The organism is Massilia sp. CT11-137 (genome assembly GCF_047302885.1).
Lineage (GTDB): Bacteria > Pseudomonadota > Gammaproteobacteria > Burkholderiales > Burkholderiaceae_D > Telluria > Telluria orientalis.
The window spans coordinates 2348573-2463915 of the sequence record NZ_JBKYMP010000002.1; the positions used below are offsets into that span (position 1 = coordinate 2348573).

Genomic DNA, 115343 nt, shown 5'->3' on the forward strand with positions numbered 1-115343 from the left:
GCCAGCACGGGTTCCGCCTGGTAGATGCCGTACGACTTGCCGATCACGATCTCGCCCCAGGAGGCGGACGCCTTCGCCCACATCTCGCGCGGGTCCAGCGACTTGCTGCCCGTGTTGCCGACGTTGCCCGCGTTGCGGAAGTTGCCTTCGCCCGATTGGGAGTTGATGTACAGGCCCACGCGGCTGCTGTACGTGATGCCGTCGATGGCGGGCGAGGTGACGGTGAATGCAAACAGGCTCGGCGTCGTGCCCGACGTCATGCGAAAGCCCGTCGTGCCGGCGTCGTCGCCGTTCTGGCGGTGCGCCTGCACGATGATCCAGCCGTCCGTGCCGAGCTTCCAGCCGCCCGGCGTCTCGAATTCCACGGCCGCGTGGGTGGAACCCGCAGCCGCGCAGGCCAGCAGCGCAAGCAGCTTGCCCGTCTTGTGTGTCTCTTTCATGTCGTCTCCATTGATTGTTGTAGGTACTGCGCTGGTCGCATCTGCAAAAACGGTGCCACCGCGCGGCTCACTCTTGCAGGGCTGCGCGCGGCCGTCCGCGCTGAAACAGATGTCGCAGCCGGGCGGCCCGCGCCTGCGACAGATGGCGCGTCCGGGCGGCCGAAACAGGCGTTTTTGCCCGTCGCGACGGGGGGAACGGGCATGGCATCGAATTTGCTGAAGGGGTAGGTGCATGCACCAACCCACAGACAAGGAGACAGCAACATGCAGCCGACACGGGAACACCTGCTCTGGATGTACGAGAAGATGATCGAGATCCGCGAGTACGAAGAAACGATGGCGAAGGTTTACCTCGAGGGCAAGCTGCCCCCGAAGATCCAGAAGGGCCTCGCCTTCGACATCGGCGCCGGCCCCGTGCCGGGCGAGATGCACCTCGCGGCCGGCCAGGAGCCGGTCGCCGTCGGCGTGTGCGCGCATTTAGGCAATGACGACAGCGTCGTCGGCGCGCACCGCTCGCACCATTTCGCCATCGCCAAGGGCGTGCCGCTCGACGCGATGACGGCCGAGATGTTTGGCAAGGACACGGGCCTGGGCCGCGGCAAGGGCGGCCACATGCACCTGTTCCACGTGCCGACCAAGTTTTCCTGCAGCGGCATCGTGGGCGCCAGCGCCCCGCAGGCCTGCGGCGCCGCGCTCGCCGCGCGCAAGCTCGGCAAGGACTGGGTGGCGATCGCCTTCTTCGGCGAAGGCGCCGCCAACCAGGGCGCGTTCCACGAAGCCTTGAACCTGGCCGCCGTGTGGAAGCTGCCCGTCGTCTTCGTCTGCGAAGACAACAAGTACGGCATCTCGGTCGAGAAATCCGTGTCGACGTCGGTGGCGTCGAATGCCGTGCGCGGCGCCGGCTACGGCATGCCGGGCGTGCTCGTCGAGCGCAACGATGCCGTCGAGGTGTACGCGGCCGCCGGCGCCGCCATCGCCCGCGCGCGCCGCGGCGAAGGCCCGACCCTCATCGAAGTCAAGACGGACCGCTACTTCGGCCACTTCCAGGGCGACCCCGAGACCTACCGTCCGAAAGGCGAAAGCGCGGCGCTGCGCCAGGACGATCCGATCGCGCGGCTGGGCGCGCGCCTGCGTGCGGAAGGCCTGATCGACGATGCGCAGGACCGCGACCTGCGCCTGGCCGTCGCCGGCCGCGTCGAGGCGGCATTCGCGTTCGGCCGCAACAGCCCGTACCCGGATCCGCAGGACGCCCTGAAACACGTATTTGCCGAATGAACAAGGAGACAGACAATGCAAAGCAATAGCAAAGGCGCCGTGCGCACGCTCACGATGGCGCAGGCCATCGCCGAAGCCATCGGCCAGGAAATGGAGCGCGACCCGTCGGTGTTCGTGATGGGCGAGGACATCGGCAAGTACGGCGGCATCTTTTCCGCCACCACGGGCCTGCTCGACCGCTTCGGCCCCGAGCGCATCATGGAAACGCCGATCTCGGAAACCGCGTTCATGGGCGCGGCCGTGGGCGCCGCGGCGGAAGGGTTGCGTCCCATCGCGGAACTGATGTTCGTCGACTTCTTCGGCGTCTGCTTCGACCAGATCTACAACCACATGGCGAAGAATTCGTACATGTCCGGCGGCGCGCTGAAACTGCCGGTGGTGATCACGACGGGCATCGGCGGCGGCTACAACGACGCGGCCCAGCACTCGCAATGCCTGTACGCGAGCTTCGCCCACATGCCCGGCCTGAAGGTCGTCGTGCCGTCCAATGCGTACGACGCGAAAGGCCTCATGGCCCAGGCGATCCGCGACGACAACCCGGTCGTGTTCTGCTACCACAAGGGGATCATGGGCCTGTCGTGGATGTCGTACTTCGAGGGCAGCACGAACGCCGTGCCCGAGGAAGCCTATGCGATCCCGTTCGGCGAGTCGCGCATCGTGCGCGAGGGCAGCGACGTCACCATCGTCACGCTGAGCCAGATGGTGCAGAAGGCCGCCATCGCGGCCGGGCAGCTCGCCGCGGAGGGCATCTCCGTCGAGGTGCTGGACCTGCGCACCATCGTCCCGCTCGACCGCGCCGGCGTGCTGGCGTCCGTCGCCAGGACGGGCCGCGTGCTGATCGCCGACGAAGACTACCTGAGCTTCGGCCTGTCCGGCGAGATCGCCGCGCTCGTCGCCGAACACCTCGACACCATCCAGCTGCGCGCGCCGGTAAAACGCCTCGCGGTGCCCGACGTGCCGATCCCGTTCAGCCGACCGCTCGAGCAGGCCGTCATCCCGCAGGTGGACGCCATCGTCGACGCCGTGCGCGGCCTGATGCGCGCGCAACCCATTCATCAACTTCAACAAGGAGCACAAGCATGATCGACGTGAAACTGGACGGTGGCGTCTGGGACGATGTGGAAGAGGGCACGGAAGCCCTGCTGCAGGACTGGCAGGTCGAGGTGGGCCAGCCCGTGACGGCGGGCCAGACGCTCGTCGTCGCGGAACTGGTCAAGACGACGCACGAGGTGACGGCGCCCGCCGCCGGCCGCCTGGCCGCCATCGAGGTCGCCGCGGGCGACACGTTCGGCCGCCACACCGTGCTGGCGCGGATCGAGGGGTAGGCCATGGATGCCGTGACCGTACCCGCGACGGTGCCGCTGACGGGGATGCGCGGGGCCATCGCACGCAACATGGAGCAGGGCTGGCGCGTGCCGCGCGTGGCGCAGTCGGTCGAGGTGGACGTGACCGCGCTGCAGGCCCTGCGCGCGGCGGCGCCGGAGGACGAGCGGGTCAGCCTGACCGCGTACGTGCTGCGCGCCGTCGCGCTGTGCCTGCGCGCGCACCCGCGCCTGAACGCCCGCATGCGCGAGAAGGACATCGAGCTGCTGGACGACGTGAACCTGGGCCTGGCCGTCAGCCTGGACGACGGGCTGATGGTGCCGGTCTTGCGCAACGCCGACCGCAAGAGCGCGGCCGAGCTGGGGCGCGAGGCGCGCACCCTGGCGGAAGGCGCGCGTGCAGGCACGTTGTCGGCCGGCAGCTACCAGCGCGGCACGTTCACCGTGACGAACCTGGGCAATACCGCCATCGACAGCTTCACGCCGATCATCAACAGCCCGCAGGTGGCGATCCTCGGCGTCACGCGCGTCGCGGCCCGGCCCGTGGCGCGGGGCAACGAGGTCGCGATCGCGCCGATGATGGGCCTGCACCTCGTGTTCGACCACCGGGCCGTCGACGGCTTCCCGGCCGCGCTGTTCCTGACGGACCTGAAACGGCGGCTGGAAGCCGCGAAGGAGTTGTAATGGATGCCCGGATGGTCTTCATCGACACGGTGACCTCGTACGAGGAACAGGCGTGGAACGCGGCCCAGCTGCGCGAGCCCGTCACCGAGCCGCGCGTGCGCCTGTGGACCTACCGGGTGCCCGGCGTCGTGCTGGGCTGCTCGCAGACGGCGCTGCGCGAGCGGCTCGTGGCTGGCCACGCGCTGGCCGGCTCCGTCGTGCAGCGCGGCTCGGGCGGCGGCGCCGTCCTGACCGGGCCGTGGATGGTCAGCGCGTCCGTCGTGCTGCCGCCGGACCATCCGCTGCTCGGCCGCAGCACGCTGTCCAGCTACCGCTGGCTGGGTGCGCTGCACGCGGGCCTGCTGCGCGACGCCGGCATTCCCGCGTATGCGATCCCGCCCGAGGAAGTGCGGCTGCGGCCGGGCGACGCGCGCCTGAAGTGGGCGTGCTACGGCGGGCTGTCGCCGTGGGAGGTCGTCGTCGGCACGCGCAAGATCGTCGGCCTGGCCCAGCTGCGGCGCCGCACGGGCGTCCTGATGACGTCGGGGACGCTGATCGCGCCGCCCGACTGGTCGCTGCTGTGCGGCGCGCTCGGGCAGGAATCCGCCGACGCGGCGCTGCTCGACGACTGCACCACGTCGTTCGCCCAGCAGCTCGGCGCGCCCGTGCTGGCGGAGGTACTGGCCGAGCGCCTGCACCACATGCTCACCGACGTGCTGGGCGCCGCGTCCGATGCATTCCCCCCGCGGCCGCCCGGCCCCGCGCCGGTCCATTTTCCCACCCTGTCCCATTGAAAGAGGTTCACATGAAAGATCAACCATCGAACGCATGCACGGGCATGCGCGTGCTGCCGAAGGTCGTCACCGTCACGCGCCGCGGCTTCCTGCGCGGCGGCGCCATGGCCATCGGCGCGGCGGCCGCCGGCCCGGCCGCGCTGGCCGCGTCGAACGACAAACACCTGGCGCATGACTTTCCCACGCTGGGCGCGGCCACCGCGCAGACCCTGCTGCGCATGGCGCGCGACGTCTTCCCGCACGACAAACTGGCTGACCGCTACTACGTCGAGGCGATCCAGCCGTTCGAGCGTGCGGCCGCGAAGGATCCGAAGCAGGCGGCCCTGTTCCGCGACGGTGTGCGCGACCTGGACAAGGCCGCCATGAAACGCTTCGGCAAGCCCTATGCGGCCGTCGGGCGCGAGTCGGAGCGCGTCAGCCTCCTGAAGGCGATCGAGCCGTCGCCGTTCTTCCAGAAGGTGCGCGGCGAGATGGTCACGAGCCTGTACGACAACAAGGCGGTGTGGCCGCTGCTCGGCTACGAGGGGTCGTCGTGGGAGCAGGGCGGCTACATCAACCGCGGCTTCAACGACATCGACTGGCTGTAAACGCCCACACCATAACAAAAGACAGGAGACGGCAATGAGCAAGAAAATCGAATTGGGCGACGACGACGCGATCGTCATCATCGGCTCGGGCGCGGGCGGCGCGACGCTGGCCAACGAACTGGCCCAGCGCGGCGTGGACAAGATCGTGATCCTCGAAGCGGGCAAGCATTTCACGCAGGCGGACTTCGAGAACGACGAGTGGGCCATGTTCAACAAGATCTCGTGGCTCGACAAGCGGATTTCGGCCGGCGGCTGGCACCACACGAAGACCTACCCGAACCTGCCGGCGTGGATCGTCAAGGCGGTGGGCGGGTCGACCGTGCACTGGTCGGGCGTCGCGCTGCGCTTCCAGGAGCACGACTTCAGGACGCGCACGACCTACGGCAAGGTGGACGGCGCCAACATCCTCGACTGGCCCATCACGCTGGCGGAACTGGAGCCGTACTACGAACTGGCGGAAAAGAAGATGGGCGTGGCCGGCACGCGCGCGAGCGGCCTGCCGCCGATGCCGGAATCGAACCAGACCAGGGTCGTGGCGGCCGGCGCGCGCAAGATCGGCTACAACAAGATCATCCGCCCCGTCGCATCGAATTCGCAGCCGTACGACGGGCGTCCCGGCTGCCAGCAGATCGGCTTCTGCATGCAGGGCTGCAAGGTGGGCGCGAAATGGTCCACCTTGTACACCGAAGTGCCGAAGGCGCTGGACACCGGCCGCGTGGAACTGCGCCCGGAAAGCATGGTGCTGCAGATCCAGCACGACAAGACCGGCAAGGTGAATGGCGTGCTGTACGCGGACAGCCAGGGCCGCCACGTGCTGCAGAAGGCGCGCCTCGTCGCCGTCGCCGGCAATTCCATCGAGTCGCCGCGCCTGCTGCTGAACTCCGCGTCGGCCATGTTCCCGAACGGCCTCGCGAATTCGTCCGGCCAGGTGGGCCGCAACTACATGAACCATGCGACGGCGGCCGCCGTGGCGATCCACAAGAAGCCCGTGTACATGAACCGCGGCTTCGACATCGGCGCCGTCGTCGCCGACGAGGTGGCCCTGAACACGCGGCGCGGCTTCAACGGCGGCTACTATCTCGAAGGCCTCGCCCTGGGCCTGCCGTACACGGCGGCCTTCATGAAGCCGGGCGGCTGGGGCCGGGACGTGACGTCGGCGCTGGAAATGTACGACCACATGACGGCGATCTGGGTCTGCGGCGAAGACATGGCGCGCGAACAGAACGGCATCACGCTGCACCCGACCGAGAAGGACCAGTACGGCCTGCCGATTCCGATCGTGTCCAAGACGTACCACAAGAACGACAACGCGATCGCGGCGCACGGCCTGGTCCAGTTCCGCAAGCTGTCCGAAGCGGTGGGCGCCACGCGCGTCATCGACATGCCCGCGTACCCGGCCAGCCACAACCTCGGCACGAACCGCATGAGCGAGCATGCGCGCGACGGCGTCGTCAACAAATGGGGCCGCACGCACGACGTCAAGAACCTGTACATCTCGGACGGCAGCCAGTTCGCGTCGAGTTCCGCCGCGAATCCCACGTTGACCATCGTCGCGCTGGCGATCCGCCAGGCCGAGCACATCGCCGGCGAGCTGGCGCGCGGCGCGGTGTAGGAGCAGCGATGAAGCCGACCTCCAAACAGCTGGGCGCGGCCAAGACGAGCCGCATTCCCATCAAGATCGTGCCGGCCGAGCGCTTGCCGAAGCCGGACTGGATCCGCACGCGGGCACCGGCGCCGTCGTCGCGGTTCTTCGAGATCAAGGCCATCCTGCGCGCGAACGCGCTGACGACGGTGTGCGAGGAGGCCAGCTGTCCGAACATCGGCGAATGCTTCGGCAAGGGCACGGCCACGTTCATGATCATGGGCGACAAGTGCACGCGCCGCTGCCCGTTCTGCGACGTGGGCCATGGCCGGCCCGATCCGCTCGATGCCGCGGAACCGGAGCGGCTCGCGCGCACGGTGGCGGCGCTCGGCCTGCGCTACGTCGTGATCACCTCGGTCGACCGCGACGACCTGCGCGACGGCGGCGCCGGCCACTTCGCCGCCTGCATCCGCGCGGTGCGCGCCGCGGCACCGGCGACCCGCATCGAAGTGCTCGTGCCCGACTTCCGCGGGCGCCTGGATGCCGCGCTGGAAGCGCTGGATGCGGCGCCGCCCGATGTCCTGAACCACAACATCGAGACGGTGCCGCGCCTGTACGGGCCCGTGCGGCCCGGCGCCGACTATGCGCATTCGCTGGCGTTGCTGGAACGGTTCAAGGAGCGCCACCCTGGCGTGAAGACCAAGTCGGGCCTGATGGTGGGCCTGGGCGAGACCGACGACGAGGTCGAGGACGTGCTGCACGACCTGCGCGCGCACGGCGTGGACATGGTCACGATCGGGCAGTACCTGACGCCGTCCGGCGCGCACCTGCCCGTGCGCCGCTATGTGACGCCGGACGCGTTCGCGCGCCTGCGCGACGCCGCGGAGGCGCTGGGCTTCGCGCATGCGGCCGTGGGCCCGCTCGTGCGGTCGAGCTACCATGCGGACGTGCAGCATGCGGCGGCGGACCTGGACCGCGGCTGGCTGTTCGGCGCCAGCGATCCGCTGGACGAACTGCAGCCGTTCCGCGCCGCACCCGAACACATGGGATGAGTTTACAGTTCATAAATGGAGTACCATAAACCGTAAGTACACGACCGGCAAACGACGAGTTGCCGGCGCCGCAGGAGACGACAATGACGAATCAGGCACAGAACCGGCACATCGACAACGTGATGTCGGTGGCCATGCACGGTACCGCCGCGAACGGCGCCAACGAGTTGATCCACAACTCGTGGCGCCGCTGCGTGAACGATTACGGGCTCGATCCGGCGCGCCCGAAGGCGCCGCACATCGTGACGTCCGCCACCCTCCGGGCGCACCAGGAACAGATCGAGGAGTTCATGCAGGTGGCCCGCGTGGGCATGGAGCAGATGTACAAGCGCGTCTCGAGTCTCGGCTACGTGCTGCTGCTGACGGATGCGCAGGGCGTCACCGTCGACTACATCGGCAACGACGCGCGCGCGCCGGACCTCAAGAGGGCCGGCCTGTACCTGGGTGCGGAATGGAGCGAGCGCTCGGCCGGCACCTGCGGCGTGGGCACCTGCGTGGCCGAACAGACGGCACTGACATGCCACCAGGACGACCACTTCGATCCCACCCATATCCCGCTGACCTGTTCCGCCGCGCCGCTGTTCGACCCGGAAGGCAAATTCCTCGCGGTGCTCGACCTGTCCGCGCTGACGTCGCCGACGTACAAGGAAAGCCAGCATCTCGCGCTGCACCTGACGATGATGTATGCGGAAATGATCGAGGACGCGAACTTCCTGCGCCATTTCCAGGACCGCTGGATCCTGCGCCTCGGCACGGCGTGGGCGCTGGTCGAGGTGAGCGGCGAGATCATGCTGGCCTATGACGAGGACGGCATCGTGGTGGGCGCCAACACGGGCGCGCGCCGGCTGTTCGGCCGCGCGGCCGGCGACGTCGTCGGGCAGCCGCTCACGGCGCTGTTCGACCTCGCGCCGGACGACCTGCTGCGCCTCGCGCGCGCCGGTACGATGGGCGAGCGCTCGATCGTCACGCGCGGCTCGAACCAGATGTTCTATGCGAGCGTGAAGGCGCCGCGCCCGCGTCCGGCCGCGCGCGGCAGCGTCGTCGTCGAGACGGCGGACAGCGCGGCGCCCGCCCACCATCCGGAACTGGATTGCCTGGCCGGCGACGACAACACGATGCGGCGCCTGCTGGACCAGGCCAAGCGCCTGCTGAACCGCAAGCTGAACATCCTGATCCACGGCGAGACGGGCACCGGCAAGGAAGTCATCGCCAAGGCGCTGCACCGGTCGAGCGAGCGCGCCCACAAGCCGTTCGTCGCCGTGAACTGCGGCGCGATTCCCGAGTCGCTGATCGAAAGCGAATTGTTCGGCTACACGGCCGGCGCGTTCACGGGCGGCCGCGCGAAAGGCATGAAGGGCCTGATCCTGCAGTCCGACGGCGGCACGCTGTTCCTCGACGAGATCGGCGACATGCCGCTGCACCTGCAGACCCGGTTGCTGCGCGTGCTGTCGGAAAAGGAAGTCCTGCCGCTCGGCGCGGACAAGCCCGTCCCCGTGGACCTGACCGTGATCGCGGCATCGCACCGCGACCTGCGCAACCTGATCAGCGCCGGCAGCTTCCGCGAAGATTTGTATTACCGCCTGTGCGGCGCGACCCTGCACCTGCCGGCGCTGCGCGACCGCGCGGACAAGCGCTACCTGATCGAAAAAGTCCTGGCCGAGGAGGCGGAACTGCTCGGCATGGACGCGCACCTGTCGCTGGACGCCATGCACGCCATGCTGTGCTTCGCGTGGCCGGGCAACATCCGCCAGCTGCGCAACGTGCTGCGCTTCGCGCTGGCGGTGTCCGATGGCGAGACGATCACGGCGGCCGACCTGCCGCAGGAATTGACCGAGCAGTTTTCCAGCCTTCCGGCTGCTCCCGTCGCCGCCGCGATCCCGTCCGGCGGCGAGGATTGCGAGGCCGCGCCCCTGCTCGACGCGCTCGTGCGCCACAAGTGGAGCGTGACCAAGGTGTCGGAAGAGCTCAACCTCGCGCGCGCCACCGTGTACCGCTACATGAAGAAGTACGGCATCGTTCCACCGAACCAGCGCTGACCCTCACGCAACGCCCGTCTGGAGCGCATCCCAGACGGGTCCCGTCCGTTCCATCACCCAGGCCAGCGACACCAGCGCGACGCCCAGCGCGACGCAGCGGCGCATTCCGTCGTCCCGGCCGGGCGCCAGGCCCCTGGCGCCCGCCAGCAGCAGCCATACGGCCGCGCCGACGAGCAGCTGGCCCGCTTCCACGCCCACGTTGAACGACACGAGCGACGCGACGACGTTCGGCCCCGTGTCCGACAGCAGGTCGCGCAGCCCGACGGCGAGGCCGCAGCCGTGCACGAGGCCCACGACGAAGACCAGCGCCGGCGCGCCCCCGCGTTCGCGCCGGCCCAGCATCAGCAGCGCCGTGCCGAGCACGGACAGCGCGATCAGCAGCTCCACGCCGGGGATCAGCCATGGCCGGTCGGGCAGCAGGCCGTAGAAGCTGGCCGCGATGGCGCATGCATGGCCCGCGCTGAACGCGGTGATGCGCAGGGCGATCGCGCGCAGGCGCATGCCGCCCGCGACGAGGCACACGACCAGCAGCAGGTGGTCGGCGCCTTCGAGGATGTGGGCGGCCCCCGCGTGGATGAACTGCCAGGCCGACAGCCACCAGGACGGGTTGACGTCGATGGCCGCGCCATCCATGCGGTACTGGTCCGTCGTGCCGGCGCGGTGCGACAGCAGGATCGTGTTCAGCGGCGCGTCGGACAGCTTCCCCGGCGCGAGCGTCCCGGTAAAGCGGAACGCCGCGGGGCGCACGCCGGGATACGCGATGGCGGCGTCCAGCACGACGTCGCCGATGTCGGGCATCGCCGCCGGCAGCGGCGTGCGCGTCGCGGCCGCCGCGCGCGCCTGCGCGGGCGTGGCGAACGGCGGCACGCTGCCCTTCACGTGCACGGCGGCCGCCAGCACGTTCGGCGCCACCGTCCGGCCATCCACGGACACCGTGTGCGCGGCGGCGAGAACGCGCGCCGCCGCCAGCGGATCGACGGCGGCCGTGTCCACGTAATGAAACCACTGGCCGCTTTCCTTCCTCGCGACGACGTACGGTGCCGGTCCCAGTGGCGCGAGCGACACGCGGTAGTACGCGGTCATGCCCGCCGCGTCGTACGTGAAGTGCACGACCCGCACGCTGACCCGGCCGTCGACATGCGCCCACGCGCGGCCGGGCAGGCATACCGCGACGAGGACCGTGGCGCAGATCGCGACGCATTTCGCGGCCAGCACCGCCATCGTCGCCGTCTTCATTTGGCCGGGGAGCGCGGATCCCACAGGGCGCGCCTGGCCGTCTTCTCGTAGGCCATGCCCTTCGGCGTGCTGACGATTTCCAGCTGCAGGCCCCACGGCGCGAGGAAGTACATCCACGTCAGTCCGGCGGCCGGGCCTTCCGTGAACGTGCTGGGCGCGCCCAGCGTGCGCACACCTTTCGATTTCAGGTAGGCGACGGCCTTGTCCATGTCGTCGACGTAGAACGCGAGGTGATGGCCGCCGACGTCGCTGTTGCGGGGCGGCGTCCTGCCCTGGTTCGGCGCCGAGTATTCGAAGATCTCCAGGTTCGTGCCATGGCCGCAGCGGACCATCTGGAAGCGCTTGATCTCCGCGCGCGGGTTGACGTTCAGGTGCACGTTCATCCAGTCGTCGGCGAACTTGAACGACCCGAGCTTGATGGATTCCTCGCAGCCGACGACGTCGACGAAGAAGCGGACGGCGTCGTCCATGTTCGGCACTGTGAGCCCCACGTGGTGGGCGCCTTCCATGCCGGGCATGCCGGCGTGGGCGCTGAAGGGCAGGGCGAGGGCGAGGCCGATGCCGGCGAGTGCGCGTTTGAAGTTCATGCTGTCTCCTGATGTTGATGGTGGTCCGCCGTCGCTGCGGCGGCATCCATGGGAGAGCAAATTGCAAGCCAGGCCGGCGCGAGGGGCGCGCGCCCCTGCGCGGGCGGCGCGGACGGCACATCTGTCGCGCGCGTGCGCAACATCTGTCGCAGCCCGCGCCGGCTTACGGTTCGGCGAGCCGACGCGACCCGCCTCGATGCGCCCGGTCTCGACGCGGCGCGATCACGTCTTCTTCCAGCACGCGGTGGTCGCCAGCCGTGCCGCGCAATGGTCGGACGCGTCGTGGTGCACGGCCTTTTCCGGCCTGCCGTGGTAGCCCGTGTCACCCTGGGCAGCGCAAGCCGGTGCGCGCTGCCGGGCGCCGCGGTTGCGGTTCCTGACGAGCGCCTCCAGTCCCGCGAGCTGATAGGTCCAGAATGTCGCGAACGCTTGCGCGATGTCCGCACCGGACGCGTACCGTTCCAGGATGGCCGCGATCATCGCCACGGTGTTCGCAAAGACCTGGCGGAGCACCATGTCGAAGTGGGCGTCGGGCGCGGCCGCCGTTTGGCGGCGCACGAAGCGGGCCGCCTGGCGCGCCATCTCCTGCGCCATGCGCTCGCGCACGGGCGCGAAGCGCGTGCCCGCCGCGCCGTTCAGGAGGATCAGCACCGCGAGCCGATGCTCGACCCAGAACTCCAACAGTGCCTTCGCGTGGGCGGAGCCGTCCGCATGCGCGTCGGACCAGCTGCCCAGCGTGTCGAACTCGCGCAGGCGCGCGCGCAGGAGACGGAACAGGCGTGCCGCGATGGCGGGCGTGACGACGGCGTCGAACAGCGCCTGCTTGCTCCCGTAGTACTTGTAGATGTTGCTGGGGGCGATGTCCGCGTCGCGGGCGATGTCGGCCAGCGTGGCCTGCACATAGCCCCGCTGCGCGAACGTGCGCGCGGCCGCGGCCAGGATGCGGTCGCGGACGTCGTCTTTCAATCGTTGCGGCATGCCAGCCCGTCCTGCATCGCGCGCAGCCGCGGCGCCCAGTCCGCCGCCGCTTCGAGCTGGAACGCGAGGCGCAGCAGCAGCGCATCCGCGTCGTGCGCGGCCGTGAATTGGCAGCCCAGCGGCAGGCCCGCCTCGGACCAGTACAGCGGCACCGACATCGCGGGCCAGCCCGCCAGCGACGCGGGCACGGTGTAGCCGGCCAGCCGGTTGGTGAACGCGATCAGGTCGTCCGGGTCCTGGCCGGGGCCGTGGCGGCCAAGCGGGAAGGCGGTGAACGGGACCGTGGGGCTCAACAGCACATCGAAACCGGCGCCGGCCGCCCGCGCCGACGCGCCTGCCGCCGCCAGCGCCGCGCCGGCGGCCCGCACCTCGTCGGCCGATGCCGCCCGCGCGCGCCGGACCAGGTCGCGCGTATAGGGTTCGAACAGGCCCGCGTCGAAGGCCGGCCCCATCAGCGCCGCCGCCTGGTCCGCCATGCCGGCCAGCCCGGCCGCCGTGAGCGTGAAAAAGGCGCGGCTCACGGCCGGTGCGTCGCAGGCCGGGCCCGCCGTCTCGACGACGTCGTGGCCCAGGTCCGTGCACAGGCGCGTGGCGGCGTCCAGCGCGGCGAGGGCGTCGGGCGACGGGAGTTCTCCAAACAGGTCGCGGCGGTAGACGCCGATGCGCAGGCGGGGGGGCGGCGTGTCGCGCAGCGCCGCGAGGTCCGGCAGCGGCGCCGCGTGGCCGGGCGCTTCGGTCGCCTTCAGCCACGCCGCGCTGTCGCGCACCGAGCGGCTCACGCAGTGGTCGGCAAGGAGGGCGGCCGTCGGCATGTCCGGCGGGATATCGGCGGCCACCGTGCGTCCGCGGCTGGGCTTGAAGCCGAACAGGCCGCAGAACGAGGCGGGGCCGCGGATGGAACCGCCGCCGTCGGACGCGTGCGCCACCGGCACCATCCCCGCCGCGACGGCCGCCGCCGCGCCGCCGGACGAACCGCCCGCCGACAGGTCGTGCCGCCATGGATTGCGCGTGGGGCCCGTCGCGAGGGGTTCCGTCGTGCCCAGCAGGCCGAATTCCGATGTGGTGCTCTTGCCCAGCACGACGAGGCCCGCACGCCGCAGCGCCTGCGCATACGGCGACGTACCCGGCAGCCGCGCGCCGTGGAACAGGCGCGAACCGAACCCCGTCGGGAAGCCGGGAAACGCGAGCAGGTCCTTGACGAGCGTGGGCACGCCCGCGAACACGCCGCCGGGCTCGCGGCCGTCCGCCTGGCGCCGTGCCGCCTCGGGGTCGAAGTCGACGAGCGCGTTCACGCGCGGTTGCAGCGCCTCGATGCGCGCGATGGCAGCCTCCAGCAGCTCGGCGGGCGCGATGTCGCCCGTGCGGATCAGCGCCGCCTGCCCCGTCGCGTCCAGGTCCAGCAGCAGCGCGGCGTCCCGTCCAGTCGTTCCCATGGTCGTCTCCGGTGAGATTTTAAAAGAGAATGCATCATTCTTTTTTAATCGTCAAGCGCGACCGGCGGGCCGAAAAATGATAAAGTGCGGGCCCCGGCATGTGCCGGCAGACCATCATCCAATGAATCGCATGAGAGATCTCGCGCCAATCGTGCCGGATGCGGACGCGGCACCGTTCGACGCCGCCTTCCTGCACGATCCGTATCCCACCTATCGCCGCCTGCGCGCGGCGGGACCGGTGCTGTGGCGCGAGGACGTGTTCCAGGGCGCCTGGGTGCTGACGCGCCACGCGGACATCGAACTGGCGCTGCGCGATGCGCGCCTGTCGTCGCAGCGCACGGGCGGCTGGATCAAGCGCATCCCCGGCGTCGACGCGAGCCTGGCGGGACGCCGCGCCCAGGCGGGCCTCGACCTGTTCCAGCGCCTGTTCGGCAGCGCGATGGTGTTCCTGGACGGCGCCGACCACCAGCGTGTGCGCAAGGCGATGGCGGCCGGTTTTCATCCGACCCTGATCCGCGCCTTGCGGGCCGACGTCGAGCGGCTCACCGACGAACTGCTGGACGGTCTCGACGCGCAAGCCGGCTTCGACTTCATCGCCGAAGTCGCGCGTCCGCTGCCGTCGCGCGTCATCGGCCTGATGCTGGGCATCGCCCGCAAGGACGAGGCGCGCTTCATGGCGTGGTCGGACGACCTTGCCGCCTTCATCGGCGCGCTGCAGCCGACGGCCGACCAGCTGCGCGCGGCCCAGCGCAGCCTGTTGCAGATGGTGCGCTATTTCGACGCGCTGCTGCCCGCGCGCCGGGCGTCCCCCGGCACGGACCTCGTCAGCCGCCTGCTGCAGGCCGAGGCCGCGGGCGAACTGCGCGCGGACGGCGAGTTGCTGGCGCAATGCGCGATGCTGCTGTTCGCCGGCCACGAGACGACGCGCAACCTGCTCGGCAATGGCCTGTACACGCTGCTCACGCACCCGGACGCGTGGGCGCGGCTGCGCGCGGACGAAGACGGCATCACGCTCGCCATCCGCGAACTGCTGCGCTACGACAGTCCCGTGCAGTACACGGGCCGGCGCGTCGCCACGGAACTCACCTTGCACGGCACCACGCTCAGGCGCGGCGACCTCGTGATCGCGCTGATCGGCGCGGCGAACCGCGATCCGGACCGCTTCGCCGATCCGGACACGTTCGACATCACGCGCCGCGCCGGCAGCCACCTGTCGTTCGGCAGCGGACCGCACGTGTGCATTGGCGCCGGCCTGTCGCTGCTGGAGGCCGACGTCGTGCTGCGCGCTGTGCTGCGCCGCTGGCCGACGCTCCGCATGCCCGACGCGGCCCCGCGCTGGAACGGCATCGCCGGCCTGCGCGGGCTGGCCGCGCTGCCCGTCAGCGTTTCGTGAAATACTCGACGGCGTCGTAGTTGACGCCGTTCGACTTGACCTCGACCAGCTCGCCGCCCACGATGGCCAGGCCGTCGAACGGCGCCGGTTCGGCCGCGTAGATCCGGTCGGGCACGCACACGGCACCGCCCGCGTAATCGATGCACCAGTTGGGCTGGCCGTCGACGATCTTGCGGCTGACGAAGGTGCCCGTCAACGTGACGCTGCGCTGCGGCTGCTGCGCCGTCACCTTGTCGATGGAGGCCGAGACCGATCCCGGCATGATGGACGAGGTCACTGTGCCGACCCAGGTCGCCGTCGTGGGGGCGCTCCACACTTGCGTGGCGATGACGTCGCCCGTGCAGGCCGTGTTGGCATAGTAATTCGTCGTGACGGCGATCGTGAGCGCATTGTTCGATCCGGCCGCGCGCGCGATGACGGCCGTGTCGACCGCGTGCGACGCGCACGCGGAGGTCCACGTGCCGACGTACGCGTCGAGGTTGCCGTTGCTGGACACGGGCGGCGTCAGCGGGGTATTCCCCGTGCCGGCATTGCCGCCGCCACCGCCGCAGGCAGTCAGGCACACAGCGAGCGCGGCGGCATACATTCCTTTGTTCATCTCACTCTCCTGGCATCAGCTTCTGGATCGGCTGTTCAGGAGCGATGATACGCGATCAGCGCACCCCGAGCTGCTGCAGGATCTCGCGGTCGATCGCTTTCAACGGCACGGATTTCTCGACGCCGCCCCGTTTGACGGCTTCCTTCGGCATGCCGTAGACGACGCAGCTGTCCTCGTCCTGCGCGACGGTGCGCGCGCCCGCCTTGCGCATCTCGAGCAGGCCGGCCGCGCCGTCGTCGCCCATGCCCGTCATGATGATGCCCAGCGCGTTGGCGCCCGCGTGCCTGGCGACGGAACGGAACAGCACGTCGACGGACGGGCGGTGGCGGTTCACGAGCGGGCCGTCGATGACGTCCACGTGGTAGTTGGCGCCGTCGCGCCGCAGCAGCATGTGCCTGCCGCCCGGCGCGATCAGCGCGCGGCCCGGCAGCACGCGGTCGCCGTGGCGCGCCTCGCGCACCTCGATCTGGCACAGGCCGTTCAGGCGGTCGGCGAAGGCGGCCGTGAATTTTTCCGGCATGTGCTGCACGATGACGATGCCGGGCGTGACGCGCGGCAGCGCCGCCAGCACTTCTTCCAAAGCCAGCGTGCCGCCCGTGGAGGTGCCGATGGCGACGACGCGCTCGGTCGTGCGCAGCAGGGCGCGCGTGTCGGGCGCGGCCGGCAGCACGGCGTCCGCGGTCAGCTTTACGGCGACGGGCGCGGGCGCGGCGCGTGCCGCCAGCCTGCGCACGTTCGCGTGGCTCGCCGCGCGCACGGCGGAGATCAGTTCGTCCGCGCTCTCGCTGAGGAAGTCCTTCAGGCCCAGCTTGGGTTTCGTGATGATGGACACGGCGCCCGCCGCGAGCGCGGCCATCGTCGTCTCCGCGCCTTTTTCCGTCAGCGTCGAGCAGATGACGACGGGCGTGGGCCGCTCCGCCATGATCTTGCGGAGGAACGTGATGCCGTCCATGCGCGGCATCTCCACGTCCAGCAGGATCACGTCGGGCCAGGCCTGCTTCATGCGCTCGATGGCGAGCAGCGGGTCGGCCACGGCGTGCAGCAGGCGGATGCCGGGCGCGGATTCCAGCACCGCGCCGACGACCTTGCGCACGACGGCCGAGTCGTCGACCACCATCACATCGATTGTTTTCATGCCGGTTAGGGTAGACGGTAGACGGAAGGGATCACGGCACGGAGCACGTCGCCCATCTCCTGCAGGCTTTCCGAGTGGCCGATGAACAGATGGCCGCCCGATTTGATACGCTGCATGATGCGCGTGACGACCTGGCGCTTGGTGTCGCCGTTAAAGTAGATCATCACGTTGCGCAGGAAGACGAGGTCGTAGGTGCCCAGGTCGCCGGGCAGCGCCGTGTTCAGGTTCACCTGGCGGAACTGCACGCGCTCGCGCAGGCCGCGTTCCACGAGCAGCGTGCCGTGCTGGTCGCGGATGCCCTTCAGGCAATAGCGGCGCAGGTAGTCCTGCGGCACGTGGGTCGCGCGCTCCATCGGATAGTGGCCGGTGCGGGCGCGCTCCAGCACGCGCGTGCTGATGTCGGAGGCCACGACTTCCCACGGCGCCGATCCCAGCACGTCGGCCAGCACCATCGCGATGCTGTACGGTTCCTCGCCGGACGAGCAGGCCGCGCTCCACACGCGGAACGGCGCATTCGCCCGCAGCGACGGGCGCGCCGCTTCGGCCGCTTCGCGCAGCAGCTCGAAGTGGCGCGCCTCGCGGAAGAAATAGGTCTCGTTCGTCGTCAGCAGGTCGACGGCCAGCTGCACCTCGTCCTTGTGCGCGCCGTCCGTCAGCAGCCGGAAATAGGCGTCGTACGACGGCAGGCCGAAATGCTGCAGGCGCTTGGCGAGGCGGCCGCTGACCAGTGCCTTCTTCGAATCGGACATCGAGATGCCGGCGATGTCGAAGATGAAGCGCTGGAAGCGCGCGAACTCGCCCTGGCTGATCGCACAGTTCTGCATGGCGCTCAGGCGGCGAGGGCGTCGGCGCCGGCCAGGTCGGGCAGGCCGTCCAGCGCGAGCACCTGCTGCACGTTCAGCAGGATGACGAACTTGCCGTTCACCTTGCCCATGCCGGCGATGAAGTCGCCGCGGATGCGCGTACCGAACGACGGCGCCGGTTCGATGTCGGCGGCCGCGATGTCCAGCACGGCGCTGACGGCATCGACGACGACGCCCGTCAGCTGGCGCTCGCCGTCGTGTTCGAGTTCGACGATGACGATGCACGTGCGCTTGCCCGCCACGGATTGCGGCCGGCCGAAGCGGGCCGCGAGGTCCATCACGGGCACGACGGCGCCGCGCAGGTTGATCACGCCGCGGATCGCGTCCGGCATCATCGGTACTTCCGTGAGGCCGGAGAACTCGATGATCTCCTTGACGGCCATGATGCCGATGCCGAAGGCTTCGCCGCCCAGCATGAAGGTGAGGTATTGGGCGGACTGGGCGTCCGCGTGCGTTGCCTGGTTCGTGTGCGTCATACGGTCACCGTGGATCAGAAATGGGTGAAACTGGCTTCGTCGGGCTCGGCCTGGATCGGCGCGCCGCCGGCCACGCGCAGCGTCGTGCGCTTGGCGCGGGGCGCCGGGCGCGTGCGGGCAGTGTGGCCAGCCGCGCCGGCCGCGAGGCGGAAGAAGCCCATCGTCTGCTGCAGCTGCTCGGCCTGGGAACTCATTTCCTCGGCCGTCGCCGCCAGCTCTTCGGAGCTGGACGCGTTCTGCTGCGTCGTCTGGGCAAGCTGGCCCACCGCCGCGTTGATCTGGCCGACGCCGGCCGACTGTTCTTCCGACGCGGCCGTGATTTCCTGCACGAGGTCCGACGTCTTGCGGATGTTCGGCACCATCTGGTCGAGCAGGGTGCCGGCGCGTTCCGCCAGCTCCACGCTGTTGGTCGCCACTTCGCCGATCTCCTGTGCCGCGACCTGGCTGCGTTCGGCCAGCTTGCGCACCTCGGCGGCGACGACGGCGAAGCCCTTGCCGTGTTCGCCGGCGCGGGCGGCCTCGATGGCGGCGTTCAGTGCCAGCAGGTTGGTCTGGTAGGCGATGTCGTCGATGATGCCGATCTTCTTGGCGATCTGGTTCATCGCGGCCACGGTTTCCTTCACGGCCGCGCCGCCTTCGGTCGCTTCCCTGGCAGCATTGGTCGCCATGCCGTCGGTGACTTTCGCGTTCTCGGTGTTCTGCGCGATCGATGCCGTCATCTGCTCGATCGACGCGCTGGTCTCCTCGACGCCCGCCGCCTGTTCGCCCGATGCCTGCGACAGCGACTGCGCCGTCGCGCTCACCTGCTCGGACGCGCTGGCGAGGGAATCGGCGGCCGCGTTGACCTCGGCCACCACCTGCGCCAGCTTGTCCACGGTGTTGTTCGCGTATTCCTTCAGCTTGGCGAACTCGCCCTCGTAGGACTTGTCGATGCGCTTGGTGAGATCGCCTTCCGACATCGCGCCCATCACGCGCACCACGTCCTCGACCGATGCGCTCGTCGTCGCCACCAGCTGGTTCAGGCCTTCGCCCATCTCTTTCTGGAAGCCCTGCAGGCCCGCCAGTTCCACGCGCTCGTCGAAGTTGCCGCGATTGGCCGTCTGCACGACGCGGCGCTGGCCCTCGATCACCTGCGTCAGCTTGTGCACGGTGTTGTTCGTATATTCCTTCAGCTCGCCGAAGGCGCCCTGGTACGGCTTGTCGATCTGGTTCGAGAGGTCGCCGCGCGACACCGCGCCCATCACGCGCACCACGTCGGTGATGCTGGCGCCGGTCGTCGCCATCAACTGGTTCAGGCCTTCACCCATCTCCTTCTGGAAGCCCTGCAGGCCCGCCAGGTCGACGCGCGCATCGAAATTCCCGCGGTTCGCGGCTTCCACCGCGGCGCGCTGGCCGTCGATGACCTGAGTGAGCTTCGCGACCATGCCCTTGACGGCGGCCAGCATGCTGGCGTCGTCGCCCGGCTTCGTGTGAATGTCGGCGTCCAGGTCGCCGCCCGCGATGCGGGCCATGACGGCCCCCGCGTACGCCGGTTCGCCGCCCAGTTGGGCCAGCAGGCTGCGGGTGATGTAGAAACCGAGCAGGCCGACGGCCGCCAGCGTGGCGACGGCAAAGGCGAGCGACATCGTCTCCGCCGAGTTCTGGATCGCGACGGCACGCTCGCCGCCGTTCTTCGCCAGTTCCTCGTTGTACGTGCGGTGGTTCGCGAACGCTTCCCAGTTCTTGTCCGCCAGGGCGACCTTCGCCATCATCAGGTCGCGCGCTTCGGTGTTCTTGCCGCCGCGCGAGAGCTTCAGCACCTCGTCCACGACGCGGGCGTAGTCCGCGAGGCTGGCGCGGTCGGCCGCGAGCAGCGCCTTGTCCTTGTCGTCCGAAACGAGCGACTCGTATTTCTTGAGCGCCTCGTCGATCTTGCGGCGGTTCTCGCCGATCTGCTGGTCGATCGCGGCCAGGTTGTCCGCGTCGGTCTGCGCGATATGCTGCCACACTCGGGTCCGGTACACGGCCAGCTGTTCGAACGCTTCGTCGAGGGCGAGGAAGCTGGGAACCGAATTGACCGTGCCATAGCTTGCCGCATCGTAGACGCGGACGAGCTGGTAGCGCCCCATTGCCGCCAGGGCGACGATACCGATGAGCGCTGCCAGCACGAGCAGGATCATCTTCTTTACGACTGTCATGGTATTTCCTTAACTTTTAAAAGTGTGCGAAGTCGGCTTCGTCCGGTGCGCCGACCGAGGCGAGTGCCAGCGTCCCGATCGTCCTCGGGGCATGGCGCTTCGCCGTATTTGTCTTGAACGGCTTGCCGGCGGCCGCTTTGATGCTGTGTCCCGCGTCCAGCTTGAAGAACGCCATCGCCTGCTGCAGCTGCTCGGCCTGGGAACTCATTTCCTCGGCCGTCGCGGCCAGCTCTTCGGAACTGGATGCGTTCTGCTGCGTCGTCTGGCTCATCTGGCCGACCGCCGCGTTGATCTGGCCGACGCCGGCCGATTGCTCTTCCGATGCGGCCGTGATTTCCTGCACGAGGTCCGAGGTCTTGCGGATGTTCGGCACCATCTGGTCGAGCAGGCCGCCGGCGCGCTCGGCCAGTTCCACGCTGCCCGTCGCCACTTCGCCGATTTCCTGCGCGGCGACCTGGCTGCGTTCGGCCAGCTTGCGCACCTCGGCGGCGACGACGGCGAAGCCCTTGCCGTGTTCCCCGGCGCGGGCCGCCTCGATGGCGGCGTTCAGCGCCAGCAGGTTGGTCTGGTAGGCGATGTCGTCGATGATCCCGATCTGCTTCGCGATCCGCTTCATGGCGGCGACGGTCGCCTTCACCGCTTCACCGCCTTCCGCGGCCTCGCGCGCGGCCTGCGTGGCCATGCCGTCGGTGACGCGGGCATTCTCCGTGTTCTGCGAGATCGATGCCGTCATCTGTTCCAGCGAGGCGCTCGTCTCCTCGACGCCGGCCGCCTGCTCGGACGCCGACTGCGACAGCGCCTGCGCCGTCGCGCTGACTTCCTCCGACGCCGACGCCAGCGACTGCGCGCTGCCGTTGACGTCGCCGACGACCTGCGCCAGCCGGTCCATGGTGCCGTTCGAATAATCCTTCAGCTTCGCGAACGCGCCCTGGTAATCCTTGTCGATGCGCTTCGTCAGGTCGCCTTCGGCCAGCGCAGACATGACGCGCACGACGTCGTCGATGCTGGCGCCGGTCGTCGTCACGAGCTGGTTCAGGCCATCGCCCATCTCTTTCTGGAACCCCTGCATCCCGGCCGTGTCGACGCGTACGCCGAACTCGCCGCGGTTGGCCGCTTCCACGACGGCGCGCTGGCCCGCGATCACCTGGCGCAGCTTCGTCACCATCTGGCCGACGGCGTGCAGCATGCTGTCGTTGTCGCCGCGGCGCAGCGCCACGTCGCCGGACAGGTCGCCGTTCGCGATGCGCTTGAGCAGGTCGGCCGCGTAGGCCGGCTCGCCGCCCAGCGTACGGGTGAGGCTCAGGGTGATCCAGAAAGCCATGCCCACGCCCATCAGGACCGCGGCGGCGCCCAGCAGCGTGAGGCGGTTGCGGGTCTCGACGTATTCGGCCGACGCGTCCGTGGCCGACTGCTCCATCGACGCATTCTGGTGATCGATCAGCTTTTCGATCGCCTTGATGTACGCGTCCTGCACCGGCTGGATCTGCGTCGTCAGCAGTGTCCTGGCCTCGGCGCGCTTGCCTTCGTGTATGAGGCGCACGAACTGGTCCTGCACCACCAGGTTTTTCTGGCGCTGCTGGTTCATGCCCTCCATGATTTGGCGTCCGGCGGCTGACTTGACGAGGTTCTGCAGCTTCTCGATATCCGCGCGCTGGTCGTTGCGCGATTCGTCGAACTGCGCCAGCTCGCGCCGGGTCGCTTCCGGATCCTCCGTCAGCACGATGTTGCGCATCGCGGTGGCGATCTCGTGGATGTTGCCGATCGCGTCGTAGCTGAGCACGACCTTCGGATACTTGTCGTTGGCCATCTCGCCAACGTTGTCGCTGACGCTGGCGACGCTGTGGATGCCCATCGCGACGACGGCGGCCAGCAACACGCTGACGGTGCCGAAGCCAAGTGCCAGGCGGGCGCTGACTTTCAGGTTACGGAACATGGCAGGTCTCCTCGGGGCGGCTGCGCGGTATCAGAAACGGGTGAAACTGGCTTCGTCCAGGTCCGCCTCGGCGGCGTACGCGGGGTTGTGCATGGCGATGCCCTTGCGCTTCGGCGCCGCGGCCGGATGCGCGGGCGCGCGCCGTGCCGGCAGGCGCGCCGGCGCCGGCGCGTCGCCGCCCGCCAGGCGGAAGAACGCCATCGCCTGCTGCAGCTGCTCGGCCTGGGAACTCATTTCCTCGGCCGTCGCGGCCAGCTCTTCGGAGCTGGATGCGTTCTGCTGCGTCGTCTGGCTCATCTGGCCGACCGCCGCGTTGATCTGGCCGACGCCGGCCGATTGCTCTTCCGATGCCGCCGTGATTTCCTGCACGAGGTCCGAGGTCTTGCGGATGTTCGGCACCATCCGGTCGAGCAGGCCGCCGGCGCGCTCGGCCAGCTCCACGCTGCTCGTCGCCACTTCGCCGATTTCCTGCGCGGCGACCTGGCTGCGTTCGGCCAGCTTGCGCACCTCGGCGGCGACGACGGCGAAGCCCTTGCCGTGTTCCCCGGCGCGAGCCGCCTCGATGGCGGCGTTCAGCGCCAGCAGGTTGGTCTGGTAGGCGATGTCGTCGATGATCCCGATCTGCTTCGCGATCCGCTTCATGGCGGCGACGGTCGCCTTCACCGCTTCGCCGCCTTCCGCGGCCTCGCGCGCGGCCTGCGTGGCCATGCCGTCGGTGACGCGGGCATTCTCCGTGTTCTGCGAGATCGATGCCGTCATCTGTTCCAGCGAGGCGCTCGTCTCCTCGACGCCGGCCGCCTGCTCGGACGCCGACTGCGACAGCGCCTGCGCCGTCGCGCTGACTTCCTCCGACGCCGACGCCAGCGACTGGGCGCCGCCGTTCACGTCGCCGACGACCTGCGTCAGCTTCGCGATCATGTTCTTCATCGCGGCCAGCAGCAGGCCGGCCTCGTCGCGCGCATGGCTCTCGATGTGCACCGTGAGGTCGCCGGCCGCCAGGCGGTCGGCCGCGTTCACGGCGACGCGCAGCGGACGGGTGACGGACAGGGTGATGAAGGCCGCCACCGTCAGCGCGAGCAGGGCGGCGCCCGCCGTCATCGCGATCACCAGCCGGCGCGTCTCTTCATACGTGGCACCCGCCTCGTCGGCCTTCTTCTGCATCTTGTCGGACTGGTGCCTGGTCAGTTCGTCGACGGCCGCGATCAGTTCGCGGTTGAGCGGGACATAGGTCTTGCTGACGAATTCCGCGGCATGCTGGCGGTCGCCGCGCACCAGGCCATAGAACTGGGCATACGCCGGTTCCAGGGCCGCATGCCTGTCTGTGATCTGCTTGAGCATCTTCTTGCCGGTTTCGCTGGCGACGAGCCTGGTGAGTTCGGCGATGCGTCCGTTCGTGTCGGCGCGCAGCTGTTCGATCACCTTGCGATAGCGCTCGCTTTCCGCTTCGTCGCTGGTGAGCAGCATGCCGCGCATCTGGCGCGGGGCGTCGACGACGTCGCGGATCAGGTCCTTGGCGATGGCGACTTTCGGGTAGGCATCCGCCGTGATGTAGGCGGTGGCATCGTTCATGACCGCCATGCGGTTCATGGCCAGCAGCGCGATCGCCAGCAGGAGCAGCAGTACCGCACCGAAGCCGAGGCCCAGGCGGATGCCGATTTTCAGGTTCTTGAGCATGTGGCTCTCCACTTCAGTTAAATGTCAGGCCGCGGCGGCCTGGCTTTCGTGTTCGACGCCGGCCAGCAGGGCCGCCATGTCGAGGATCAGTGCGACGTCGCCGTTGCCGAGGATCGAGGAGCCGGACAGGAAGCGCGCGCCGGCGAACACCTTGCCGAGCGGCTTGATCACGGTCTGGAATTCGCCCAGCAGGCTGTCGACGACGAGGCCGGCCTTGCTGCCGCCGTAGCGCACGACGACGATGCTGCGGCGCCGTGCCGGCACGCCTTTGACGCCGAAGCGTTCCCTCAGGCGCACGAAGGGCAGCGGCTGGCCGCGCAAATCGACCCAGTCGCAGCCCGGCTGTTCGACGAACTCGATGCATTCCTCGATCATGTCCATCGGGATCACGAACACCGACTTGCCGACGCCGACCTGGAACCCGTTGATGATCGCCAGCGTCAGGGGCAGGCGCACCGTGACGGTGGTGCCTTGCCCTTCGGTGCTGGCGATGTCGACGCTGCCGCGCAGCGCGACGATGTTGCGCTTGACGACGTCCATGCCCACGCCGCGGCCGGACAGGTTCGTCACCTGTTCCGCCGTCGAGAAGCCCGGTTCGAAGATCAGGTTGAAGATTTCCTTGTCCGTGAGCAGGCGGCCCGGCTCGACGAGGCCGCGTTCGACGGCTTTCGCGAGGATGCGCTCCCGTTTCAGGCCGCCGCCGTCGTCCGACACTTCGATCACGATGCTGCCCGAGTCGTGGTAGGCGTTCAGGGCGACGGTGCCCTGGGCCGGCTTGCCGCGCGCGGCGCGCACGTCGGCCGGCTCGATGCCGTGGTCCATCGCGTTGCGCACGAGGTGCGTGAGCGGGTCGCCGATCTTCTCGACGACGGTCTTGTCCAGTTCCGCGTCCTCGCCGCTGACCACCAGGCGGATGTCCTTGCCCAGCTCGCGCGCCACGTCGTGCACGACGCGCTGGAAGCGGTTGAACGTGGCGCCGATCTTCACCATGCGCAGCTGGAGCGCGCTGTCGCGCACTTCCTCGACGAGGCTGGACAGCGTCGACGTGCATTCCAGCAGCTCGGGGATCTGCGTGCGGCGCGCGATCAGGTTGGCGCCCGCGCCCGCGATGATCAATTCGCCCACGAGGTTGATCAGGCGGTCCAGCTTGTCCGCATCCACGCGCACCGAGCGGCTTTCCTGCTGCTGGCGCGGCGCGTCCGGCGCCTGGCGCTGCTTCGCGAGGGCCGCTTCGACGACGGGTGCGCGCACGGTGCCCTGTTCGACGAGGATCGCGCCGATCGGTTGCGCCGGCGCGCTGCTTGCAGCCTGCGCCGCCAGCGCGTGTTCCAGTTCGTGCGCGGTGACGCTGCCGCAGCGGACGAGCATCTGGCCCAGGCGCTCGCGCTGCGCCGGCGCCTCGTCCAGCCACGCGAGGTATTCGGCGAGGCGGTTCTCGGGCGGCAGGATGCGGATCGCGCAGTCGTCGCGCACGAAGTCGAACACGCCGTCGATCGTCGCCTTGTCGGCGGTGCCGTGGAAGCCGATCTCGAAGCCGAGGTAGCACGACTCGGGATCGAACTCGTCCAGCGCCGGCAGGTCGTCGGCGATCGTCGCGATGCCGGTGATGGTGCCCAGCTGGCCCAGGTAGCGGATGAACGACAGCGGGTCCATGCCGTTGCGCAGCACGTCGGGGCCGAAGCGCAGCGAGATGTGCCAGTGGCCGGCCGCGCCGCCGGTCGCTTCGGGTGCCGTGGTGGCGGCGGCGGCGGTGGGCGCCGGTGCCGCGCCGCCGTCCAGGTAGGCCTGCAATTGGGCGACGAGCGGCGCGCCTGCCGCGGCGAGGTCCGCATCGTCGAGGGTACCGCTTTCCACCGCGTCGACGAGGGCGCCGATGTGGTCGCGGCATGCGAGCAGCAGCGCGACGAGTTCGTCGCCGACGGGGATGGCGCCGTCGCGCACCTTGTCCAGGACGCTCTCGGCCACGTGCGTGAATCGCACGACGGGGTCGAGGCCGAACATGCCGGCCGATCCCTTGATCGTGTGCGCCGCGCGGAAGATCGCGTTGACGGCGTCGAGGCCGTCGCGCGTGACCGCGAGCAGGGCGCTTTCCATCTGCTCCAGCAGTTCGCGGCTTTCGGCGATGAAGGTGTGCGTCACATGGTCGATGTCGATGCTCATGCAGGCTCTCCTTCGGCGGTCATGCCGAGCATTGCGAACGCGTCGCACACGGCGGGGCTGGCGTCCCGCAGCGCGAGCGCCTTGCCGAGGCGCCGGGCTTCACGCCGCGCCACGAGCAGCAGCTGCATGCCGGCGCAGTCGAACTCCGTCACCTGGGACAGGTCGAGCGTGGGCGCATCGATCGTGCGTACGGCGTCCAGCAGCACGGGATGCAGCTCCGCGGCGCGGTAGATCGTCATTTCGCCTTCGACCGCCAGGCATGCGGCGGCCCCTTGGCTCGTTTCGCCAATAATCGTCATTGCATCATTGCTCCGTGATGGCCGGCCTGCGCCGGCGCGGTGGGTCAGCCGAACGTCAGCTTCTGGACGGCGGCCAGCAGGGCTTCCGGCTTGAACGGCTTGACCATCCACGCTTTCGCGCCGGCGGCCTTGCCCTGTTCCTTCTTGTCTTCCTGCGACTCGGTGGTCAGCATGAGGACCGGGGTGAACTTGTAGGCGGGACGGGTCTTCAGTTCGCGCACGAACGCGATGCCGTCCATGTTGGGCATGTTGACGTCGCTGATGATCAGGTTGACCTTCTGGCCGGTCAGCTTGGCCAGCGCGTCCTTGCCGTCGACGCCTTCGATGACGTCATAGCCGGCCTGCCTGAGTGCGATGCCGACGACCTGGCGGATCGAGATCGAATCGTCCACCACCATGATGGTTTTTGCCATGGTTAAATCCTAGTCTAGAAAAACGTGATGTCTTCGGCCAGCTGCGGCGCGGGCTTCGCGGTGCTCTTGTGGAGCGTGCGTTCCTCGGCCATCGCGTAGGTGCTTTCGAGTTCGGCCAGCAGGCTGCGGGCATCGAGGCCGCCACCTTGCTGTTGCTCGTCCAGCCACGAGGGCAGGCGGGCGATGTTGTCGCGGACGTGCGACAGGATCTGGCTGACGCGGTCCTGGAACTGCAGCTGCACGAGCGCGTCGCCGACTTCCGCCTGGATGCCGGCGCTCTCGCGCTGGAGCAGGCCGGACGAGGCCACGAGGGCGTCGGTGACGCCGCGCAGGGACCCGAGCACGTTGCCGATCATCTGTTCGGACGCCTGCACGGCGCGCGTCTCCGCGCGCATGGAGTCCTCGGCCGCGCGGCACGTGACGTCGATCGCGGCGCTGATGCGGCCGACCTGTTCGGCGATGTGCTTGCCCGCGTCGGCCGAGCGGTTCGACAGCATGCGCACCTCGCTCGCGACGACCGCGAAACCGCGTCCCGCCTCGCCCGCGCGCGCCGCCTCGATGGCCGCGTTCAGCGCCAGCAGGTTGGTCTGCCACGCGATGCTGGCGACGTCCGCCGCCATCTCCTGCAAGGTGGCCGTGATTTCTTCCAGGCCTTCGATCTTCTGCAGCATCTGCTGCTTGCTGGCGGCCGCGCCGGCCAGCATGTCCAGCAGCGAGCGCAATTCCTTTTCGCTGGCCGCGAACGCGTCGACGATGGTGTCGCCGTTGCGCGCCGTGCCCGACGCGTCCAGCGCCTGGCCGAGACGGGTGACGATGCCGGAGAAGCGCTCGACGAGGGCGACGACGGCCGTCTCCATCTGGGCGCGCGACGCATCGATGTGCGACGCCCAGACGCCGGCCACGTCGGCGCTGAACGCGCGGCGGTCGGCGAAGTCGGCGCCGGGGGATTGCCCGGCCTGCGGCAGGGGCGCGCGCAGGGCGGCGAACGCGCCACCGGCCAGGAGGAGGGCGGCGCACAGCCAGCCATGCCACTGCCAGCCGGCCAGCGGGACGATGACGCCCGACGCGGCCACGGCCACGATCAGCGGGGAATAAGTTTGCAGGGGGCGTAGTCGGGGCACGCGGCGCTCCGTCGATGTTCGGGTAGGTTTCGTGTTTGCGGTATCTGGGACCGCATCGGTGCTGATCATGTCAGATCGAATTGCCGTGTGGCAAGCTTCTTGCCGAGAAATGTCACGGATACGCGGGGAAAACAACACTTGCTTGAGTGATCGCTAACATATTGTCGCAAAAGGACTTTTCGATTCGCTACGCGGTTTCGACGCCTTGCCAACCCAGCGGGAATCCCGGGATTATCGTTCCAATATTTAACGCGCAGGCATGGCGGGCGTAATCGTGCCTTCGGCTGGGTCGAAGTGTGACGCCGGAATTGCCGGATTGCGGGCGCCCAGCCCGCCGACTACCATCGTGACATGAATACAATGATTCTCACGTTCGCGGCAGGCACGGTGGCCGGTGCTATGAATGCGCTGGCGGGCGGTGGTTCGTTCGTCAGCCTGCCGGCGCTGATCGCGGCGGGTGTGCCTCCGGTGCAGGCGAATACGTCGAGCACGGTCGCGCTGTTTCCGGGTGGATTGGCCAGCGCGTGGGCCTATCGCGACGGCCTGGGGCCGGTCGGCGCCGTGCCGCTGCGCGCGCTGCTGGCCGCGACCCTGTGCGGCGGCCTCGTCGGCGCCGTGCTGTTGCTGCGGACGTCATCCGGCGCGTTCACGGCCGTGCTGCCCTGGCTGCTGCTGGTGGCGTCCATCGCGCTCGCGTTCGGGCGGCGCATCGGCGAAGCCCTGCGCGCGCGCTGGCGCATCCACGCACGCGCCGTGCTGGCCGTGCAGTTCGCGCTGGGCGTCTACGGCGGTTATTTCGGCGGGGCGGTGGGGATCATGATGATCGCGATGTGGGGACTGCTCGACAACCGCGACCTGAAACTGTTGAATGCGCCGCGCACGTTGCTGGTCAGCGCGGCGAACACGGTGGCGGTACTCGCGTTCATCGCGGCCGGCGCGGTGCGCTGGCCGGAGACGCTGGCGCTGCTGGCCGGCGCGACGCTCGGGGGGTACGGCGGCGCGCACATCGGACGGCGGGCGCCGCCGGGGGTGATCCGCGCCGTCACGCTGTGCGCGACGACCGCGATCACGGTTGCCTTCTTCGTCAAAACCTACTTTGTGTGAGGACACCATGCTGCAGGCATTGCTCGCAACCATAGGCGTGCTGGCCATCGCGGCCAGCATCGCCGCCAAGTTCGTCAGGCTGCCGGTCAGCGCTTCAGTTGCGACAGGTCGCGCACGGCGCCGCGGTCGGCCGACGTGGTCAGCGCCGCGTAGGCACGTAGTGCCTGCGAGACTGCGCGCTCGCGGTTGACCGGCTGCCACGCGGCGTCGCCGCGCGCTTCCATCGCCGCGCGGCGGTGCGCCATCTCTTCAGCCGTCACGCGCAGGTTGATGGTGCGGTTCGGGATGTCGATGTCGATCATGTCGCCTTCCTCGACGAGGCCGATCGCGCCGCCTTCCGCCGCTTCCGGCGACGCGTGGCCGATCACGAGGCCCGACGAGCCGCCCGAGAAGCGGCCATCCGTGAACAGCGCGCACGCCTTGCCGAGCCCCTTCGACTTGATGTAGGACGTCGGGTACAGCATTTCCTGCATGCCCGGGCCGCCTTTCGGGCCTTCGTAGCGGATGATGACGACGTCGCCCGCGTGCACGGTATCGCCCAGGATGTTTTCCACGGCCGCATCCTGGCTTTCGAACACGCGCGCCTTGCCCGAGAACTTCAGGATGCTTTCGTCGACGCCGGCCGTCTTCACGATGCAGCCCTTTTCCGCGATGTTCCCGTACAGGACCGCGAGGCCGCCGTCCTGCGAGTAGGCGTGGGCGCGGTCGCGGATGCAGCCTTCGGCGCGATCGAGGTCGGCGCTGTCGAAGCGCTCGGCCTGCGAGAACGCGACCTGCGTCGGCACGCCGCCCGGCGCCGCGCGGAACAGTCGATGCACGGCCTGGTCGTCGCTGCGCTTGATGTCGTATTTCTCGATCGCGTCGCCCAGCGTCGGGGAGTGCACGGTCGGCAGCGACGTGTCGAGCAGGCCCGCGCGCGCCAGTTCGCCGAGGATGGCGACGATGCCGCCGGCGCGGTGCACGTCTTCGATGTGGTACTTGTTCGTCATCGGCGCGACCTTGCACAGGCAAGGCACGTTGCGCGAGATGCGGTCGATGTCGGCCATCGTGAATTCCACGCCGGCCTCGTGCGCGGCCGCCAGCAGGTGCAGCACCGTGTTGGTGGAACCGCCCATCGACACGTCCAGCGCCATCGCGTTCTCGAACGCGGTCTTGGTCGCGATGCTGCGCGGGAGGATCGTGTAGTCGTCGCCCTCGTAGTGGCGCTTGGCCAGGTCGACGATCAGGCGGCCGGCGCGCAGGAACAGTTCCTTGCGGTCGGCGTGGGTGGCGACGATGGTGCCGTTACCCGGCAGCGACAGGCCCAGCGCCTCGGTCAGGCAGTTCATCGAGTTCGCCGTGAACATGCCGGAGCAGGAACCGCAGGTGGGGCAGGCCGAGCGCTCGACTTCGGCCACGTCGGCGTCGGAGATCTTCGAGTCGCCGGCCTGGATCATCGCGTCGACGAGGTCCAGCTTGATGATCTTCTTGTCGTTGTTGACGACCTTGATCACCTTGCCCGCTTCCATCGGGCCGCCCGACACGAACACGGTCGGGATGTTGATGCGCATGGCGGCCATCAGCATGCCCGGGGTGATCTTGTCGCAGTTCGAGATACAGACCATCGCGTCGGCGCAGTGGGCGTTGACCATGTACTCGACGGAGTCGGCGATCAGGTCGCGCGACGGCAGCGAGTACAGCATGCCGCCGTGGCCCATCGCGATGCCGTCGTCGACGGCGATGGTGTTGAATTCCTTGGCGACGCCGCCCGCCGCCTCGATCTCGCGCGCGACCAGCTGGCCCAGGTCCTTCAGGTGCACGTGGCCCGGCACGAACTGGGTGAACGAGTTGACGACGGCGATGATCGGCTTGTCGAAGTCGCCGTCCTTCATGCCGGTCGCGCGCCACAGGGCGCGGGCGCCCGCCATGTTGCGGCCCTGGGTCGTGGTGTGGGAACGGTAAGTCGGCATGGTGTCTCCTCGGGAAATCGCAAAACCCCAAGAGTGCCGTGGGTATGGAAAGTTGTCCAATATATGATTCGGTGGGCTGTGATTCGCATTTCATATCAATCACGCCGGGCCGCCCGCCGGGTTCCGTATCGGGCGGCCCGCCGTGAAAGCGAGTCCTATAATTTCTTCAACTGAATTCACGAGCGGCAAGTTACGCCTTGTCTGGATGGACCACGCGTGGCCTGGGTGACGTGTTCGCGTCTTCCCGGCTACGGCCAATGAACCGAGCCGATTCTTTTGGAGGAGCGTACGGGCATGACACGGAGATTTCATGGTGTGGCGGGGGCGACGCTGACGATCGCGGCGCTGGCCGGGCTCGGCGTCGCACTGTTCAATTATTTCGCGCCGATGACCGGCGTGACCGGAACGATCGGCGCCCTCGCTGTCGTCGTGTCCACCCTGTTGCTGGCGTTGCTCGGCTTTGTCCTGGCGCGCAGGCGCACCGGCCGCTCCCGGCTCGTGCGGGTTCTCGCCCTTCTGATGGCGCTCGGCACCCTGGCGGCGGCCTGGCTGCTGCATGAGTTCTTGCTGGTTGCCGCCATGGCCGTCGCACTGCTGGCGCTGGCCGTCGATTTGATGAGTGGCCCGGACAGGCACCCGGCGACGACCGTCGCCTCGCTGTTGCTCGTGCCTGCCCTGTGCATCAGCCTTGGCCTCGCAGCCATCGGCCGGCTGCCGGCTGCGACGGCCCAGGGGGCGGCGGCGGCCGGGAATGTTCAAGACGCGCCGGCGCAACAACCATTGGCACCGCCAAAGCCTGTCTGGAACAGCTTCCACGGGCAATTAAGCGCGCAAAAATACTCACCGCTGTCGCAGATCGATACCTCGAACGTCGGCAAGCTGAAGCTGGCATGGCAGTACCATACCGGGGACGTCTCCGACGGCAGCGGCGGCAAGCCGCCGACCGTCTGGTCGGCCACGCCCATCTATGCCAACGAGACCCTGTACATCGGCACACCGTTCTACCGGATCATCGCGCTCGATCCGGCGACCGGGAAGGAGCGTTGGCGGTTCGACACCCATTCGACCCTGAAGGCGCTCACGCAGCCCGCGTTGAAGACCCGCGGCGTCGCCTACTGGGAAGCCCGGCATCCGGTCGCGGGGCAGGCCTGCCAGAAGACCGTCTACATCGGCACCATGGATGCGCGACTCTTCGCCGTCGATGCCGACACGGGCAAGCCGTGCCCTGGCTTTGCCGACCACGGCGTACTCAACGTCAATAAATGGAACAACATCAATGATGCCTGGCCGCTGTCGGTGCTCCAGCCGCCCACCGTGGCGGGCGACCACCTCATCATGGGCTGGGCCGGCAAGGACTGGGCGCTGGCCGAGGCGCCGCCGGGCAGGGTCTTCTCGGTGAATGCGCGCACCGGCAAGCTGGAATGGGTCCTGAACGTTCTGCCCGACGACATCGTCAGGCAGAGCGGCACTGCCAACGTGTGGACCGCGATGTCGGTCGACGAGGCGCTTGGGCTCGTGTACTTGCCGGTGTCGTCGCCTTCGCCCAATTACTGGGGCGGCAATCGCGCGGAACCTGTCCCGCTGGCGACCTCCACCACCGCTGTCGACATCGACACCGGCAAGGTGGTGTGGTCGCGTCAGTGGGTGCACCACGACCTTTGGGACTACGACATCAATTCGGCACCGACGCTGATGGACATCACGGTCGATGGCAAGACGATTCCGGCGCTGATGCAGGCCACCAAGATGGGCTACCTGTTCGTCGTGAACCGCAGGACCGGCGAGGATGTCTGGCCGATCGAGGAGCGGCCCGTCCCCACCGGCAATGTGCCCGGTGAGGTTTACGCGAAGACCCAGCCGGTTCCTACCCGGCCTGCGCCGCTGCTGGACCAGTCCCGCAAGCCGAAGGTGTGGTGGATTGCCGACATGGTCGGCTTCGGCCAGTGTTCGCGCCTGTTCGATGCAATGCATTACGATGGCATGTACACGCCGCCGACCGTCGGGGATGCCGGCACGCTGGGCTATCCGTTCAGCGCCGGCGCCGTCCAGTGGGGCGGTGTCGCCTTCGACCCGCGCAGCGAGACGGCGATCGTCAACACGTCGCATCTCGTGCAGCAACTCAAGCTGTTGCCACGCAATGTGTACGACAGCGTGGCCAGGGGCTCCGGCGCGGAGCAGGGCTTCTATCCGCAGAAGGGGGCGCCATTCGGCATCATGCTGGAAAACGCGCTCAACTGGCTCGGCATGCCATGCTGGGAACCGCCCTTCGGCGAACTGGTCTCGATCAACATGAAGACCGGCGCGATCAACTGGCGTCGCCCCGTCGGCGCATCCCAGCAGTACGGCTTCTACATGCCGGAGAGCCTGGGCTCGCCGACCATCGGCGGGCCGGCCGTGACCGCAGGTGGCCTGATCTTCATCGGCGCCTCGATGGATGCGAAAGTGCGGGCCTATTCGCTTGCGACCGGTAAAGAGTTATGGTCCGACCTGGTCCAGGCCCCGGTGGTCGCGAATCCGGCGGTGTACGAATACAAGGGCCGTCAGTACGTCGCCTTCGTGGCCGGCGGCAATCCGATCATCAAGGACCAGGTGGGCGACCAGCTGGCGGTGTACGCGCTGCCACGGTGACCTGTATCGGCCGGGCCGCGCGGAGAAGGATGGGCAAAGATGGTCGAGCGCAATGGCGTGCGTGAGCAGGCCAAGCGTGGGCATGAAGATGTAACATAAGGCATGCTGATCCGAACCATCGTGAATGCGGGGCTGCGACGCACCCTGAAGCCCCTCTGGGACGACATCCCGTCCGTCGCACGCATGCGCGCGGCGTATCACCGTATCGACCGTCTGGGGACGCTCGGCAGGCGGCCCGTGCGTGTCGACGTCGCCGACGCCGGCGGCGTGGCCGTCGAATGGATCGGGCGGCGCGAGGCCGCGTGCGACGGCGTCATCCTGTATCTCCACGGCGGCGGTTTCGCGGTGCGTGCGGCGGCGGCCGATCGCCGTTACTGTGCCGGCCTGGCGCGCCGTACCGGATGTCCCGTCGTGCAGGTGCCGTACCGGCTCGCGCCCGAGTTTCCGTTCCCGGCGGGCCTGGACGACTGCTGCGCCGTCTACGCCGGCCTGCTTGCCGCCGGCATCCCGGCGCACAAGATCGTCGTGATCGGGCATTCCGCCGGTGCGAACCTGGCGCTCGTGCTGCTGATGCGGGCGCGGGACAACGGCTGGCCCCAGCCGGCGGGCTGCATCCTGCTGTCGGCGCCGATCGACCTGACGGCCGGCAGTCCGTCCGCAGCCGCCAACGCCGCGCGCGACAGCATGCAGTCACCGAACATCTGGCCATGGGTGCGGATGACGTACCTGGGAGGCGTCGCGCCGGACCACCCGGACGTGTCGCCGCTGTTCGGCGACTGGGCGGGACTCGCGCCGCTCCACTTCCACGTGTCGGACACCGAGATCATCCTCGACGACAGCACGCGCGCGGTCGAACGCGCGCGCCGGGCCGGCAACCGCGTGACGCTCACCATCTGGCACGACGTGCCGCACAGCTTTTATTACATGAACGCGCTGCGCGAGGCGTGGCGGTGCCGGGCGGAGGTCGTCGCGTTCATCGGCGCGGCCTTGCGGCGGCGATAAAAATTGTCCGCTGCTCGGCGGAGATCCTGGCTCGGGCAGGGAGGGGAATCGGTGTCCTCAAACCAGCATCGACTGCTGGGCGAAGATGCCCGCCATCGCGCCTTGCCATGAGGCCGTGGTAACCGAGGGCATTTGGGGATTGGCGAGGTCGCCCGCCGCGTAGATGCCCCGCATGCTGGTTTCGCGGCGCTCGTCGACTTTGAGGGCGATGCCTTGGGGCGTATCGACTGTGGCAAGGCCCAGCGCTTCGTGCAGGCGTGCGGATGGCTTGTTGCGCGGGTGCGCGAACAGGATGTCGACCCCGACCTGGGGGCCGGCATCGACTTTGACGATGGTGTTATTGCCTTTGTGATGGTCGATCTCGGCGATGCGGCCATCGACGGTCGGGATGCCGCGGCGTGCCAGATCTGCCCGGATCTCCGGTGGAATGTCGTGACCATCGGCGAAGACCGTCAGGGTGTCGGTCCAGTCGTGATACAGCCTGACATAGTTATGCGACGGGGCGCCGGACCAGACGAGGCCCCAATGCCGGCCGGCGACTTCAAAGCCGTCGCAATAGGGGCAAGGCACGATGGAGGTACCCCAGCCTTCGGCGAAGCCCGGAATACCAGGCATTTGATCGGCGACGCCGTAGCTCAGGATCAGACGGCGCGCTTTGAGATTTTCGCCATTGCCGGTGAGGACGGAGAAATCGTCCATGGTGCCGGAGACGCTCTCGGCGCGGGCATTGACCAGTTTGATCGTGGGATAGCGCGCCAGCTGCCGCCGCGCCTCCGTCAGGATATCCTGCGGCGGCTTGTGGTCGTGGCCGAGCAGCCCATGCGAATGGTCGGCGAAACGATTGCGCGGCAGGCCGGTATCGAGAACCGTGACCGTGCGGCGGGCACGGCCAAGCTGCAGCGCGGCGGCGAGGCCGGCAAAGCTGCCGCCGATGATGATGACGTCATTCATGGTGGTGGGCTCCGTGTTGTCGATGGTTGAGGCTGACTTTGCGGTGGAATGTGCTTGGGCGAGACCGGTGGTGGAAAGCGCGGCCAATTTCGATCACAGTGGATCGCAAATTTACGATACCATGCAGTATCTTAGATCGTGAATTAAGATACTGTCAAGTACTGGAAACGACGTGAACGAAAAAAAGCACGGGCGCCGCGGCCGTCCCGCCAACGAAGCACTTGGCGAAACGATAGTCAGCGCCGCAAACGAACTCTTTGTGGAGCTGGGGTTTCAAGCGACGACAATGGACAAGGTCGCCCAGCGGGCGAAGATATCCAAGCTGAGCATCTATCGGCATTTCGACAACAAGGAGGCGCTGTTCAGCGCGGCTATCACGGCCGGCTGCCATCGGTTGTTGGCACCACAGGCCGTTCTTGAAGGCGTCGACGGTTCGGTCGAAGATCGGCTGATGGCGGTGGGATCATCCCTGCTCCGCACGCTGTTGAGACCGGACGTCCGCAGTGTCGAAGCCATGGTCATGGCCGACAAGACGAATCAAAGCTCGTTAAGCAGGCTCCATTACGAAGCCGGCCCCGCCCATGTCATTGCCCAAATCGAGGCCCTGTTGCGTCAGTTGCACGCGAAGGCGCTTCTGAACGTGCCCGATCCTCGCGGGTCCGCCCGCCTGTTTGCCGCGCTTTTCAAAGGATCCGATCTCCTGATGATCGTACGCTTCGATCAGGCGAGAGCAGCGGACGACAACGAAATCGAATCCTACTGCCGTTCGGCCGTCACCATGTTCATCGCCGCGCACGGTGGCAACGACCACGCAGGCGGATGACCGAAGGCAGCTGGTCGGCGGTGCCGAATGGCAGGCATGGCTGCAAGTTGGATTCCTCTTTGCCGCCCGGGTGTCGGAACGCGCCGGCATATGTTGAACTCGCCCAAGTCCTTGATAAACCTGTTATATCGGGCTGCGGCGTAGTCCAGCGAAGTTCGGTGCTGGAGTCTTCCTGAATTAAAAAAAGGCAGCCCGCAGGCTGCCTTCGTATCGCTAGCGCTTGGTGTGCTCGGGGAGCCCACCCTACGTCATGGCTGTAGAGTGGGCACCCCGTGCCCACGATTGCATATCACCACCACATGCCGTAGATCGTGGCCAGCACCACGCAGATGACGGCCGAGCCGAGGGCGAACGCGCCGTCGACCTTGAACAGCTTGGTGTCGACGATCAGCCCCTTCACCTTGCCGCGGGCGAACACGGTGCTGAGCAGGACCATGCCGGCGACGACCAGCCAGAACACGATGAACATGCGGTCCAGGAACGGGATCTCGTAGACACCGCTGCCGTTGTCGTGGGCGAAGCCGATCGGGGCGAGGAAGGACAGGTCCATCATCCCCGGCAGGAACTTCAGGATGATCGAGAACACGAGACCGCCCACGGTCGCGAACATCGCGGCGCTGGACGTGGTCTTTTTCCAGAAGAAGCCCAGCAGGAACATGGCCAGGATGCCCGGCGAGACGAAGCCCGTGTATTCCTGGATGTACTGGAAGCCGCCCTTCTTGTCGATGCCCATCAGCGGGGCGATCAGCACGGCCAGCAGCATCGACACGACGACGGTCATGCGGCCGATCCACACCATCTTCTGCTCGGTGACGTTCGGATGCAGGCGTTTTTGATAGATGTCGAGCGTGAAGATCGTGGCGATCGAGTTGGCCTTGCCGGCCAGCGACGCGACGACGGCGGCGGTCAGTGCCGCGAACGCGATGCCTTTCAGGCCCGACGGCAGCAGTGCCAGCAGGGTGGGGTAGGCGCGGTCCGGATTCAGTTCGCCGCCGACGCGCATCGCGTCGCCCAGCGCGCCGGAACGGTCCAGCGCGAACGCGGCGATACCCGGCATGACGACGATGACCGGCATCAGCAGTTTCAGGAACGCGGCGAACAGCAGGCCTTTGCGGGCCGTCGGCAGGTCGGCGCCGAGGGCGCGCTGCGTGATGTACTGGTTGCAGCCCCAGTAGTTCAGGTTCACGATCCACATGCCGCCGATCAGCGTGGACAGGCCCGGCAGGTCCATGTAGTTCGGGTTGTCGCGGCCCAGCACCATTTCGAAGTGGTCGCGGGTCGAGTTGTACAACGTGGAGAAGCCTTGCAGCGCGCCGTGGCCGTTGCCCAGTTTGGCGACGAGGTCCAGGGCCAGCCACGTGGTCACGAGGCCGCCGATGACGAGGCAGGTCACCTGGATGACGTCCGTGTAGCCGATGACCTTCATGCCGCCCAGCGTGATGATGGCGGCGAAGACGGCGAGGAACAGCATGCAGGGCAGCACGCCGATGCCGGTGACGCTGCCGATGGCCAGCGCGCCCAGGTACAGGATCGAGGTCAGGTTGACGACGACGTACAGGCCGAGCCAGAACAGGGCCATCGTCGTGGCGACGGCCTTGCCGTAGCGCTGTTCGAGGAACTGCGGCATCGTGTAGATGTGGTTCTTCAGGTAGACCGGCATGAAGAACACGGCGACGATGACGAGCGTGGCGGCGGCCATCAGTTCGTACACGGCGATGGCCATGCCGATGCGGAAGCCCGAACCGCTCATGCCGATGAACTGCTCGGCGGAGATGTTCGAGGCGATCAGCGAGGCGCCGATGGCCCACCACGTGAGCGAGCCTTCGGCCAGGAAGTAGTCGTGCGAGGCGGAGGTGTTGGCGCTCTTCTTGCGGCGGTAGACCCACAGGCCGTAGCCGGCGACGACGACGAAGTAGAACAGGAAGACAATGGTGTCCAGGGGGGAGATCAGGTTCATGAGCGTTGTCTCGAATGACGGACAGTGCTCGAACGAGGCACCATCCGCTGGTTGTTATATCGTCCGCCGGAACCGGCGACGCCGGCTCCGAGCTTCCAATCTACAAGAGATTATCGGAAACGCTCAAGAAATGCTATTCCGAAAAGTCCTTTTTACACACTTTTATAACACAATTTGTTTGCGCAAACATCGCGTAGGGTGTAAGAGCAAAGTTGTAATGTCCGCTTCTAGCAAAGTAGAAATGTCCGCTTTTGCTAGATAGTTCATGCTGTCGATTCCGAACGGTTTGGAGTCGAGTGTGGGCAAAGTCGGGAGCATTACGATGGAAGAGTTGGAGCGCGCCGATATCATCGCGGCTTGTGCCAAAGGTGAGATCACGGCGGTCATTGCAGCGAAGCGGTTGGGAATCACGACGCGGCAGGTTCGACGGCTGCAAAAGCGATTTGACGAAGACGGCGAACGTGGAATGATCTCCAGGCACAGGGGCAAGCCGAGCAATAATCGGCTTGCGCCCGAGTTGGCGCAAAAGGCATTGCAGCTGGTGCGCGAGCGCTATGCCGATTTTGGGCCGACGCTGGCGTGCGAGCAGTTGCGGGAGCGGCACGACTTGTGCCTATCGAAGGAAACTTTACGCAACTTGATGATTGAGGCCGGCTTATGGATTCCGAAAGCGGCCCGAAGTGCACGCTTGTACCAGCCGCGGGAACGACGGCCTTGCGTCGGCGAGTTGGTCCAGATAGACGGTAGCCGTCATCACTGGTTTGAAAAGCGCGACAACGCTTGTACCTTGCTGGTTTATGTCGACGACGCGACGGGAAAGATCCTGCATCTGCACTTCGCGGAGACTGAAACGACCGCCAGCTATTTCGCGGCCACTCGGCGATACATCGAACAGCATGGCAAGCCGCAAGCCTTCTATGCTGACCGAGCAGCGGTGTTCCGCTCGCCGTCGGCAACGAGTCGTACGAAGACCCAGTTCCAGCGTGCGCTCGACGAACTCGGCATCGAACTGATCTGTGCGAATTCCCCGCAAGCCAAAGGCCGCGTGGAACGTCTCAACCGTACTTTGCAAGACCGGCTGGTCAAGGCCCTGCGATTGGACGGCATCAGTGACATCGAAGCCGCCAACGTCTGGAGTGGCGACTTCATTCAACGTTACAACGCGACCTTCTCCCGGGTTCCGCGCAGCTCGCTCGACGTCCATGCGCCACTGCGTCCCGACGAGGATCTGGCGCTGATTCTGTCACTGTGCGACCACCGTAAGCTCACTGCCAAACTCACCCTGCAGCATGGCAAGCGGCTCTATCGCCTCGAAGACAAGCCAGCGTTACGTCAGCTGATCGGGCAGTCCATCAATATCCATACGTATGCCGATGGCCGAGTTGAGATTCGGGCAGACAGTCACGTACTCGCATACACCGCTATCGAGCAGCCTGACCGGGCCAACGTGACTTATGTCGATAGCAAAACTATTCATCACACCCTCGACAAGAAGGCGCGCAATCGTAACTACCGCCATGACCAACCTGCTACCGTCATCGCACAGGGTGTGACGGCGGCAAAGAAAATGTCCGCTCAAAAGCGCATTTGAACGCCCCAAAAAGCGGACATTTCTACTTTGCTGAAAGCGGACATTTTAACTTTGCCTTTACAGGGTGGGCACCCTGTGCCCACGCGTGACGTTTGCCATGTGTTGGCGTAACGCGTGACGTTCGCCGTGTGTTGGCGTAACGCGTGACGTTCGCCGTGTTGGCGTAACGCGTGACGTCCGCCATGAGTTGGCGTAACGCGTGGGCTCGTTTCATTTGAGGCCCCCGGCCTCAAATGCCCGCCCTACGGTGTCTTGAGGGAGGGTTTCGCGGTGTGAACAGACACAGCATGAATGTTAGCCGACGACGAGCGCCCGGCTGCCGGACGAACGGCGCGCGGCCTCGTCCAGCTTGAACACGCTGACGAGATGGTCGAGCGCCTCGGCCTGTTCGTGCAGGCTCTGGGCCGCCGTCGCGGCTTCCTCGACGAGGCCGGCGTTCTGCTGGGTGACGGTGTCCATCTGCGAGACGGCCTTGTTCACCTGCTCGATGCCCGCACGCTGTTCGCGGCCGGCGTGGCTGATCTCGACCATCAGCTCGTGCATCTGCTGCACGGTCCGCAGCACTTCGCGCATCGTGGCGCCGGCTTCGGAGACGAGACCCGCGCCCGCTTCGACCTGCTGGACGGAGGCGCCGATCAACTCCTTGATTTCCTTGGCGGCGGCGGCCGAACGCTGGGCCAGCGTGCGCACTTCGCCCGCCACGACGGCGAAGCCGCGGCCCTGTTCGCCGGCGCGCGCCGCTTCCACGGCCGCGTTCAGCGCGAGGATATTGGTCTGGAAGGCGATGCCGTCGATGACGGCGATGATGTCGACGATCTTCTGCGACGACGCGTGGATCGATCCCATCGTGTCGACGACGCGCGCGACGGCCGTGCTGCCCTGTTGGGCGACGCCGGCGGCCGTGTCGGCGAGGGTGTTGGCCTGGTTCGCGTGTTCCGCGTTGTTGCGCACGGTCGCGGTCAGTTCTTCCATCGAGGCGGCCGTCTGCTGCAGGGCGCTGGCCTGCTGCTCGGTGCGCGAGGACAGGTCCAGGTTACCGGCCGCGATCTGCGTGGAGGCGCTGGAGATCGTGCCGGTCGCGGCGCGCACGTTGCCGACGATGTGGGCCAGGTTGCCCTGCATCGCCTTCATCGCGGCGAGCAGGCTGGATTGGTCGCCGGGGCGGGTCTGCACGTCCATCGACAGGTCGCCGGCCGCGATGTGCTTGACGATGTCGGTCGCGTAGTCCGGCTCGCCGCCCAGGCGGCGCATCAGCCAGCGCGTGAGCAGCGTGGCGCCGGCGGCGCCCAGCAGCACGCAGCCGCAGACGAGCGACACGATCAGCACGCGCGATGACGCGTAGCGGCGCGAACCATCGAGCGCGGCGGCGCGGCCGCCTGCCGTGTAGTTGTCGACGGCCTTGTCGACGTTGGCGCGGATGGCGACGATCAGCTTGTTCGATTCGCCGCGGATCAGCGACTTGGCCAGGGCGCCGTCGTTCTGGCGCGCGGCGGCGCGGACCTTGGCGTCTTCCGCCATGTAGCGCTGCCACAGTCCGAGGAATTCCGCGTAGCTCTGTTGTTCTTCCGGCGATTCGAGCAGCTTGACGTAGTCGTCCTGCATGCGCCGCAAGTCTTCGAGGTCTTGCGCGATCACCTTGTCGTATTTGTCCATCTCGGCCGGCTCGCTCGAGATAATGTATTGCAGCTCGCGCGTGCGGATGCGGGCGACCTGCGACTTGATGTCTTCGATGACGCGGATGCCCGGCATCCAGTGCCCGGACAGGCGCAGCGACGTGTCGTTGACCTTCGCCAGTTGATGGATCGAGATGGCGCCGACCAGCACGGTGAGTGCGAGGACGGCGGCGAACGTAATGCCCAGCTTGCTCGCCAGGCGTAAACGGGTGAACCAGTTCATCGGCATTTCTTCACGGTAAGATTTCCACAAACCAAAGATGATAACCGACATTCAATGTTGAAGTCATGCAATGTGGTTATACGTATATTCCACAATCGAAATAGTTTGCTACAAATGTTTGCTTCCCAGCGGTAACGTGCGGAGTGTTGCAGGATCGACAGCCTATACTGCGTTCGTGTGTTCCGGATCCACTACCGTTCTCATGCACGATGGCGCCACCGTTCTCCCGTTCCGCAGTCCTGCTCGTCAAGCTGATCCTGCTGGGTCTGCTGGTCGGGCTCGCAACGTGGATCGCGCTGGCCCGCTGGACCATGTCGCCGCGTAACGTGACCTTCGCCCCCGTCGCCCAGCCGATTCCGTTCAGCCACAAGCACCACGTGGCCGACGACGGCATCGATTGCCGCTACTGCCACACGTCCGTGGAGAACTCGGCCACGGCCGGGATGCCGTCGACGTCGGTCTGCCTCAGCTGCCATTCGCAGCTGTTCGTGGAGTCGCCGCTGCTTGCGCCGCTGCACGAAAGCGCACGCACGGGCAAGCCGCTCCACTGGGTGCGCGTGCACGACCTGCCGGACTTCGTCTATTTCGAACACGACATCCACGTGGCCAAGGGCGTTGCCTGCATCGAGTGCCACGGGCGCGTGGACCAGATGCCCATCACGTGGCGCACGGCGTCGCTGGAGATGCAGTGGTGCCTGCGCTGCCACCGCGACGCGCCCAACCACGTGCGGCCGCTGAACCAGGTGCTGTCGATGGCGCCGCAAAAGCCGCTCAGCGCGGACGAGATCCGCCAGCTGAACCGCCTGTACCACCTGCGCGATGCGCAGGCGCTCACCAATTGTTCGACGTGTCACCGATGAAGACGCATCCGCTCATTCCGATTGCCCAGGACGAGCCGGCACGGCGCCGCTTCCTGAAGCTGATGGCCGCATCGGCCGCGCTGGCGGGCGCCGGGTGCAGCGGGCCGCCGGCCGAAACCATCGTCCCGTACGCGACGATGCCGGAGCAGGGCGTGCCGGGCCTGCCCATGTTTTACGCGACCGCGTTCGTGCGCAACGGGCTCGCGCACGGCGTGCTCGTGGAATCGAACATGGGGCGGCCGACGAAGGTCGAGGGCAATCCGGACCATCCGGTGAGCGCGGGCGCCACCGACGTGTTCGCGCAGGCGTCCATCCTGCAGTTGTGGGACCCGGACCGGTCGCAGGCCGTGTTCCGCGGCGAGGAGATGGCGACGTGGGGCGCGTTCGAGGCGGCGCTGCAGGCACGCCGGCCCCGCTTCGAGCAGGACGGCGGCGCGGGATTGCGCATCCTGACGGGCACCGTCACGTCGCCCACGCTGGCGGCGCAGATCGCGGCGCTGCAGCAGCGGCTGCCGAACCTGCGCTGGCATGCGTGGGATCCGCTGCACGACGACGGTGCCGCGCACGCGGCGCAACTGGCGTTCGGCCGGCCGCTCGACCCGGTGTACCGGCTGGACGAGGCGCAGGTCGTGCTCGCGCTGGATGCCGATTTGTTCGGCACGCTGCCCGGCAGCCTGGCGCATGCTCGGGCGTTCACGGCGCCGCGCCGGCTGGGAGCAGCGCCGGACGCGAACCGCCTGTACGTGCTGGAGGCGACGCCCACGTTGACCGGCGCGTATGCCGACGCGCGCCTCGCGCGGGCGCCGCACGAGATCGAGGCCGCGCTGATACGCATCGCGTCCAGGCTGGGCGTGGGCGCCGACCCGGGCCGCGCCGCCGATGCGGCGCTGGACCGGTGGGAGGCGGCGGTGGCGCAGGCGCTGGACGGTGCGCGCGGCGCGGCACTCGTCGTCGCCGGCCCGAACGTGAGCCCGGCCGGCCGCGCGCTGGCGTATGCGCTGACGCAGCGCCTGAACGGTCCGCTCGGCTTCATCGAGCCGGTCGAGCGCAGCCCGCTGGACCACGGCGCGTCGATCGCCGCGCTGGCCGGCGACCTGCGCGCCGGCCGCGTCGACACCTTGCTCATGCTGGACGCGAATCCGGCCTACGATGCGCCCGCGGACCTCGATTTCGCCGCGCTGCTGCGGCGCGTGCCGCTTTCCGCCCACCTGGGCCTGTACCGCGACGAGACCGCGCGCGCGGCCGGCTGGCACCTGCCGATGGCACACTGCTACGAGGCGTGGAGCGATGCGCGGGGGCACGACGGCACGGCGAGCATCGTGCAACCGCTGATCGCGCCGCTGTACGGCGGCCGCTCCGCGCACGAGATCCTCGCGCTGCTGGCCGGCGCGGAGACGAGAAACGGCCACGCGCTCGTGCGCGCGACGTGGGGCGGCGGGGACGCGGCGTGGCGCGACAGCCTGCGCGGGGGCAGCGTCGGGGGGAGCGCCGCGCGGCCCGTGTCCGTGCCCGCCGCGCGTCCGCCCGGAGCCATGCCCGTGCCGGCCGCGCCGCCGCTCGTCGCCCTGTTCGCGCCCGACCCGGCCGTGGATGGCGGCGCCTTCGCCAACAACGCGTGGCTGCAGGAGTTGCCGCGGCCCCTCACGTCGCTCACGTGGGACAACGCGGCGCTGATCGGCCCGGCGACGGCGCAGCGCCTGGGCCTCGCCGACGGCGCCGTCGCGCGGCTGCGCGTGGACGGGCGGACGGTCGATGCGCCGGTGCTCGTCGTGGCGGGGCAGGCCGAGGGCGTCGTCACGCTGCCGCTGGGGTATGGCCGGCGCGCGGCGGGCGGCGTCGGGGAGGGCGTCGGCTTCGACGCGTACCGGCTGCGCACCCGCGTTTCCCTGCCCGCGCTGACGGTCGAGCGCACGGGCCGCACGCACGATCTCGTGTTCCGCCAGAAGGAAGTCGACATGCAGGGCCGCAGTCCGGTTCAAGTTCGCGTCCACGTGCGCGAACTGGCACGCGAGCGGCCGGAGCAGGCGTCGATGTATCCCGAACGCGAATACAAGGACTACAAATGGGGCATGGCGATCGACCTGAATGCGTGCATCGGCTGCGCATCGTGCACGATCGCGTGCCAGGCCGAGAACAACATCCCCGTCGTCGGCAAGGAGGAAGTGGCGCGGGGCCGCAGCATGCACTGGATCCGCGTCGACCGCTACGTGGCCGGCCCGCGCACCCTGTTCCAGCCCGTGCCGTGCATGCATTGCGAGCACGCGCCGTGCGAGGAAGTGTGCCCGGTCGGCGCCACGATGCACGACAGCGAAGGCCTCAACGTGCAGGTCTACAACCGCTGCATCGGCACGCGCTTCTGCTCCAACAACTGCCCGTACAAGGTCCGGCGCTTCAACTTCCTGCAGTACGCGAACCAAAAAGTGGAAAGCCTGAAGGCGCTGCAGAATCCCGAGGTGACGGTGCGCCGGCGCGGCGTGATGGAGAAATGCAGCTACTGCCTGCAGCGGATCACCCGCGCCCGCATCGAGGCCGAGAAGGCGGGACGGCGCATCCGCGACGGCGAGATGGTCACCGCGTGCCAGGCCGTGTGCCCCACGCGCGCGATCCGCTTCGGCGATCTGAACGACCCCGCCAGCGACGTCGTCGCGGCGAAGGCGTCGCCGCTCGATTACCACCTACTGGAAGAACTCAACACGCGCCCGCGCACGAGTTACCTCAGGCGCGTGCTGAACCCGGATCCGGAGCTGGAATGAGTACCCCGGAGAATACCGACGTGCTGCGCCCCGGCTGGGGCTATGCGAGCGTCACGGACAAGATCGCGGGCATCGTCCTCACGGGCCATTTCGGCTGGCGCTGGTGGACGGCGTTCCTCGTCGCGTCCGCGGGCGTGTGCGCGCTGCTGGCCGCCGTTTCCTGGCTGCTCGTGAAGGGGATCGGCATCTGGGGCGTCGACATTCCCGTCGCGTGGGGCTTCGCCATCGGTAACTTCGTGTGGTGGATCGGGATCGGCCATGCCGGTACCTTCATCTCCGCCGTGCTCCTGCTGCTGCGCCAGAAGTGGCGGACGTCGATCAACCGCTTCGCCGAGGCGATGACGCTGTTCGCGGCGGGCATCGCGGGCCTGTTCCCGATCCTGCACCTGGGCCGGCCGTGGTTCTTCTACTGGCTCGTGCCTTATCCGAACGTGATGAACGTGTGGCCGCAGTGGCGCAGCCCCCTGGTCTGGGACTTCTTCGCCATCGCGACCTACCTGACCGTGTCGCTGCTGTTCTGGTACGTGGGCCTGATCCCGGACCTCGCCACCCTGCGCGACCGCGCCGGCCAGCGCGGCCAAAGGAAAAGCCAGATCGCGTACGGCCTGCTGGCGCTGGGCTGGCGCGGCGAGGCGCGGCACTGGGCGCGCTACGAATGGGCATATTTGCTGCTGGCGGGGCTGGCGACGCCGCTCGTCGTGTCGGTGCACACGATCGTGTCGCTCGACTTCGCCGTCGGGAACACGCCCGGCTACCATTCGACGATCTTCCCGCCATACTTCGTCGCCGGCGCGCTGTTCTCCGGCTTCGCGATGGTACTGACGCTCGCGATCCCGCTGCGCGCCGCGTTCGGCCTGCAGGATTTCATCACGGGCCGGCATCTCGCCAACGCGGCCAAGGTGCTGCTGGCCACGTGCTGGCTCGTGAGCTACGGCTACCTCGCGGAGATCTTCACGTCGTTCTACAGCGGCGACATCTACGAGCGCTACATGACGGTCAACCGTTTCACGGGGCCGTACGGTCCCGTGTATCTGGCCATGCTGGCCTGTAACGTGCTGGTGCCGCAGCTGTTCTGGTTCCGGCGCGTACGTCACAGCGCGGCGCTGCTGTTCGTGCTGAGCCTCGTCATCAACTGCGGCATGTGGATGGAGCGCTTCCTCATCGTCGTCACGTCGCTGCACCGCGACTTCCTGCCGTCCGCGTGGGGCATGTTCTATCCGACGCGCTGGGACTGGATCACGCTGTTCGGTTCCATCGCGCTGTTCGTCTGGCTGTTCCTGCTGTTCGTGCGCTTCCTGCCGCTGATCTCGATCGCGGAGATGCGCGAGCTGGTACGCGAATCGGCGAAGGGGGAGGCATGAGCGGACCGGGCGTGTACGGCCTGCTGGCCGAGTTTCCCAGCGCGGACGCGCTGTGCGCGGCCGCGCGCCATGCGCGCGCGAACGGCTACACGCGCGTGGAGGCCTATTCGCCGTTCGCGATCGAAGGGCTGGACGACATCGTCGGCGCCGACAAGGGCTGGATCGCGCCGCTCACGCTGCTGGGCGGGATCCTCGGCGGGGCCGGGACGTACTTCCTGCAATGGTATGCGGCCGTCATCGACTACCCGATCAACATCGGCGGCCGGCCGCTGCACAGCTGGCCCGCGTTCATTCCGGCCACGTTCGAGATCACGATCCTCGGCGCGGCCGTGGCGGCCGTGCTCGCGATGCTCGTGCTGAACGGGTTGCCGCGGCTGTACCATCCGCTGTTCGAGGTCGAGGAATTCGAACTGGCGAGCCGCAACCGCTTCTTCCTGTGCCTGCCCGCGCGCGATCCCGTGTTCGCGCCCGGCCCGGCGCGCGACCTGCTGGAGGAACTGCACCCGCTGCTGCTGCGCGAGGTGCCGGCATGAAGCGCATCCCGCTTCTTCCGCTGTTTGCGCTGTCGTTGTGCGCATTGGCCGGCTGCGAAGGCGCGAAGCAGGACATGTACGACCAGCCGCGCTATAAAACGTACGCGCCGAGCGCGCTGTTCGAGGACGGCGCGTCCGTACGGCAGCCCGTCGCCGGCACGGAACCGCGTGCGCGGGGCGCGTTCGCCGACAGTTCCGGCGGCCGCGCGGGCACGGACCTCGTGCGGCGCGACGCGCTGGCGGAAGACGCGCAGACGAACCCGTATCCCGTCGACATGGCCCTGCTGAAGCGCGGCCACGACCGCTACATGATCTATTGCATGCCTTGCCACAGCCCGGCCGGCGACGGCGATGGCCTCGTCGTGCGGCGCGGCTTCCCGGCGCCGCCGACGTATCACCAGGACCGCCTGCGCAATGCGCCCGACCGCCACATCTACGACGTCATCAGGAACGGCTACGGCGTGATGGCGCCGTACGGCGACCGCGTGGAGCCCGCCGACCGCTGGGCCATCGTCGCCTTCATCCGCGCGCTGCAACTGAGCCAGCATGCGGACGCGGCGAGCCTGCCGCCGGACGTGCGCGCGCACCTGGGAGCGCAGCCATGAAGGCGCGCACGCTCGCGATTCTCGCGCTCGTCGCCGCCGTCGCCGGCTGGCGCCTCGACCTGCGCGCGCTGCTGGCCAGCTATCTCGCCGCGTGGTGGTTCATCACGGGCGCGCTGCTGGGCGGTCTCGCCAACGTGTGGCTGCACCAGCTGACGGGCGGCGCGTGGGGCGAGACGATCCGCGGCCCGCTGCTGCGTGCGGCGCGCTGGCTGCCGCTCGCGTGCATTCTGTTCCTGCCCGTGCTGCTGGGCGCACCGCTGCTGTATCCGTGGCAGCACGGCGTGCAGGACGGCGCATTCCGCCAGATGTGGCTGAGTCCCGTCTTCTTCACGATCCGCAGCATCGGCTATCTGCTGCTGTGGTGCGGACTTGCCATCGTCGAGACGCGCGCCCGCACGCGGTCGCCTTTGCGTGCCGCCCTGTGCCTGGTCGCCTACGGCTTCTCCGTGAGTCTCGCGGCCGTGGACTGGATCATGTCGCTGCAGCCCGAGTGGTATTCCAGCGTGTTCGGCTGGCTGGCGGGCACGGGCCAGATGCTGACGGGGCTCGCGCTGGCCGTGCTGCTGATCGACCGCGGCGCCGCGCGCAAGCGCCTGCCCGACCTCGGCAACCTGCTCATGATGTACGTGCTGACGTGGGCCTACCTCGCGTACGTGCAATTCCTGATCATCTGGGCCGCGGACCTGCCGCACGAAATCGCGTGGTACCTGCGCCGCGGCGCGCCCGGCTGGCAGGCCGTCGCGTGGGTGCTCGTCGTCGGCCACTTCGCCGGGCCGCTGTGCATCCTGCTTTCGCGCCACGCGAAGACGGCGCCCGCGCTGATGGGCGTGCTGGCCGCCGCGCTGCTGGCGGCTCACCTGCTGGACTGCTGGTGGCTCGTGCTGCCGTCCGTCGAGCATTTGACGCGCCACTGGCTGTGGCTCGCGCCGCTCGTCGCGGCCGGGTTCGGACTGGCGGCGTGGCTCGCGCTGGACAGGACGAGAAAGGAGAGTGTCCATGCCTGACTACACGGGCGGCGATCTCGATCTGCGCGGCCTGCGCGTCGGCGCCTGCATCATCGTGGCCGGCATCGCCTGTGCGCTCGGCGCGGCCGCGCTGATGCTGCGCGAGCAGGCGCCGGCCGCGAACACGCCGCCTCACGCATTCGCCGGCAAGGCGCCGCTGCTGCAGCCGGCCCCGCAGCCGGACCGCGCCGCCTACTTCGAGGAGAAGCGCCGCGCGACGGGCAGCTATGGCTGGGTCGACCGCGAAGCCGGCATCGCCCGGATTCCGCTGGACGAGGCCATGAAGCTGATGGCGGCGAAGGGGGCGAGATGATCGCCGCACTCGCCTTCCTGCTGATGCTCGCCAGCGGTCCGGCCGCCGCCCAGGCCCTGCAACTGCCGCCGCCCCCGGCCGCGCGCTTCGATCCCGTGCCCGGCACCCGGCTGCCGCTCGACGCCGTGCTGCGCGACGATGCCGGGCAACCCGTCCGGCTGGCCGCGTTGTTCGACCGTCCGGTGGTGCTGGTGCCCGGCTATTACACGTGCCCGAACCTGTGCAGCACGGTGTTCGAAGGCGTGCTGCAGGCGCTCGCGCTGTCCGGGCTCGCGGCCGGGGACTATCGCCTCGTCGGCCTCTCCATCGATCCGCGCGACGGCGCCGCCGCGGCCACGGAGAGAAAGCGCGCGTATGCCGCGCTGCTGCCCGGCGGCGCGCGCGATCTCGCGCTGCTGACTGGCGACGCGCAAACGCTGGCGCGGCTGGAGAACGCCCTCGGCTACCGCGCCGTGGCGGACAAGGACACGGGCGAGCTGGCCCACGCGGCCGGCTTCGTCGTGCTGGACGCCGACGGCCGCATCGCGCGCGCCTTCTCCGGCGTGCGCTTCGATCCGGCCGCGCTGCGCGCCGCGGTCAGGACACCGACGCCCTCGTTCGGCGAGCAGGTGCTGATGCTGTGCGCGCACTTCGCGCCCACGTCCGGCCGCCACACGGCGGGTGCGCTGGCGTTCGTGCGCGCAGGCGTGCTGCTGTTGCCGTTGCTGTTCCTGGGCTGGCTGTGGCGGCGGGGAGGGCGGCGTGCGTCCTGAATTCCACCTGCTCCCGGCGGACGCCGCCGTCTCCGCCACGCGCCTGGACAGCCTCGCGCTGTGCCTGCTGTTGCTGTGCGGTGCCGTCGCGCTGGTGCTGTTCGTGCTGATGGTCGGCTTCTCGATCCGCTACCGGGCCGGTTCCGGCGCGGACCGCACGCACGTGCCGAAGAAGGGACTGCCCGTCGAAATCGCGTGGACCGTGATCCCGCTGCTGCTGTTCCTCGGGATCTATGCGTGGGGCGCGATCGACTACCTGAAGCTGTACCAGGCCCCCAGCAACGCGATGCCCGTGTTCGTCGTCGCGAAGCAGTGGATGTGGGAGGCGGAGCACCGCAACGGCCGCAGGGAAAAGGGCGAGCTGCACCTGCCGCTGGGCCGGCCGATCCGCATGGTGATGACGTCGCAGGACGTGATCCACAGCTTCTTCGTCCCGGACTTCCGGGTGAAGCAGGACGTCGTCCCGGGCCGCTACACGTCCATCGTGTTCACGCCCAGCCGCACGGGCGAATACCGGCTGTACTGCGCCGAATACTGCGGCACGGAGCACGCGATGATGCTGGGCCGGATCGTCGTCATGCGGCCGGCGGCGTTCGCGCAGTGGCTGGACGCGGGCCCGCACCAGCCGGGCATGGCGGCGCGCGGCTACGAACTGTATCGCCGCTACGGCTGCAGCGGCTGCCACGACCCGGGATCGAACGTGCACGCGCCCGACCTCACGGGCCTGCTGGGCCGGCGCGTGCATCTCGCGGACGGCCGCGAGCTGACGGCCGACGAGCCGTACGTCCGCGATTCCATCCTCGTGCCCACGAAGGACGTCGTCGCGGGCTACGCGCCCATCATGCCGTCGTTCGCGGGGCAGATCGGCGAGGAAGACATCCTGGCCATCATCGAATACATCAGGGAGAGCGCGCATGACGAGCTACCTCGCGGGCGGTGACAGGCTGGCCGACTGGCTGACGACGCGCGACCACAAGCGCATCGCCGTCCTGTATGCCATCTCCATCACCCTGTTCTTTTTCCTGGGCGGCGTGGCGGCGGCGTTGATCCGCCTGGAGCTGGCGACGCCGCAGGGTGACCTCGTCAGCGACGACACGTACAACAAGCTGTTCACGGCGCACGGCATCATCATGGTGTGGCTGTTCCTGATCCCGTCGATCCCCGCGGTGCTGGGGAATTTCCTGATGCCGCTGATGATCGGCGCGCGCGACCTCGCCTTCCCGCGGCTGAATCTCGCGAGCTGGTACCTGTACATGGCGGGCGGCGCGATCGTGCTGTGGGCGCTGCTGGCGGGCGGCGTCGACACCGGCTGGACGTTCTACACGCCGTTCTCGTCGATGTTCTCGAACTCGCACGTCGTCGCGGCGCTGTGCGGGGTGCTGGTGCTCGGGTTCTCGTCGATCCTGACGGGGCTGAACTTCATCGTCAGCGTGCACACGTTGCGCGCGCCGGGCCTCGGGTGGTTCCGCCTGCCGCTGTTCGTGTGGGCGAACTACGCGACGTCGCTGATCCTCGTGCTGGCCACGCCCGTGCTGGCGATGACGCTGGTGCTGGTCGCGATCGAGCGGCTGTTCCAGGTCGGGATCTTCGACCCGGCGCTGGGCGGCGACCCGCTGCTGTTCCAGCACCTGTTCTGGTTTTATTCGCACCCGGCCGTGTACATCATGGTGCTGCCGGCGATGGGCGTCGCCAGCGAGATCATCCCGTGCTTCGCGCGCCGGCCCGTGTTCGGCTACCGCTTCATGGCGTACGCGATCCTCGCCATCGCCGTCATCGGCTTCCTCGTGTGGGGCCACCACATGTTCGTCAGCGGCCAGTCGATGTACGCGGGGATGGTGTTTTCGCTGCTGTCGTTCCTCGTCGCGATCCCGTCCGCGATCAAGGTGTTCAACTGGACGGCCACGCTGTACAAGGGCAGCATCCGCTTTTCCGCGCCGATGCTGTACGCGCTGGGTTTCGTCGGCCTGTTCACGATCGGCGGGCTGACCGGCCTGTTCCTCGCGGCGCTCGCGCTGGACGTGCACCTGTCCGACACCTATTTCGTCGTCGCGCACTTCCACTACATCATGGTGGGCGGCTCCGTGATGGCCTACCTGGGCGGCATCCACTTCTGGTGGCCCAAGGTCACGGGGCGGATGTATTCGGAAACGTGGGGGAGGATCGCGGCCCTCGTGATCTTCGCCGGCTTCAACCTGACCTTCTTCCCGCAATACCTGCTGGGCTATGCGGGCATGCCGCGCCGCTACCACAGCTATCCGGAAGAATTCCAGCTGCTGCACGTGCTGTCGTCCGCGGGCGCCGTCACGCTGGCCATCGGCTACCTGATGCCGCTCGGTTACCTCGCATGGTCGCTGCGCCATGGCGCGCGGGCGCCGGCGAATCCATGGCTGGCCACGGGGCTCGAATGGCAGACGGCGTCGCCGCCGCCCGAACACAATTTCGCGACGCCGCCGGTCGTCGTGCGCGAGCCGTATGCCTACACGCCGGAGGGGCCATGAACGCGCCGGTCCTGGAACCGCAATTCCGCGACCACGCGCAGCAGGACTTCGCGCGCTCGTTCGGCATGTGGGTGTTCCTGTCCAGCGAGCTGCTGTTCTTCGGGCCGCTGCTGTTCGGCTACCTGTATCTGCGCATGCACCACCCGGAAGCGACCGGGATGGCGAGCCGCCACACGGACATGCTGCTGGGGACCGTCAACACGGCCGTCCTGCTGACCAGCAGCTTCTGCATGGCGCTGGCCGGCCACGCGGCGCAAAAAGGGAACGACATGCGGGATCGCCGCCGCGCCGCGCGCCTGCTGGCGCTGACGGCGGCGCTGGGCATTGTCTTCCTTGCCATCAAGGGCGTCGAATGGCACCAGGAATTCGACGAGCACCTGTTCCCCGGCGCCGGTTTTCACCCGTCCGACGGCGGGGACCTGGGCACCGTCTACGGCATGGAACTGTTCTTCCTGCTGTACTTCGCGGCGACCGGCCTGCACGCGCTGCACCTGTTTATCGGCGTGTCGGCCTGCCTGTGGCTGATGCGCAGTCCGCGCGCCGACGCCGTGGAACTGGCCGGCCTGTACTGGCACTTCGTCGACGTGGTGTGGATCTTCCTGTACCCGTTGCTGTACCTGACCCTGCGCTCGGGAGGCTGACGTGGACCGGACCGTACGCCCCCTCGTGTTCACGTGGCTCGCGCTGATGGCGCTGCTGGCCACGACGGCCACCTGCGCGCTGCTGCGCCTGGGCTGGCTGAACACGGCGATCAGCCTCGCAGTGGCGCTGGCGAAGGCATTGCTGGTGGCGTTCGTGTTCATGCGCCTGAAGCGCGCGCCCGCGCTGCTGCGGCTCGCGGCCGTCGCGGGCGCCGTCACGCTCGCGCTGCTGTTCGGGCTCGCGCTGACGGATTACACGACGCGCACGGCACTCAAGGCGCCGTGGCAACAGCCGGCGACGGTGGCGCCGCGGTTGGGGAGCCGGTAAGCGTTGTAAGTAAATTTCCGTATGGCAAATTTAGTTACCTTGAATTAAAATGACTGGTTGCCGCCATTCGCCCCGCTTCCACCGAATCCCGCCGTGTTGCCCCAAGATCCCCAACGTCCCAGCCTGACCATCGACTACCGCCGTGCCGAATTCGCGGACCGGGCCAGCGAGTCACGCTTCACGCGCCACTTCCTGCCCGAGCGGAACCGCCAGCTGAAGGCCAGCCTGCTGTTCGCGGCCGCGTTCTACGTCGCGTTCGCGGCCACCGACTTCGCCACCCTCGGCGCCACGGCGATCGCGTGGATGCTCATGGGCCTGCGCATCGTCGTGGCGCTCGTGGGCCTGGGCTGCTTCGCGGCCATCGTCCGCCGCCCGCAGTCGGTGCGGGTGTCGATCCGGGCCGCGTGTACGCTGCTCGTCGTCGCGCTGGCCGTGTTCATGGTCGTGTGCTGGTTCCAGCCGGAGGTGCTGGCGTGGAATGCGATGTCGCAGGCGCTGATCCTGATGGCGGTCTACGTCACGATCCCCAACCGTTTCATCTACGCGGTGGCGATCGGCGTCGGGTCGAGCATCGTGTTCGCCGCGCTGCTGGTCATCCAGGGCAATCTGCGGGCGGACGATCTCTTGACCCTCGTACTGCTGCTCGTGATGGGCAATGCGCTCGGCTATATCGCCGCGCGCCGCTTCCACGTCGCCCAGCGCGAACAGTTCCGCGCGTCGATCCAGCTGCAGCAGCTGGCCGACCGCGATCCGCTGACCGGCTGCTACAACCGCCGCTTCCTGCAAAAAGGCCTGTTGAACGCGGAGCTGGAGCGCACGAGGCGCTACGGCACGCCGCTGTCGGTGGTCCTGTGCGATCTCGACCATTTCAAGCGCATCAACGACACCTACGGCCACGCGGCCGGCGACCAGGTGCTGGCGGATTTCGCCGGCCTGCTGCTGTCGCTCACGCGCGACACGGTCGACAGCGTGGTCCGCTACGGCGGCGAGGAATTCCTGCTCGTACTGCCGCAGACGGACCTCGCGGGCGCGCAGACGCTCGCGGAACGCATCCGCGCGGCCTTCGCCGACGCGCCCGGCGCAACCGTCAAGGCGACGGCGAGCTTCGGCATCGCGTCCGTGCCCGCGCAGGCGCCGGTGCTGCCCGCGTCGTCCGAAGCGCTGATCGGCGCCGCGGATGCGCAACTGTATGCCGCCAAGCGGGGCGGGCGCAACAGGGTGTGCGCGACGCTCGCCGGACGGTGAATCAGCGGCCGCCCGCCGCGCGCACGCGGTACCAGGCGAGGCCGATCCACTCGTACGTCGCATACCACGACCGGCGCATGCCCTCGGCGCTGGGCACCCAGGCATGGATCGACAGCGGCTGGCGGCCGAAGAACATCGTGGGCGCGCTGACGACGTCCAGCCCGGCGCGCGCGAACACGGCGCTGGCGCGCGGCATGTGCATCGCGTCGGTGACGAGCAGGATCCGGTGGATGCCGTCCGCGCGCAGGATGGCGGCGCTGAAGGCCGCGTTCTCCGCCGTGTCGCCGGAGCGGCCCTCGAGCCACTTCACCGGCACGCCGAAATCTTCGCGCAGGGCGGCGGCCATGCTGTCGGCTTCCGAGCCGCCGGAGTTGCCCTTGTCGACGCCGCCGTTGCCGCCGCTGACGAGGATGGGCAGTCCCGTCTTGCGCTGCAGGTGCGCCCCGTAGCGCAGGCGCGCGAGGGCGATGTAGTCGGGGATGTCGCGGTCCCCGTATTCGGGGGCATGCCGCACGCGGCCGGCCGCCAGCACGACGATGGCCTGGGCGCCGGCGCGCTCGGGTTCCTGCAGCGGGGCCGTCAACCGCTCCAGCGGTGCGACGAGGAGAGTGGCGCCGCCCGTCGTCGACAGGAAGGCCAGCAGCGCGAACCCGGTGCCGGCGACGATGCGGCCGGCGCGCGGCCGGCGGCGCCACAGCACGAGGCCGATGACGATGACGAGGAACAGGCTGGCGGGCGGCAGGATCAGGCCGCGCGGGATCAGGTTGACGATGTCGAGCAGCGGTGCAAAGGTCATGGATCGTGGGCGTGGTGGTGGCGCCCGGAGTAGACCGCAGCCGGGCCGCCGCGTCAAGCGGCCCGTGACCGGCGGCTACGTCTTGCGCCGGCGCGCGGCGGTGGCACCCGCGCGGCCGAGGCCCGGCAGCGCCAGCGTGCCCGGTTCCGGCACCGGGTTGCCGGTGCCGTCGTCGACGAAGCGCGCGGTCCGGTAGCCCGCCGTCGGGAAACCGGCCCACGGGCTGCCGACGGTGATGTGCCCGTCATCACTCGTGCCCTGGCTTTTTGTCGTTGGAAGTCCATGACTGGCGATGAGCGTCGGCGTCGCCGGTCAGGTTTGTGGACAGTCGTCCATCCCAGGCCGCGATCAGGTCGCGGTACGCCGTCCCGACGGGCCGGATGCGGCGGTCCAGGTCGTACAGCCCGCGCGGATTGACGATGCCGCGGGCTTCGCGCAGTTCGATGTGCCAGTCGACCTGGTCGGTCAGCGAATACCACGTGAAGCCGACGACCCGCACGCCGCTCCGCATCAGGCCGCGCACGTGTGCCCACTGGCAGCGCAGCCACTCGCGCGCTTCGTCGCCGTGCGGACCCTGGTCGAGGTTCGTCTCCGTGTGCATCAGCGGCAGGCCGTAGCGCTGTGCGTATTCCTGCGCGATCATCGCGTACCCAAGTGTCTCGCCCGCATCGCGCGCCGTGCCGTCCGGTTCGACGTCGTGTTCGTTCGTCATGTAGTAATCGGTGCCGAGGATGCAGCGGTCGCGCAGCGCGTGGTCTTCGAAGAAGCGGCATTCGTCCGGCGTCATGCCGTGCGCCAGCACGAACTCGCGCTGTACCGGCTCGAGCGGGCGGCCGTAGTTGAAGTCGAGCGACAGGAAGCGCAGCCGGTTGCGCCGTTCGGCTTCCGCGACGGCGTCGGGATGCGTCGCGTGGAAGTATTCGCTCGATTCGCTCTGGATGAACACGGCGTCGGGGCGCAGCGTCACGATCTCGTGCATCGCCAGCACGTTGGCGCGGGCCAGGTGCTTCAGCGCCGTCACGTACGACCGGAAATCGCGTGCCTGTTCGTTCCACCACCCGAACAGCGCGGAAAATTTCGCGCACACGTACATCTCGTTGACGGGCGTGTACAGCCGGATCCACGGATAGCGCGTCGCGAAGGCCCGGGCATAGCCCTGGAACAGCGCCGGGAAATCCGGGTTCTGGAAGTTGCCGACCCAGTCCGGCACGCAGAAGTGGCACAGGTCGGCGACGGGGTCGATGCCGAGCCGCTGGAGTGTCCCGAACGCCTGGTCCGCGAATGCCCAGTCGTAGCGGTCCGGCCCCAGCCACGTGCGGTGCAGCGGCACGCCGTAGCGCAGGGTGCGGACGCCCAGGTGCGCCACCAGCGCGAAGTCCGTCTGCCACAGCCGGTAGTGGCCGCATTCTTCCATCTGGTCGCGGCGGATGCGGCCATTGGCTATCGTCGGCGCGCTGTTCTCGATTCCGGTGGCGAACATGAACGGCAGCATTCAGCGCCTCCCCAGCGGCGGCTGCGCGGTGACGACGCCCGGCTCGATGCGCTGCAGGTTGTCGAGGCCCGTGAGCAGCATGCAGTCCTGCAGTTCCTGTTCCAGCAGGGTGAGGGCGCACGCGACGCCTTCGCGCCCGCGCGCGGCCAGGCCGTACAGCCACGCGCGCCCGGACAGGCAGGCGTGGGCGCCGAGGCCGATCGCCTTGACGATGTCGCCGCCCGTGCGGATGCCGCCGTCGAACAGGACTTCGATGCGGCCGCCCACGGCATCGACGATTTCCGGCAGCACGGAGATCGACGACGGCGCGCCGTCCAGCTGGCGCCCGCCGTGGTTCGACACGATGATGGCGTCCGCGTCGATGTCGATGGCAGTGCGCGCGTCGTCCGGGTTCATCACGCCTTTCAGGATCAGCTTCCTCTGCCATTTCTCGCGCACCCAGCGCGCCGTGTTCACGTCGAACGAAGGATCGAACTGCTCCTCGATCCACTTCGACAGCGAGCCGATGGAGCCGGCCTCCTTGATCTCGTGCTCGAAATTGCCGAACGTATGGCGCTTGCTGCCCGCCATGTTCGCGAGCCAGCGCGGGTGGCCCACCATCTGCATGATGTTCGCCGGCGTCAGGCGCGGCGGCACCGCGAGGCCGTGCTTTTCGTCGGCCCAGCGCTTGCCCTGCGTGTGCAGGTCGATGGTCAGCACGAGCGCCGAGCAGTTTGCATCGTGGGCGCGGCGCATCAGGCTTTCGTTGACCTTGTGGTCCTTCATCAGGTACAGCTGGAACCAGAACGGTTTGTCGATCGCCTCCGCCACGTCCTCGATCGAATTGATGGAGCACGTCGACAGGCAGAACGGCACGCCGAAGTCCACCGCCGCGCGCGCCGCCTCGCATTCGCCGTTGGCCCACGTGAGGCCCGCGAGGCCCGTCGGGCCGAGGGCAAGCGGGATGCGCGCGGGGTCGCCCGCCATCGTGACGCCGGTGTCGCGGTGCGACACGTCGCGCAGGCTGTGCTGGCGCAGCGCGAGCGCGCGCATGTCGTCCAGGTTGCGCCGCACGGTCAGCTGCTGTTCGCTGCCGCCGTGGATGTAGTCGAACACGACGCCGGGCAGGCGCTCCCGCGCGAGGCATTCGAGGTCGAAGATGCTGGCTACCTTGCTCATGTCCGGTCCTTCCTACAATTCCCCGCGCGCCGCGAGCGCCCGGATGCGCGCGCCCATGCGGCAGGCGAGGGCCTGGATCGTCAGCGACGGGTTCACGCCGCCCGCCGTCGGGAACAGCGAGCCGTCGCAGATCCACAGGTTCGGCACGTCCCAGCTGCGGCCGTCCGCATCCACGACGCTCGTCTCCCGGTCGCTGCCCATCCGGCACGTGCCGAGGATGTGGCTCGTGTCGTCGCTCGTCCAGGCGTCCTTGCCGCCGGCCGCCGCCAGCATCTCGCCCATGAAGCGGCGCGCGTGGTCCTGCATGCGGCGGTCGTTGGCGGAATATTCGAACGTCACGTGCGCGACGGGCAGGCCGTGGCGGTCGCGCACATCCGCCAGCGCCACGCGGTTGCACGCGCGCGGCTCCGTCTCGGCGACCGCGACGAGGCCCGCCATGTGGTTGTAGTCCGCCATCTCGCGGCGCAGCGCCATGCCCCATAGATGCCGCTCCGTCACGAGCAGCTGGGCCCACGCGCGCGGCAGCGGGCCCTGGCTCATGAACGCATAGCCGCCATGGAAATCCTTGCCCGCGTCCGTGTAATTCCAGTGCTCGCACACGGCCATGTTGGGCGGGCCCTTGTACCAGCGGATGGCTTCGTCGAAGCGGGCCCACACGCCGGGGCCGGCGTGCGTCGTCAGGTGCGTGCCGACGAGGCCCGAGCCGTTCGCGAGGCCTTGCGGGAAGCGGCCGCACGCGGAATTCAGCAGCAGGCGCGGCGTCTCGATCGCATAGCCCGAGACGACGACGTTGCGCGCGCGCTGGAAGCGCCAGGCGTCGTTGCGGCGATAGTGCACGCCCGCCGCGCGGCCGTCTTCTCCCAGTTCGATGCGTCCGGCCATCGCGAGGTCGCGCACTTCCGCGCCCGCCGCCAGCGCGCGCGGGATCCACACGATCAGCGCGCTCTGCTTCGCATTCGTCGCGCAGCCGAAGTTGCAGAAGCCCCGGTACACGCACGGCGGCGACTTGCCGCGCGGTGCGGACACGGTCGCCAGCGGCACGGATGACCACCTGATGCCCATCTTTTCCGCGCCGCGCGCGAGCACGAGGCCCGCCGCGTTCATCTCGTGTTCGCGGTACGGGTAGCGGCGGCGCGGCGGACCCCACGGATAGTCGATCGGTCCGGACACGGCCAGCGCCCGCTCCGCCTCGTCGTAATAGGGCGCCAGTTCGTCGTACGTGATGGGCCAGTCGAAGCCGTAGCCCAGTTGGCTGCGCGAGCGGAACCACTCGGGCCGGAAGCGCAGCGAGATCATGCTGAAGTGGACGGTCGACCCGCCCACGCCCCAGCCGGAATTGTTCCCGCCGAGGGCCAGCGCATCGGCGCCGCCGGACAGGCGCTCTTCCAGCCAGTACAGCTGTTGCTGCGCTTCCTCGTCCGACGCGAAATCCTCCAGCGGGCGCCAGAACGGGCCCGCTTCCAGCACGACGACGGAGAAGCCGGCTTCCGCCAGCTTGCACGCGAGCGTGGCGCCGCCCGCGCCGGCGCCGACGATGGCGAAATCCACCACCTCGTCGTCGCCGTATTCGCGCATCGTCACCCAGCCTCCGCGCTCGAACACGTCGGGTGCGCGGCCGCCGCCTGTCCGTGACGCGGTCACCGCGCCTCCTTCGCTTCCCACGGGTCGCGGCTGTCGAACCCGAGGCGCACGTACCCGCGGGGGTTCGCCGGCCCGCCGAAGCCGATCTCGTTCCAGGCGAGGGGATGCGCGTAATAGAAGCCGGCCGCCGTCTTGAGCAGGTGATGGATGAAGAAGCGCCGCGCGTCGAGACCCTGCCAGCGGGGAGACATGGCGCGGCCGCCTTCGAGGGCATGCAGGAGCGCGTCCTGCGCGTCCGCATCGAGCCGGACGAACGGCCGGTCGTGCAGCCGGCGCGCCTCGTCGTCGACGGCGGCCAGGCCCTCGCGCCAGGCGGCGCGCAGCGGGGGCATGTCCGGATGGCGGTAGCCCTCGCCGCGGTCGTCGTGCAGCATGGCGTCGATCCACGGCGTGATCGGGATCGGTTGCGCGCGGTCGGGCTGGGGCAGCAGGCGCGCGTTGATCGCATCCAGCAGGTCCCACTCGTCCTGCGTCAGCCAGCGCCGCGGCGGCACGTCGTCCAGCCGGGCCGCGAGCGTGTTACGGGTGATGCCGTCGAACGACGGGCTGTCCCACCTGGCCAGCACGTCGTAGCCGGGAAAGCGCGGCGTGGGAGCGTCCTCGTTCATGGCCGCTCCTGCGCCGCACGCAGCGCCAGCGCGGCGCGGCCGGCGAGTGCGAGCGCGGAAAAGCTGGGCGGCGCCGGCAGCGGCGGGCCGGCAAGCAGGTTCTGGCTCCAGTTGCGCCAGCCGCCCATCTGCCTTGCGATGCCGCGGGCGTGGAAGGCCATCCCCAGCGCGCCCAGCCACGTGCACGCCTTCAGCAGCGCGTCCGTCAAGCGGCGCGGGCCTGGCCGGCCGGGCAGCGCCGCGCCGGCCAGCAGCACGGCCGCCGCGGGCGGCACGCTGACGGGCAGCCACATGGCGGGATGCTGGAACGCGCCCCGGAAGTGCAGCAGCGCCGCTTCCGCGCTCGTGCCGGTGAGGCCGAATGCGGCCAGGCCGCACAGCGCGCGTCCGGACGGCAGGCCGGCGAGCGTCGGCGCGCCGGCGGCGACGGGACGGGCGGCGAGGCCCAGCACGCCGGCCAGCGTGAGCGCGGCGGGCGCGCCGAGGGGCGCCGCATAGAACAGATTCGCCCACGACAGGCCGCCGGGCCGGCGCAGCACGTTGTACGCGTGGAAGCCGAGACCCGCCGTGCCGACGGCGCAGGCGGTCGCATACGGTGCGGACGAGGGCTTCGCGCGCAGCGCACAGCCCAGCACGACGGCCGCGCTGGCGAGCGGCGCGAACATGCCGGGGTTCTCGAAGCCGCCCCGGTAGTGTTCCAGCGCGCTGTCGCTCAGCACGGACGCGGCCAGCAGCGCGGCGGCCTGGTACAAGCGGTCGGCGGTCCGGTCAGGTGCGGGCGGCGGGGGCGCGGGCAGTCGCCGTCGCAGCAACAAAGCGCCCAGCGCCAGGCCGAGGGTGGCGGCGCCGAGCGCACGCGCCGTGGGGCGCGCGCGGGCGGGCGCCACCGTGTTCACCTCCTGTCTCCGGGGAGGAGGGTGCTGAGCACCTGCTTCGCCACGCCGGCCAGCATCGAGCCTTCGCTCGGGTCGCCCTTGGCGATCGTCGTCATGAAGTGCCTGGCCTGCTCCAGCGTGATGTGCGAGGGCAGCGGCGGCACTTCCGGGTCCGTCTTGAATTCGAGGACGACGGGACGGTCGGCCGCCAGCGCCTCGCGCCACGCTTCGCCCACCTGGTCGGGATCGTTGCAGAAGATGCCTTTCAGCCCGATCAATTCGCCGAAGCGGTGGTACGGGACGTCGGGGATCTGCTGCGTCGCCTCGAACTTCGGATTGCCTTCCATGACGCGCTGTTCCCACGTCACCTGGTTCAGGTCCTGGTTGTTGAAGACGCACACGATCCAGCGCGGGTCCTTCCACCGCTTCCAGTACTTGGCCACGGTGATCAGCTCCGCCATGTTATTCATCTGCATGGCGCCGTCGCCGACGAGCGCGATCACGGGGCGGTCCGGGTGCGCGAACTTGGCGGCGATCGCATACGGCACGGCCGCGCCCATCGACGCGAGGCCGCCGGACAGCGAATACATCTGGCCGCGCTGCACCTTCAGGTCGCGCGCATACCAGTTCGCGCAGGAGCCGGAATCGCTCGTGACGATCGCGTCGCGCGCCAGCAGCGGCGACAGCTCGTAGCACACGCGCTGCGGGTTGATCGGGTTCGCGGATGCCAGTGCCCGTTCTTCCAGCGTCTTGTACGATTCGCGCACTTCCTGTTCGATCTTCGCGCGCCAGTCGGTGTCGGTCTTGTCCTTCAGCAGCGGCAGCAGCAAACGCAGCGTTTCGGCGCTGTCGCCGTGCAGGTTGACCTCGGCCGGGAAGCGTATGCTCAGCATCGTTGGGTCGATGTCGATCTGCACCGCGCGCGCCTTGCCTTCCTTCGGCAGGAATTCCGCGTACGGAAAGCCCGTGCCGACCAGCAGCAGGGTGTCGCAGTCGTTCATCATCTCCCAGCTGGCCTTCGTGCCGAGGATGCCGATGGAGCCCGTCACCCACGGCAGGTGATCGGGCAGGGCGGCCTTGCCCAGCAGGGCCTTGGCGCAGCCGGCCTTCAGGCGCTCGGCCACGGCGATGACTTCGTCGGTCGCCCGCAGCGCGCCGGCGCCGACGAGGATCGCGACCTTGCTGCCCGCGTTCAGCACGTCGGCCGCGCGTACGAGATCGGCCTCGTACGGAACGACGCGCGGCTTCGTGTAGCCGATGCCGGAGAACACCGAGCCGTGCTTGCGCGGCGGGTCTTCGTACGGCTTTTCCTGCAGGTCGTTCGGCAGCACGAGGACGCTGACGCCGTTGCGGCCCAGCGCCGTGCGCATGGCGCGGTCGAGCAGGTGGCGCACCTGCGACGGCTGGCTCGCCTCGTACACGTAATCCGCCACGTCCTGGAACAGGCGGTCCAGGTTCAGCTCCTGCTGGTAGTGCGCGCCGCGCGCCGTCGTCGGCGCCTGGCCGCAGATGGCGAGTACCGGCACGTGGTCGCACTTGGCGTCGTACAGGCCCGTCACGAGGTGGGCCGCGCCGGGGCCGCCCGTCGACAGGCACACGCCCGGCTCGCCCGTGAACTTGGCGTGCGCGGCGGCCATGAACGCGGCCATTTCCTCGTGCCGCACCTGGATGAACTGGATCTTGCCTTGCGCGCGGTCCAGCGCGCCCAGCACGCCGTTGATGCCGTCGCCGGGATAGCCGAAGATGGTACGGACGCCCCATTCGTACAGGCGTTCGACGAAGAAGTCGCCTACGGATTTGCTCATGTCGTGTCCTCGTTAAGTGTTCAGTGTCTGCGCAGCTGCCTCAGGCCCAGTGCCACGCCGGCGGCGCCGATGCCGGCCAGCAGCCACGCGCGGTGCGTCGTCGCCCACAGCTGCATGCTGCGCGTGCTCGCGCCGTCGTCGAAGGTGCCGTGCGCGGCATACGGTCCGGGCACGGGCCGCCACAGGTTGTTCGGCCGGTCGGCCGGGATGGGCCGCGGGCCCTGCTGGCCCGCCACGCCCTTGCGGGCCAGGTACCGGTCGAGCAGGCGCGGGACGAATTTCTCGGCCATCACGGTGGACAAGGTCGGCGCGCCGACGCAGATCTCGGCCCGGCGCGCATGGGCCGCCCAGTAGATGGCGCGCGCGGCGACCTCGGGCTGGTAATACGTGCCGATCGGCTTCGGATGGTGCGTCAACGTGGTCTTGCACCACTCGAACTGCGGCGTGTTCACGCCCGGCATGTCGACCACGGCGACGTGGATGTCGCTCCGTTCATGCTCGAGTTCCGTGCGGATGGATTGGGTAAAACCCTTGATCGCGTGCTTGGCGCCGCAGTAGGGCGATTGCAGCGGGATCGAGCGGTACGCGAGCGCCGAGCTGACCTGCACGATGGTGCCCCGGTTGCGGGGCCGCATGCGTTTCAGCGCGGCCATCGTGCCCCACACGAAGCCGTGGTAGGTGACGTCGGTGACGCGGCGAAAGTCTTCCGGAGAAATATCTGCGAACGGCGCGAACACGGTCGCCATCGCATTGTTGATCCAGATGTCGATGGGGCCCAGTTCGGTCTCGGCCCGTTGGGCGGCGGCCTCGACCTGGGCGTGGTCCGCCATGTCGGCGGAGATCGCGATCGCTTGCGGCGAGCCGAGCCGTTCGGCTTCCGCACGCGCCGCTTCCAGGCGTTCCGGGTCGCGCGCGATCAGCGCGATGCGTGCGCCGGCGCGGGCGAATTGCTGTACCGCGGCGCGGCCGATCCCCGCGCTGGCACCCGTGACGACGACGACTTCGTGGCGTGCTTCCGGCATAACCGAGGCCCTCCGATGGTGCGATGCAGGGCAAGCTTAGCACCAACCGTCGATGAGCCTCGTCACGTTATGTTTGTGAAAAAGTTCTTGAACAAATGCACGTTCTACGGGGTTGCCGGACGGCTGCGCAACGTCACGACAGCACCCTTCAGCCCGGCACCGTCCGCGCGCACGGTGATCGTGCCGCCGGCACCCGCCCGGGTCCGCACGATGCCCAGCACGAGGCCGTTGAACGCGGCCCTGTCCTTCGCCTGGAACGATTCGAAGCTCGTCGCATCGCCGTTGTCGGTGGCGACGAGGTCCGCCGGTCCCTCGACGGTGAAGCGCACGCGGTCGTGCGCGCGCGGCGCGGGCAGCCCATCCTTGTCGACGATGCGCACGGTGACGAAGGCGAGATCGCGCCCGTCGCTGGCGAGCGCCGTGCGGTCGGCCTGCGCCTGCAGCGCGGCGGGAGCGCCGGCCGTCCTGACGGTTTCCTTCGCCCATTCCTTGCCGTTCTTGTACGCGACGACCGTGATCTCGCCCGGCTCGTACTTCACGGCATCCCAGCGCAGGCGGTAGGCGTACGGCGCCTTCTTCTGGCGGCCCTGCGACTTGCCGTTGACGAACAGCTCGGCCTCGTCGCCCGACGTGAACACGTGCACGGGCGTGACCTGGCCCACGCGCTCCGGCCACGTCCAGTGCGGCAGCACGTGGACCATCGGCAGGTCCGGGCGCCAGCGCGACTGGTACAGGTAATAGCGGTCCTTCGGGAAGCCGGCCAGGTCGACGATGCCGGAATACGAGCTGCGCGCGCCGTAATAGGGCGTCGGCTCGCCCAGGTAGTCGAAACCGGTCCAGACGAATTCGCCGGCCACGTACGGGTTGCGGTCGAGCTGCGCGAACACCTTGTCGGCGGACGCGCCGAAATCGACGGCGTACAGCTCGTAGCCGCTGACCTGCTGGCTGTGCGAGTCGCCGCCCCGGCCGTCGCGGACGATCGAGCTGTTCGACGGATGCACCGGGAACAAATAGACGCCGCGGCTGCTGAAGGCCGACGCGGATTCGGTGCTGAGGATCATCTTGTTCGGGAATGTCGCATGGAACAGCGGGTACTGCGGCGGCGTGCGGATCCGGTCGGTCCCTTCGAATTCCGGATCCTGGCGGATGCCTTCGCCCTGGTAATTCAGGCCGATGACGTCGACCTCCGCGGGCAGCGGCATGTCGGACTTGGCGTAGTTCATCGCGGTCGTCGTCGGCCGGGTCGGATCTTCCTCGCGGGCGATCCGGTGCAACTCGTGCGCCACGGCGGCGCCGGCCTTGTCGGTGTACTGCTCGCCGACCTCGTTGCCGATGCTCCAGATGATGATGGACGGGTGGTTGCGGTCGCGCCGGATCATCGCGCGCAGGTCCTGCTCGTGCCAGTCGGGGAAGACCAGGTGGAAGTCCAGCGGCGTCTTCTTGCGCTCCCACGAATCGAACACTTCGTCCATCACGAGGAAGCCCATGCGGTCCGCCAGGTCCAGCAACTGCGGGTCGGGCGGATTGTGGCTCAGGCGGACGGCGTTGGCGCCCATCGCGCGCATGATCTCCAGCTGGCGCTCGGCCGCGCGCACGTTGAACGCGGCGCCCAGCGCGCCCAGATCGTGGTGGTTGTTCACGCCGCGCAAGGGGATGTGCTCGCCGTTGACGAGGAGTCCCCGGTTCGGATCGAAGCGCACGGTGCGGATGCCGAACGGTGTCTCGGTGCGGTCGACGACACGGCCGTCCTGGCGCACGGTCGCCACCAGCGCGTAGCGGTGCGGCACCTGCGTGGGCGGCGGGCCCCACAGGCGCGGCTTGCTCACGGTCGTCGAGCCGCTGACGCTGCCGCTCGTGCCGGCGGCGATGGTCGTCGGTGCCGCTACGGCGGTCGCCACTGGCTTGCCCGCGATGCGTCCGCGTTCGTCCAATGCGTACAGCTCCGTCGTCACCGTGGCGTCGACCGATGCGGCGCCCTCGTTGTCGAGCGCCACCCGCCACGCGACGCGCGCCGCTTCGGCCGACACGTCCGGCGTCGTCACGGTCACGCCCCACTGGCCCACGTGCACGGGCGCCGTCTTCGTCAGCCAGACGTTGCGGTACAGGCCCGCGCCCGGATACCAGCGCGCCGATTCGGGCGGGTTGTCGAGCCGGATCGCGAGCTGGTTCGCGCCGCCCGGCCGCAGCCACGGCGTCAGGTCGATGCGGAACGAGTTGTAGCCATAGGGCCAGCCGCCCGCGAGGTGGCCGTTGACCCACACGCTCGCGTACGACATGGCGCCGTCGACGTCGAGGAAGATCTTCTTGCCGCGGTCGGCGGCGGGAATGTCCAGTTTGCGCCGGTACCAGGCCGGACCCCACGTCTTGAGGCGGCCCATGCCGCCATACGGGCCCGTCGTCAGGAACGGGCCTTCGATGGCCCAGTCGTGCGGCAGGGTGATGGGGCGCCAGCCGCTGTCGTCGAATGCCAGTTTGGCGAACGGTGCGTCGACGGCCGGTTCCGTTGCCGGACGCCGGTAGCGGCGGGCCGGATCGCGGATGAATGCATTGCCGCTCGGGAGGATCCAGGGCTTCAGCACGGGCGTGTCCGCGTGCGCGACGCGGGCCGCTTCCTCGGGCCGGGCGTCGGCCACCTTGCCGTCCGCCGACGCGGTCACTTCCGGCCGGACGTCGTACAGGTACGGCGCGGAGCCGCCGTCCGGGTCGCCGGCGTGGAAACGCCAGCCATCGTCCAGCAGGATGCGCTGGCGCGGCGCGAGGCGCTCGGCCGCCTGGGCCGGGACGGCGAGCGGCGACATGGCGGGAAGCAGGGTGGCGGCAAGGGTGATGCCGAGCGTGGATACGAGCCGGCGTGCGGCCTTGCGATGCGTGTGTTGCACAGTCTCCTCCTGGTAGGCAGCTGCGCAGCTTGTTATAACATTTAAAATGGTAGCGCAACCATTCGAAGTGTATGCGTGAAGGTCCGGCTGGTCAAATGCAAATGATCAATTTTTTGATTGTTTCGCCGGCGGCGCCGCACTACCATGTCCGCCCATGCGCCGCCTCGCCCTCATCCTGACTTTTACCGCCAGCTTCGTTCGCGCCCAGCCGTTCGAGCTCAACGACACCACCATCGTCCACGCCGGCCAGCCCACGATGCGGCTCGCCGCCGGCATGCTCGCGCGCGACCTCGAACGCGTGAGCGGCACGGCGCCGGCGCTGGCCACGCGATTGCAGGATTGTCCGCGCCGCTGCGTCGTCGTGGGCACGGCGGATTCGGCTCTCGTGCAGGAGGCGGCGCGGGCGCTGGGCGCGGACCTCGCGCCGCTGGCCGGCCAGTCCGAGCGCTACCTGCGCGTGGCGGGCGAGGCGGGCGGCCGCGCGCTGCTGCTGGTGGCGGGATCGGACCGGCGCGGCGCGGTGTACGGCGTCGTCGACCTGTCGCGCGAGCTGGGCGTTTCGGCGTGGGAATGGTGGGCCGACGTCGCGCCGGCGCACCTGGACCGCCCGGCCGTCGACGGCGCGCCGCGTCTGTCGCACGCGCCGGCGGTGGCGTACCGCGGCATCTTCATCAACGACGAGGACTGGGGGCTGCAGCCGTGGGCGGCCAAAACGTTCGATCCGGCGCACGACATCGGTCCGGCGACGTACGCGCGCGTGTTCGAGCTGCTGTGGCGCCTGAAGGCGAACCTCGTGTGGCCCGCGATGCACGAATCGACGCGGCCGTTCTACGAGGTCGCGGGCAATGCACGGACGGCCGACGATTACGCGATCATCGTCGGCACGTCGCATGCGGAGCCGATGATGCGCAATAACGTGCGCGAATGGAACGGCGGCCCGTTCGACTGGTTCCGCAACCGCGACCGCCTCGTCGACTACTGGCGCACGCGCATCGACGAAGTCAAAGGCATGGAGACGATGACGTCGCTGGGCCTGCGCGGCGTGCACGATTCCGCGATGGAGGGCGCGGCCAGTCCCGAACAGGCGCGCGACACGTTGCAGGACGTGTTCAAGGTCCAGCGCGCGATGCTGGGCGAAGCGCAGGGCAAGCCGCCCGCGCGCATCCCGCAAGCCTTCACGATGTACAAGGAAGTGCTGGATTACTGGAACCTCGGCCTCGCCGTGCCCGACGACGTGACGCTCGTGTGGCCGGACGATAACTACGGCTATCTCGCGCAACTGGGCACGGACAGGGAGGGCCGGCGGGCGGGCGGGCAGGGCATCTATTACCACGTGTCGTACTGGGGCCGGCCGCACGACTACCTGTGGCTGGCCACGACGCATCCATCCCTGATCCGCGACCAGCTGGAGCGCGCGTGGGCGACCGGTGCGCGCCGCCTGTGGGTGCTGAACGTGGGCGACATCAAGCCGGCCGAATACCTCACGCAGTACTTCCTCGATGCCGCGTTCGACGCCGACGTCCTGCAGCGGGATCCCGCGCGCCACCTGGAGGCGTGGGCCGCCGCGCAGTTCGGACGCGTTCACGCCGCGGAAGCGGCGGCCATCCTGCGCGAGTACTACCGCCTCGCGTGGGAACGCCGTCCCGAATTCATGGGCTGGAGCCAGACGGAACCCACGCGTCCCGTGCGCACCACGGCCTATGTGCGCACGGGCGGCGACGAAGCGGAGCGGCGGCTCGCGGACTACCGCGCGCTGACGGCGCGGGCCGAAGCGCTGGCCGCGCGCATCCCGGCGCCGCTGCGCGACGCGTACTTCGAACTGGTGTTGTACCCGGTGCGGTCGAGCGCGAACCTGAACACGCGCATACTGAAACTGGACCTCGCGGCGGAATACGCGCGCCAGCAGCGGCCGTCCAGCAACCTGTATGCGCGCCAGGCAAAGGCGGCGCACGCGGCGCTCGTCGCCGACGCGGCCGCGTACAACGGCCTCGCGGGCGGCAAGTGGCGCGGCATCATGGACATCGCGCCGCGCCGCCTGCCCGTGTTCGCGGAGCCCGAGTATCCGACGTGGAGCGTATCGGCCCGGCGCGGCTGCGGCATCGTCTACCCGGCACCGTTTGCCGTCGACGGCGACCGGCTCGTGCTGCGCCGCGGCCAGCCCGCCACGCGCACCGTGACGCTGGTGAGCTACGGCGGACAGGACGCGCGCTGGTCCGTGCGGGCCGGCGCCCGCGCCGTGCAGGCGGATCCGAATGGCGGTACGCTGGATGGCGCGCACGGCCACGAGCAGCGCATTACGCTGCGCTACGACGGCGGCGCCGACCCGGCCCTGTCGTTGCAATGCGGAGAGCAGGCCGTGAACGTGCGCTTCGGGGAAGGCGGCATCGTCGTGCTGCGCGCCGGCAGCGCCGCGGCCACGCGCGACTGGACGCCGCAGCCGGGCCTCGGCACGTCCGGCGGCGCGATGCGCGCGCGGCTCGACCTGCCGTCGCGCGCGGTCGGCGATCTCGCGGCCAGCGCGCCACTGGTGTATCGATTCGCGACGGCGGACGCCGGCGACATGCAGATCAGGCTCGTCGCCGTGCCCGAGCATCCGCTGACGGCGGCGCACCGCGTGCGCTTCGCCGTGAGCCTCGACGGCGGCGCGCCGGAAGTGGTCGACATCACGACCGTCGGCCGCAGCGAGCAATGGAAGGAAGACGTGCTGTCCAACATGGCGGTGCGCGCGTGGCGCGTGGGGCGCCTGGCGCCCGGCATGCATACGCTGGCGGTGCACGCGCTCGACCCCGGCGTCGTGCTGGACCGGATCGACGTCGTGCCGGACGGCGCGCCGGATTACTACGGCATGCCGCCGCTGGATTGAATGTTGCTTGGAATTTTAGGCAAGACTTTCGGAAAATCGCCTATTCAATCGTACCCGTCCAGCATCTAGAATCATCCTCCTGGAGTGCCTAAAGTCTGGCACTCCGCACGCAGCAAGGAGGAACGATGTCGCAATCCACGCAACCCGTCTGGTTCATCGCCGACGCCACCACCGGCCTCGCCGCCGCGCTGGCGGAGGCCGTGCTGGCGTCCGGCCAGCATGCCGTCCTCGCGGCGCGCGCGCCGGCGCAGCTGCAGGCCCTCGTCGACCGCCATCCGGACCGCGCGCTGGCGCTCGCGCTGGACGTGACGGATGCCGCCAGCGTCGACACGGCCGTCGTCGCCGCCGAGCGGCGGTTCGGGCGCATCGACGTGCTGGCGACGAGCGCCGCCCAGCGTTATCCGGGCGCGATCGAGGAAGGCGAGGAGGGCGCCATGCGCGCCCTGTTCGAGGAAAACGTGTTCGGCCCGATCAACCTCGCGCGCCGTGTGCTGCCCGGCATGCGCGCGCGCCGTGCCGGCCACATCGTGATGCTGGCCCGCGCGTCCGTGCAGGCGCCCGCGTTCGAAGGCTTCAGCCATGCCGCGCGCTCCGCGCTGGAAGCACTGGCGGAGGCGCTGTTCTATGAAGTGGAACCGCTCGGCATCGGCGTCACGCTCGTCGATCCGGGCAGCGGCGACGACGCGGAAGGCGCCGTCCCGCGCTTGGCCGGCATTGCCGACTACGATGGCATGGCGAGCCGCACGGCACTGGGCCGGGGCGCCGCCCAGGTCGACACCGCGCGCGGCGCCCAGGCCATCATGCAGGCCGTCGCCGCCGGCCGCGGTCCGCTGCGTCTCGTGCTGGGACGGGCGGCGTTGCAGCGTGCGTACGACCGCCTGCGCGTGCTGAAAGTGGGGTTCGATGCGTGGGCGGACCTGGCCGCGTCGGCCGACGTCCCCGCGCCGGCGCGTCCCGCGCACCCGTTGCCGCCGGCCGGCGTCCGTCCGCGCAGGGCCGTGCGTTCACGCGCCTGACGTGACGGGGCGGCCGAGCAGGGCCGGCACGGCGGATGCGTCCATCGGTCGCGCGAACAGATAGCCCTGGTATTCGTCGCAGCCGAGCGCGCGCAGCAGCGCCAGCTGCTCCTCGGTCTCCACGCCTTCGGCCACGATGCGCATCGAGAGGCCGTGGCCCAGCGCGACGACGGAGCGGACGATGGCCGCGCTGTCGGCGTCGCGCCCGAGGTCGCGCACGAACGCCCGGTCGATTTTCAGGCGCTGCACGGGGAAGCGCTTCAGGTAGGCCAGGCTCGAATAGCCGGTGCCGAAATCGTCGATCGAGAGTTCCACGCCGAGGTCGCGGATGCCGCCCAGCAGGCGCTCGACGACGTCCACGCGGCTCATCGCGATGCTTTCCGTGATCTCCAGTTCGAGCGCTTGCGGCGGCAGGCCCGCGTCGGCCAGCGCATCGGCGATCACCTTCAATAGATCTTTCTGGTAGAACTGGCGGATCGACAGGTTCACGGCGACGCGGGTGGCGATGCCGTGTTCGCGCGCCCAGCGGCTCGCCTGCGCGCACGCGGTGCGCAGCACCCATGTCCCGATCGGCACGATCAGGCCCGTTTGCTCGGCGATCGGGATGAAGCGCGCCGGCGACACGGGGCCGAGCACGGGGCTGTTCCAGCGCAGCAGCACCTCGAACCCGGTCACCTGTCCCGTCGCGATGTCCACCTTCGGCTGGTAGTGCGGCGTCAGCTCGCCGCGCGCCAGCGCGTACCGCAGCTGTTCCTCGATGGTGAGCCGCTCGTCCAGCTGGAGGTGCGTGGACTCGGAGTGGAAATGTACGGGCTCGCCCGCGTCGCTGCGGGCGCGGTGCTTGGCGATGTCGGCCAGGCGCATCAACTCGTTGGCGGACGCGGCGTCCTGCGGATACGTCGCGATGCCGATCACGGGCGCCAGGTGGAACTCGCGCCCGCCCACGCGCACGGGTTCGGCCAGCAGCGCGTGCAGTTCGAGCGCGACGGCGTCGACGGGGCGGTGGCCCGGCCCCGCCGGCAGCACCACCGCGAATTCGTTGGTCTTCACGCGCGCCACGCACAGGGCCGCGGGCGCCAGCCCGTCGAGCCGCGCGGCGACCTGGCGCACGGCGTCGTCGCCCGCCTCGATGCCGAGCAGGTCCGCCACTTCCTGCTGGCGTTCCAGCGCGATCAGCAGGAGGACGACCTGTTCGCCCCGCAGCGCGTCCGCCAGCACGCGGCGCAGTTGGTTCAGGTTCGGCAAACCGGTCAGCGGGTCGTGGTCGGCCAGGTAGGCAAGGCGCAGTTCGACCTGCTTGCGTTCCGTGATGTCGGTGAGGCTGTTGACGATCTGGACGGCGCCGCCTTCGCTCCCGAGCTGCGCGGCGAGCTGGATCGCGGTGCGGGTGGCGCCGCTGCCGTCGCGGATTTCCGCCTCCAGCGCATGCACGCCGTCGGCCGCGCTGTCCGCATACAGCCGGGCGCGCGCATCGGCGCCGGCCGGGTCGAGCACTTCCGTTTCGAGCCGTCCCGTCACCGCGTCCTCGTTCCGGCCCGTGAACTGCAGGAAGGCGCGGTTGAACAGCACGATGCGCCGTTTCGCATCGAGCACCCACAGCGGCGTGGCGAGCGAATCGAGGATGGTCTTCAGGTAGCGCGCACCGTCCGCGAGCCGGCGCTCGCTGGCCTGCAGGCGGGCGATCAGCGCGGCCTGGCGCGCCGCCTCGCGGCTCATGCGCCAGGCCAGCGCGGCCAGCGTGACCGACAGCAGCGCCCAGGCCAGCACGGCGATCCACAGCCAGCCGCGCCACACGGCCAGCGTGTCGGACAGGTCGCGACCCGTGACGATCAGCAGGGGGTAGCCGGCGACGGCGCTGTAGCCGTACAGGCGGCTCACGCCGTCGATGGGGCTCGTCGCCTCGAACGCGCCGACGGCCGCGCGCGGCAGGTGCGTCTGGAACAGCGGCGTGTGGATGAAGGAGTGGCCGATGGCCCTGGGAAGCGTCGGGCTGCGCACGAGCATCGTGCCGTCGCGCTGGTGCAGGGTGACGGAGCCGCCGTGTCCGAGGTCGGCGGGATCGAAGATGCGCTGGAAGTAGGCGGCGTCCACCTCGATGACGGCCGGGCCGGTGGGCAGCACCCGCGCCAGGGTGATCGTGGCGGGACCGCCGTCCGGCGGCAGCGCGATGCCGATCTTCGGCGCGCCGGAAGGCAGCGGGCGGCGCGGCGCGTCCGGCCCGAGCCTGCGCACGCGCGCCGGAATGGCTTCGGGCGCGCCGCCGGGCAAGGCGGCCGCCGTGTCCGAGCCGTCGTGCGGCGCGTGCTCCGCCGCGCGCGCGAGGGCCAGGTCCAGCGCGAGCGTGGCGTAATGGGTCTGGGCGGCGAAGGCTTCCGCCAGGTTGCGCAGATTCGTCTGCTCGCGTTCGATCGTGTCGTGGTAGCTCGACACCAACAGGCCGGCGAGCGTCACCGTGAGCGCGACGATCAGCATGGCCGCCGCCGCGAGCGGCCGCGTGTCGCGCGGGGTAGGGGTCGGAGTGGGCACGTTCGTCAATACATTGATGTCGAGCCCAAGTATAAACCGGCGGACGTCCGCCGGGGGGCGATCACCGCCTGGGCAGGCGGATTGCCACGCGCAGGCCGCGCGGCCGTGCATCCTGCAGCTCGACGGTGCCGCCGTGCTGCGCGACGATGTCGCGCACGATCGCCAGCCCGAGCCCGCACCCTTCGCCCTGGTCCGTGGCGCGCACGAACCGTTCGAAGACGCGGGCGCGGTCCGCTTCCGGGATGCCCGGGCCGTCGTCGGTGACGGTCACGAGGACGTCGCCGCCATCCGGCGCAACCCGGACCGTGATCTCGCCGCCGCGGCCCGTGTACTTGATCGCGTTGTCGATCACGTTGGTGAGCGCTTCGCGCAGCAGCAGGGCGTTGGCCTCGATGCGCAGCGGCGCGGCGGCGGGCGGCTCGGCATCGTCCATGCCGAGGTCGATCTGCGCCCGCAGCGCGCGCGGCACGTATTCGGCGACGATCTCCTGGACGAACGCGGGCATGTCCAGCGGCGCCTTGTCGGAGGCCGCCGCGGCCTCGGGATCGGCGCGCGCCAGCATCAGCAACTGGTTGATCAGGTGGGCGCCGCGGGTCGCGCTCTGGTCCACCAGTTTCAGCCGCGCGATCAGCGCGGGGTCGTCGGTCGCCGCGATCGCCAGTGCCGTCTGGCTCTTCAGGCCCGCCAGCGGCGTGCGCAACTGGTGCGCCGCGTCCGCGATGAAGCGCTTTTGCGCATTCACGTTCTGGCGCACGGACGCGAGCAGGGCGTTCAGCGCGCGCACGAGGGAGTGGACTTCCTGCGGCGCCGATTCGATCCGCAGCGGCGCCAGGTCGAGCGGCGAGCGGCCCTCGACCTCCTTGCGCAGGCGCAGCAGCGGCGCCAGGCCGGCGCCGGTGCCGATCCAGACGATGAGCGTCAGCAGCGGAATCAGTGCGGACAACGGGAGGAGGGTGTCCATCAGGATGAGCTTGAAGATGTCCTCGCGGTGCGCCATGTTGCGCGCCACCTGCACGAGCATCCACTGCTCCTTGCCTTCCGGCGCGGCGTAAGGGAGATAGAGCGCCGCGATCCTGACCTTCATCGATTCCCGCAGGCCGCGTCCGCCGGCGGGACCGGCGGACTTGATCTCGCCGTCGTAGAAATACGGGTCGTTCAGGCGCGGCCGCATGGACGCGGGGGGCATCGGGATGCTGTTGTTGCCGAGGATGAATTCGCCGGGCGGCGTGCTGACCATGTAGAACAGCCGGTCGTTGGGATCCGTCTCGAGCACTTCCTGCGCGGCGCGGGGGAAATCGATCAGCAGGCCGTTGCCGATGGGCTTGACCCTTCGGGCCAGCGCGCGGGTGGCCTGGGACAGGGTCGCGTCGGCCGCCTGGTTGACGTAGCGGACGGCCAGCCGGTACGTGGCGAAGCCGCCCGCGACCCACAGTACGAGCTGGGGCAGCAGCACCCAGATGACCAGCTGGCGGCGCAGGGAGAGCGTGCGGGTTCCCCGTTCAGGCCGGTCGTCCATCGGCGCGCTCGACGGCCAGCAGGTAGCCGAGTCCGCGGACGGTGCGGATCTCGAGGCCCGAACTCTCCAGCTTGCGGCGCAGCCGGTGGATGTGGACCTCCGCCGTGTTGCCCGCGCCGACTTCGGTGCCGTCGCCGGCCCACGCCGTGGCGATCTGGTCCTTCGTGACGACCTTGTCGGCATGGACCAGCAGCAGTTCCAGCAGGGTCGCTTCGCGCGGGCTCAGCTCGACCGGTTCGCCGTGGATGACGGCGCGCCGCGCGGCCCGGTCGAAGTGGAGGCCGGACAGCGCGACGTCGGCGGGCGCCGCCGCCGACGTGCGTGCGCGCCGCAGGATCGCCCGCAGGCGCGCTTCCAGTTCCGGGAACTCGAACGGTTTCGTCATGTAGTCGTCGGCGCCGGCGTTCAGGCCCGCCACGCGGCTGTCGAGCCGGTCGAGGGCCGTCAGGACGAGCACCGGCAAGTCGGGCCGGGTCGCGCGCAGGTTCTTCAATACCGTGAGGCCATCGACCATGGGCAGGCCGAGGTCGATGATGGCGATATCGAAGTTCTGCCGGGTGAGCAGGTATTCCGCCACCGGGCCGTTCGGTGCGTGCTCGACGGTGAAGCCCGCGGCATTCAGTTGTGCGGTCAATCCGTTTGCGAGGATGGGGTCGTCTTCGGCGAGTAAAAGTTGCATTTCTTAATATTAACGGATTTGTGACGGCGTTACCATCGGCGACCGTTTCGGGCTAAGATGCACGCCATGAAAGTCTTCGCCACGGCAATTGCGCTCGCTACCGCCTGGTGCGCCACTGCCGTACACGCGGGCGAACTCGAGGTGCTCCACTTCTGGGACGTGGGCGACGACGCACGCGCCGTGGACGTGCTGAAATCGACCTTGCAGCGCCAGGGACATACGTGGAAGGACTTCGCCGTGACGGCCGACGCGAACGGCTTTCCGCTCTTCCTGCTGCGCTCGCGCGTCCAGTCGGGCAATCCGCCGGCCGCGGCCCAGGTGAAGGCGCCGGTCATCCAGCAATGGGCGCGCGAAGGCGCCCTCGCCAACCTGGATGCCACGGCACGCGCGGGCCAGTGGGACGCGGTGCTGCCGCGCGTCGTCAGCGACGCCATGAAGTACAAGGGCAGCTACGTCGCCGTGCCGGCCAATATCCACCGCATCAACTGGCTGTGGATTAACACGCGCATCCTGAAGCGCGCCAATGCCCAGGTGCCGGTCACGTGGGACGACTTCTTCGCCGCGGCCGACGCCATGAAGCGGGCCGGGTATATCGCCGTCACGCATGGCGGCCAGCCTTGGCAGGACTTCCTCCTGTTCGAAAACGTCGTGCTGGGCGTCGGCGGCCCCGAGTTCTACCGCAAGGCGTTCGTGGCGCTGGACCCCGGCGCACTGGCCGGCCCGGTCATGGAACAGGCGTTGCAGACGTTCCGCCGCATCAAGCCGTACACCGACGTCGCCGCGATGGGGCGCAACTGGAACGTGGCGGCGTCGCGGCTGGCGAACGGCGAGGCGGGCATGCAGTTCATGGGCGACTGGGCCAAGCCCATCTTCCAGACGGCGCAGCGCAGCGGCCGCCTGGAGTTTGCCTGCGTGCCCGCGCCCGGAACGGCCAAGGCCTATGCCTATACGGTCGACTCGTTCGCCCTGTTCAAGGTTAACAGCCCCGCCAAGACCCGCGCCCAGCAGGACTTCGCCGCCGACTTGCTGGCGCCCGGCGTGCAGGAGGCATTCAACCTCGTCAAAGGGTCGATTCCGGTGCGCCAGGGCGTCGACCTCACGAAATTCGACCGCTGCGCGAAGCAGTCGGCCGCCGCCTTCGAGGCCGCCTCCCGTGGCGGCACGCTCGTCCCCAGCATCTCCATGACTCTGCCGCCCGCGGTCGAGGATGCCATGCGCGAAGCCGTCAGCGCCTATTGGCACGACGACCGCATCACCGCCCGCGCGACGATGCAGCGCCTCGTCGCGGCCGCCCGCCGTCCCTGATTCCCCTCCTGTTGCTCCTTGCACCGTCGCGCTTCGGTCCGAAGTGTGAGTTTTCGCGTGTATCTGTTCGGCCACACCCGTGAACATTCTCACTATTTGATTTGACTAACAAAAACATTGCGGCGTAGACTTAATTAATGCCACGTTAATTTAACGAGAATATTCGTTAATAATGTTTCACGCCGCGTCGACGGCGCATTCCAAACCAAGGAGATGATGTGAACCAGTTCAGGAAAACGGCTATCGCCGTCGGCGTGTCTCAAGTCGTGCTGCTCGCCAGCGGCATGGCATATGCACAAACCACCCCTGCCACCGACAATGGGACCACGTCGGTCATCGTGGTCGGCCAGCGCGCCTCGCTGGAAAATGCCCAGAAAATCAAGCAGAACGCCGACGAGGTCGTCGACTCGATCGTCGCCGACGACATCGGCAAGCTGCCGGACCGTTCGGTCACCGAGGTGCTGCAGCGCGTGGTCGGCGTGACCATCGACCGCACCATGGCCAAGGGCGACCCGGAACACTATTCGGTCGAAGGTTCGGGCGTGATGGTCCGCGGCCTGAGCTACGTGCGTTCCGAGCTGAACGGCCGCGACTCGTTCTCGGCCAACGGTGGCCGTTCGCTGAATTTCGAAGACGTGCCGCCCGAGCTGATGGCCGGCATCGACGTCTACAAGAACCCGTCGGCCGAACAGATCGAAGGCGGCATCTCCGGCCTGATCAACCTCCGCACCGCGATGCCGTTCGACTTCAAGGGCCGCAAGCTGTCGGTCTCGGCGCAGGATACGTATTCCACGCTGAAGAAGGGCAAGCCCCAGCCGTCGTACTCGATGATGTTCTCCGACCGCTGGAAGACGCGCTTCGGCGAGTTCGGCGCCCTGTTCGACCTGGCCACGTCGCAGAGCGGCACCCGCACCGACGCCTTCCAGGTCTCGCCTTACTACCCGCGCACCGACGTCGTGCCCGGCCAGACCGTCTGGGTGCCGAACGCCGCGAGCTTCCGTTCGCTGGAATTCGACCGCAAGCGCGACGGCGGCTATGCTGCGTTCCAGTGGAAGCCGAACAGCAACGTCCAGTCGTCGCTCACCTGGTTCAAGTCGCGCTACAAGATGAAGTGGGACGAGCAGGCGATCTTCGGCCAGTCCAGCCCGTACAACCTGCAGGTCGCGAACGGCAAGTTCGATCCGAAGGGCGCCATGATCAGCGGCGTGCTCACCGATCCGACCGACGGCGGCGTCAACTTCAACGACGACACCCGCACCTCGACGCGCAAGTCGGCCACGACCGACATTTCGTGGAACCTGCGCTGGCGCCTGAACAGCCAGTGGACCGTGACGACCGACCTGCAGAAGGTGCGCGCCACCACCGGCAGTTTCGACTCGACGGTCGCTACCGGCCTGCAGATCCCGCAGATGGGCATGGACATGAGCACGACGCCGGCGCGCCTGACGTTCGACGACGCCACGAAGGCGTACATGGCCAATCCGAACAATTACTACTGGGGCTTCACGATGGAGCACCAGGACGCGAGCGTCGCCAACGAGAAGGCCTGGAAGACCGACGTCAAGTACGAGTTCGACAATCCCGTGCTGCGCGACCTGCGCGTGGGCGTGCGCCTGACCGACCGCGATGCGACGACGATCAACTCCGTGCCGGGCTATAACTGGGCGGCGATCACCCAGCCGTGGCAGGTGGGCCCGGTCGGTTCGTGGCAGCCGCTGACCCATTTGGCCTACCTGGGCGATCCGCGCTTCTCCGCCGGCACGCACCTGAACACGTTCCCGAACTTCTTCAACGGCAAGGCGTCGGTGCCGGCCGTCGTGTTCCCGAACACGTCGGTGGCCGACGGCTTTCCGGGCACGTATTCGCAGCTGCACCAGTATTACAACGTGTTGTGCGCCGAGCGCAGCGGCGGCACGCTGGACAGCTGCGGGGCCTGGAAACCGGCGACGTTCGGCACCGATCCGTCGGGCACCAACGACCAGAAGGAGCGCAGCAAGGCCCTGTACACGCAGCTGCGTTTCGGCTTCGACGACCTGAAGTATCCGATCGACGGCAACATCGGCGTGCGCTACGTGAAGACCAACATGGTCGCCCACGGCTACACGGTGTTCAGCTTCACGGCCCCGAGCATCCCGGACGGCGCCACGGTGACCGGCGTGCCGATCCCGAACATCCCGAACTTCCAGCAGAAGCAGGACTTCGACAATTCGTACAGCAACGTGCTGCCGACGCTGAACCTGCGCATGAAGGCGTCGGACAAGCTGCAATTCCGCTTCGCCTACGGCAAGGCGATGTCGCGTCCGGACTTCTCGCAACTGCAGGCCTATACGAGCCTGTCGGAAGCGACCACCACGAGCACGAACACCGCGACCAACGTCGTCAACGTCAGCAATGTCAGCCTCACCGGTACCGGCAGCGGCAATCCGATGCTGCGTCCGACGATGGCCAAGCAGGCCGACATCACGGCCGAGTGGTATTTCGCGCCGACGGGTTCGTTCACGGCCGCGCTGTTCCACAAGAAGCTCAGCGACGTCATCATCAACCAGAGCTACAACTTCTCGCTGCCGGACGTGAACGGCACGATGCATGACTTCGTGACGACGGGTCCGGTGAACGGCGCGAACGGCACGGCGAAGGGCATCGAACTGGCGTACCAGCAGTACTTCGACATGCTGCCAGGCTGGCTCGCGGGCTTCGGCGTGCAGGCGAACTACACGTACGTGAAGAGCAGCCAGGACCTGTACCACCCGGTGTACCAGGCGTACTGCTCGGGCGGCAGCGGCGCGGACAACCTGAACCTGAACCTGAACGGTTGCGACGTGGACGGCAAGACCTTCGGCAACCTGCCGCTCAACGGCCTGTCGAAGAACTCGTACAACCTGGCGCTGCTGTTCGACCGTGGTCCGATCTCGGCCCGCGTGGCGTACAGCTGGCGTTCGAAGTCGCTGCAGGCCATCAACGCCAACGGCACGAACGGCGGCGACGGCACCGACACCAACCCGAACAGCCCGACGTTCGGCCAGCACAACGTGCAGTACGCGCTGCCGACGTGGTCGGACGCCTACGGCCAGGTGGATGCGTCGGTCTTCTACAAGATCACCGAGAACCTGTCGTTCGGCCTCGAGGCGCAGAACCTGAACAACGCCATGTACAAGCAGTTGATGCAGCAGGGCGTCGGCTTCAAGGTCCGCGGCGCGTACGTGACCGGTCCGCGCTACACGGCGCAGATGCGTTATTCGTTCTGACGCGAACCAGGTATCTCTCTTCTGCTGACGGCAGATGTTTCAGGCGGCTTCGGCCGCCTTTTTTTATGGCTGTGTTCGCGGTAATTCGGTAACCCGCTTGCCTAGCCGAGCTGGACCGCAGCGCACAGCAGATGAGCCGGCTTCGTGAGCCGACGATCGTCCAGCATGCGCTGCCATCCCGAGTAGTGGATCAGGTAACGGCTCGCCACGCCGCGGAACCGCACCAGCCAGCTCTTGAAGCGGCTGTGCCAGCTATTCACGTTTTGAATGTGAATCGCGCCGCGCGCCCGGATGCCCGCTTTCACGTTCACCGCTTCATGCGTGATGCCGGCCTGCTCCGCGAAATGCCGATAGACGATGGCGCCGTCGGTGATCAAGAGGACGTCGTCCGGCAGCACGGGTTTGAGGCACTCGTGTAATTGCGCCACCGTCACCTGGCCGCGCCCCGTATGAAAATCGAGCGTACGGCCGCTGCGGTCGCGCGCGATGAGCAGGCAATCGTGTTCTCGATTGATACCCCGCCGCTTGGCCACGCCGCCCCGCTTTCGCGGCGGCCGCGCGAGATTCCGTGCCCCCTTCTGCGATTCGAGCCGATACGTCTCGTCGACTTCGACGATGGCCAACAGCGTTGCCGGCCGGTCGCGCATGGCGCCGGGCACGAACCGATGGCGCCATCGAAAACTGGTCGTACGATGCACCCCGACGACCTGCGCGGCATTACGCACCGTGCGCGATTCGAGCACGCATTGCAGATACGGCAGCCAGAGCTCCTTCTTGCGCAGCCGCGTCAGCGGCGTACCGGTCAATGCGTTGTGGCTGCGCGCACATGTGAGGCAACGGAAGCGCTGCAGTCCACTCGCCTGGCCGCAGCGGTGCTTACGGGCGCAGCCGCAGTGCGGACACGGCCGGCCCGCCGCCGCCTGCTCGATCAGGGCGATGCACTCGGCCGGATCCGCGATGCCGCCGATCCATTCCCGTAGCCGGGTCAGGTCGTCTGGCGACAACCGCACCGCCAGCAACATGGCGAACAATTCGTCGAACGTCAGGCCGCGCATCGCCACTCCTCATGAGTTAACTCGACGATGCGTATGACCTCTGCAACGAATTACAGTTCACATAACTAGCGCGAACACAGCCTTTTTTATATGCGTGTTTCTGTTGACAGTGGAAAAGTGTGAGTATTAGACTCCGTTCATGTTCATTAACTAAGTATATGCATCATGTTAATGTTCCTCTCGATAACAACGGAGACATCATGAAACGGAAAACGAATATCATCATCCCGGCCTTGCTCGCAGCACTCCTCGCCGGCTGCAGCGGCGGCAGCACGACCCCCGGCGCGACGGGCACGGCCGCCCCAGTCCTCGCCGCGACCGTCGGCTCGGCCACCAGCTGGACGAGCGTGAAGTGGGGCGGCGGCGGCTACGTCACCGGCCTGGTCTACCACCCGCGCAATGCGAGCCTGCTGTACGCCCGCACCGACGTGGGCGGCGCCTACCGCTGGGATGCGGCCGCGTCGACGTGGATCCCCATCACCGACGGGATTGGCTGGGGCGGCGGCGAAGGCCGGTTCCATGGCGTCGAAAGCCTGGCCCTCGATCCGAACAACGACCAGCTCGTCTACATGATGACCGGCGACAGCGTGGGTAACGACACGCCCGGCCGCATCTACATCTCCAGCGACCGCGGCAACACGTGGACGCACTACGACCTGCCGTTCGCGATCGGCGGCAACGACGACGCCCGGGCCTATGGCGAACGCCTGGCGGTCGATCCGCAGAATCCGACGACGCTGATGTACGGCTCGCGCAAGTCCGGCATCTGGAAGAGCACGGACTCGGGCCATACCTGGAACCAGGTCATGGGCTTCTCGAGCAAGACGGTGCTCCAGGGGCCGAACCTGTATGGCGTCGGGCAGATCATCTACGATACCCCGTTCGTGCAGAGCCAGAACGCATCGCCGACCCAGATCGTCTGGGCCACCGTCGCCTCCGACTACGCGCAGGCGGCGGGCCTGACCTCGACCCTGTACAAGTCCACCAACGGCGGCGCCACGTGGGCGCCCGTTGCGATCCCGTCCAACGTGGCCGGTTACGATATTCCCCACGTCGTGCGTGCGGCCGACGGCAACTTCTACATGGCGTTCCGCGCGCATCCCAATACGGCCGCTGGCGCCCAGGCCCAGGGCGCCGGCGGTCCGAGCTATCTCTACAAGTTCGGCGCCAGCAACAACGGCACCTGGAACCAGCTCAAGTTCGACGCCAACGTCGGCTTCGCCGGCCTGTCCGTGTCCGGCACCGGCCCGACGACCCGCATCGCGCTGGGTGTGGCCGGCTGGGCCGACTCGAACCAATTGATCCAGTTGTCCGACAACGACGGCCTCGCCTGGCACGAAGCCGAAGCCAACATGCCGCATACCGGCATCGCCGCGGACGAGTGCGCAGGCTGGGTCGAGGGCGTCGCGATCGACCCCGCCAACCGCGACCACATCATGCACATCCACGGCGGCGGCATCTGCGAAACGACGAATGCGTCGTCGACCACGCCCACCTGGAGTCCCAAGGTCGCCAACCTCGAAGAGACGGTGACGCTGTCCCTCGTCGCGGCGCCGGCCGGCGCGCCTTACAAGTTCATCAACAGTGCGGGCGACATCGGCACCTGGGCGCAGACGGACCTCGCGACGCGGCCGACGCGCGGCCCCATGAACTGGTGGAGCAGCGGTAACGCGGCCGACCTGGCGTGGTCCGACCCGACCTACATCGCCGCCTCCGGCGTCGACAACAAGAACGGCCACACCGTCAAGGCGTTCTGGTCGGGCGACGCCGGCAGCAGTTGGAACCAGTTCGCGTCCCTGCCGACCGGCGCCGCGGCCAGCCAGAGCCACGTGCAGAGCATCGCGGTCACGTCCCGCAACAACCTGGTCTGGGCACCGCCCGATTCGGTGCCGTCGTACAGCACGAACAGCGGCGCAAGCTGGACGGCGACCAACCTGCCGGCGTTCAACGCCGTCTGGAACGGCTTCCAGCGCGCCTATCGCGTGGTCGCGGACCGAGTGAATCCGAGCAAGGTCTATGCGTTCGATTCCGGCGGTGCGCCGTGGAGCAATGAGCCGGGCAAGGTCTACATCTCGTACGATGGCGGCCACAATTTCGGGTTGAGCGGGATGTGGGGTGCGCAGGCCATGGCGCCGAACGCCTGGGGCGACACGGCGATGGTCGTCAACCCGAACGCCGAGGGCGACATCTGGGTGACCGACGGCAATGCCCTGTACCACTCGGTGAATTCGGGCTGGAACTGGGTGCAGGTCGGCGCGTTCGCGTCCACCAACGGCACGAAGGGCGCCACCAAGGTCGCGCTGGGCAAGGCACTGGCCGGCGCGCCGTACTCGGCCGCGATCTACGTGGAAGGCACGCTGAACGGCCAGTGGGGCATCTTCCACTCCGACGACGGCGGCGCCACCTGGGCCCGCTTCAACGACGACAACCACCAGTTCGGCGACTCCGGCGTGATGGCGGGCGACTGGAACACCTACGGCCGACTCTACGTCAACGGCGCCGCCCGCGGCCTCATCTACAGCAACTGAGCAATACGACCTTGAGGCAACCCAGGACCGCTGCAGAACGGGAACGATCTGCAGCGGTCTTGTCGTTCATTTCCTGTTACATCTCCTGTAACCGTGAGTTGTGTTGACAGTTGAAAAATACGGGCATTAAACTCTTTAATGTTTGTTAATAAAAATACGTCGACACATTAATGTGCTCCGATCGGGGATGTCCAAGAGTACGGGATTGTTTTCACCATAACGAGTGCCGGCACACGCATGCGGGCGCAGCCAGGACGGCGGAGCTACGTTCTCAGCCAATCCAATAGAGGAGATCTCATGCATCGGAAGCACCTGTTCATCATCTCGGCCGCGGTTGCGGCGTTCGTCGCAGGCTGCAGCGGCGGCGACCGCACCGCCGGCCCGTCGGCCACGGCGCAAGCCCCCGTCGTCGCGGCCACCGTCGGCTCGGCCACGAGCTACACGAGCGCGAAGTGGGGCGGCGGCGGCTACGTCACCGGCCTCGTCTACCATCCGACCAGCTACAACGTCATGTACGCCCGCACCGACGTCGGCGGCGCCTACCGCTGGAACGGGGGCGGCTCGTGGACGCCCATCACCGACGGCATCGGGTTCGGCGGGGGCGACGGTGCCTACCACGGCGTCGAAAGCATTGCCGTCGATCCGACCAACGACAACAAGGTGTACCTGGTCACGGGCATCACGTCGCACGACTGGCAAGGCACCCCGATCAACGGCCGCATCTATGTCTCGGGCGACCGCGGTGCCAGCTGGACGCATTACGACCTGCCGTTTCCGGTGGGCGGCAACGAGAATGCCCGCGCCATCGGCGAACGCCTGAAGGCCGACCCCACCAACCCGTCGACGCTGTTCTACGCCTCGCGCACGGCCGGCCTGTGGAAGAGCACGAACTCGGGCCAGACCTGGACCCAGACCGGGTTGTCGAGCAAGGTGCTGTCGGCCAGCGAGATCCAGGGGCTGGGCAGTTCTCCGGTGGGCGTCGAGCAGATCATGTTCGACAACTCGAACGTGGGCGGCGGCGCGACGACGTGGATCATGTACGCCGCCATCGCGCCGGACTACGTGCAGAAGGCGAGCCTGACCTCGACCATGTACAAGTCCGTCAACGGCGGCGCCACGTGGACACCGGTGCCGGTGCCGTCCAACGTGTCCGGCTACTACGTCCCGCACATGGTGCGCACCAGCGACGGCAACTACTACGTGGTGTTCAACCAGAACGCCGGGCAGGGCGCCGGCGGTCCCGGCTACCTCTACCGGTTCGGCGGCGTGAGCTTCAACGAGTCCTGGACCCAGCTCGCCACCACCACGCAGGGCGGCTACGGCGGCGTGTCCGTCTACGGCACCGGCTCGACGGCCCGCATCGCCTTGGCCGTGACCGGTACATGGAGCGCCGGCCAGCCGGTCGTCCAGCTGTCCGACAGCGGCGGCGCCCCCGGCAGCTGGCGCGAAATCGCGGACGGCATGACACATTGGGGCGGAGACTACAGGGGCTGGGTGGACGACATCGAGATCGATCCGACCAACAAGGATCACATCCTGCACATCCACGGCGGCGGCGTCTGGGAAACCTGGAACGCGTCGGCCACCAACCCGAGCTGGGATGCTCCGGTCAACAACCTCGAGGAAACCGCGACCCTGGCGCTCGTCACGCCGCCGGCCGGCGCGTCGTACAAGTTCGTCAACAGCGCGGGCGATATCGGCAACTGGGTCCAGACGGACCTCGCGACGAAGCCGACCCGGACGCCCAACAGCGCATGGGGCAATGGCGACGCCGCCGACGTGCTGTGGTCCGATCCGAACTACATCGTCGCTGTCGGTATCACCTCCAACACGCCCGTGACCGCCTACGGCGCCTGGTCCGGCGACAGCGGCAACTCGTGGTCGAACTTCGCATCGCTCCCCGCCGGCGCCTCCACCAACTTCGCCGACACGGTGAGCATCGTGACGACGTCGCGCAATAACATCGTGTGGGCGCCCGCCAATTCGATCCCGTCCTGGACCTCGAACAATGGCGCGAGCTGGACCCAGGTCAGCGGCCTGCCCGCGCCCAACGGCGGCCTGAATAACGCCTATCGCCTGGTCGTCGACCGCCAGAGCCCGAACAAGGTGTACGCCTTCGACGGGGGCGGCGCGTGGTGGAACGGCACGACGGGCAAGGTCTACCAGTCGACCGACGGGGGCCATTCGTTCGCGCTGGTCCAGGGTTCGGTCGCGGCGAACTTCGCCCCCAATGACTTCGGGCTCACGACGATGGTGGGCAATCCGAACGCCTCGGGCGACCTGTGGGTGGCCGACGGCAACGCCGTGTACCACTCGACCAATTCGGGCGCGAGCTGGACCAAGCTCTCCGGCTTCGCGACGGTCGCCGCCAGCGGCTCGACGGGGGCGCTGCAAGGCGCCACCAGGATCGCGCTGGGCAAGGCGCAGTCGGGCGCGTCGTACTCGGCCGCGGTCTACGTCGTCGGCACGCGGGGCGGCGTGTGGGGCATCTGGCATTCCGACGATGGCGGCGCAACGTGGGCGCGCTTCAACGACGACGCCCACCAGTACGCCGGCATCGGCGTGATCGCGGGCGACTGGAGCACGTACGGGCGCATCTACTTCAGCGGCAACGGACGTGGCGTGATCTATACTAACTGAGCAGTATCGACCGCCGCGGCATCGGCCGCGGCGGTTTTTTTTCATCGACAACGACACATCATGAAGCAGACCTTCCTCTTACTCGCACTCGCCGCCTGCCTGCCGGCCGAGGCGGCCGACCTCGGCCTCGCCCGCATTTTTTCCGACCACGCCGTGCTGCAGCGCGACCAGCCCATTGCCGTGTGGGGCACGGCCGGCGCTGGCGGCAAGGTGACCGTGACCCTGGGCGGCCAGACGGCGAGCGCCAGCGCCGACGCGCAGGGCAAGTGGAAGGTGCAGCTGCCGCCGCAACCGGCGGGCGGGCCGTACGCGCTGACCGCGACCTCGGACGGGCAGACGGTCAGCCGCGCCGACATCCTGCTCGGCGACGTCTACCTGTGCTCGGGCCAGTCGAACATGGAATTCCTCCAGCGCGCGTCGACGAACGCCATCGGCGCCACCTATACCGCGCAGAACGACCGCATCCGCTACCTGAACGTCCCGCGCAACAGCGCGCTGGCGCCGCAGGACGACCTCCTCGCGCCGGCCGCGTGGACGCCGATGAACGCGGACACCATCGGCGACGCCTCCGCCGTCTGCTACTACATGGCCCGTTCGCTGCAGGCGGACTACAAGGTGCCGGTCGGCTTCATCCAGGCCAGCTGGGGCGGCACGACGATCCAGGGCTGGATCGGGGCCGAGTCGCTGCGCACCTTCGGCGACTACAAGACGGGCATCGACCTCGTGACGCAATACGGCACGGATCCCGCGGCGGCGCAGCGCGCCCAGGATGCGCGCACGGAAGCCTGGTGGCGCGCGCACGACCCGGCGACGGCCGCGCAGCGCGCCTTCGTCGCGCCGGACTTCGACGACAGCGCGTGGGAGAGCGTCACGCCGGCGGGCTCCAGTTTCGACGGCGTCACGTGGTACCGTACGACCGTCACGCTGACGGAAGCGCAGGCGCGGGCGGCCAACGCGCTGCACCTGGGCCCCGTCGACACGTACGACACCACCTGGGTCAACGGCCAGCGCGTGGGCGGCGCCGGGCTGGCCTGGCTGGGGCGCGACTATACGGTGCCGGCGGGCGTGTTCAAGCCGGGCCGCAACGTGATCGTCCTGCGCGTCCTGGGCAGCGGCGGCATGACGGGCGCGCCGGCCAACCGTACCATCGGCCTGAGCGACGGCCAGGCGATCCCGCTGCCGGCCGCGTGGAAGGTCCGGCGCGGCAGCGCGCTGAAGGGGCTCGCCGTGCCGCCGGCACCGTGGGACATGCTGACGAGTTACACGACGCTGTACAACGGCATGATCGCGCCGCTGGTCGGCTACAAATTCAAGCTGGCGGCGTGGTACCAGGGCGAAGCGAATGCCGACGCGGCGGATGAATACCGCACCCTGCTGCCCATGCTGATGCGCGACTGGCGCCAGCGCTTCGGCCAGCCCACGCTGCCCTTCCTCGTCGTGCAACTGACGTCGTACGGCGCGACGGCGACGGCGCCGGGCGATTCCACATGGGCCGAGCTGCGCGCGGCGCAGGCCGACACCGTCGCGCATGATGCGCACGCGGGGCTGGCCGTCACGCTCGACGTGGGCGACCGCTTCGACATCCACCCCACCCAGAAGACGGTCGTCGGCGAACGTCTCGCGCGGGCGGCGCGCGCCGTCGCGTACGGCGCGCAGACGGCGTCCGGCGGCCCGACGGTCGTCGCGGCGGCGCGCAAGGGCAAGGACATCGTCGTGACGTTCAGGGACACGGGCGGCGGCCTCAAGACGTATTCGGCCGACCGCGCGATCGGCTTCGAGGTGTGCGCGGGCAAGGCATGCCGCTATGCCGACGCGCGCGTCGCCGGCGACCGGATCGTCCTGCGCGGTGCGGCGGCGCCCGGCGTCACGCGCGTACGCTACGCGTGGGCCGATGCGCCGTTCGTGAACCTGTTCGGCGGCGACGGCCTGCCGGCCGCGCCGTTCCGGTTGGACGTGCGCTGATCACATCTGCCTGAACAGGTGCGCGAACAACGGGCTGACGCGCAGCTTGTCGGCCCGGTTGCGCAGGTGCAGCGTCAGCTTGCCGGCATCGTCGCGGCTCGCGCTCGTCACGTGCCGCATGTTGACGATGGCGCCGCGGCTGATCTGGCGGAACTGGTCCGGATCGAGCTGGGGCAGCAGGTCCTTCAGGCTCAGGCGGATCAGCGCGTCGCCCTCGGCGCTCGCCACGTTCACGTACTTGTCGAGCGCCTGGAAGTACAGCACCTCCTGCACGGGAATCATGCGGATGATGTTGCCGACCGCCGCGCGGATCACCGTCAGGCGCTCGGCCGGTGCCGCGCCTGCCGGGAGCAGGGCGCGCATCTGCTCGACGAGTTGCGCGAGGCCGTCAGCGGCCGGCGCGTCCCGCACCGTCAGCGCCTTCAGGCGCTCGACGGTGCGCGCCAGGCGCGTGTCGCTCACCGGCTTCATCACGTAGTCGACGGCGGCCTGCTCGAACGCCTGCACCGCGTAATCGTCGTACGCCGTCACGAACACGATGTGCGGGAACGGACGCGCACCCTCCCAGCGCTCGGCCAGTTCCTGCGCCGCTTCCAGGCCGGTCTGGCCCGGCATCTTGATGTCCAGGAACAGGATGTCCGGCTGCAGTTCCAGCGCCTGCTGCACGGCCGCGACGCCGTTCGGCGCCGTGCCGGCGATGTCGAGGTCGGGCCACAGGCGCCGCAGCGTCGCGGCAAGCGTGGCGGCGAGGATCGGTTCGTCCTCGGCGATCAGGGCGCGGATGGGTGGCGTTGCGTTCATGCGGTCTCCAAAGGAAGCGTCAATCGGGCCAGCACGCCGTGCGGCTGGGCGGGAATGAGGGTCAGGGCGGCGCGCGCGCCGTACAGCACCTGCAGGCGTTCGCGGGTCGTCGTCACGCCGACGCCGGTGCCCTTGGCCGCGGTCTGCGTGTCGTCCAGGCCGAGGCCCGTGTCGCTGACGCAGATCTCGAGCAGGCCGGCGCGCGCGCTCGCCTCCACGGTCACGGTGCCGCCTTCGATCTTCGGCTCGAGGCCGTGGATGATGGCGTTTTCCACGAGCGGCTGCAGCAGCATCGCCGGCAGCCGCGCGCTCCGTAGTTCGGCGGGCAGGATGCAGCGGTACGCGAGGCGCGCACCCATGCGCACGGCCATCAGGCCGAGATAGGCTTCGGCCGCCTCGAATTCCTGGGCCAGCGTCGTCGTCTCGGCGCGGGTGGCGGACAAGGTGGCGCGCAGGTACTGGATCAGGTGGTCCAGCATCCGGCTCGCCTGTTGCGGGTCGATGGCGATCAGGCCCTGCAGGTTCGCCAGCGTGTTGAACAGCATGTGCGGTTCGATCTGGGCCTGCAGCAGCCGCAGTTGCGCCTGCAGGGCCTGGCGTTCGATCGTCTCGGCGCGCGCCTTGGCCTCGGTGCGTTCCAGCTTGATGCGCTCGACCCGTTCGCGGTTCAGGATCAGGAGGGCCATCGCGCAAATGGCGAGGAAGGTGAGGCCGATCATGCCTTTCTGGCCGTGTTCGTTCGGGTACTCGGACAGGTCGGGCAGGGGGTGGCCCAGGATCAGGCTGCCCATCGAGATGCCGGTGTAGTGCGCGACGGGCGCCATCGCGACGAGCAGCACGATGCACGGCACCAGCCAGCGGCGGCGCCGTGCCGGATCGTCGAGGAGCGTGAGGCGGACGCCGTCGAGGACCACCAGCGCCACGAGGCCGACGCAGATCGAGTACACCATCTGGTCGTACAGTTCGAACGTCCTGCCGTTGACGAGCGTGATCAGGACGGCGGTCATGCTGCATACGATGACGGTCAGGCCGATGTCGTCAGCCAGGCGGCGGACGATCGGGCGGCACGCGCCCCGCGCGGAGGGTAAAAAGCGGAAGAGGGTGTTCATGCCGGAATTGTGCCGCCGGGCCCGGACGGCGGCAACCCGGCTGCGACGAAACCGCCTTGGGGCCGACCGAAACGGGGGATAATCGGACCGAAACCACTTATTGGCCCATCCAGCATGGAATTCCAGTTCCTCGGCACCTCGTCCGGCACCCCGAGCAAGACCCGCAACGTGAGCGGCCTGGCCCTCCGGGGGCCGGGCGGGGGCTGGTCGCTCGTCGACTGCGGCGAAGGCACGCAGCACCGCATCCTCCATACGACGCTGTCGCTGCACGACCTGCGCGCCATCTTCATCACCCACCTGCACGGCGACCACTGCTACGGCTTGCCCGGCCTGCTGGCCAGCGCCGGCATGCTGAACCGCACAGCCCCGCTGGCCCTCGTCGGGCCGCCGGCGCTGCGCACCTTCATCGACGGCGTGATGGCGACGAGCGAACTGGGGCTGCCGTATCCGCTCGAGTTCATGGCCGTCGACGGCCTGGCCGGCAGGCCAGTCCTGCCCGACCTGGCCGTGGACGCCATCGCGCTGTCGCACCGGATCCCGTCCTGGGCGTATCGCTTCACGGAGCGCACGGTGGAGCGCAAGCTGGATACGGCCCGCCTGCGCGCGGCCGGCATCGCGCCGGGCCCCGCCTGGGGCGAACTCCAGCAAGGCAGTGATGTCGTGCTGGACGACGGCCGCGTGCTGCATGCGGTCGACTGGCTGCTCGCGCCGCGCAAGGCGCGCACGGTCGTCGTGGGCGGCGACAACGACGCCCCGTCGCTGCTGCTGGAGGCGGCGCGCACGGCCGACGTACTGATCCACGAGGCGACCTACACGGAAGAGGTGCTACTGAAAGTGGGGCCGGGGCCGATGCACAGTTCCGCGCTGCGGGTGGCGCGGATGGCGCAGGCGGCCCGGTTGCCGAACCTCGTGCTGACCCATTTCAGTCCCCGTTACCAGGACGGCGAAGGGCCGTTGTCGATGGGCGCGCTGGAGGCGGAGGCAAGGAGCGAGTACGCGGGCAGCCTGTTCCTCGCGCGCGACTTCGACCGGTACCTGCTGGGCCGCGACGGCACGCTGGCCGCAAAATATTTTTTGTAACACGTAAAAAAACCTGCGATATCCTTTTTGGTTTTCGAATCGATTCCATTCCAAAAAAAGTTATCGCGGATTCCCTCATCGATCATCATATTTTTTATTTACGACCCTAAATCCGTTTTTTTGGAATCGCAGCTGTTTCTCTGCTGAAATCTGTAAATTATCCGGTCGAATCAGTGACTTAGATGCGCTGCCGGCCCTGTTGCAAAGCATCTGAAAATGCCGCATTCTCCGTCCGCAACCATAATTATTAGACGGAGACTACAGTGAACAAACCCTTGTCCCTGGCGGGATTGGGCGCGCTATTCGCGTCCTGCTTCATCGCCGCCAATGCATGCGCCCAGGCCGGCGCCACGCTCCCCACGTTCCAGAACGCGTCCGTGCACGACCCGTCGGTGCTGAAGGCCGGCGACACGTTCTACGTGTTCGGCTCGCACCTGGCATCGGCCAAGTCGAAGGACCTCATGAAGTGGACGCAGATGACGGACGGCGTCAGCGCCACCAATCCGCTGTTCCTGAACGGCTCGAAGAACGTCTACACGGAACTGGCCGAGACCTTCGCATGGGCGAACACGACGACCCTGTGGGCGCCGGACGTGCGCCAGCTCGCGGACGGCAAGTACTACATGTACTACGACGCCTGCCAGGGCGACGCGCCCCGGTCCGCGCTGGGCATCGCCGTCGCGAACAGTCCGGAAGGCCCGTACGTCAACAAGGGCGTGATCCTGAAGTCCGGTATGTGGGGCCAGCCGAGCTACGACGGCACCGTCTACGACGCGCTGAAGCACCCGAACACCGTCGACCCGAACGTCTTCTTCGACAACGCGGGCAAGCTGTGGATGGTCTACGGCTCGTACTCGGGCGGCATCTTCATCATGCAGATGAACCCCGCCACCGGCTTCCCGTATCCGAACCAGGGCTACGGCAAGCGCCTCACGGGCGGCAACCACTCCCGCATCGAAGGCGCGTACATCATGTACAGCCCGGCCACGTCGTACTACTACCTCTTTACCTCGTTCGGCGGCCTGGATGCGAACGGCGGCTACAACATGCGTGTCGCGCGCTCGACCAATCCGGATGGCCCGTACTACGACGCCCAGGGCAATGCGATGGCGAACGTGAAGTCGGATCCGTCGAAACCGCTGTTCGACGATGCGTCGATCGCGCCGTACGGCGTCAAGATGATGGGTAACTTCCTGTTCGAGCGCAAGCTGGGCGAGGCGGGCACCGGCCTCGGCACGGGCTATGTCTCGGCGGGCCACAACTCGGCCTGGTACGACCCGGCGACCGGCAAGCACTTCCTCATCTTCCACACGCGCTTCCCGGAACGCGGCGAGCAGCACGAGGTGCGCGTGCACCAGATGTTCATGAACGCGGACGGCTGGCCCGTCGTGGCGCCATACCGCTACGCGAACGAGACGGCGACGGCCGTGCGGCCGGAATTCGTGTTCGGCGACTACCTGTACGTCAACCACGGCAAGGACATCACGGCGACCATCAAGAAGTCGCAGCTGATCACGCTGAACGCCAACGGCAGCATCACCGGGGCAGTGTCCGGCACGTGGCGCAGGATGGGCACCAACCAGGTCGAGATCAACCTGCCGGGCGCATCGACGTACAAGGGCGTGCTGCTGACGCAGTGGGACGAGACGTCGCGGTCGTACGTGACGACGTTCACCGCGTCGTCGCGCGAAGGCATCGCCATCTTCGGCAGCCGCCTGATCCCGCGCACCGACATGCAGGTCGCGACCGCCATCTACAATGAGCTGAGCCTCGGCGCCACGACGGCCGTCACGGGCAACCTCACGCTGCCGACGAGCGCGGCCCGCAATGCCGTCATCCGCTGGACGTCGTCGAACCCGGCGGTGGTCAGCAACACGGGCGTCGTGACGACGCCGGCCAGCGGCGCCGTGAACGTCACGCTGACCGCGCGCATCACGAAGGGCACGGCCACCCTGACGAAGACGTTCACGGTCACCGTGCGCAAGCTGGGCGGCCTGGTCGCGTACTACGCGTTCGACGGCAATCTCGCGGATTCGAACGGCGCCTTCGCGGCCGGATCGGTCAGCGGCGGCAAGATCGACACGGCGGGCGGCAGCCTGACGTACGGCGCCGGCATGCGCGGCAACGCGGCCGTGTTCGACGGCGCGACCGGCGTGCGCCTGCCGAACGGCCTGATCTCGTCGAACACGTACACCGTCGCGATGTGGCTGAAACCCGCGCAACTGACGGCGTTCACGACGACGTTCTTCGGCGCGCGCACGACCGATTCGTGGGTCAGCTTCCTGCCGATGGGGCATGGCGGCGTGGGCGGCGCGTCGATGCTGTGGTCGGGCGCCGCCTGGTACGACGCGGGATTGGGCATGAACATCCCCGTGAACCAGTGGTCGCACGTGGCGTTCACCGTCAACAACGGCGCCGTCAACGTGTACGTGAACGGCGTCAAGCGCTTCTCCGGCACGAACTTCCCGAACGTGTTCACGACGACGACCGGCACCTTCGCGCTGGGCGTGAATTACTGGGACACCCCGTACAAGGGCGCGATCGACGAACTGCGCATCTATAACGCGGCCTTGAGCGATGCCGAAGTCGCCGGCATCGCACACTGAAAGGGATGAACATGAAGAAGACGATCATCGGCCTGCTGGCCACGATGGCCTGCGCGCTGGCGCATGCGACGGTCATCCATTTCGACGACCTGCCGGGCGACGAGTCGCTGCCCATCGATGCCGGCTACGCGGGCTTCAACTGGGACAACATGGGGACGATCCGTGCCGATGCGTACCCGGGCAGCGGCTTCGAGGCGGGCGTCGTGTCGCCGGCCAACGTGGCGTACAACTGGTTCGGCCAGCCCGCGACGATTTCGAAGGCGGACGGCAATGCGTGGGCGTTCACCGGCGCGTACTTCACGTCGGCCTGGATCGACCAGGAGATCTCGTTCGAAGGCTGGCGCAACGGCCAGCTGCTGGTCACGTCGGGCGCCTTCACGCTGGACACGACGGCGCCGCGCTGGGTCGAGCTGGACTGGGCCGGCATCGATACGCTCGTCATCTACAACAGCAGCCCGACGGCGTGGGCGATGGACGAGTTCACGGTGCCGGAGCCGGGGTCGCTGGCGTTGATGGGTACGTCGCTGCTCGCCTTGATGGCGGGCCGCAGGCGCAAGCGCGCCGTGTGAGGCGTGGTGGGCTCGGGGAGCCCACCCTACGGCCCACGATAGCGTTCGGTGGGCACCCTGTGCCCACCGAACGCAATCGTCATCGATTACTCCAGGTTCTCGTGGTGCTCGGCGACGCCCTGTTTCCAGTACGCCGACACCCGCGTCGCCTCGCGCGGCACGCCTTGTTCGTTCAGCACCTGGCGCACCCGCGCCATCAATGACGCTTCGCCGCCGCCCCACGCGAACCCGCGGCCGGGCGGCAGCGCGAGCGCCTGCAGATCGGCGACGAGCGCCTCTTGCGTATCGAGCCAGCGCAGGTCCACGTCCGCGACACTCCTCAACACGCGCCGGTCGGCCGGCGCCGCATGCACCAGCACGATCGCCAGGCTGCCGCCCGCCAGTTCTTCCAGCCGCCGCGCGATGGCGGGGAGGGCGGTCGCGTCGCCCGTCAACAGTTGCCAGTCGAGTTCCAACGGCACGATCATCGAACCTTTCGGCCCGCCAACGAGGGCGCGCTGCCCCACCACCGCGTTGCGAGCCCAGTCGGACGCCTTGCCGTCGCCGTGCAGCGCGAACTCGATCGTCAGCTCCAGGGCTTCGCGGCTGAAGCACCGTGGGGTATAGTCGCGCCTCACCTGTCCGCCGTCCGCATCCGCGTCCGGGAACATGAACTTGACGTGGTCGTCGAACGACAGGGACGTGAAATCGGCCAGCGCCGCGCCCGTGAAGGTGATGGCGGCGAAGGCTTCGCCCAGGCGTTCGATGCGCGCCACGGTCAGTTCGCGCAGCTTGAGCTCATGGCGGACGCGGCGGACGAGAAGGTGTTCAGCTTGCTGCATCGTTGCTCCAATTAGTTGATAATGTCACCTACCTGCCCATTATGCGAAATATAGTTGATGAAGTCAACCAAAATCCCCCGTCGCCCGCGCTCGAGGTGCTGGAACGCGTCCACGCGATCATGCACCTGTACCGTTCGGCCCAGCAGCGCAGCCTGCGTGCCGGGCCGCACGACCTGGCGCACATGGAGATCAAGGTACTGGGTTTCTTCGCGCGCCGGCCCGGTGCGACGCAGAGCGACCTCGCCGCGCATTCGGGACGCGACAAGGCCCAGCTGGCACGCCTGATCCGCGGCCTGCGCGACCGCGGGCTGCTCGACGCGGTCGCGGACGAGACGGACAAGCGCAGCACGCGGCTGTCGCTGTCGGAGGCGGGCAAGGCGATGTTCGCGGCGCTGCACCGCCATGACGGCGCGCTGGCTGAGACGGCGCTGGAGGGGATTGCGGAGGCGGACCGCGCGACCCTGCTCGACTTGCTGGAGCGGGTGCGCGCGAACCTGGAGGCGGGGCAGGCTTAAGGCAGGCTCAGGGCGGGGACTTCGGACAACAGCACTTCGCGCCGTTCCGCCGCGCTGATCCGGCCGGCGTCGAGCAGGCGCATGACGGTCAGCGCCTGATGGGCCGGCACGGGATTCGGCGCCTTGCCGAGCAGGGCGTCGCGGATGCCGGCGTAGTACGACGGATACGCGCCGTTTTCGGTCGGCACGGCGGCCGACGCCACCTTGCCGTCGTTCAGGACGGCCAGCACGCCGGTCTCGGCGTCCACGCCCCATGCGGCCGCATCGCCGCCCGGCCGGCGGCCCGCGATCAGGTCCGCTTCCTGCGGGTCGAGGCTCTGCTTGACCCAGCTCCCGTTCAATCCATGCAGCGCCACGCGCGGGCGCGCGACGGCGGCCAGCATGCTGGCGCCGAGGTCCACGCGCAGGCCGTCCGCATAGCGCAGGCGCGCCTGGAACTGGTCTTCGCAGCGGCTGCCCGGACGGAGCATGGGCAGGTCCGCCTCGATCGCGAGCGGCTCGCCGAAGTACAGCAGGGCTTCGTCGATCAGGTGCGGGCCCAGGTCCAGCCAGATCCCGCCGCCCGCATCGGTCTCTTCCTTCCAGCGTTCCTGCGGCTGCGGGCGGAAGCGGTCGAAGTGCATGGCCGCGTGGCGGACTTGTCCCAGGGTGCCGCCGGCGAGCAGGCGCAGCGCGGTGCGCGTCGTGCTGTCCCAGCGGCGGTTGTGGTAGACGCTCAGCAGCAGGCCCTTGTCTTCCGCAAGGCGCACGAGTTCCGCGGCCTGCGCGGCCGTATCCGTGAACGGCTTGTCGACGACGACGTGCTTGCCCGCCTCCAGCGCGGCCCGCGCCAGCGGATAGTGGGTCGCGTTCGGGCTGGCCAGTACGACGAGGGCGACGTCCGGATCGGCGAGCAGGGCGGCCGGCTCCGCATGGACGGCGACGCTGCCGAGGTCGGCGCGTACCTTGTCCGGATTGCGGCTGGAGACGGCGGCGATGGCGAGACCCGGGGTCGTGCGCAGCAGCGGCGCGTGGAAGACCTGGCCGGCGAAGCCATAGCCGATGAGTCCAACGTTGATCGTGTCAGCGGTCATTGTGTTCCTTGATGTTGTTGCGGTCAGTGCGGCAGCGCCAGCCCCGCCGGGCGGGTGGCCGTGCCGCGGCCGGTCTCGCGCTCGATGCGCAGCACGTCGAGCGGACGCGTGACGCGGTAGCGCGCCAGCGCGGCGGCGCCCACGGCGACGGCCTGGGCGCCGAAATGCGAGGTGCGGATGGCGGGCGGCGGCAGCATGGCGGCGTGCGCATAGGCGGCCAGCACATGCCGCGCGGGTTCGATGAAGGCGTCGCCCAGCTGCAGCGCGGGACCGCCGATGACGATCGCCATCGGATCGAAGCCGGCCCACAGGTTGTTCAGCAGGATGCCGAGCTGGCGGCCGGCCGCGTCCACGGCGGCGCACGTCGCCGGGTCGCCGTCGGCCACGCGCTGGAACAGCCGCTCGAGCGCGGGATGGCTGGGGCGTTCGCGGCCCAGCAGCGAACCGAGGCCGATCAGCGCGTCGGCGCAGCCGCGCCGGCCGCACTGGCACAGCGGGCCGCCCGCCTGCAGGATCGCGTGGCCCACCTCGCCGGCATAGCCGTGCAGGCCGGTCAGCAGGCGGTCGTTGACGATCACGCCGGCGCCCACGCCATACCCGATCGACAGGTAGATCAGCGGATCGGTGCCCGACTGGTCGGCGAATTCGAATTCGCCCAGCGCCGCCACGTTCGCCTCGTTCTGCATGGACAGCGGCAGCCCGTCCAGCGGCGAGCCGGCGACGTGCGTCCGCACGATGCCGGCCACGTCGATGTCGCGCCAGCCCAGGTGCGGCGCGTGGCGCAGCAGGCCCAGGGCCTCGTCGACGGCGCCGTGCAGGCCGATGCCGACGCCGAGCACGCGCCGCGGCTTGCCGTGGCCGGCAGGGCGGGCGAGCCGCTTCGCCAGTTTCACGAGCGCGAGCGCAACGAGGCGGATGCACGAGGCGGGATCGGCCGGGTCTTCGTACGTGAGGATGCGCGTGTCGAGCACTTCGCCCAGCAGGTTCGTCGCGACGACGCGGGCCTCGTCCACGCCCAGGTCGGCGCCCAGCAGGGCGAGCCGCGACGGGTCCAGGTGCAGGGGCGTGGCGCGCCGGCCCACTTCGCCCGTCACGAGCAGTTCGCTTTCCGTGAGCCAGCCTTCGTCGACCAGTTCGCGCACGAGCAGGCTGATCGTGGATTTCGTCAGGCCCAGCACATCGGCCAGCGCCGCGCGCGACAGTCCAGGCTGGATGCTGACCTGGCGAACCAGTGCCATGCGGTTCAGTTGCTTGAGGAGTTGCTGGTCACCGGTAACGGGCATGGGTGGGAAAAATCAAGTGGGTTGTGATGATTATGCAACAGATTGGAAAATTTTGTTGGTCATGCATTATGCATAATCATAACTCCCGCGCTGTCGGTTGGTGAAAAGTATAACGGGATGCGCTTTGTCGCGGTTCCGAACGAAGTGATTGATTTATTTATGAAATCGATTTCTTGAACAAAAACCGGACATGGCCATACGTACGTTACGTAATGCATCATTCTCACGAATAACCACCGCCCAAACTGGTGCGCGGGCGCCTCTCGACCGTGCAAACAGTTGGTTCGACCGATTGACCAATGGAAGTATTGTTCTTAATCTTAAACAAATGATGTCCGCTATCAGTGACCAAAGAGTCAATCCATGAAGCGGGTACGCGAGGAGTAGTACCACCACCACGGACGTCGCCGCCCGGCGGGCGCGGCGTTTTTTTCGAGAGACGAGAGGAGACACAGTGCTGCACACCAAGAGGGTCTTTACCCACCACCTGAACACCAGGCACCGCCTGATCAGCCTCGCCGTTGCGAGCGCCTGCGCCGCCCTGGTCGCACCGGCGTTCGCACAGGACGCGAGCAATGGTGCTTCCAATGGCGTCGCATCGCCCAACGACCCGGCCGTCACCGCGCCGGTGCAGGGCGTCGCGACGAACACCGTCGTCGTGAAGGGTATCCGCGCCAGCATGCAGTCCACGCTGAACCTGAAGCGTAACTCCGATGGTATCGTCGACGGCATCGTCGCCGACGACATCGGCAAATTCCCCGACACCAACCTCGCCGAATCGCTGCAGCGCATTTCCGGCGTGTCCATCGACCGTTCGCGCGGCGAGGGCGCCAACGTCACCGTGCGCGGCGTCGGCCCCGACCTGAACGTCGTGCTGCTGAACGGCCGCCAGATGCCGACCGCCAGCCTGGCCGACCAGGCCGGCCGCGCATTCGACTTTTCGAACCTCGCTTCGGAAGCCGTGTCGCAGATCCAGGTGTACAAGAGCGCACGCGCCGACACGCCCCCGGGCGGCATCGGCGCCACGCTGAACATCATGACCGGCCGTCCGCTCGACCTGGGCAGCCAGGCCAGCATCGGCGTCAAGGGTGTGTACGACAAGTCAAACAACAACCTGCCGGGTATCGACGCCGGCAAGAAGGTCACGCCGGAAGTCTCGGGCCTGTACAGCACCACGTGGAACGACGGCATGTTCGGCCTCGCCGTCACCGGCAGCTACCAGTCGCGCAACCTGGGCGTGAACCAAGCGGCCATCACCAACGGCTGGCTCGGCCCGTACAAGGGCAACACCGTCAGCGACGACCCGGGTCCGATCCCCGCGAACGGCGCCGGCGTGACGAATCCGCCGAAGGCGTCCGACATCTACCTGACGCCGCAGAACCTGTCGTACTTCGTGCGCGGCTCGCAGCGCCAGCGTACCAACGGCCAGCTGACGTTCCAGTTCCGCCCGGTCAAGGAACTGACGACCACGCTGGACTACACGTACGCGCAGAACAAGATCCAGACCAAGTACCACGAACTGTCGGTCTGGTTCAATCACCCGCTGAACGCCCAGACCAGCAGCTGGACCAACGGTCCGCTCGCGTCGCCGATCTATTATGAAGAGCAGGTGAAGAACCAGGATCTGGCGATGAACGGCGGTAACTTCGCCACCAAGTCGACCCTGGACTCGATCGGCTTCAACACGCAGTGGCGCGCCTCGCCGGCCCTGCGCCTGTCGCTGGACATGCACCACTCGCAGGCCAAGGCCGAGAAGGACAGCCCGTTCGGTTCGAACAACGACCTCGCGACCGTCACCTTCAGCCGCAACACGACCGGCGTCGACTTCACGCAGGAGATGCCGATCCTCGTCATCCCGGGCGGCGCCAACTACCAGGCCTCGCCGAACCAGGTGTCCGGTTCGTGGTTCCAGGACGGCCTGAACAAGATGAAGATCGACCAGATCCAGGCCGGCGGCAGCCTGAAGCTGTTCGAATCGTCGAACCTGAACTTCGGCCTGTCGCACACGAAGGTCAACAACCATTCCGTGTTCCAGCAGGTGCAGCGCGACACGTGGGCGGGCGGCACGTCGAACAACGCGGGCGTCGACTATGACCAGAGCCTGTGGCATGCCGACACCATCAGCCAGTACTTCAGCAAGCTGGGTGGCTCGGGCGATCCGCGCCTGTACAACCAGTTCATGCTGTTCGACTTCGCCAAGGTGCGCGACAACGCGATCAAGGTCACGGGCGACCAGGCCGGCTACACCCCGAGCCTCGCGAACCCGAGTTTCGACCGCACGACGATCGAGAAGACCAAGGCGTTGTACATGCAGTTCAACACCGACTGGGATACCGCGCTGCCGATGCACACCGGTATCGGCTTCCGCTACGAGAAGACCGACGTCGCGTCGACCGGTCTCGCCAAGCTGCCGGTCGGCGTGCGCTGGATCTCGCAGAACGAACTGCCGGTGGACTTCGGCAACCAGGTCTTCCAGACCCAGCATGGCAAGTACAGCAACTTCCTGCCGACCGTGGACTGGGACATGGACGTGCGTTCCGACCTGAAGGTGCGCGCGAGCTACGGCGTGTCGATCGGCCGTCCGCGCTACGACCAGATCCAGGGCGGTACCACGTACAGCTCGACGGCGGGCGTGACGGGCGTGACGGGCAGCAGCGGCAACCCGGCGCTGACGCCGGTGAAGTCGAAGAACCTGGACCTGTCGACCGAGTGGTACTACACGAAGCAGAGCATGGTGTCGCTGGGCCTGTTCCACAAGGACCTGTCCGACTACGCGGGCCAGACCGTCGTCACGTCGCCGTCGCCGACGGCGCTGACGCCGGTGGGCGGCGCCTACTGGAAGGCTGCGATCGCGTCGGGCTGCGTGGCGACCGACACGAACTGCATGCGCGACTACATCCTGAAGAACTTCAACGGCCAGCCGGGCGTGACGTCGAAGGGCATCAACGGGGAAGGGCACTACACCGGCACGATCACGGGCGTGCCGGGCGACCCGGCGCTGCCGTACCAGATCACAACGTACATCAACCAGAAGAAGGCCTCGCTGAAGGGTGCGGAAGTCAACTGGCAGCACATGTTCAGCAACGGCCTCGGCTTCCAGGCGAACTACACGTACGTGAAGTCGGACCTCAAGTACGACAACCTGGGCACGGGTAACCAGTTCGCGCTGGTCGGCCTGTCGAACTCGGCCAACCTGGTCGGTATCTACGAGGACGACAAGTGGTCGGTGCGCCTGGCCTACAACTGGCGCGGCGAGTTCCTGGCGAACGTGGCCGACAATGGCAAGCCGAACCCGCAGTACGTCGAGCCGTACGGCCAGACCGACCTGTCGATCGGCTACAACGTCAACAAGAACCTGTCCGTGTCGCTCGAGGCGATCAACCTGACCGACTCGACCCAGCGCACGCACGGCCGCAGCGACCAGCAGGTGCTGCAGGTCACGACCGGCGGCCCGCGCTACATGCTGGGCGCGCGCTACAAGTTCTGATGAGTTGCTGACGCGGCGCTTCCGCGTCGCGTGGGATGCCGGGCTACCCTGCGGGGTGGCCCGTTTCGTTTTTGGCTTTGTCGGCTTTGAAGTAGCTCAACCCCCTGACCTGTGGGCTGTGCGATGTGTCGCGAAAATTTTCCTGCGTGACATTTGGTGAGCCTTCGGAATTGCTGCGCTGCTAACATTCGCCCCGGCATTTCGATCTAATCACTCAGGAGGGGCGATGAGCCAGCCATTGATCGTTCTCGGCGATAAGACCAGCCATGGCGGCACAGTCATCACGTGCTCACCCACTTGCGACACGATGGGGAAGGGGTGGGCGCGCGTCGGCGACATGGTGTCGTGTCCGCGTTGCAAAGGGGTGTTCCCGATCAGTCAGGGCGACCCGAGCCTGATCGATGACGGCCATGCCGTTGCCTATCACGGCTGCAAGGTTGCCTGCGGCGCCACGTTGATATCCAGTCAGATGATGACGCTGACCGAGCCGTCGGGTGGGGCCGGGCAGGGGGCTGCCGAGTCCGCAGCCGGCGGCGCGCTTCCAAAAGGCTTTGGGAGTGTCGGTGAGACCAAGGCTGCTGGCTATCAGGATGAAGCGGTGGGTAAAGAGGAGCACCGGTTTCGCGGCCGTTTCCAGGTCGTGGATCGCTCTACCGGGGAGCCTGTCGCAGGAGAGCGGGTACGTCTGCGTTCTACGAGCGGCCAGTATCTCGAAGGAACGACCGACGCCGACGGTTTTACGCAGTGGGTAGAGCGTGACGTCAACGAAGCATTGGCTTTGGAACTTCTGGGGCAGCAATGACCGAGCCCACGAAACCAACTCCACCACTGGCTACCGGCGGTATGTCGCGAGACGGCACAACGACAGTTGTTAATATCAATCGTGTCAAGCTCGATTACGTCGATAAGAAAGTCTTGTGCTCGGCCATATGCAAGTGCAAAGACACGCCTGGTGTCGGCAAGGATGGCCGATCGCTGAAGCAATCGTGCGTGTCTGGACGACTAAATAGCCTCGACGCTCTCCTAAAACACCTGAGCCCGTATAAACCTGAGGTGAACTACGACATGACGAAGGAGCCCCCGGCGCCAATAATGCATAGCGAGATCGAAACGAGAGCACATGATTGGCTGCCTGGCTGGATCAAGAAGTATTGGCATATTCCGGACGGAGACGGCAACACGCGGCCCGGATTCAAGGCTGGGAAGGGCTATATTCGCCGGCCCGACGTCGTTATCGTAAACGATCCCAGTAAGCCTCCGACTCAGGACAACATCAAACAAGTTGTCGAGATAAAGTTCCCGCCGGATACAATTACCAAGCCTCAGGAAGATGCGTACATACACATTGCCGGTGACGATAAGAAGGTAGTGGTTATGGGGCCAGAAGAATGCGACTGTGATCAGCCTGATCCCGATCCGCCGAAGGTTCCGGTCGAACAGCTAGGTGCGGCAGCAAGTATTGCCGGAATTTTGTACACCCTTTTTACCAAGCGGCCTCCGCCTGTGCCAGCGCCGGCTTTATAAGGAAACACCATGTCCGATTTACCTTTCGATCCGGTTGAATTGATGCGAGAGCATCCCGAAAAAATGCGCATTCCCGGCGGTCTGTTGACGAAGCAAGGCGCACAAACCTACGTGGGGAGTATGCCCGCCGTGACCGGGACGCTGTTCTTTAACGACGCGCACGTTCCGGAGGTGCGTGAAGCGATTTGTGCTTGCTTTGACGAGTATGAAGTAGTTGCGAAAAAACATTTAACTTGGCTTTGGCGAGCCGAACCGCCGGAAGGCCCGGACAAAATTGCGTACTTAAAATCCAAGCCCATGCGCGCCATGATGAAGCGCATGGATGAAGACGACCTGGTCAGTTTCACATACATCAGCGGCGAACAGCCGCACGAAGCAGGTGAGTGGGAATTCCAGGTGTTTGGTCGACGCGGCTGGGAAGCGAAAATGATTGTGCGCGGGACTTCGTCTCTGCGTTTCAGCATGCCCCTGCTATATGTCGAGGAACACCCGGCTGACTTTCAGACCATGTTCGTGAACTTTGCACGACGTCTGAACGCCATTCACGGTTACGCCGGCTATGGTCTGGTCGTATCGGTGGTACGAGAAGACGAAAATCAGCCTTTCGAAGCATATCTTTCCGAAAAGCTGAATGGACTCGATGTTGGCCAGCCCATTGACGCTTCCCGTACCGCGCACCAAGGAATCAAGACCATATCCTGGCTGACGGCCGTCAGCCAGGATATGGTCGAGAAAGTTGGTGGACTGGGGACGATTCGCTCCGAACTGCCAATGGACTGGTTCGCGCTCTATAACTACGGTGCCGGTCTCGTGATCCAGGCCGGACCCAAGCCCGAGGCAGCGCCGACCGACCAGCCGAAGCCAGCTTGTCTCGTGTTGCCGAACAAGCTCTTTCAATCGGTGCGCGCGCCAAAAGTCGATTTGCATTATGCGTCAAAGAATGGCGAACCCCGTCTGACAGGGTGGGGAGCCGAACAATGGCTGAAACGATTCGACATCGACGAAAGCGAACTTATGGTTTATAAAGCCCAGCTTCTCGACGAACCTAAGCTCACGCCATCCACGACGTTGCCGGACAGGCTGTAAGGGCCATGCGCTCCATTGTTGCGCCACCGCGCGGCTGGTGCGGTCTGCCCCCGGCAGTATCGCGACGGTGCCGGGCATCCGTGACGAGGCCTTGCTCGCGCCGACACTGAGACAGATGGGAATGATCGTGCCGCGCCTTGCTGCCAGGGCGCGCCGGGCAACTGCCATCCCAATGTGCTGAGGTGTCGCGATCAACGCGTTATGGTAGCGTATAGCAATGCGGTTCAAGCAGATTTTTATCCCTTTCCGGCGTTTTTAGCGATTGCGTATGTGACCGCTAACAGCGACAATAACAGTTCAACTATAACGCGCACGCCGCCGCTCCCGGCAGGTAATGTGCCGAGGAGACGTCCGAAACCGCCCGCCACGCGCGGGCCACGGGTCATACGGCCCGTAATGACAGCCTCTCCGGCCCATCGCCGCCGCCCGCGAACGCGTCGCCCGATTCACCCCCTGCGATAGAGGACTGGATGAGACTTACCCTGCACCGCACGCTGATTGCGCTAACATCGGCGCTTGCCTTCGTACCCGCGGCCTTCGCCGCTCCGCTGACCACCCTGGACCGTAACGGTGCCTGGGTGTCGGTGGAAGCGTATGGCCCGAACATCGTCCACGTGACGATCGCCGTCGACAAGGACGAAGTCCTCAAGGGGCCGGGCTACGGCATCCTGAAGAAGAACGCGGACAACGGCGCGTTCCGCCACGCCGCGGGCCAGGACGGCGACACGTTCACCTCCAATGGCATGACCGTGCACGTGAACGCGGCGCCGCCGGCGCGCACGCCGAGCCAGCCCGAGAAATACTTCGCGCCGTCGCTGGCGCCGGTGGGCCTGCAGGTCAAGAACGCCAAGGGCGAGCAGATCCTCGAGATGCAGGGCTGGGAGATGTCGCCGCAGACCGTCAACGGCGAGAAGACCTACCAGGTCGGCGCGTCGTTTGCCGCCGCCCGCGACGAGCATTACTACGGCATGGGCCAGAACCAGGAATCGACGGGTCCCCTGGACCTGCGCGGCCGCACGCTCGAGTGCAAGCACTGGTACGACGCGCCGACCGGCGAATCCGTCTGCGTGCCGTTCATGGTGTCGTCGAAGGGCTACGGCATCGTGTGGGACAACCCGTCGGTCACGCGCTTTAACGCGGGCATCCACGGGCGCACGAGCTTCCAGTCGAACGTGGGCGAGCGCGTGTCGTTCTTCGTCATCACCGGCAAGACCAGCGACGAGATCTACTCGGGCTACGCGCGCCTGACCGGCAAGACGCCGATCCCGCCGAAGGCCGCGTTCGGCCTGATCCAGTCGAAGGCGCGCTACGACAGCCAGCAGGAAGTGCTGCGCGTCGCGAACACCTATCGCCAGAAAAAATACCCGCTCGACGTGATGGTCGTCGACTGGTTCTACTGGACCCGCATGGGCCAGATGGACATCAACCCGGCCGAGTTCCCGGACCCGGACGGCATGAACAAGCAGCTGCACGACATGGGCATGCAGTCGATCGTCTCGATCTGGCCGCGCTATGAAACGGCGGGCCGCTACTTCAACGAGCTGGATGCGAAGGGCTATCTGCTGAAGGACAAGGACGGCAAGACCGTCGACGGCCTGCCGTTCCGTTCGGACCGCACCGGCGGCCTGATCGACGCGACCAATCCGAAAGCGCGCCAGTGGTTCTGGGAGAAGTCGCGCGACAACATTCTGTCGCACGGCTTTGACTACCCGTGGCTGGACGAGACCGAACCGGACCTCGTCCCGGACGGCTACTTCTATTCGATCGGCTCGGGCGACCGTTACCACAACCTGTTCCCGCTGCTGCACGTGGAAGGCTTCGCCGACAACATGCGCACGTGGAAGCCGAACAAGCGCGTGCTGATCCTGTCGCGCGCCGCCTACCTCGGCTCGCAGCGCACGGGCGCGCTGTTCTGGTCCTCGGACGTGAACGCGACGTGGGAAGCGCTGCAGCGCCAGATCCCGACGGGCCTGAACATGACGGCTTCCGGCATCGCGCTGTGGGGTAACGACATCGGCGGCTGGCAGGGCATCCCGGGCAAGAGCGACGGCACCAAGCCGCCGCTGCTCGATCCGTCGGATGCGCGCGACGTCGTCGGCCAGAACGACGACTATCCGGAGCTGCTGACCCGCTGGTTCCAGTACGGTACGTTCCTGCCCACGCTGCGCCTGCACGGCCAGCACAAGCACACGGACATCTGGTCCTTCGGCAAGCAGGCGGAAACCATCCTGGCCCGCTACGACACGCTGCGCTACCAGCTGATCCCGTACATCTACAGCCAGGCCAAGTTCACGCACGACACGGGCGCACCGTTCATGCGCGCCCTGTGGATGGACTTCCCGAACGACCCGAACGTCGCCAACATCGGCACGCAGTACATGTTCGGCCCGGCGTTCCTGGTGGCGCCGGTGACGGAGCAGGGCCAGACGGAGAAGAACGTCTATCTGCCGGCCGGCACCGACTGGTACAACTTCTGGACCGACGAGAAGCTCGCCGGCGGCCAGTGGGTCAAGGTCGCCGCACCGATCTCGCAGATCCCGGTGTTCGTGAAGGCCGGCTCGATCGTCCCGTTCGGCACCGACATCCAGTCGACCGCGACGAAGCAGGGTATCGCGTCGATCAAGGTCTACCCGGGCCGCGACGCGTCCTTCGACCTGTATGACGACGACGGCGTGTCGTACGATTACGAGAAGGGCAAGGGCACGACGACCCGTCTGCAGTGGAACGACGGTGCCGGCAAGCTCGAGGCCCGCGGTGGCGATGCGAACCTGGCGAAGAACCTGTCGAGCATCGTGAAAGTCGTAGGTAAATAATCGCGTGACGCATGGTGGGCACAGGGTGCCCACCATGCGAATTCGACGCAGCCGTACGGTGGGCTCCCCGAGCCTGCCAACCCCCAGTCATCCGGTCCAGCGACCAGTCTCCACCTCCCTTCGCAATCAGCGGCACCAGCAGCGCCGCCCAGACCAGGCCCAGTCGGCGAGCCGCGTGCACAGCGCGCCGGAGCTCCCTTCGGCGCGGGCGAACTGCAACGCTTCGAAACCCGGCGCCGCAAGCACGCGCAGGCGCGCGCGACGAAGGCCGTCGTCAGCGACCACTCGATCCACGCCAGTTCGCGCAGGTCCGGGTTATCCGGGAAGGCATCCAGCGTCCATGCGCGCGGCGGGTTGCTCCGGCTGTGGCCCGCGAGATGGACCCTGGCGCACGTGCTGCGCGGGGATGCCGTCGAGATAAGCGAAAGGATCGAAACCGCGATTCGCGGCGCTGACGTGCACGTCGTTCACGTCCAGCGGCAGGCCGCAGCCCGTGCAAGTTGAAACGGCCGGTGCGCGACCACGAGAGGTGATCCGACCCATACGGGGGATCGCCCGCGCCGACGAGCGCCTTCGGGCGCTTGACATGGCTCGCTCATTCGATCGGTGTGCGTGGTAACGGTCGCGTCACGCCGGCGTTCGCGCGGGCTCGCGGAGCCCGCCCTGCGCTTCTTCGGTGACGACCTGTTCTTTTTCGGTCGGCGTGCCGCCGGGCGCCATGCATTCCGTCGGCGTCTTGGCGATCACGCCCTGGCCCTTGCACTGGTTCCGGCCCTTGCAACCGTTCTTCGCCGTGGCACACAGGCGCTCGCCCTTGCAGGCGTTGATGCCGTAGCAGCGGCCCGGCTGTTCCTGGTCCTTGCCGGCGGCATGCGACGGGCTCGCGATGCCGGGGGCGGCGATGGCGATGGAATCCCCGGCAATGCGTCGACGGGGAATTACGACACATTTGAACCCAAACCCATGTGATGCATGCAACCTGAATAAGGTCAGACATCCTATGTGTTGTTATCGCATAACACCCCTAACACGCAATTTGTGGTAGCGGATAGCAAATCTCAGAGGGAGCGTCCCCGTCTATGAGGCGAGCGATATGAATTCGAGTATCGATGACGAGAAAAAATTTATTGGTTCGATGATATTTACTCAAGTATGGTACCTACATGTCAGACGTCGTACTTGAATAACAACCTTTATAGGGTGTTTTCATCGATAGTCCGGCGCAGTTCGTACCGTGGCCAAAAATGTTAGCGTTTAACATTTTGTGTTAGGGCGAGCGCAAAAAATACCGAACAAGGAGAACCGTTACCGGAAAATGAACGCTGCACCGACCATCTCACCGCAAGACCAAAAAGGCCTCAAGGCCACCAGAGAAGAAGAGAGAGGAGACAAATGATGCACCACTGGAACAGCGCCGCCCGGCGCAAGACACCGTATTGCCGCAACGCGTTTGCACTGACCGTCCTGGCCGGCCTCGTGTCCAGCGCCTGGGCGCAGGACAACACCGAACTGAAGGCGCAGGGCAGCGCCCCGACCGTTACCGTGACGGGCTACCGCAGCTCGCTGGCATTGTCCGCGCTGGAGAAGCGCGAGAACAACGGCCTCACCGACACCGTGTTCTCCGAGGACATGGGCAAATTCCCCGACCCGAACATCGCCGACGCGCTGTCGCGCGTGCCGGGCGTCACCGTGACCCGCGCGTCGATCGACGGCGAAGGCATGAACATCTCGATCCGCGGCATGGGGCCGGCGTTCACCCGCGTGCTGCTGAACGGCGCCCCGATGGCGTCCGCTTCGGCCGGCAGCTGGGGCGGCAACATCAGCGCCAACCGCGAAGTGGACATGGACTTCCTGCCGTCCGAACTGTTCCGCAGCGCGACCGTGTACAAGAGCCAGCAGGCCGACATCAGCGAAGGCGGCGTGGCCGGTACCGTCAACATGCGCAGCGTGCGCCCGTTCGACAAGAACGGCTTCCGTTCGGCGTTCACGGCCAGCGGCAACTACCGCGACAAGGACGGCAAGTGGGGCAACACGGGGTCGGCCCTCGTCAGCAACACGTGGAACACGCGCTTCGGCAAGGTCGGCGCGCTGTTCGGCTTCGCCTGGGGTAACACGAAATACCACACCGACGTGTTCCAGACCGTCGACATGCGCACGTTCCGCCTGAATGCGGACCAGCGCAACGCCTCCGACCCGGCCTCGATCGGCGGCGACTACTTCAACAGCCCGACCACCGTCCCCAGCGGCATGGACCTGTCGTCCCTGCCGGCGTACGCGCAGGCCGTGCTGAAGCCGGGCGCGCCGATCGACCGCGCGATGCTGCTGGCGCTGAACCCGGGCGCGACGATCCAGCAGATCGACAACGGCCTGATGGGCCGCCTGCCGCGCTACCTGGTGTACGACGGCGAGCGCCGCCGCCGCGGCGAGACGCTGAGCTTCCAGTGGCAGCCGAACGAGGACTGGATGGTCTACACGGACCTGATCTTCGCCCAAAAGGGCAACAAGATGCAGCAGGAAGACATGGCCGCCGGCATGCGCGCCAATACCCCGATCCCGATCGGCCTGACGTTCGACCGCACCGACTGCTCGGCCTATTGCACGATCACGGGCGGCACGCTGGCGAATACCTTCTGGGGCCTGGAATTCCGCCCGATGAAGGAAAACACGCACTTCCGCAGCATCAATCCGGGCTTCGAGTGGCACGCGTCCGACCGCCTGACCATCGACGGCCACGTCAACTACACGGACAGCGAGTTCTACCGCGACATGCCGACCGTGCTGGTGGCGACGCAGTCGGCGCCGACCGTCGTCAAGTACGACAACTCGACGCCCGGACAGATTCCGGTCATGTCGAGCAACATCGACATCAACGACCCGAACAAGTTCGGCTGGTACCAGCCGGGCCAGGGCCTCTCCGGCCTGCGCGGCGACATCTACCAGCGCCGCAACACGACGAAGGGCTCGCGCCTGAACCTGAACTGGGGCGACGACACGTTCGCGATCAAGGTGGGCGGCTCGTTCGACGACATCACGCGCCGCTACACGGACTACGGCAACGCCGACGCGTGGATGAACTACACCTGCGGCAACCAGACCAGCTACCAGTTCATCCAGCCGGACCGGGCGCTGCAAGGCCAGTGCGACGGCCGCTTCGCGCCGGGCCCGATCCCCGCCGGCACCTATCCCGGCTACGGCACGGGCTACACGCAGGGCCAGACGGCGCCGCTGACCTACCTGGGCTCCGCGGTCACGAACGGCGACCTGGCGAAGTACGTCCACAAGAGCGATCACGGCTTCATCACGATCGACTGGGACAAGTTTGCCCAGGACACCAACTACCAGCACTACCGTAACCTGTTCTTCGCCGCGCCGACGACCAACGGCGGCTACCTGCGCGAGAAGGTGTCGGCATTCTACGTCTCGACCAATGGCCGCTTCCCCGTGTTCGGCCGCACGCTGCGCTACAACGCCGGCGTGCGCTACGCGACGACGGAGCAGACGATCGGCGCCCCGGTCAACACGCCCGACCCGCGCAACGCCGCGCAGGGCCTGCAACAGGGCGGCCGCTACCCGGACATGCAGACCTGGGTGTACGAATCGACCAAGTACCACAACATCCTGCCGTCGTTTAACCTGTCGTACAACCTGACGAAGAACGTGATCGCGCGCCTGTCCGGCTCCAAGTCGCTCACGCGCGCCAACCCGGCGGACCTGCACCAGACCCAGCTCTCGATCGGCGACCAGGGCGTGAACCAGGGTAACGTGACGAACCCGAACCTGAAGCCGTTCAAGGCCAACAACCTGGACGCGGGCCTGGAATGGTATTTCAGCCGCGAAGGCTATGTCGCGCTGTCCGGCTTCGCCAAGGACATCGTGAGCCGCCCGGGCCAGCGCCAGATCGACTACACGTTGTCCGACCTGGACAAGATCTACGGCACGGTGGGCCTGACGGACGCGCAGCAGGCGGCCGTGGACGCTGCCGGCGGCCGCGACAAGAAGCACGTGATCATCACCGAGCCGTACATGATCGACTCCAAGCTGAAGGTACGCGGCCTGGAATTCACGTGGCAGCAGCCGCTGGACATGCTGCCGGTGAAAGGCTTCGGCTTCACGGGCAACTTCACGTACACGAAGCAGAAGGATGAAGCCGCGGGCGCACCGCCGGTGGCCGGCGTCCCGCCGCGTACCAACAACCTGACCGTGTACTACGAGAAGGACGGCCTGAACCTGCGCGTATCGCGCCAGTACCAGGCTAGCCTGATCAGCAACACGAACACGGGGCTGGGCAATGGCGTGTATGCGTATTCGACGGGGCGCTCGCAGGTCGACATGTCGGCCGGCATCAACCTGCAGAAGGTGTTCGGCTTCGGCTACAACGCGGACCTGACGCTCAGCGTCTGGAACCTGAACAACGCGAAGAGCCAGAACTACACGGCGTTCTCCAACGCGATCTTCGACGAGAACAAGCCGGGCCGCAGCTACACCATGTCCCTGCGTACCTCGTTCTGATCACTTAGTTGCGTCTCCCCGGGCCGTTTTGCTGGCGGTCCGGTATTCATGGAGCGGCCGTGTCTCCGGCCGCTCCTTTTTTATTTCGCAGTTTCCGGCCCGCGGGCCGCGCGCCCGTCAGGCCGCGCGAGCGTCGTCGTCGGGCGTCGCGTAGACCGGGAAGTCCGTATATCCGGCTTCGCCACGGCGCGTGTAATAGGACGAGGGGGCCGCTTCAGCCAATGGCCAGCCGTGTCGCAGCCGTTCGGCCAGGTCAGGGTTCGCGATATAAGGCCGACCGAAGGCGATCAGGTCGACGAGGCCGGTGTCGAGAGCACGTTGCGCACTGTCGCGGCCGTTGAAGCCGCCACACCAGATAATCGCACCCCTGAACTTCGTTCGCACTTCTGCAAGCAGGGCGTGATCGATGTGGCTGGCCTGGAACTCGGCGGTTTCCATATTCCCTTCGGGCATCAGCTCGTACACGAGATGCAGATAGGCGACGCCGCGTCGCCCCAGTTGCTCGGCAACATAGACCAGGGTTTCCACCGCAAGCGGGTCCGTCGGCATGGCGTTGAATGTTCCGAACGGGGAAAGGCGAACGCCGACGCGTCCGGGGCCAAGTTCCCGTACCGCCGCGTCGACGACTTCCATCAGGAAACGGGTACGGTTGGCCACGCTTGCGCCACCATAGCGATCCGTACGGGTATTCAGTACCGAGTTCATGAATTGATCGAACAGGTACCCGTTCGCACCATGGAGTTCGACGCCATCGAAGCCGGCGTCGCGCGCGTGGGCGCAGGCCTGGGCGAAGGTCGTCACCAGCTCCGCGATTTCATGGGTATGAAGCGCCCTGGGCGCGCCCGCCGGGACATGCCCCAGCCTCCCGTCCGGACCGTGTGCGAAGACATTCGCCTCCGCCCTTTCATCGGAGACGCCCAACGGCGCCTGCCCGTCCGGCATCAGCGACGGGTGCGCCATTCTGCCTACGTGCCATAGCTGCAGGAAGATCGTGCCCCCTGCGCGGTGGACGCGTTCCGTCACCTTGCGCCAGCCCGCTCGCTGGGCTTCCGTGTAGATGCCAGGCGTCAGCGCGTAGCCGTTGCTCGATGGCGCAACGTCGGTCGCCTCGGTCACGAGCAGGCCGCCGCTTGCCCGTTGCGCGTAGTAAGTCGCCATGAGGTCGTTGGGAACATCGCCTTCGGACGCCCGCGTACGCGTCATGGGCGCCATCACGATCCGGTTCTTCAGCTGAACGGATCCGCCAAGCATAAAAGAGTCGAACAGGTCTATCATGGATTTCCTTCGGGTTGGTTCGGTCGAAAGAAAATCTTAATGTTCGATGGCCCCCGCGATCTACACACCAATCGGTTAGCAGAGAAATGAAGATCATGAAGCGATTGCCGGGCTTGCCGGTCGAGCGTGCGCTGGGTGTCCTCGCCGGACGCTGGAAAGCGGTGCTCTTGTATGTATTGTTGGACGGGCCGCAACGGACCCGTGATCTGGAGCGGCGTATCGTCGGGATATCGCAAAAGGTGCTGATCGAGCAGTTGCGCGCGCTGGAAGAACACGGGACGGTGACACGACGGTCGAGTGCCGGGGACCCCCAGGGCGTCGAGTACCAGCTCACGCCGCTCGGCGCAAGCCTGGAGCCTGTCCTGGAATCGCTCATCGATTGGGGGACGTTCCACGCCACCGAGCTCGACGAAGCGGACAGGCTTCTGCCCTGCGCCGCCGTCGTTCGACATCGCGCTGCCTGAAAGGCGTTCGCGACCGGAATGCGCCGCCCGCGCGCGGCGTTTATCGTTGGATGGGCGACCAGTTGAACCGCACGCCGTCGCTTCCATCCGGCACCGGCCCCGGACTGTCCGCCCGCACCGCATGCGTGACCGGATCGACACGCACGAACCGGTTCGTCACGAGCGACATCAGCACCAGTTCGCCGGTCGGCGTCTCGATCCACTGGAAGCTCTCCGCCTTGCCGGGCTTCCCTTTGCGCACGCCTACGTTACCCTTCGCGTCGACGCTGACCCAGGCCGCGCCGGATTGCAGGGCGACACGTCCGAGCCCCATGTCCTGCACCCGATACGGCGCCACCTTGCGGCCGGTCTTGAATTCCGCGAGCTGGATGCGCTGTCCGAACGGGATCGCGCGCATCAGGCCGTGCGGATTCGGCTGGTAGACGTCGATGCTGTCGAAATCCGCGTGCCCACCCGTCTTCCCGGACTGGTTGTAGTTGAAGAGGGCATAGCGCACGCCCTGGAACGTCTTCAGCTGGAACACCATCGTGAACGGCGCGCCGATCGGCGCGAAGTCCTTGCCGTCGACGGACCAGGAAAAGCGCGCCTGCTCGGTGAGGAAGTCGCAATCCGCTCGCAACTGCACGCGCGTGGCGCCGGCCGGCAGCGGCACGCGCACGGTGCGGCCGCTGATCTGGTCGTACAGTGCCACTTGCAGGCCGGTCGCCGTCTTTTCCACGCCCAGCGTCGCATACGGAAGGTTCAGCAGGGCGAGGCCGGCGACGTCGCCGTCGGCGAGTCCGGACGCATCCAGCGTTACCGTCGGCGACGAGCGCGGGCCGATGGCGCGCTGGGTCAGGCTGTTGCGCGCCTGCCAGAACGACGTCGCCGGCAGCGCGTGCAGGCGCAGGTAGCCGGGGCGCTCCGTCAGCGACCATTGGCCGTCGACCGGCACGTGGTTCCACTGCCAGAGCGGCTGCAAGGTCGCGCCCGAAAAGTCGTCGCTGCGCGCAAACGGTACCGCGATCGGGGACGGCGCGGCCGTCTTCGGCTTGACCCACGTGCGCGGGTTGCGGCCCAGGTTGCCGGGCAGGCCGAAGTACGGCCAGCCATCCTTCCACGTGATCGGCGAAAGGCTGAGCAGGCGGCCGACCGAATTAAAATCCATCATCGAGAAGCCCCACCATTCGCCGGCCGGCGTCAGCACGATGCCGCCCTGGTGCAGCGAGTTGCTGTTGCGGGCCGACGGGTCCGGCGGCTCGATCGCGGAGAGGGTCCTGTTGTCCTTCAGCCGGTAGCCCTGCGCCATGCCGAAGTCTTCGTCCTTGCTGATGGCCTGGTTCACTTCATACGGTCCATCGACCTTGTCCGCGCGCGCGGCGGGCATGCGGAAGCCGCCCTCGTAGTTGGCGGAGAGGATGTAGTACTTGCCCTGGATCTTGTAGATGTGCGCGCCTTCGCCCATGCCGGCGTCCTGCGCGAACAGCACTTTCTCGGTGCCGGGCACGATGTCCGTCAGGTCGTCCGTCAACTGCGCGATGTGCATGCGCTGGTGGTCCCACACGACCCACGCCTTGCCGTCGTCGTCGAACAGGACGGACAGGTCGTGCAGGCTGCGCTTCATCTCGCGGTGCGTCCAGGGGCCGCGCGGATCGGTGGCGGAGAAGATCTGCGTGGCGCGGCCGTTCACGTTGCTGAAGATGTAGAACGTGCCGTT

At 67.7% G+C, this 115343-nt stretch carries 89 protein-coding genes (2 of these 89 running past the window's edge); 46 read left to right on the forward strand and 43 right to left on the reverse strand.

The window, feature by feature from the left end; all coding sequences use genetic code 11:
* Window positions 1–440: the start of a hypothetical protein gene (locus ACEN98_RS27220; RefSeq protein WP_413388014.1), read on the reverse strand. It extends 763 nt beyond the left edge of the window; 440 of the gene's 1203 nt are visible here — the first part of the coding sequence; it begins with the start codon at window positions 438–440; its stop codon lies off the left edge, out of view.
* A 264-nt stretch (window positions 441–704) separates the two neighbouring features.
* On the opposite strand from ACEN98_RS27220, the gene ACEN98_RS27225 reads away from it, so the two are divergent.
* The 9 genes from ACEN98_RS27225 (at window position 705) to ACEN98_RS27265 (ending at window position 9751) form a co-directional block, all read left to right on the forward strand.
* Window positions 705–1715 carry a thiamine pyrophosphate-dependent dehydrogenase E1 component subunit alpha gene (locus tag ACEN98_RS27225; protein ID WP_371762795.1) on the forward strand — a complete coding sequence of 337 codons (1011 nt, stop codon included), beginning with the start codon at window positions 705–707 and terminating at the stop codon, window positions 1713–1715.
* A 15-nt stretch (window positions 1716–1730) separates the two neighbouring features.
* Window positions 1731–2798 (forward strand): alpha-ketoacid dehydrogenase subunit beta, encoded by a 1068-nt coding sequence (locus ACEN98_RS27230; protein ID WP_413388015.1) that lies wholly within the window; start codon window positions 1731–1733, stop codon window positions 2796–2798.
* Complete coding sequence (locus tag ACEN98_RS27235; RefSeq protein WP_413345795.1) at window positions 2795–3040, forward strand: acetyl-CoA carboxylase biotin carboxyl carrier protein subunit; 246 nt, start codon at window positions 2795–2797, stop codon at window positions 3038–3040. Before ACEN98_RS27230 ends, ACEN98_RS27235 begins: the two co-directional genes overlap by 4 nt.
* Before the next feature lie 3 nt (window positions 3041–3043).
* On the forward strand, window positions 3044–3721 hold the full coding sequence (locus tag ACEN98_RS27240; protein WP_413388016.1) for a dihydrolipoamide acetyltransferase family protein: 678 nt from the start codon (window positions 3044–3046) through the stop codon (window positions 3719–3721).
* Window positions 3721–4494: a biotin/lipoate A/B protein ligase family protein gene (locus ACEN98_RS27245; RefSeq protein WP_413388017.1), complete on the forward strand. Its 774-nt coding sequence runs from the start codon at window positions 3721–3723 to the stop codon at window positions 4492–4494. Before ACEN98_RS27240 ends, ACEN98_RS27245 begins: the two co-directional genes overlap by 1 nt.
* Before the next feature lie 11 nt (window positions 4495–4505).
* Complete coding sequence (locus ACEN98_RS27250) at window positions 4506–5081, forward strand: gluconate 2-dehydrogenase subunit 3 family protein (RefSeq protein WP_413388018.1); 576 nt, start codon at window positions 4506–4508, stop codon at window positions 5079–5081.
* A 34-nt stretch (window positions 5082–5115) separates the two neighbouring features.
* Complete coding sequence (locus ACEN98_RS27255) at window positions 5116–6693, forward strand: GMC family oxidoreductase (RefSeq protein ID WP_413388019.1); 1578 nt, start codon at window positions 5116–5118, stop codon at window positions 6691–6693.
* 8 nt (window positions 6694–6701) lie between these two features.
* Window positions 6702–7715 carry a lipoyl synthase gene (gene lipA / locus ACEN98_RS27260; protein ID WP_413388020.1) on the forward strand — a complete coding sequence of 338 codons (1014 nt, stop codon included), beginning with the start codon at window positions 6702–6704 and terminating at the stop codon, window positions 7713–7715.
* Between the two features lie 83 nt (window positions 7716–7798).
* On the forward strand, window positions 7799–9751 hold the full coding sequence (locus tag ACEN98_RS27265) for a sigma-54-dependent Fis family transcriptional regulator (protein WP_413388021.1): 1953 nt from the start codon (window positions 7799–7801) through the stop codon (window positions 9749–9751).
* A gap of 3 nt (window positions 9752–9754) precedes the next feature.
* Here ACEN98_RS27265 and ACEN98_RS27270 read toward each other — a convergent pair whose 3' ends face one another.
* From ACEN98_RS27270 to ACEN98_RS27285, 4 genes are all read right to left on the reverse strand, one after another.
* A complete protein-coding gene (locus ACEN98_RS27270) occupies window positions 9755–11011 on the reverse strand; it encodes a HupE/UreJ family protein (RefSeq protein ID WP_413388022.1) in 1257 nt (418 codons plus the stop codon).
* The gene (locus ACEN98_RS27275) at window positions 10984–11574 is read right to left on the reverse strand and encodes a VOC family protein (RefSeq protein ID WP_413388023.1); all 591 of its coding nucleotides are present in this window, start codon (window positions 11572–11574) and stop codon (window positions 10984–10986) included. The genes ACEN98_RS27270 and ACEN98_RS27275 overlap by 28 nt, the downstream gene beginning before the upstream one ends.
* Window positions 11575–11796: 222 nt before the next feature.
* Window positions 11797–12552, reverse strand: coding sequence for a TetR/AcrR family transcriptional regulator (locus ACEN98_RS27280; protein ID WP_413388024.1), 756 nt, complete (start codon window positions 12550–12552; stop codon window positions 11797–11799).
* Window positions 12537–13985, reverse strand: coding sequence for an amidase (locus ACEN98_RS27285; protein WP_413388025.1), 1449 nt, complete (start codon window positions 13983–13985; stop codon window positions 12537–12539). Before ACEN98_RS27285 ends, ACEN98_RS27280 begins: the two co-directional genes overlap by 16 nt.
* Before the next feature lie 121 nt (window positions 13986–14106).
* Here ACEN98_RS27285 and ACEN98_RS27290 point away from each other — a divergent pair, with 121 nt between their 5' ends.
* A complete protein-coding gene (locus ACEN98_RS27290) occupies window positions 14107–15378 on the forward strand; it encodes a cytochrome P450 (RefSeq protein ID WP_413388027.1) in 1272 nt (423 codons plus the stop codon).
* On the opposite strand, the gene ACEN98_RS27295 is transcribed toward ACEN98_RS27290, so the two are convergent.
* From ACEN98_RS27295 to ACEN98_RS27345, 11 genes are read right to left on the reverse strand one after another with little or no spacing between them, the layout of a single operon-like run.
* Entirely contained in the window at window positions 15365–15976 is a 612-nt protein-coding gene (locus tag ACEN98_RS27295) for a hypothetical protein (protein ID WP_413388028.1), read from the reverse strand. The genes ACEN98_RS27290 and ACEN98_RS27295 overlap by 14 nt on opposite strands.
* Before the next feature lie 55 nt (window positions 15977–16031).
* Complete coding sequence (locus tag ACEN98_RS27300; protein ID WP_413388029.1) at window positions 16032–17111, reverse strand: protein-glutamate methylesterase/protein-glutamine glutaminase; 1080 nt, start codon at window positions 17109–17111, stop codon at window positions 16032–16034.
* Window positions 17112–17116: 5 nt separating this feature from the next.
* The gene (locus ACEN98_RS27305) at window positions 17117–17935 is read right to left on the reverse strand and encodes a CheR family methyltransferase (protein WP_413388030.1); all 819 of its coding nucleotides are present in this window, start codon (window positions 17933–17935) and stop codon (window positions 17117–17119) included.
* A 5-nt stretch (window positions 17936–17940) separates the two neighbouring features.
* Window positions 17941–18450, reverse strand: coding sequence for a chemotaxis protein CheW (locus ACEN98_RS27310; protein ID WP_413388032.1), 510 nt, complete (start codon window positions 18448–18450; stop codon window positions 17941–17943).
* A gap of 14 nt (window positions 18451–18464) precedes the next feature.
* Window positions 18465–20627: a methyl-accepting chemotaxis protein gene (locus ACEN98_RS27315; protein WP_413388033.1), complete on the reverse strand. Its 2163-nt coding sequence runs from the start codon at window positions 20625–20627 to the stop codon at window positions 18465–18467.
* A gap of 16 nt (window positions 20628–20643) precedes the next feature.
* A complete protein-coding gene (locus ACEN98_RS27320) occupies window positions 20644–22560 on the reverse strand; it encodes a methyl-accepting chemotaxis protein (protein ID WP_413388034.1) in 1917 nt (638 codons plus the stop codon).
* Between the two features lie 30 nt (window positions 22561–22590).
* Complete coding sequence (locus ACEN98_RS27325) at window positions 22591–24234, reverse strand: methyl-accepting chemotaxis protein (protein WP_413388035.1); 1644 nt, start codon at window positions 24232–24234, stop codon at window positions 22591–22593.
* Window positions 24235–24258: 24 nt separating this feature from the next.
* Window positions 24259–26388 (reverse strand): chemotaxis protein CheW, encoded by a 2130-nt coding sequence (locus ACEN98_RS27330; RefSeq protein WP_413389100.1) that lies wholly within the window; start codon window positions 26386–26388, stop codon window positions 24259–24261.
* A 2-nt stretch (window positions 26389–26390) separates the two neighbouring features.
* Window positions 26391–26693 (reverse strand): lipid asymmetry maintenance protein MlaB, encoded by a 303-nt coding sequence (locus ACEN98_RS27335; RefSeq protein WP_413388036.1) that lies wholly within the window; start codon window positions 26691–26693, stop codon window positions 26391–26393.
* A gap of 44 nt (window positions 26694–26737) precedes the next feature.
* Window positions 26738–27106: a response regulator gene (locus ACEN98_RS27340; RefSeq protein ID WP_105377323.1), complete on the reverse strand. Its 369-nt coding sequence runs from the start codon at window positions 27104–27106 to the stop codon at window positions 26738–26740.
* 14 nt (window positions 27107–27120) lie between these two features.
* Window positions 27121–28296, reverse strand: coding sequence for a methyl-accepting chemotaxis protein (locus ACEN98_RS27345; protein ID WP_413388037.1), 1176 nt, complete (start codon window positions 28294–28296; stop codon window positions 27121–27123).
* Window positions 28297–28578: 282 nt separating this feature from the next.
* Here ACEN98_RS27345 and ACEN98_RS27350 point away from each other — a divergent pair, with 282 nt between their 5' ends.
* Entirely contained in the window at window positions 28579–29331 is a 753-nt protein-coding gene (locus ACEN98_RS27350) for a sulfite exporter TauE/SafE family protein (protein ID WP_413388038.1), read from the forward strand.
* An 86-nt stretch (window positions 29332–29417) separates the two neighbouring features.
* Here ACEN98_RS27350 and ilvD read toward each other — a convergent pair whose 3' ends face one another.
* A complete protein-coding gene (gene ilvD, locus ACEN98_RS27355; protein WP_413388039.1) occupies window positions 29418–31280 on the reverse strand; it encodes a dihydroxy-acid dehydratase in 1863 nt (620 codons plus the stop codon).
* 294 nt (window positions 31281–31574) lie between these two features.
* Between ilvD and ACEN98_RS27360 the strand changes: the two genes are divergently transcribed.
* Both ACEN98_RS27360 and ACEN98_RS27365 read left to right on the forward strand, forming a co-directional pair.
* Window positions 31575–33908 carry a pyrroloquinoline quinone-dependent dehydrogenase gene (locus ACEN98_RS27360; RefSeq protein ID WP_413388040.1) on the forward strand — a complete coding sequence of 778 codons (2334 nt, stop codon included), beginning with the start codon at window positions 31575–31577 and terminating at the stop codon, window positions 33906–33908.
* A gap of 102 nt (window positions 33909–34010) precedes the next feature.
* Window positions 34011–34910 (forward strand): alpha/beta hydrolase, encoded by a 900-nt coding sequence (locus ACEN98_RS27365; protein ID WP_413388041.1) that lies wholly within the window; start codon window positions 34011–34013, stop codon window positions 34908–34910.
* Between the two features lie 57 nt (window positions 34911–34967).
* On the opposite strand, the gene ACEN98_RS27370 is transcribed toward ACEN98_RS27365, so the two are convergent.
* Window positions 34968–35861 carry an NAD(P)/FAD-dependent oxidoreductase gene (locus tag ACEN98_RS27370; protein WP_413388042.1) on the reverse strand — a complete coding sequence of 298 codons (894 nt, stop codon included), beginning with the start codon at window positions 35859–35861 and terminating at the stop codon, window positions 34968–34970.
* A gap of 172 nt (window positions 35862–36033) precedes the next feature.
* Here ACEN98_RS27370 and ACEN98_RS27375 point away from each other — a divergent pair, with 172 nt between their 5' ends.
* Window positions 36034–36684, forward strand: coding sequence for a TetR/AcrR family transcriptional regulator (locus tag ACEN98_RS27375; protein WP_413388043.1), 651 nt, complete (start codon window positions 36034–36036; stop codon window positions 36682–36684).
* A gap of 289 nt (window positions 36685–36973) precedes the next feature.
* Here the strand turns inward: ACEN98_RS27375 and ACEN98_RS27380 are convergent, their stop codons facing one another.
* A complete protein-coding gene (locus ACEN98_RS27380) occupies window positions 36974–38641 on the reverse strand; it encodes a sodium:solute symporter family transporter (RefSeq protein WP_413388044.1) in 1668 nt (555 codons plus the stop codon).
* 265 nt (window positions 38642–38906) lie between these two features.
* Here ACEN98_RS27380 and ACEN98_RS27385 point away from each other — a divergent pair, with 265 nt between their 5' ends.
* Window positions 38907–40232, forward strand: coding sequence for an ISNCY family transposase (locus ACEN98_RS27385; protein ID WP_413382907.1), 1326 nt, complete (start codon window positions 38907–38909; stop codon window positions 40230–40232).
* A 294-nt stretch (window positions 40233–40526) separates the two neighbouring features.
* Here the strand turns inward: ACEN98_RS27385 and ACEN98_RS27390 are convergent, their stop codons facing one another.
* Window positions 40527–42128: a methyl-accepting chemotaxis protein gene (locus tag ACEN98_RS27390; RefSeq protein WP_413388045.1), complete on the reverse strand. Its 1602-nt coding sequence runs from the start codon at window positions 42126–42128 to the stop codon at window positions 40527–40529.
* A gap of 209 nt (window positions 42129–42337) precedes the next feature.
* On the opposite strand from ACEN98_RS27390, the gene ACEN98_RS27395 reads away from it, so the two are divergent.
* The 13 genes from ACEN98_RS27395 (at window position 42338) to ACEN98_RS27455 (ending at window position 55021) form a co-directional block, all read left to right on the forward strand.
* Entirely contained in the window at window positions 42338–42988 is a 651-nt protein-coding gene (locus ACEN98_RS27395) for a cytochrome c3 family protein (protein WP_413388046.1), read from the forward strand.
* Window positions 42985–45741, forward strand: a complete 2757-nt coding sequence (locus ACEN98_RS27400; protein WP_413388047.1) for a 4Fe-4S dicluster domain-containing protein — start codon at window positions 42985–42987, stop codon at window positions 45739–45741. Before ACEN98_RS27395 ends, ACEN98_RS27400 begins: the two co-directional genes overlap by 4 nt.
* Window positions 45738–47102, forward strand: coding sequence for an NrfD/PsrC family molybdoenzyme membrane anchor subunit (gene nrfD / locus ACEN98_RS27405; RefSeq protein ID WP_413388048.1), 1365 nt, complete (start codon window positions 45738–45740; stop codon window positions 47100–47102). The genes ACEN98_RS27400 and nrfD overlap by 4 nt, the downstream gene beginning before the upstream one ends.
* On the forward strand, window positions 47099–47635 hold the full coding sequence (locus ACEN98_RS27410) for a DUF3341 domain-containing protein (protein ID WP_413388049.1): 537 nt from the start codon (window positions 47099–47101) through the stop codon (window positions 47633–47635). Before nrfD ends, ACEN98_RS27410 begins: the two co-directional genes overlap by 4 nt.
* Complete coding sequence (locus ACEN98_RS27415; RefSeq protein ID WP_413388050.1) at window positions 47632–48240, forward strand: c-type cytochrome; 609 nt, start codon at window positions 47632–47634, stop codon at window positions 48238–48240. The genes ACEN98_RS27410 and ACEN98_RS27415 overlap by 4 nt, the downstream gene beginning before the upstream one ends.
* Window positions 48237–49244 carry a hypothetical protein gene (locus ACEN98_RS27420; protein WP_413388051.1) on the forward strand — a complete coding sequence of 336 codons (1008 nt, stop codon included), beginning with the start codon at window positions 48237–48239 and terminating at the stop codon, window positions 49242–49244. The genes ACEN98_RS27415 and ACEN98_RS27420 overlap by 4 nt, the downstream gene beginning before the upstream one ends.
* A complete protein-coding gene (locus tag ACEN98_RS27425) occupies window positions 49237–49557 on the forward strand; it encodes a hypothetical protein (RefSeq protein ID WP_413388052.1) in 321 nt (106 codons plus the stop codon). The genes ACEN98_RS27420 and ACEN98_RS27425 overlap by 8 nt, the downstream gene beginning before the upstream one ends.
* Window positions 49554–50309 carry an SCO family protein gene (locus tag ACEN98_RS27430; protein ID WP_413388053.1) on the forward strand — a complete coding sequence of 252 codons (756 nt, stop codon included), beginning with the start codon at window positions 49554–49556 and terminating at the stop codon, window positions 50307–50309. The genes ACEN98_RS27425 and ACEN98_RS27430 overlap by 4 nt, the downstream gene beginning before the upstream one ends.
* Window positions 50299–51249, forward strand: coding sequence for a cytochrome c oxidase subunit II (gene coxB / locus ACEN98_RS27435; protein ID WP_413388054.1), 951 nt, complete (start codon window positions 50299–50301; stop codon window positions 51247–51249). The genes ACEN98_RS27430 and coxB overlap by 11 nt, the downstream gene beginning before the upstream one ends.
* A complete protein-coding gene (gene ctaD / locus ACEN98_RS27440) occupies window positions 51224–52807 on the forward strand; it encodes a cytochrome c oxidase subunit I (protein ID WP_413388055.1) in 1584 nt (527 codons plus the stop codon). The genes coxB and ctaD overlap by 26 nt, the downstream gene beginning before the upstream one ends.
* Window positions 52804–53448, forward strand: a complete 645-nt coding sequence (locus ACEN98_RS27445; protein WP_413388056.1) for a cytochrome c oxidase subunit 3 — start codon at window positions 52804–52806, stop codon at window positions 53446–53448. Before ctaD ends, ACEN98_RS27445 begins: the two co-directional genes overlap by 4 nt.
* Window position 53449: 1 nt before the next feature.
* Window positions 53450–53776 (forward strand): cytochrome C oxidase subunit IV family protein, encoded by a 327-nt coding sequence (locus ACEN98_RS27450; protein WP_413388057.1) that lies wholly within the window; start codon window positions 53450–53452, stop codon window positions 53774–53776.
* A 93-nt stretch (window positions 53777–53869) separates the two neighbouring features.
* Entirely contained in the window at window positions 53870–55021 is a 1152-nt protein-coding gene (locus ACEN98_RS27455; protein WP_413388058.1) for a diguanylate cyclase, read from the forward strand.
* Between the two features lies 1 nt (window position 55022).
* On the opposite strand, the gene ACEN98_RS27460 is transcribed toward ACEN98_RS27455, so the two are convergent.
* The 10 genes from ACEN98_RS27460 to galB all read right to left on the reverse strand — a co-directional run bounded on the left by ACEN98_RS27460 (window position 55023) and on the right by galB (window position 67297).
* Window positions 55023–55817, reverse strand: coding sequence for a YdcF family protein (locus ACEN98_RS27460; RefSeq protein WP_413388059.1), 795 nt, complete (start codon window positions 55815–55817; stop codon window positions 55023–55025).
* Between the two features lie 75 nt (window positions 55818–55892).
* Window positions 55893–55970, reverse strand: coding sequence for a PEP-CTERM sorting domain-containing protein (locus tag ACEN98_RS27465; RefSeq protein WP_413389101.1), 78 nt, complete (start codon window positions 55968–55970; stop codon window positions 55893–55895).
* 94 nt (window positions 55971–56064) lie between these two features.
* A complete protein-coding gene (locus ACEN98_RS27470; protein WP_413388060.1) occupies window positions 56065–57309 on the reverse strand; it encodes a family 1 glycosylhydrolase in 1245 nt (414 codons plus the stop codon).
* Window positions 57310–58467: an L-lactate dehydrogenase gene (locus ACEN98_RS27475; RefSeq protein WP_413388061.1), complete on the reverse strand. Its 1158-nt coding sequence runs from the start codon at window positions 58465–58467 to the stop codon at window positions 57310–57312.
* A 12-nt stretch (window positions 58468–58479) separates the two neighbouring features.
* Complete coding sequence (locus ACEN98_RS27480) at window positions 58480–60108, reverse strand: GMC family oxidoreductase (RefSeq protein ID WP_413388062.1); 1629 nt, start codon at window positions 60106–60108, stop codon at window positions 58480–58482.
* Window positions 60105–60716 (reverse strand): gluconate 2-dehydrogenase subunit 3 family protein, encoded by a 612-nt coding sequence (locus ACEN98_RS27485; RefSeq protein WP_413388063.1) that lies wholly within the window; start codon window positions 60714–60716, stop codon window positions 60105–60107. The genes ACEN98_RS27480 and ACEN98_RS27485 overlap by 4 nt, the downstream gene beginning before the upstream one ends.
* Entirely contained in the window at window positions 60713–61513 is an 801-nt protein-coding gene (locus tag ACEN98_RS27490) for a hypothetical protein (protein WP_413389102.1), read from the reverse strand. Before ACEN98_RS27490 ends, ACEN98_RS27485 begins: the two co-directional genes overlap by 4 nt.
* A 95-nt stretch (window positions 61514–61608) precedes the next feature.
* Window positions 61609–63396, reverse strand: coding sequence for a thiamine pyrophosphate-requiring protein (locus ACEN98_RS27495; protein ID WP_413388064.1), 1788 nt, complete (start codon window positions 63394–63396; stop codon window positions 61609–61611).
* Window positions 63397–63416: 20 nt separating this feature from the next.
* Window positions 63417–64418: an SDR family oxidoreductase gene (locus ACEN98_RS27500; protein WP_413388065.1), complete on the reverse strand. Its 1002-nt coding sequence runs from the start codon at window positions 64416–64418 to the stop codon at window positions 63417–63419.
* A gap of 104 nt (window positions 64419–64522) precedes the next feature.
* Window positions 64523–67297, reverse strand: a complete 2775-nt coding sequence (galB, locus tag ACEN98_RS27505; protein ID WP_413388066.1) for a beta-galactosidase GalB — start codon at window positions 67295–67297, stop codon at window positions 64523–64525.
* Window positions 67298–67451: 154 nt separating this feature from the next.
* Between galB and ACEN98_RS27510 the strand changes: the two genes are divergently transcribed.
* Entirely contained in the window at window positions 67452–70160 is a 2709-nt protein-coding gene (locus tag ACEN98_RS27510; RefSeq protein WP_413388067.1) for a glycosyl hydrolase 115 family protein, read from the forward strand.
* 125 nt (window positions 70161–70285) lie between these two features.
* Window positions 70286–71176, forward strand: a complete 891-nt coding sequence (locus tag ACEN98_RS27515) for an SDR family NAD(P)-dependent oxidoreductase (protein WP_413388068.1) — start codon at window positions 70286–70288, stop codon at window positions 71174–71176.
* On the opposite strand, the gene ACEN98_RS27520 is transcribed toward ACEN98_RS27515, so the two are convergent.
* The 3 genes from ACEN98_RS27520 to ACEN98_RS27530 form a co-directional block, all read right to left on the reverse strand.
* Window positions 71165–73702 (reverse strand): EAL domain-containing protein, encoded by a 2538-nt coding sequence (locus ACEN98_RS27520; protein WP_413388069.1) that lies wholly within the window; start codon window positions 73700–73702, stop codon window positions 71165–71167. The two genes, ACEN98_RS27515 and ACEN98_RS27520, sit on opposite strands and share 12 nt — an antisense overlap.
* A 61-nt stretch (window positions 73703–73763) precedes the next feature.
* Window positions 73764–75218: a sensor histidine kinase gene (locus ACEN98_RS27525; RefSeq protein WP_413388070.1), complete on the reverse strand. Its 1455-nt coding sequence runs from the start codon at window positions 75216–75218 to the stop codon at window positions 73764–73766.
* The gene (locus tag ACEN98_RS27530; RefSeq protein WP_413388071.1) at window positions 75202–75897 is read right to left on the reverse strand and encodes a response regulator transcription factor; all 696 of its coding nucleotides are present in this window, start codon (window positions 75895–75897) and stop codon (window positions 75202–75204) included. The genes ACEN98_RS27525 and ACEN98_RS27530 overlap by 17 nt, the downstream gene beginning before the upstream one ends.
* A 66-nt stretch (window positions 75898–75963) precedes the next feature.
* Between ACEN98_RS27530 and ACEN98_RS27535 the strand changes: the two genes are divergently transcribed.
* Both ACEN98_RS27535 and ACEN98_RS27540 read left to right on the forward strand, forming a co-directional pair.
* Window positions 75964–77202, forward strand: a complete 1239-nt coding sequence (locus ACEN98_RS27535) for an ABC transporter substrate-binding protein (RefSeq protein ID WP_413388072.1) — start codon at window positions 75964–75966, stop codon at window positions 77200–77202.
* Between the two features lie 218 nt (window positions 77203–77420).
* Window positions 77421–80447: a TonB-dependent receptor gene (locus ACEN98_RS27540; RefSeq protein WP_413388073.1), complete on the forward strand. Its 3027-nt coding sequence runs from the start codon at window positions 77421–77423 to the stop codon at window positions 80445–80447.
* A 101-nt stretch (window positions 80448–80548) separates the two neighbouring features.
* Here the strand turns inward: ACEN98_RS27540 and ACEN98_RS27545 are convergent, their stop codons facing one another.
* A complete protein-coding gene (locus tag ACEN98_RS27545; RefSeq protein WP_413388074.1) occupies window positions 80549–81502 on the reverse strand; it encodes an IS1595 family transposase in 954 nt (317 codons plus the stop codon).
* A gap of 200 nt (window positions 81503–81702) precedes the next feature.
* Here ACEN98_RS27545 and ACEN98_RS27550 point away from each other — a divergent pair, with 200 nt between their 5' ends.
* From ACEN98_RS27550 to ACEN98_RS27560, 3 genes are all read left to right on the forward strand, one after another.
* The gene (locus tag ACEN98_RS27550; protein ID WP_413388075.1) at window positions 81703–84030 is read left to right on the forward strand and encodes a dockerin; all 2328 of its coding nucleotides are present in this window, start codon (window positions 81703–81705) and stop codon (window positions 84028–84030) included.
* Between the two features lie 297 nt (window positions 84031–84327).
* Complete coding sequence (locus ACEN98_RS27555) at window positions 84328–86670, forward strand: dockerin (protein ID WP_413388076.1); 2343 nt, start codon at window positions 84328–84330, stop codon at window positions 86668–86670.
* 60 nt (window positions 86671–86730) lie between these two features.
* Entirely contained in the window at window positions 86731–88632 is a 1902-nt protein-coding gene (locus ACEN98_RS27560; protein WP_413388077.1) for a sialate O-acetylesterase, read from the forward strand.
* Here ACEN98_RS27560 and ACEN98_RS27565 read toward each other — a convergent pair whose 3' ends face one another.
* Entirely contained in the window at window positions 88633–89433 is an 801-nt protein-coding gene (locus tag ACEN98_RS27565) for a LytR/AlgR family response regulator transcription factor (RefSeq protein ID WP_413388078.1), read from the reverse strand. It lies immediately after the preceding gene.
* The gene (locus ACEN98_RS27570; RefSeq protein WP_413388079.1) at window positions 89430–90542 is read right to left on the reverse strand and encodes a sensor histidine kinase; all 1113 of its coding nucleotides are present in this window, start codon (window positions 90540–90542) and stop codon (window positions 89430–89432) included. Before ACEN98_RS27570 ends, ACEN98_RS27565 begins: the two co-directional genes overlap by 4 nt.
* A gap of 114 nt (window positions 90543–90656) precedes the next feature.
* On the opposite strand from ACEN98_RS27570, the gene ACEN98_RS27575 reads away from it, so the two are divergent.
* From ACEN98_RS27575 to ACEN98_RS27585, 3 genes are all read left to right on the forward strand, one after another.
* Window positions 90657–91622, forward strand: coding sequence for an MBL fold metallo-hydrolase (locus tag ACEN98_RS27575; RefSeq protein ID WP_413388080.1), 966 nt, complete (start codon window positions 90657–90659; stop codon window positions 91620–91622).
* Between the two features lie 263 nt (window positions 91623–91885).
* Window positions 91886–94228: a family 43 glycosylhydrolase gene (locus ACEN98_RS27580; RefSeq protein WP_413388081.1), complete on the forward strand. Its 2343-nt coding sequence runs from the start codon at window positions 91886–91888 to the stop codon at window positions 94226–94228.
* Window positions 94229–94239: 11 nt separating this feature from the next.
* Complete coding sequence (locus ACEN98_RS27585; protein WP_413388082.1) at window positions 94240–94797, forward strand: PEP-CTERM sorting domain-containing protein; 558 nt, start codon at window positions 94240–94242, stop codon at window positions 94795–94797.
* Window positions 94798–94883: 86 nt separating this feature from the next.
* Here ACEN98_RS27585 and ACEN98_RS27590 read toward each other — a convergent pair whose 3' ends face one another.
* Window positions 94884–95618, reverse strand: a complete 735-nt coding sequence (locus tag ACEN98_RS27590) for a siderophore-interacting protein (RefSeq protein ID WP_413388083.1) — start codon at window positions 95616–95618, stop codon at window positions 94884–94886.
* A 95-nt stretch (window positions 95619–95713) separates the two neighbouring features.
* Between ACEN98_RS27590 and ACEN98_RS27595 the strand changes: the two genes are divergently transcribed.
* A complete protein-coding gene (locus tag ACEN98_RS27595; RefSeq protein ID WP_413388084.1) occupies window positions 95714–96133 on the forward strand; it encodes a MarR family winged helix-turn-helix transcriptional regulator in 420 nt (139 codons plus the stop codon).
* Here ACEN98_RS27595 and ACEN98_RS27600 read toward each other — a convergent pair.
* The gene (locus ACEN98_RS27600) at window positions 96130–97206 is read right to left on the reverse strand and encodes an oxidoreductase (RefSeq protein ID WP_413388085.1); all 1077 of its coding nucleotides are present in this window, start codon (window positions 97204–97206) and stop codon (window positions 96130–96132) included. The genes ACEN98_RS27595 and ACEN98_RS27600 overlap by 4 nt on opposite strands.
* Before the next feature lie 23 nt (window positions 97207–97229).
* Entirely contained in the window at window positions 97230–98489 is a 1260-nt protein-coding gene (locus tag ACEN98_RS27605) for an ROK family protein (protein WP_413388086.1), read from the reverse strand.
* Between the two features lie 454 nt (window positions 98490–98943).
* Here ACEN98_RS27605 and ACEN98_RS27610 point away from each other — a divergent pair, with 454 nt between their 5' ends.
* The 5 genes from ACEN98_RS27610 to ACEN98_RS27630 all read left to right on the forward strand — a co-directional run bounded on the left by ACEN98_RS27610 (window position 98944) and on the right by ACEN98_RS27630 (window position 107399).
* Window positions 98944–101976 (forward strand): TonB-dependent receptor, encoded by a 3033-nt coding sequence (locus ACEN98_RS27610; RefSeq protein ID WP_413388087.1) that lies wholly within the window; start codon window positions 98944–98946, stop codon window positions 101974–101976.
* Between the two features lie 226 nt (window positions 101977–102202).
* Entirely contained in the window at window positions 102203–102778 is a 576-nt protein-coding gene (locus tag ACEN98_RS27615) for a PAAR domain-containing protein (RefSeq protein WP_413388088.1), read from the forward strand.
* A complete protein-coding gene (locus ACEN98_RS27620; protein WP_413388089.1) occupies window positions 102775–103500 on the forward strand; it encodes a VRR-NUC domain-containing protein in 726 nt (241 codons plus the stop codon). The genes ACEN98_RS27615 and ACEN98_RS27620 overlap by 4 nt, the downstream gene beginning before the upstream one ends.
* A gap of 9 nt (window positions 103501–103509) precedes the next feature.
* The gene (locus ACEN98_RS27625) at window positions 103510–104586 is read left to right on the forward strand and encodes a type VI immunity family protein (RefSeq protein WP_413388090.1); all 1077 of its coding nucleotides are present in this window, start codon (window positions 103510–103512) and stop codon (window positions 104584–104586) included.
* Window positions 104587–105056: 470 nt separating this feature from the next.
* Complete coding sequence (locus ACEN98_RS27630) at window positions 105057–107399, forward strand: TIM-barrel domain-containing protein (protein ID WP_413388091.1); 2343 nt, start codon at window positions 105057–105059, stop codon at window positions 107397–107399.
* A gap of 315 nt (window positions 107400–107714) precedes the next feature.
* Here ACEN98_RS27630 and ACEN98_RS27635 read toward each other — a convergent pair whose 3' ends face one another.
* Both ACEN98_RS27635 and ACEN98_RS27640 read right to left on the reverse strand, forming a co-directional pair.
* Complete coding sequence (locus ACEN98_RS27635; RefSeq protein ID WP_413388092.1) at window positions 107715–107987, reverse strand: DUF692 family multinuclear iron-containing protein; 273 nt, start codon at window positions 107985–107987, stop codon at window positions 107715–107717.
* Window positions 107988–108026: 39 nt separating this feature from the next.
* Entirely contained in the window at window positions 108027–108377 is a 351-nt protein-coding gene (locus tag ACEN98_RS27640) for a hypothetical protein (protein ID WP_413388093.1), read from the reverse strand.
* 414 nt (window positions 108378–108791) lie between these two features.
* Here ACEN98_RS27640 and ACEN98_RS27645 point away from each other — a divergent pair, with 414 nt between their 5' ends.
* Window positions 108792–111908, forward strand: coding sequence for a TonB-dependent receptor (locus ACEN98_RS27645; RefSeq protein ID WP_413388094.1), 3117 nt, complete (start codon window positions 108792–108794; stop codon window positions 111906–111908).
* A 117-nt stretch (window positions 111909–112025) separates the two neighbouring features.
* Here ACEN98_RS27645 and ACEN98_RS27650 read toward each other — a convergent pair whose 3' ends face one another.
* Window positions 112026–113183: an alkene reductase gene (locus tag ACEN98_RS27650; RefSeq protein WP_413388095.1), complete on the reverse strand. Its 1158-nt coding sequence runs from the start codon at window positions 113181–113183 to the stop codon at window positions 112026–112028.
* Between the two features lie 86 nt (window positions 113184–113269).
* Here ACEN98_RS27650 and ACEN98_RS27655 point away from each other — a divergent pair, with 86 nt between their 5' ends.
* Entirely contained in the window at window positions 113270–113647 is a 378-nt protein-coding gene (locus tag ACEN98_RS27655; protein WP_413388096.1) for a winged helix-turn-helix transcriptional regulator, read from the forward strand.
* Between the two features lie 40 nt (window positions 113648–113687).
* Here ACEN98_RS27655 and ACEN98_RS27660 read toward each other — a convergent pair whose 3' ends face one another.
* A protein-coding gene (locus ACEN98_RS27660) for a family 43 glycosylhydrolase (RefSeq protein ID WP_413388097.1) crosses the window boundary here: on the reverse strand, window positions 113688–115343 show its 3' portion. 405 nt of this gene lie beyond the right edge of the window; only the last 1656 of its 2061 coding nucleotides appear in the window; its start codon lies off the right edge, out of view — the gene reads right to left on this strand; the stop codon is at window positions 113688–113690.

Coding starts and splice junctions, on each gene's coding strand:
- ACEN98_RS27225 (WP_371762795.1), top strand. CDS start 705: ATGCAGCCGACACGGGAACACCTGCTCTGGATGTACGAGAAGATGATC.
- ACEN98_RS27230 (WP_413388015.1), top strand. CDS start 1,731: ATGCAAAGCAATAGCAAAGGCGCCGTGCGCACGCTCACGATGGCGCAG.
- ACEN98_RS27235 (WP_413345795.1), top strand. CDS start 2,795: ATGATCGACGTGAAACTGGACGGTGGCGTCTGGGACGATGTGGAAGAG.
- ACEN98_RS27240 (WP_413388016.1), top strand. CDS start 3,044: ATGGATGCCGTGACCGTACCCGCGACGGTGCCGCTGACGGGGATGCGC.
- ACEN98_RS27245 (WP_413388017.1), top strand. CDS start 3,721: ATGGATGCCCGGATGGTCTTCATCGACACGGTGACCTCGTACGAGGAA.
- ACEN98_RS27250 (WP_413388018.1), top strand. CDS start 4,506: ATGAAAGATCAACCATCGAACGCATGCACGGGCATGCGCGTGCTGCCG.
- ACEN98_RS27255 (WP_413388019.1), top strand. CDS start 5,116: ATGAGCAAGAAAATCGAATTGGGCGACGACGACGCGATCGTCATCATC.
- lipA (WP_413388020.1), top strand. CDS start 6,702: ATGAAGCCGACCTCCAAACAGCTGGGCGCGGCCAAGACGAGCCGCATT.
- ACEN98_RS27265 (WP_413388021.1), top strand. CDS start 7,799: ATGACGAATCAGGCACAGAACCGGCACATCGACAACGTGATGTCGGTG.
- ACEN98_RS27275 (WP_413388023.1), bottom strand. CDS start 11,574: ATGAACTTCAAACGCGCACTCGCCGGCATCGGCCTCGCCCTCGCCCTG.
- ACEN98_RS27280 (WP_413388024.1), bottom strand. CDS start 12,552: ATGCCGCAACGATTGAAAGACGACGTCCGCGACCGCATCCTGGCCGCG.
- ACEN98_RS27285 (WP_413388025.1), bottom strand. CDS start 13,985: ATGGGAACGACTGGACGGGACGCCGCGCTGCTGCTGGACCTGGACGCG.
- ACEN98_RS27290 (WP_413388027.1), top strand. CDS start 14,107: ATGAATCGCATGAGAGATCTCGCGCCAATCGTGCCGGATGCGGACGCG.
- ACEN98_RS27295 (WP_413388028.1), bottom strand. CDS start 15,976: ATGAACAAAGGAATGTATGCCGCCGCGCTCGCTGTGTGCCTGACTGCC.
- ACEN98_RS27300 (WP_413388029.1), bottom strand. CDS start 17,111: ATGAAAACAATCGATGTGATGGTGGTCGACGACTCGGCCGTCGTGCGC.
- ACEN98_RS27305 (WP_413388030.1), bottom strand. CDS start 17,935: ATGCAGAACTGTGCGATCAGCCAGGGCGAGTTCGCGCGCTTCCAGCGC.
- ACEN98_RS27310 (WP_413388032.1), bottom strand. CDS start 18,450: ATGACGCACACGAACCAGGCAACGCACGCGGACGCCCAGTCCGCCCAA.
- ACEN98_RS27315 (WP_413388033.1), bottom strand. CDS start 20,627: ATGACAGTCGTAAAGAAGATGATCCTGCTCGTGCTGGCAGCGCTCATC.
- ACEN98_RS27320 (WP_413388034.1), bottom strand. CDS start 22,560: ATGTTCCGTAACCTGAAAGTCAGCGCCCGCCTGGCACTTGGCTTCGGC.
- ACEN98_RS27325 (WP_413388035.1), bottom strand. CDS start 24,234: ATGCTCAAGAACCTGAAAATCGGCATCCGCCTGGGCCTCGGCTTCGGT.
- ACEN98_RS27335 (WP_413388036.1), bottom strand. CDS start 26,693: ATGACGATTATTGGCGAAACGAGCCAAGGGGCCGCCGCATGCCTGGCG.
- ACEN98_RS27340 (WP_105377323.1), bottom strand. CDS start 27,106: ATGGCAAAAACCATCATGGTGGTGGACGATTCGATCTCGATCCGCCAG.
- ACEN98_RS27345 (WP_413388037.1), bottom strand. CDS start 28,296: ATGATCAGCACCGATGCGGTCCCAGATACCGCAAACACGAAACCTACC.
- ACEN98_RS27350 (WP_413388038.1), top strand. CDS start 28,579: ATGAATACAATGATTCTCACGTTCGCGGCAGGCACGGTGGCCGGTGCT.
- ilvD (WP_413388039.1), bottom strand. CDS start 31,280: ATGCCGACTTACCGTTCCCACACCACGACCCAGGGCCGCAACATGGCG.
- ACEN98_RS27360 (WP_413388040.1), top strand. CDS start 31,575: ATGACACGGAGATTTCATGGTGTGGCGGGGGCGACGCTGACGATCGCG.
- ACEN98_RS27365 (WP_413388041.1), top strand. CDS start 34,011: ATGCTGATCCGAACCATCGTGAATGCGGGGCTGCGACGCACCCTGAAG.
- ACEN98_RS27370 (WP_413388042.1), bottom strand. CDS start 35,861: ATGAATGACGTCATCATCATCGGCGGCAGCTTTGCCGGCCTCGCCGCC.
- ACEN98_RS27380 (WP_413388044.1), bottom strand. CDS start 38,641: ATGAACCTGATCTCCCCCCTGGACACCATTGTCTTCCTGTTCTACTTC.
- ACEN98_RS27385 (WP_413382907.1), top strand. CDS start 38,907: ATGCTGTCGATTCCGAACGGTTTGGAGTCGAGTGTGGGCAAAGTCGGG.
- ACEN98_RS27390 (WP_413388045.1), bottom strand. CDS start 42,128: ATGAACTGGTTCACCCGTTTACGCCTGGCGAGCAAGCTGGGCATTACG.
- ACEN98_RS27395 (WP_413388046.1), top strand. CDS start 42,338: ATGGCGCCACCGTTCTCCCGTTCCGCAGTCCTGCTCGTCAAGCTGATC.
- ACEN98_RS27400 (WP_413388047.1), top strand. CDS start 42,985: ATGAAGACGCATCCGCTCATTCCGATTGCCCAGGACGAGCCGGCACGG.
- nrfD (WP_413388048.1), top strand. CDS start 45,738: ATGAGTACCCCGGAGAATACCGACGTGCTGCGCCCCGGCTGGGGCTAT.
- ACEN98_RS27410 (WP_413388049.1), top strand. CDS start 47,099: ATGAGCGGACCGGGCGTGTACGGCCTGCTGGCCGAGTTTCCCAGCGCG.
- ACEN98_RS27415 (WP_413388050.1), top strand. CDS start 47,632: ATGAAGCGCATCCCGCTTCTTCCGCTGTTTGCGCTGTCGTTGTGCGCA.
- ACEN98_RS27420 (WP_413388051.1), top strand. CDS start 48,237: ATGAAGGCGCGCACGCTCGCGATTCTCGCGCTCGTCGCCGCCGTCGCC.
- ACEN98_RS27425 (WP_413388052.1), top strand. CDS start 49,237: ATGCCTGACTACACGGGCGGCGATCTCGATCTGCGCGGCCTGCGCGTC.
- ACEN98_RS27430 (WP_413388053.1), top strand. CDS start 49,554: ATGATCGCCGCACTCGCCTTCCTGCTGATGCTCGCCAGCGGTCCGGCC.
- ctaD (WP_413388055.1), top strand. CDS start 51,224: ATGACGAGCTACCTCGCGGGCGGTGACAGGCTGGCCGACTGGCTGACG.
- ACEN98_RS27445 (WP_413388056.1), top strand. CDS start 52,804: ATGAACGCGCCGGTCCTGGAACCGCAATTCCGCGACCACGCGCAGCAG.
- ACEN98_RS27460 (WP_413388059.1), bottom strand. CDS start 55,817: ATGACCTTTGCACCGCTGCTCGACATCGTCAACCTGATCCCGCGCGGC.
- ACEN98_RS27470 (WP_413388060.1), bottom strand. CDS start 57,309: ATGCTGCCGTTCATGTTCGCCACCGGAATCGAGAACAGCGCGCCGACG.
- ACEN98_RS27475 (WP_413388061.1), bottom strand. CDS start 58,467: ATGAGCAAGGTAGCCAGCATCTTCGACCTCGAATGCCTCGCGCGGGAG.
- ACEN98_RS27485 (WP_413388063.1), bottom strand. CDS start 60,716: ATGAACGAGGACGCTCCCACGCCGCGCTTTCCCGGCTACGACGTGCTG.
- ACEN98_RS27495 (WP_413388064.1), bottom strand. CDS start 63,396: ATGAGCAAATCCGTAGGCGACTTCTTCGTCGAACGCCTGTACGAATGG.
- ACEN98_RS27500 (WP_413388065.1), bottom strand. CDS start 64,418: ATGCCGGAAGCACGCCACGAAGTCGTCGTCGTCACGGGTGCCAGCGCG.
- ACEN98_RS27510 (WP_413388067.1), top strand. CDS start 67,452: ATGCGCCGCCTCGCCCTCATCCTGACTTTTACCGCCAGCTTCGTTCGC.
- ACEN98_RS27515 (WP_413388068.1), top strand. CDS start 70,286: ATGTCGCAATCCACGCAACCCGTCTGGTTCATCGCCGACGCCACCACC.
- ACEN98_RS27525 (WP_413388070.1), bottom strand. CDS start 75,218: ATGGACGACCGGCCTGAACGGGGAACCCGCACGCTCTCCCTGCGCCGC.
- ACEN98_RS27530 (WP_413388071.1), bottom strand. CDS start 75,897: ATGCAACTTTTACTCGCCGAAGACGACCCCATCCTCGCAAACGGATTG.
- ACEN98_RS27535 (WP_413388072.1), top strand. CDS start 75,964: ATGAAAGTCTTCGCCACGGCAATTGCGCTCGCTACCGCCTGGTGCGCC.
- ACEN98_RS27545 (WP_413388074.1), bottom strand. CDS start 81,502: ATGCGCGGCCTGACGTTCGACGAATTGTTCGCCATGTTGCTGGCGGTG.
- ACEN98_RS27550 (WP_413388075.1), top strand. CDS start 81,703: ATGAAACGGAAAACGAATATCATCATCCCGGCCTTGCTCGCAGCACTC.
- ACEN98_RS27555 (WP_413388076.1), top strand. CDS start 84,328: ATGCATCGGAAGCACCTGTTCATCATCTCGGCCGCGGTTGCGGCGTTC.
- ACEN98_RS27560 (WP_413388077.1), top strand. CDS start 86,731: ATGAAGCAGACCTTCCTCTTACTCGCACTCGCCGCCTGCCTGCCGGCC.
- ACEN98_RS27565 (WP_413388078.1), bottom strand. CDS start 89,433: ATGAACGCAACGCCACCCATCCGCGCCCTGATCGCCGAGGACGAACCG.
- ACEN98_RS27570 (WP_413388079.1), bottom strand. CDS start 90,542: ATGAACACCCTCTTCCGCTTTTTACCCTCCGCGCGGGGCGCGTGCCGC.
- ACEN98_RS27575 (WP_413388080.1), top strand. CDS start 90,657: ATGGAATTCCAGTTCCTCGGCACCTCGTCCGGCACCCCGAGCAAGACC.
- ACEN98_RS27585 (WP_413388082.1), top strand. CDS start 94,240: ATGAAGAAGACGATCATCGGCCTGCTGGCCACGATGGCCTGCGCGCTG.
- ACEN98_RS27590 (WP_413388083.1), bottom strand. CDS start 95,618: ATGCAGCAAGCTGAACACCTTCTCGTCCGCCGCGTCCGCCATGAGCTC.
- ACEN98_RS27600 (WP_413388085.1), bottom strand. CDS start 97,206: ATGACCGCTGACACGATCAACGTTGGACTCATCGGCTATGGCTTCGCC.
- ACEN98_RS27605 (WP_413388086.1), bottom strand. CDS start 98,489: ATGCCCGTTACCGGTGACCAGCAACTCCTCAAGCAACTGAACCGCATG.
- ACEN98_RS27615 (WP_413388088.1), top strand. CDS start 102,203: ATGAGCCAGCCATTGATCGTTCTCGGCGATAAGACCAGCCATGGCGGC.
- ACEN98_RS27620 (WP_413388089.1), top strand. CDS start 102,775: ATGACCGAGCCCACGAAACCAACTCCACCACTGGCTACCGGCGGTATG.
- ACEN98_RS27625 (WP_413388090.1), top strand. CDS start 103,510: ATGTCCGATTTACCTTTCGATCCGGTTGAATTGATGCGAGAGCATCCC.
- ACEN98_RS27630 (WP_413388091.1), top strand. CDS start 105,057: ATGAGACTTACCCTGCACCGCACGCTGATTGCGCTAACATCGGCGCTT.
- ACEN98_RS27635 (WP_413388092.1), bottom strand. CDS start 107,987: ATGTCAAGCGCCCGAAGGCGCTCGTCGGCGCGGGCGATCCCCCGTATG.
- ACEN98_RS27645 (WP_413388094.1), top strand. CDS start 108,792: ATGATGCACCACTGGAACAGCGCCGCCCGGCGCAAGACACCGTATTGC.
- ACEN98_RS27650 (WP_413388095.1), bottom strand. CDS start 113,183: ATGATAGACCTGTTCGACTCTTTTATGCTTGGCGGATCCGTTCAGCTG.
- ACEN98_RS27655 (WP_413388096.1), top strand. CDS start 113,270: ATGAAGATCATGAAGCGATTGCCGGGCTTGCCGGTCGAGCGTGCGCTG.